A 115,343-nucleotide genomic window follows, 5' to 3' on the forward strand; every position below is an offset into this window, starting at 1 on the left:
GCCGTCGGCGGTCCCGCCCGGCCCCCGCCCTGGCGCCCGCGGGCGCTTGACTCGACGGCTCGGACGCGAGACACCAGGGGGCCGCGAACCCGCCGCGCCGCAGGCGCGGCAAAATCGACACAGTGTTGGACAGTGGTATCGATCTTCGCTCGTATGTTTCCGCCGAGGAGGTCCGCGCCCGCGGACGGGCGCTGCGCCAGCGGGTTCCGGTCCGTGCCCGGGATCGAGCGGCCACCTGGTCCGAGCGACCGGATGTGCTCGAATTCATGGCGGCGAGCAATGCCGGTCGGTTACCGCATCTGGTGCCGCTGCGAGTTGGTCGCATGCTCGCCTCACCGTTCACCTTCTATCGCGGTGCGGCCGGTCTGATGGCCGCCGATCTCGCGGGCAGCCCGAATACCGGCGTGCCCGCGCAGATCTGTGGTGACGCGCATGCCGCGAATTTCGGGCTGTACGGGACACCGCGCGGCGAAATCATCATGGACATCAATGATTTCGACGAGACGATACTCGGCCCGTGGGAGTGGGATCTGGAGCGGCTCGCGGCCAGCCTGGTGCTAGCGGGCCGCGAAGGCGGTGCGGCCGAAGACGATTGTCTGCGGGCCGCGCGGGATGCCGCGCGGTCCTATCGTCTTGCCATCGATCATCTGGCCGAGCGACCGTTCATGGAATCGTGGAGTGCGCTGCCAGACGAGTCGATCATCAGTCGGGCCAGGGCCGACGATCTGCTCGACGATTTCAAGAAGGCCGCGAAGAAGGCGCGCAAGAACACCAGCGCCAAAGTGGTCGAGAAGTGGACCGAACATCTGGAGGATCACGAGACCGGGATCAGCAAACACCGATTCGTCAGTGACCCACCGATTCTCACGCCGGTCGATGCCGAGGTCGCCGAGGCGATCATCGACGGACTGGAGGACTACGGCGATACCCTGCACGAGTCCCGACGCAATCTGCTGGCCCGATTCGCGGTGTCCGACACCGCCTTCCGCATTGTCGGCACCGGAAGCGTCGGACTGCGCAGCTATGTGGCGCTGCTGCACGGCAATGATGGCGAGGCGCTGGTTCTGCAGCTGAAACAGGCCAACCCTTCGGCCCTGGCCCCGTTCCTGCCCGCACCGCCGCCCACGCACGAGGGTGAGCGAATCGTGCAGGGCGCCAGGCTGGTTCAGTCGGAGACCGATATCCTGCTCGGCTGGACCACACTGCGATCGGCGACCGGCGAACTGCCGTTCACAGTGCGCCAGTTCCGCAATATGAAGGGCAGTATCGATCCGGCGGAGCTGTCCTCGGATGATCTCGACGATTACGGCAGGCTGGCCGGTGCGCTGTTGGCCCGCGCACATTCGCGTTCCCTCGATCCGCGCTTGCTCGCCGGATATTTCGACGGTGACGAGGCATTCGAGGATGCCGTCGCGAGCTTCGCTGTCCGCTATGCCGACCGGACCGAGGCCGACCACGCCGAATTGGTCGATGCGGTGCGGGCTGGAAAGATAACTGCCGAACAACCGCGGTGACACGCCGCGTCTGGTCGTAGCCGCGGCGAACCGGGCCGTGTTGTCCGTATCCTTGCCACCATCGAGTGATGACGTGAAGGGTGGTCGCGAATGCTCGTGCGAGTACAGAACCCGGCAGGCACCAATGCCGAGCGGGCGCTGATCGACTGGCTGCGCACCTGGAAGGATCCGGCCAGCCCACATGGCGTCGCCACGGTCAATTGCAGTCTGTTCCACAATGATCGGCTGCATCAGTTCGACGCGGTGGTCTGGACTCCGACGAGTTGCGTGGTGATCGAGGCCGAGGCGCTGGTCGCACGCCAGGACGGTGTGCTGGAGGTGCCGCTCAGCGGACCGTGGACGATCTCCGGACAGCCGATCGCCAGCGAGGCCCGTGATCGCCGCACCCCGCTGGACAAATCGCGCGAACACACACTCGCACTGCAGAATTGGCTGGCCGCACGCGGTCTCGGTCAGCGCGCGGTGCACGGTGTCGCGCTGATCGTGCCACTGCGCGGTGCCGAGCTGTCGATCAAACAGGAGTGGAGCGATCCGAGTTTCGATGTGATCCTCGGCACCGATCCGGAACGGCTGCGGCATTATTTCGAGACGCTGGCCGAATCCGAGCAGAACATCCATCTGTGGACGGCCAACGATGTCGCGGCGGCCTTCCGCAGCCTCGGCATCCTGCCCTATCTGCCCGCTCCACAGGATCTGATCAACGAGGGTTTCCTCGGACCGATCGATATCACGCTGTGGCACGGCGGCCCACAGCAGGCGCAGGCGGAGGCCTATGCCGTGGAGTTGGCGCAGGCCGAAAAGGACGCCGACGCATCGCCTCTGGTCATCGAGGCGCCCTGGTACAGCCCGTGGAAGCTGTATCCGCGACAGGCCGGCGATATGGATCTCGGCCGAGCGTTCATGCGCATCACCCTGGCGGTGGGCATGCTCATCGCCTTCGCGTGGGTGATCTGGTTCGTGATCACCGCGGTACTGACTTACGGGCCGGGGTGATCACGAGCCGGTCCGACGGGCGTCGGCTGCTCCACGCCGGGTTGTGCATTGGGTCCGCGCTCGACCACGAGGGCGACGTGTAGTCGCGACGGACAGTCCAGTTTGAGCATCACCTGCCGGACGTGGTTGACCACGGTCCATTCCGAGATCCGCAGCTGTGTCGCGATCATGCGGTTGGTCATGCCGGTGGCGACCAGTTCCGCGATTTCGCGCTGCCGGTTGGTGAGTGCGTCCAGTGGCGATTCGACAGGTACGGTCAGGGTCGCCGCGGTGCGCGCGTAGGCCACCGCGTCTGCCAGGCTCATTTCGGACCCGGACTGTATCGCCTGCCGAAATCCGGACTCGCCCAGCACATTCCGATATTCGGTCAGGCGCTGGTCGTGGTCCAATTGCGGAATGCCATGTGCCGCACGCAGATGCCGAGCGGCGATGGTGAGCGTCGCGGCCTCGGTTTCGCAGACGCCCGCGCTGCGATAGGCCCGAGCGCAGCCTTCCAATGCGATGATCGCCGACAGTACATGCGATGCCAGCTCGTCGTGTTCGAGTACCTCGCGATACAGCTCCTGGGCGCGCGCCGCGGTGCCCACGCCGAGCTGGCTGCGCGCGAGCATCAGCAGTCCGTCGAGTTGGATCGGAGTATCACACAGCCGCAATCGATCTCGCAGTCGCGACCAAGTCGTATCGTCCAGCCGCGGCGGATCCGGGATGTTCAGCAGTGCGGTACCGATATCGAGCCATCGGGACCAGGACAGCGGCAGGTCGGCCGACCGCGCGGTCGCGAGTGCACGCGCCGCGGCATCGAGATCGCCACAGCCGCGCAGCGCAATGGCGAGCGACACCGCGCACCGTCGCGCACCGCCGATATTGTCGAATCGCTCATATGCGGCACCGGCATTGGTGAGCAGGCCGACCGCGCGCACGATTCGTCCCGAGTGCAGTGCCAGGTTGCCGAGCAGTTCCAGACATCGCGGTGCCGCTTCGCCGGGCGAGCCGAGTCCACGGTCTCCCGAGGCGAGCGCATTGGCGAGCACCGTCTCGAGTTCGATCAGATATCCGTGCTGGATCCACGCGCACTGCAGCGCGACGGCGGTGCGGACGGCACGCGCACCTTCGCCGGTGGCGATCAGCTGGCACAGCACCGAGAGCACGTCACGCAGGTGGGTGCCCACGAGCGCCAAGGCGGCGACGCGGTGTTCGTGCTGCTGCATGCGGGCACCGAGCAGCTCGGCGAGTGCGCAGATCCGATCGACGTGCTCGCGCCGAATCACTTCCGCGCGTTGGGTATCAACGCGCAGTGCGACGCGACAGTACGCGCGGACTGTGCTGACGAACCGGTAGCCGATACCGCCGCTTTCCAACACCGCATGGTGCAGCAGACTGTGATCGACGAGTGCGGCGAGTGCGGTGCCGGTGCGTTCAGGATCGCCGGTCCCGAGCAGACACGCGATCTCCGCGTCGATCGTCGCCTCGCACAGCGACAATCGCAGCAGCAGATCCAGCGCCTCGCCGCCGACATCGGGTAAACTCCATGCGACGGCGGCGCGCATGGTCCGATGCCGCGCAGGCAGATCGACGAAGGTCGACTCGGGCAGATCGACGCCCGCGGCGATGCGCTGCAGTGTGCCGACGGGTCCCAGGCGAGAAATGCTGGTGGCAGCCAGTTCCAGCGCCAACGGGACGCCGTCGAGTGCGCGGACGATCTCGTCGAGCACCAGGCGATCGGCCACCGCGGCGGCCTCGCGGTAGTGACTGTCGATGCTGGCGAGCAACAGTTGCGCGCCGGGCGAGGACGCCGGGTAGTAATCGCGGTTGCCGTCGCCGGTCGGCAGCGGCGCGATGCACAGCACACATTCGCAGTACAGGTGCAGCGGCACCCGGCTCGTCGCGACGAGGACCAGGTGCGGACAGCGTTCGAGCAGCCATGCGACATCTGCCGAAAGCTCAGCGGCCAGGCGATCGCAGTTGTCCAGCAAGACGATGGCGCGGCAGGTGCTGATCCTGGCCGCCAATATCGTCAGCGCGGTCCGCGCATCGGTGCGCGGGCGTTCGACCGAGCCGAGCGGGCGCTGTCCGGCCGAGTCCAGGACCGCATGCCACGCGCCCGCGCGATCGACGACCTCGCCGAGGTTCGCGACCGCCGCCAGGCAGGTGCGGAATTCGTTGTCCGCCAGCACTTCTCGGGCAAGCCGACTCTTGCCGACACCCGCGGTGCCGGTGAGGGTCAGCAGGCGGACCCGCGGATCCGTCAGCAGTCGGGCGATCTCGACACGCTCGGCATCCCTGCCGATCAGGCTCGGCAGCCGATAGTTCCCCAACGGCGGGAGCGGTAGCCGCGCCGATCTGTGGTCAACCATGGTGGCCCCCTCACGGTCCAGGTTGTCGCCGATCTCACACTATCGGAGACTTCGGAGGACACCGGTTGAAAGTGACGGGGTGCATTCGCTGTACGCGTCGGATCCGATGCGCCACCGTCCGGCCGATTGTCGGATCCGCGGTACAGCAGACAGTGGACGCACAGGTCGCCGGACCGGATTGCGCCGAGGCCCGCCCGAATCCGCCGAGTCCCGATCGATCCCGACGGCGGACCGTGATCCCGCGACGGAGGAGCCGTTCGCGAGTGCCCTATCGTCGAGCGGTGATCCTGAAACGCGAGGGATGGCTCGGCCGGGTCCGGACGAACCTGGTCGCGCTGTGCGTGGTGCTCGTCGGCCTCGGTGTCGTGGTTGCGCTGCCGCTGACCTTTCCCGGCGACGGCGCTGCCACCGATCTGGATCGCGCGCTCACCCAGCCGATCCATTCGGCGCTGGACGACCATCCCGGGGGCTACGAGGCGCTGGTGATCCCGAGCAATGGCTACATCCTTATCCCGCTATTGCTCGCGGCCGCCGCCTGGTTCGGCTATCGGGGACAGTGGGGGCGGACGGTGGCGATGGTGGCGATTCCCGAGTTCGTGGTCGGACTCAACAGCTGGGTGCTCAAACCGCTGTGGGATCGACCGCTGCACGACTATCTCGCGTATCCGAGCGGACATACCGTGCATCTGGTCGCGATCGCCACCGCATTCGTCGTGCTGACGGACTCGACCCGAGCGCGGGTGGTCACCATCGTGATCGCCACCGCCGCACTGGTCTGCGCCGCGGTCGGCATGATCGGCCTCGGCTATCACCTGCCCACCGATATTCTCGGCGGCGCGGCGGTGGCGGTCGCGCTGGTCGTCGGGTGCTGGAAGCTCACCGAGCGATTTCTCCGTGCGCAGAAGGCGCCCACGGACACCGCTACACCGTCGTAGGGCTACTCGTCCGGTCGAACACGCTGGCATCATCCAGCAGCGCCGCCCGCAGCATGCTCTCCGGCACTCCCATGCCCTCGACCAGCATCAACGCATCCGGTCGCAGCCGGTCGACCAGTTCATTGACGCCCCGACGCACGGCCTTCGCACGCTCGACCGACATGAACCGGTGCATGATGAACCACGCCTGGTTCTCCTCGAGCATCGAGTAGACGTACAGATCGCATACCGTCTCGGCGAGTTCGCGGGCCTGCGGATCCTCGATTCCGGCAATACCTTCGATGAACTCCTCGAGGATCAGTCGGTCGATGTGCGCGGTGCCCGCGGCGAGAATATGGTCCTGCGCATTGTTGAACGCCTCGAACGGTGTGGTGTCCTTCGCGCGGGCGCGCAGGCGGTGACCGGCGGTACGCACCAGATAGTCCTCGCGGTCGGCGAATAACTGCAGCTGCACCGAGCGGCGGGAAAGATCGCCGTCGTCGACGGTGTCGTCACTTCGGTCGCGCAGCGTCTGGATCAGTTGGCGCACACCGGAACGCTTGCGCACCACATCACCGGCCATGGTGGCGGCGAAGCGCACCCAGCCGAGCGCGTCCAGATCGCGGATCTCATCGGAGTAGGCGGTGAGCAGTTCCTTGGCCACCAACTGGGTGAGCACGACATTGTCGCCCTCGAAGGTGGTGAATACGTCGGTATCGGCCTTGAGGGTGACCAGGCGATTCTCGGTGAGATACCCGGCGCCGCCGCATGCTTCGCGGCATTCCTGGATGGCGCGGGTGGCGAACCTGGTCTGTGCGACCTTGAGTCCGGCGGCCCGCTTCTCCAGTGCGCGCTGCGCGCCGGGATCCAGATCCTGACCGGTCTGCACCAGGTGCATGCGGCGGACCAGATCGTTCTGTGCGAACGCGAGGGCGTACGACCGTGCGATCAAGGGCAGCAGCCGTCGCTGATGACTGCGGTAGTCCAGCAGCAAGGTCTCCTGGCCGCTGTCCGGATCCGAGAATTGGCGTCGCCTCAGGGCATACCGTGTGGCAATGCTCAAGGCGACCCGGGCACCCGCCGCGGCCGCGCCCCCGACGCTCACCCGCCCGCGCACCAAAGTGCCCAGCGTGGTGAAGAACCGGCGGCTCGGATTCTCGATATCGGAGCTGTAGGTGCCGTCGGGCGCGACATCGGCGTACCGGTTGAGCAGGTTCTCCCGGGGAATGCGGACCTGATCGAAGACGATGCGGCCGTTGTCGACACCGAGCAGGCCGCCCTTGAGACCGTCGTCGTAGGTGGTCACGCCCGGCAGGTCGGCGCCGTGTTCGTCCCGGATCGGCACCAGCAAGCAGTGCACGCCCTGACTCTTTCCCTCGGTGATCAACTGCGCGAAAACCGCTGCCATCCTTGCGTGTTCGGCCGCACCGCCGATGTAGTCCTTGCGTGCCGACGGTGTCGGCGAGTCGATGACGAACTCCTGGGTCTGCGGATCGTAGGTCGCGGTCGTCTCCAGATTCGCGACATCGCTGCCGTGTCCGGATTCGGTCATCGCGAAACAGCCGAGCAGATCCAGTGATATCAACCGCTTGACCACATCGCGGTGCCGTTCGGTCCCGAGATTCTCCACCGCGCCGCCGAATAAACCCCACTGCACGCCGGATTTCACCCACAGCGACAGGTCCGCATAGGCCAGCATCTCCAGCCCGACCACCGCCGCACCCGGCTCCCCCGTGCCCCCGTGCTGCCGCCGGAAACCGGCCTCCGCGTATCCCATCGTCGCGATCGAGCGCATCTGCTCGAGCACCCTGGCTCGGGCCGCGCGGTAGTCGAGAGCGGGGTCGCCGGAAAACCGGTCGTCGGCCAGCCGCACCCGGGCTTCGGCGCGCACCGCGCGCCATGGGCCGTCGAGTGCATCGCGCAGGTGGTCCGATGTCGAGGGAATCTCGGTGTCAGCCATGGCACCGACACTAGCGTTTCGCCGCCATCCAGCGACCGGATCGCGCGGATGACATGCCACCCCCACCAGCCGCGGCCAAGGCGCTGACCAGCGGATTCTGCGATCGCAAATATCGTGACATGACATCTTCGCCGAACTCTTGCTTTACCGTTGAACGCGTGTTTAATATACTAAACATGTGTTCAACCAGAGAGCCGTATCGCAAGGACCCGCCGAGCTAGGAGGCGCCGCGTGACGCCGACCCCGAATTCGGATCTCAGCACCGCCGCCCGTATTCGCGATATCGCGATCGAGGTGTTCGGTGACAACGGATTCCAGGTCGGAGTGCGCGCCATCGCCGCAGCGGCCGGTGTCTCCCCCGGACTGGTGAACCATCACTTCGGCTCCAAGGACGGCCTGCGGGCCGCCTGCGACGAGCGGGTGCTGGAGTTGATCCGGGACCAGAAGTGGAAGGCCGCCACCGAGACGAACGTCGCCAAGGGCATGCTCACCGCGATGTCCGAGATCGAGACATACGGCCCGCTGGTCGCCTACATGGTGCGCAGCCTGCAAGCGGGCGGGCCGTTGGCCGAATCACTGCTCGAGCACATGATCTCGGATGCCGAGGAGTACATCCAGGCAGGCGTCGAGGCGGGCACCCTCAAGCCGAGCCGCGATCCGGCCGCGCGGGCCAGATATCTGACGATGGTCAATGTCGGCGCGACCGTCCTGTACTTCACCCTGCTGCAGCAACGCGGCGAAAAGCTCGACTACCGCAAGCTCGTTCGCAGCTTGACCGAGGAGTTCGTGCTGCCCGCCGCGGAGCTCTACACCCAGGGATTCCTCACCGACCCAACGATTTTGGATACCCTTACCAAGGAGATCTGATGTCCGACATCATCGAAGTTCGCGATCTGCACAAGAACTTCGGCCACTTCGCCGCCCTGACCGGGCTGGATCTCGCGGTCCGCGAGGGCGAAATCCATGGCTTCCTCGGCCCGAACGGCGCGGGTAAGTCGACCACGATCCGCATTCTGCTCGGCATTTTGCGGGCCAGCTCCGGCGAGGCCCGGTTGCTGGGGCGCGACCCGTGGACCGATGCGGTCGAGCTGCATCGTGAAATCGCTTATGTGCCAGGCGATGTCACGCTGTGGCCGTCGCTGTCCGGCGGGGAGACCATCGACCTACTGGCCAGAATGCGCGGGGAAATCAACCCGCAGCGTCGTACCGAACTCATCGAGCGATTCGATCTGGATCCGCGCAAGAAGGCGCGCACCTACTCGAAAGGCAACCGGCAGAAGGTCGCATTGATCTCCGCGCTCGCGTCCGATGTGCGCCTGCTGCTACTCGACGAGCCGACCTCCGGCCTCGATCCGTTGATGGAACAGGTATTTCGCGAATGCGTCGAAGAGGCCAAACAACGCGGCACCACGGTGCTGCTCTCCAGCCATATCCTCTCCGAGGTGGAAGTGCTGTGTGACCGGGTGACCATTATTCGGGCCGGACGCACCGTGGAGAGCGGATCGCTGTCGGAGATGCGACACCTGTCGCGCACCTCCATCACCGCCGAATTGCTCGGCGACCCAGGCGATCTCAGCCGCGTTCCCGGTGTCGAGGACATCGAACGCGACGGTTCGACGGTGCGCTGCCAGGTGGACGGGGAACATCTCGGAGAGTTGATCCGGATCCTCGGAGATGTCGGAGTGCGCAGCCTTACCAGTGCGCCGCCGACGCTGGAGGAGCTGTTCATGCGGCATTACCACGTCGATGGCGCGACGTCCGAGCAGGCGCGGGCGACCATGGAGAAGGTGGGATCATGACAACCGCAACCGTGGGCGGCAGGCATTATGCCGCGCCCGCCGCGCGCGGGTCGGCCGACTTCGCCGGTACCGCCCAATTGCTGCGACTGTTCCTGCGTCGCGACCGAATCGTATTGCCACTGTGGGTACTTGCCTTCGGACTGCTGCCCGCCTTCTACGTCAGCAGCGCCAAGGCCGTCTACACCACACAGGCCGACCTCGATCACGCGGCGAAGTCCGTCATGGAAAGCCCGGCGCTCGTCGCCATGTACGGGCCGGTCTTCAGCACCGACCTCGGCTCGGTCGGACTGTGGAAGGCCGGCCCGTTCTACGCGATGTTCGCGATCGCGACGATCCTCACCGTCATCCGGCACACCCGGGTCGAGGAGGAGTCCGGTCGCGCGGAATTGGTCGGCGCCACCAGCATCGGCCGCTATGCCGGGTTGACCGCCGCCATGGTCATGACGGCGACCGGATGTCTGATCGTCGGCATCCTGAGTGCCCTGTCGCTGTACGGCAGTGACCTGCCCGCCGCCGGTTCGCTGGCCTACGGTGCGACGCTCGGCTGCTCCGGTCTGGCCTGGGCCGGGGTCGCCGCCGTCGCGGCACAGGTGAGCGTGGGTGCGCGAGTCGCACGCGGAGTAGCGTTCGGCGCACTCGGCACGGCCTTCGCGCTGCGCGCGGTCGGCGACGCTGGGAACGGTGTGCTGTCGTGGTTTTCGCCCCTCGGCTGGTGTATCAATATGCGGCCGTATGCGGATGAGCGCTGGTGGGTGCTGATCCCGCTGGTCACCGTCGCCATCGCGACCACTGTTGCCGCGTATATGCTGCTGCGGCAACGTGATACGGGCTCGGGCCTGCTCGCCGAGCGCCCCGGCGCACCGGTCGCGGCGCCCACGCTCTCCGGTCCGTCGGGACTGGCTTGGCGGCTGCAGCGCGGCTCGCTGCTGGCCTGGTCCATCGGCTTCCTGCTCTACGGATCGCTGATGGGCGGTGCCCTCAACAGCGTCGGCGATATGCTCGACAACAGCAAGCAGGTCCGCGATGTGATCAATCGGATGGGCGGCACCGATGTGCTGCAGAATTCGTTCATCACCTTCGCCCTCAGCATGCTGGCCATCGCGGCATCGGCCTACTCCATCTCGGCGGTGCTGCGGCTGCACGACGAGGAGTCCAGCCAGCGCGCCGAGGCCACACTGGCCGGTTCGGTGAGCCGAGAACGCTACGCGTTCAGCCATATCGGCATCGCGCTGCTCGGACCGGTGGTGCTGTTGTTCCTCGCGGGTGCGGCGGTCGGCGTCATCTACGGAATGTCGGACGGCGATCTGGCGGGCAAACTGGGCGATTGCCTCGGTGCCGCGGCGGTACAACTGCCCGCGGTGTGGGTGCTGACCGCGATCACGGTGGCGATCTACGGGTTCGCGCCGCGCTACACGCCGGTCGCCTGGGGTGTGTTGAGCACGATGATCATCATCTTCGTCATCGGCGCGCTCGACGGCCTCCCGCAATGGGTCCGTGATCTGGTTCCCTTCACCCATTCGCCGAAGCTGCCCGGCTCAGCATTCGAGGCCACGCCCGTCCTGTGGCTGCTCGGGATCGTGGTGGTGCTGCTCGGGGCCGGGATCGTCGGCTTCCGCCGCCGCGATCTGCGCTGAGATTCGGATTGCGGCGCCCCGCATCGAGTGTCACCACTCGTTGCGGGGCGCTATCGCACGTCGACGAACTCCTGCACCACGGCAATCGCTGCGCCGAGATCCGGAATGTCTCATCGACACCGGAAGCACCTCGACCGGCCGAGATCGCCGATCGGCAACGCCGACACTCGTTTCACCGATGGGAAGACCTGATAGGTATGGGTAACGTCGGCGCCGTTATCAAAGCGAAACAAGCAGACGAGGCATATGTCGAGAATTACCCAGCGCCTTACCCGACTGACCGCGGCAACGGCCGCGGGTTTGCTCGGACTCGCCGTGGCGGCGCTGCCCGCCCAGGCACAACAGAGTCCGGACAGCCCGCAGTACGCGCCGACCATGCTCATTCTGGACGCGTCCGGCTCCATGCAGCGTCCCGATCCGGCGGGCACCATGATGGATGCCGCCAAGAACGCCGTGCGGAACTTCGTCGGCGCCGCGCCAGCGGAAGCCCGAGTGGGACTGACCGTTTACGGCACAAGCACCGGAAATACCGAGGCGGAGAAGACATCCGGCTGCCGCGACGTCCAGGTCCTGCACAAACCCGAAACCCTCGACCGGACCGCACTGACCAGCGCGGTCGACGCGATCAAGGCCAGCGGCTGGACACCGATGGGCACCGCGCTGCGCCAGGCCGCCGACACATTGCCCAAATCCGGACCGCGCTCGATCGTCCTCGTCTCCGACGGCGACGACACCTGCTCCCCGCCCGACCCCTGTGAAGTTGCCCGCGAATTGAAAAAGCAGGGGCTCGATCTCATCGTGCACACCATCGGGTTCGCCGTCGACGCCAAGGCCCGCGCGCAGCTGACCTGCATGGCGCAGGCCACCGGCGGTACCTACAGCGACGCCGCCGACGGCCCGGCACTCGAACGCACGCTGCCGCGCATATCCTCGGCCGCCCTGCGCAATTACCGAGCCGTCGGCATACCGATCACCGGTGCCCCGACCTACGGCGCGGCACCGGTCGCTACGCCCGGCCAGTATCTGGACACCATCGGACAGCGGGAAAAGCGCTACTGGGCGGTCGATGTCCCGGCGGGTGCGACCGTGTATTTCAGTGGCACCCTCTCGTTTCCGCGACTGCGTGATATCTCCTCGACCGACGATCTGAACACGCTGCAGATGCGCGTTTACGGCGCGGACGGTGCGGACTGCAATGTCTTCGAGTCCGAGCTGTCCACCAAATCCAGCGACGGCGCCGCGCTCACCGTGGCCAAGGCTTTCGACGGTGCGACCAAGGAGAGCAATGGCGGCTCCGACAAGTGCAAGGGTGGCGGCCGCTACTACTTCCAACTGACCTGGGACAAGGTGTCCGCCGGTGTGCCGGAACGACTTCCGATCGAACTGGTCGTCGGTATCGAACCCGCGGTGACCGACGCCGGTCCGGTCGCGGTCGCTCCCCCGACGACCTTCGTCGAACCGAGCGGTGCCGGTACACCGGTATCCGGCGGCTCATCGTTCACCGTGGCCGGTACGCTGCCGAGCAGCGGTCGCTATACCGATACGCTCCAGCCGGGTGAATTCGTGTTCTATCGCATCAGATTGGACTGGGGCCAGGGCCTGGCATATCGAGTTCGGTTCGGGGCCAATGGCGGTCGCGGACTCGACAACCTCTCCAATATCCGAACCAGCCTCTACAGCCCGATCCGCGAAGAGATCGATTCGGACTTCTCGTCCTATACCGGCACCGAGGGTGTACTGCCCACGAACAAGGCGATAGCCACCGTGCCGATTCGGTACAACAACCGCAAGGCCGACCAGTTGGAGTCACGACGCGAAGCGGTCGCCGGTTGGTACTACATCGCCGTCAAACTCGGCTCGACCTTCGAAACGGGGGAAAACCGTCCGGTACCGGTGCAATTGGATCTCACCGTCACCGATGCCGTGGAGAGCGGTCCGAAGTACGCGAGCACCATCGGCGATGGTGTTTTCGGTGAGAATTCGACCGGTGTGAAAACGCCGACGAGCCGAACGCCCGGCGCGGCTCCCGCGGTGGCGGAATCGCGGGCGTCCGAGTCGAATTCATCGACCGGCCTGATCGCGGTCGCCGTGATCGGCGTCGTGCTCATCGGCGTGGCCGGTGTGCTGGTCGGATTGCTCGTCGCGCGCAGACGACGCGGATAGCGAGACAGCCCGCTGACATCAACCGCTGTCAGCGGGCTGCTTCGAGACCGAGCTTTCCGGCGAGGCGGGTCAGGTATGCGCGCACGTCGTCGGCATCGCGATCCGGCAGACCGAAAACCGCTTCGGTGATGCCCAATTCGGCCCACTGCGCGAGCTGCGTCGCATCGTGACGTCCGGCCAGTGCGATGATTTCCGGACTGCCCTCACGCTCGTGTTCGCGCCAAACCCGGTGCAGCAGTTCGATCTTCTCCCCGAGACCGTCCTCGGTGGGGGTGGTGAGCCAGCCGTCCGCGTTCTTGGCCAGCCAGGTGAACGACTGCTCGGTCCCGGCCGCGCCGAGAATCACCGGAATCCGTTTCTGCACCGGCTTCGGCCAGGACCAACTCGCCCCGAAATTCACGAATTGCCCTGCGAAGCTGGCCTCCTCCTCCGACCACAACGCACGCATGGCATCCAGATGTTCACGCAATACCGTCCTGCGCTTATTCGCGGGCACGCCGTGATGTGCCATTTCGTCGGTATTCCAGCCGAAACCGACACCGAGGCTGACCCGGCCGCCGGACAGATGATCGAGCGAGGCGAGGGTTTTGGCCAGGGTGATCGGATGGTGTTCGGCGGGCAGCGCGACCGCGGTGGACAGTGTGATCCGGCTGGTGACCGCCGCCGCGGTGGCCAGCGCGACCCACGGGTCCAGGGTGCGCAGATAGCGGTCGTCGGGCAGGCTCGCATCCCCGGTGCGCGGATGCGCCGCCGCCCGAACCACCGGGATATGGGTGTGCTCGGGCACGTAGAAGGCGTCGAATCCGGCTTGTTCGGCGGCCGCGGCCGCATCGGCGGGCGTAATGCCCCGGTCACTGGTGAACAACACAATTCCGTACCGCACCGTGCGCGCTCCCATTCGCTTACTACTGCTTGCCAGTCGCTCGAAGAGCCAGCAAATTAGAACAAGTTCTATCACTTTTGGCGGCTTCGACCAAGTGTCCGGACAACCGTCTGAGCATCGACATGCTCGCCTGGACCACGATGGATGCGAACCATGGCCCCGGGTGACTACGGTCTCGCACATGGGTCCGGACACATTTACCGGAGGAGACGACACCGCCCCGGGCGATCAGGCGGCCCGGCGGCCTCGATTGCGCTTCCTCCGAGCACCCCGCATTCCGGTCGTCAAACAGGCGGTCGACCTGCTGGTCGCCGATCGTTCGGCCACCGCCGACACCATCGTCGCCGCACCGACACCGCTACAGCCCATCGATCTCACCGACGATGCGCGCGTCGCGGAGGTACTCGACCTGGCGGTGCGGGTGGGTGAGGTCGTGCTCGCCTCCGGTACCGGTGTCAACGACACGATGACCCAGGTGCGTTTCATCGCCGCCACCTACGGCCTGTCCCGGTGCGATATCGATGTCACCTACGACGCGATCAGGATCTGGGCCGACCGCGGCCCCATGCTGCCGCCCGCCAGCACCATGCGGGTGGTCAAGTACCGGTCCCTGGACTTCACCCGCCTCGCCGCGGTCGACCGGCTCACCCGCCGCATCCGCAACGAGGTCGTCCCACCGGGGGATGCACGGGCCCGCCTGGACGCGATCACCTCCGCACCACATCCGTATCACCGCTGGGTCGCCACCTTCGGCTGGTCGCTGCTCGCCGCATCGATCGCGGCGCTGCTCGGGGGCGGCTGGCTGGTCGCCGCGGTCAGCTTCGGCACGACCCTGGCCATCGACCGCGTCAATCGCATCCTCAATCGCTACGGTCTGCCGTTCTTCTTCCAGCATGTGGCCGGCGGCGCCATCGCCGCGACACCCGCGCTACTACTGGCCACCCTCGCGACAACCCTGCATATCGATGTCGACCCGACACTGATCATCGCGGCCGGAATCACCGTGCTGCTCAGTGGGTTGCAGCTGGTCGGCGCCGTGCAGGATGCGATAACCGGCGCGCCGATCACCGCGACCGCCCGCATGCTCGAGGTCATGATGATGACCGGTGGCATTATCGCGGGCATCGCGATGGCACTGCGGGTCGGCGATATCCTCGGCGCCACCATCCCGCCGGTCTATCTGACCTCGAGCCGCGATATCACCGATCTGCCGATCAAGATAGCGGCCGGTGCGGTGGCCGCGCTCGCGTTCGCACTCGCCTGCTATGCCGAACGCCGGGCGCTCGCTGCGGCGGCATTCGGCGGTGCCGCGGGCACGATCTGCTTTCTGCTGGTGCAGCATCTGGGCTTCGGCCCGGTGATCTCCTCCGCGGTCGCGGCGACGCTGGTCGGTCTGGCCGGTGGCCTGATGGCGCGCCGGGCACTGACTCCCCCACTGGTCGTCGCGGTCGCGGGCATCACCCCGCTGCTGCCGGGTCTCAAGGTGTATCGCGGGCTCTACGCCCTGCTCAACGACGAGCTGTTGATCGGAGCCAATCAGGTGCTCGCGGCGGTCGGCGTCGGCTGTGCGCTGGCCGCGGGTGTCACCCTCGGCGAATGGTTCGACCGCAGCGTGCGCAGGCCACGCATCCTGAGCCGATTCGGCTCGATCCGCCGACCGGTCATCGTGCGCCGACGCCGGTCGCCGCGAATTTCGCTACGTCGCGAATCCGGTCGGCGATCATGATGTACGGGTAGCTGCCAGGTGCAGCCGGTATGGTTATACGGGTTGGTTAGGGTGTCCAAAGCTACCCACCCCGTCGGCAGCAGTGAGGTGGTTCGGAAATGTCGGATACGGTCCCGTTTTCCACAGCGATCCGTACCGCCACCGCACAGCAACACGAAGAGGCGGAGCACTCCTCGTTCATCAGTGACATGCTCGGCAGCGAACTCGGCATCGACTCCTACCACCGCTACACCGCCCAACTCTGGTTCATCTACCGTGCCCTGGAAGACCGCTGGGACGCCCTGGCCGACGATCCCATCGCGGGTCCGTTCATTCGTGCGGAGCTGGCCAGGACCGCGGAACTGGAACGCGACCTCGCGCACCTGATCGGCCCCGACTGGCGTGACGCCCTCCAAGCGCTGCCCGCGACGGCTGCCTACGCCGCCCGCATCGGTGCATGCGCCCGTGCGTGGCCCGCCGGATATATCGCGCACCACTACACCCGCTATCTCGGTGACCTCTCGGGCGGACAGGTCATCCGGGGCACCGCCGAGAAGTTGTGGAATCTCCCGCATCGCGGCGACGGCGTGCGCTTCTACGTCTTCGACGCACTCGGCAATCCGGCGGCCTTCAAACGCGAATACCGCGCGCTGCTCGACCAATTGCCGCTCGACGATCTCGAACGTCGCCGGGTGCTCGACGAGGGGCAGCGGGCCTTCGCGCTGAATACCGCGGTATTCGCCGAACTCACCGCCGAGTTCCCGGTCCGCCGCCCCAGCTGAGCGGCGCGGTTCAGTACGCACCCTCCCCGCGCGCAACCGCGCCGATCGTCTTGGCGATCAACAGCAGATCCAGGATCATCGACCAGTTCTCGACATAGGACAGATCCAGGCGCACGGCATCCTCGAGCGATAGATCCGAGCGTCCGCTCACCTGCCACAGACCGGTGACGCCCGGCTTGACCAGCAGCCTGCGCCGCATATTTCCGTCGTAGGTGTCGACCTCGCGCTGCACCTGCGGACGCGGGCCGACCACGCTCATCTCACCGCGCAGCACATTGATGAACTGGGGTAGTTCGTCGAGGCTGAACTTGCGAATGATCGTGCCGATCGGGGTGATTCGTGGATCGTCTTTCATCTTGAAGAACACCGGATTGCCACCGTTGGCCTCGATGAGCGCCGCGACATTGCGGTCCGCGTCGACATACATACTCCGGAACTTGATCATCTGGAAAGGCTTGCCGCCGCGCCCGATTCGTTCCGAACGGTAGAAAACCGGACCGGGACTCGTCAGCTTGACCAGCATCGCGATGCCGAGCATCGCGGGCAGGATCGCCAGCAGCACCGCGCCGGCGAAGCACACGTCGAAGACCGCCTTACCGGTCGACTTCGCGCGGTCGTACTGCGGTTTGGCGATATGCAACATCGGCATGCCCGCGACCTGGCGGTTGGTCAGCCGGGTGCCCGCGATATCGACGACCCCGGGTGCGACGATCAACTCGACGCCCAGCGGATCCAGATCCCATGCCATCCGGCGCAATTCGACGGGCCCGAGGTGATCGGTCGCTGTCACCGCAACGGTATCGGCACCGCCGCGGCGTACCGCGTCGAGTACCGAACGATCGTCGCCGACCACCGAGAACGACTTTCCGGATGCTCGGATCGCGTAGTCGGTGGCACCGGTGCCGCCATCCGGAATACACACCCCGACAACCTGATATCCGGAATCCGGATCGCGGGAGAAAGCGGTCGCCATCGCCTGCGCGGCCTCGGGCCGGCCGACCACGAGCACCGAGGTGCGGTATTCGCCGTGGCGCCGGCGCCGCTGCCTGGTGCGCAGCCGCCAGAGCAACCGGCTGCCCATCAGTCCGAACAGACCCAGCGGAAGTGCGATCGCGAGATAGCCTCGCGCGAACTCGATCTGGAAGATCAGCGACATGATCGCCAATGCCCCGAACAGCCGCAGGGTGGCCGAAACCAACCGCCGGTACTCTTCGGACCCACACCCCACCACCTGCGGTGATCGGGTACTGCATGCCGCGAGGAGGGAAAGCCAGGCGAACGCGAGCAACACCGAGACAACGGTGTAGCCGACCTCGTAGGGCAGCGGCCAGGCCAGCGGTGGTGCGACGGGTCCGCCGAATCGAATCAGCTGCGCCGAGCCGACGGCCGCCGCGACTACCGCGAAATCCGTTGCGGCCAAGCGCCGTACATATTCTGTCTGCCAGCGTTCGCGCTCGGAGCGCGGCAGGGTAGGTGACGGGCCCGCGAAATCCAGGTCGTCATCGTCGGTGAGCTCGAAGCTCATTGAACAAACACCTCCCCCTGGGAGTTTTTCGTTGCCCCCGATCCCCGTCGATCGGTCCCCTCGACGCAATCCGGCCGCCTCGGATGCTCCTTCAGTCGGCGGCCCGAAGGCGATTGTTACAGAACACAATCGGTTCCACACGCCGAATAGAAAGTGCCGCAAAGTATTCCACGGAATAGCCAACATTCGGACGGTCGGTTTTTTTCGAACCTTGACAGGAATGCTTCGCGCGGAAAAGTCGGCAGGTGGCGCACCCGCGCCCACACCAAATGAAAGTGACAGTGGGGGCTCCGCCACCAAGGGAATTGTTTGCCACCCGAAAGCCAATGGTCGTAATGCCATCGAAACCGTCTGAAAACCGCTAGTGCCCAACCGATTTCATGGGCCATACGCAAGCGATTCGCTGTAACGTCTCACTTGATCGCGTCGACGTGATGGGCATGCCGGTAATTCGCCGGACCGCTCCACGCGACAGGAGGCAGGGGCCAGGATGCGTTGTCGACTTTGCGATTCCGAGCGTTTGTCGAGTGTGCTCGACCTCGGCGCCACACCGCCGTGCGAGAAATTTCTCACGGTGGACGAACTCGACCTCCCCGAGCCGACCTATCCCCTCCATCTGCGCATTTGCGAGGACTGCCTACTGTTGCAGATCCCCGCATTGATCACGCCGGAGGAGACCTTTACGGAATACGCGTATTTCGCGTCGTATTCCGATAGCTGGGTCAAGCATGCCGAAGCCTTCGTTTCCGAAGCTGTCGAAAAGCTCGACCTCGACGCCGATTCCTTCGTGGTCGAGGCCGCGAGCAATGACGGATACCTGCTGCGACACATGCTCGCCGCGGGCATCCCGTGCCTGGGCATCGAACCCTCGGTGAATGTCGGCGCGGCCGCGCGCAAGCTCGGTGTGCCGACCGAAACCGCCTTCCTCGACGAGGAATTCGCCAAGCGCATCCGTGCCCAGCACGGTCCCGCGGACCTGGTCGTCGCCAACAACGTCTATGCGCACGTCCCCGACCTGCGCGGATTCACCCGCGCCCTGCGCGAACTGCTGGCCGATGACGGCTGGCTCTCGATCGAGGTGCACCACGCGCTGAACCTGATGGAGCTCGGTCAGTTCGACACCATCTACCACGAACATTTCCAGTACTACACGATGCTCTCGGCTCAGCGGGCGCTGGCCACCGCCGGATTGGCCGTGGTGGATGTCGAACTGGTCGCCACCCACGGCGGGTCGATCCGCCTGTGGGCCCGGCCGGAGGCGGTCGCGGACGCACCGAGCAGCCGGGCGCGCGAGGTATTGCACCGCGAGCAGACCGCAGGCCTGCACCGCGCCGAGGGCTATCGACACCTCGAGGCCAGTGCGCGGCGGGTCCGTCAGGAACTGCTGCGGTTCCTGCTCGACATGCGCGCACAAGGCAGGCAGGTGGTCGGCTACGGAGCGCCCGGCAAGGGCAACACGCTGCTCAACTACTGCGGGATCCGTGCCGACCTACTGCGCTATCTGGTCGACCGAAATCCCTACAAGCATGGGCGATTCACCCCGGGCACCCGGATCCCGATCTACCCGACCGCACGCATCGATCTCGATCGACCCGATGTGGTGCTGGTGCTGCCGTGGAATCTCGAGGCCGAGATCACCGCACAACTGAGCCACATCGCCGAGTGGGGCGGCGAACTGGTCTATCCACTACCGACTTTGCACAGCGCCGTGCTCGGGCAAACAACCAATGCTGATTCGAGGGGAAGGCACGCGCGATGAAGGTTGTACTGTTCTGCGGCGGGTACGGGATGCGGATGCGCGACGGCTCCGACATGCTGCCGAAGCCGATGCAACTGGTCGGCCCACGGCCATTGCTGTGGCATGTGATGCGCTATTACGCACACTTCGGCCACAAGGATTTCATTCTGTGCCTCGGCTACGGGGCCGAGCACATCAAGAACTTCTTCCTGACCTACCAGGAGTCGGTCTCCAACGACTTCGTCATCCGCGACGGTTCGGTGGAGTTGCTGCGCACCGATATCAGCGACTGGTCGATCGCCTTCGTCGACACCGGCCTCGACTCGGCCATCGGCGAGCGGCTGCGCCGGGTGCGCCCATATCTCGAGGGCGAGCAAACCTTCCTGGCCAACTACGCCGACGTGCTCACCGACGCACCGCTGGACGAAATGATCGAGCGCTTCGCGGCTTCCGGCGCGGCGGCCTCGATGATGGTGGTACCGCCGCAGCAGTCCTTCCACTGCGTCGATATCAAACCCAGCGGCGAGGTCAAGGAGATCCGGCCGGTTTCGTCGATGCCGCTGTGGGAGAACGGCGGATACTTCGTGCTCAGCCACGAGGTTCTCGATCTGCTCCCGCCCGGCGGTGATCTGGTGGCCGACGCCTGCGGCAGGCTGGCCGGACAGGGCCGACTCTACGGCTATCAGCATCTGGGCTTCTGGAAGCCCGCCGACACCTTCAAGGAGCGCGCCGAACTCGACGCGGCATACCGATCCGGCATCCGCCCATGGATGGTCTGGGAGAAACAGTTCGCATGATCGCGCTGACCACCGGGTCACTGACCGAGATCGCGGTGCTCGGCGCACACTGTGACGACATCGCGATCGGCATGGGCGCGACGCTACTCACGGTGGCGCGCAAGCATTCCGGGCTGCGGGTGCACGCACTGGTGCTCACCGGTGCGGGCACAGTGCGCGCGGACGAGGAGCGGGCCGCGCTGGCCGCGTTCTGTCCGGATGCGGATCTGCACGTCACGGTGCTCGACCTGCCCGACGGCCGAGCACCGGCGCACTGGGACCGGATCAAGCAGGCGCTGGCCACCTTCCGCGCGAGCACCGAACCGGATCTCGTCTTCGCACCGCAGCGCGGCGACGCGCATCAGGACCATCGCCTCCTTGCCGAACTGGTACCCACCGAATTCCGGGATCATCTGGTGCTCGGCTACGAGATTCCGAAGTGGGAGACCGATACCCCGACCCCAACCGTATTCGTCCCGATCGCAACGGAATTCGCCGAGGAAAAGGCGCGGCTGCTGCACAAGCACTACCCTTCGCAACTGGGGCGGGACTGGTTCGACGAGCAGTCGTTCACCGGTCTGTCCCGGCTGCGTGGGGTGCAATGCCGGGTTCGGCATGCCGAAGCATTCGTTGTCGACAAGGTCGTCGTCGATTTTGGTCTGTCATGATTACTGGAGCTCAATTGACTTCGAATGATGTGGGCATGCGTGTACTGCTCACCGGACATCAGGGCTATCTCGGCACGGTGATGGCACCGGTGCTGCGGGCCGCAGGGCACGAGGTGGTCGGACTCGACACCGGATTCTTCGCCGATTGTGTCCTCGGTCGACTGCCCGGCGATCCGCCAGGGCTCGCGGTCGACCTGCGCGACGTGACCGTCGAGCAGCTCATCGGATTCGATGCGGTGATCCATCTCGCGGCGCTGTCCAATGATCCCCTGGGCGCACTCGATCCCGAAATCACCTATGCCATCAATCATCACGCGTCGGTGCGACTGGCCCGGCTCGCGAAGGCGGCCGGGGTGCGGCGGTTCCTGTACGCATCGACCTGTTCGGTGTACGGCGCGGCTGGCGAGGAGCTGGTCACCGAGGACGCCCCGCTGCGGCCGATCACGCCCTATGCCGAGAGCAAAGTACGCGTGGAGGACGATGTCGCGGCGCTCGCGGATGCCGACTTCACGCCGGTATTCCTGCGCAACGCAACGGCATTCGGATTCTCGCCGCGACTGCGCGCGGATATCGTGCTCAACAATCTGGTCGGATACGCGGTGCTGACCGGCGAGGTGAAGGTGCTCTCGGACGGGACGCCGTGGCGGCCGCTGGTGCATGCCGACGATATCGCCAAGGCCTTCGCCACCTGCCTGAGCGCGCCGCGGGCGGCGATCGACTGCCGGGCGTTCAATATCGGCACCGAGGCGAACAACCTCACGGTGGCCGATATCGCCAAAGCCGTGGTGGATGCGGTACCGGGTGCACGGCTGTCCATCACCGGCGAGAGTGGCGCGGACCCGAGGTCCTACCGCGTCGACTTCTCCGCCGCCCGTTCGGCTCTCGGCTACCGCGCAACCTGGACGGTGGCCGCCGGGGCCGAGCAGCTGTATCGCGAATACACCGCGAGGGGACTCACCAGTGAGGATTTCTTCCACCGGTTCACCCGGTTGCCACATCTCGAGAAATTGCGAGATACCGGGGTGCTGGACGCGTCGATGCGTCGGACCAGCGCGTCCGAGGCTCAGCAGACCGCAGTTTCCTGAGCGAGCGTCGGCGAGTGAACCATGGGCACAGCGCGCCTGCTGCGCACGAGGGAGCCGAGCGTCAGCGAGGCGTAGTCGTGAGCGAGCGTCAGCGAGTGAACCATGGGCACAGCGCGCCTGCTGCGCACGACGGAGCCGAGCGTCAGCGAGGCGTAGTCGTGAGCAGCTGGCGCCAACTGCCTGCGGCGCGGTCGCGGGCCGAGACCACGGTGACCGGCAGCGGCCAGACAATGGCCAGTTCCGGATCGTCGTAGGCGACGCCGATGTCCTCGGCCGGATCGTGCGGACGGTCGATCCGATAGCAGACATCGGCGGTCGCGGTGAGCGACTGGAAGCCGTGCAGGAAGCCGGGCGGTACATAGAGATGCCGGAATTCGGTGTCATCGAGCCGAAATGCCTGCTGGCGCCCGAAGCTCGGCGAGTCCGGCCGGATATCGACCAGCACATCGTGCACCGCGCCGTGCGCGCAGCGCACCAGCTTCGCCTCACCTCGACCGGAGCGTCCGTGCATGCCTCGGATCACGCCGCGCGCCGAACGGGATTGCGAATCCTGCACGAATGTGGCTGCCGTACCCGGTGCGCCGAGGTGGTCGTCGAACTCCGTGGCGTCGAAGGTGCGCGTGAACAGGCCGCGGTCGTCCCGAAAGGGTTCGGGCACGAGCACCAGGACATCGGCGAGATCGGTGTGTTCGATACGCACCAGGCCATCGTGTCATGAACGGCGCGGTCCCGGGTCGCGGTTGTCGCGGCTGCTCGAGTAGCGAACTCACTCCGGTGCTCGATCTCGGCAAAGTCCCCGCCGCCGACCACTTTCCGCTCGCGGGCAGTGCGATCGAAACGACCGAGATCGCGCATCCGCTGCGCATGGATGTGTGCGGTGGCTGCGGGTTGGCGCAATTGGCCGATGACGACACCCGCACCGCGGAGCCGCGCGGTGTCGAACCGCAGGCGCTGCGCGATCAGGCTGCCGAGGCCGTGGCTCGGGTCGCACGCGCCGGTCTGCTGCGCGGGCGGACCGTGCGCGAATTCGGCAGTCCGCACGGCGGTACCTGGCTGCCATTGCTCGCGGGGCGCGGGTTCGAATCCGGCGACGGGGTCGCCGATGTGGTGCTCGACTGCTTCGGCATCATGCACGAACCGGATCAGCGGGCCGCCTTCGCGCAGCGGGCCGCGGCGACCGCGCCCGCGGGTCTGCTGCTGCTCCAGTACCACTCGCTGGCCACCGTTGTCGCTGCGGGTCAGTGGAATACATTGCGGCATGGGCATTTCGCGTATTACTCGCTCGGCGCAGTGCACCGATTGCTCGCGGGCGCGGGGATGAGTGTCACGACGGCGTGGGAGTTCGATCTGTATGGCGGCACCGTCCTGATCGGCGCGGTGCACGGTACGGTCGAACCCGACCGGTCCGTGCGCGCCATTCGCGCTGCCGAGTCCGAATACACCGAACTCGTTGCACTACAAGGTCTTCAGCGCACGGCCGACGAGCATGCCCGACACCTGCACCGCTGGCTCGTGGCGATGTCGGCGCGCCACAGGCGGGTGTACGCGTATGGCGCGGCATCGCGCGCGGTTGCGCTTTTCAGTATCGCCGGGGTGCACCGCGGACTCGTCGCGGCGGTCGCCGACGCCTCGCCCGCCAAACAGGGCCGCCGGATGCCCGGAACCGATATCCCGATCATCTCACCGGCCGAACTCGTCTCCGCCCGACCGGATTTCGTGCTGCTGACCCTGCGCGATCTGCTCCCGGAGGTCCGTGCCAGGTTGCCCGAACTCGACGGCCGCTGGGTCGTCGACGACCCGGCCGGCCCCTCGGAAGGGCGGTGACCGTATGCCATGAATTCGCTGCGCCGCTGTGGGATCGGCGTCGGCGTTGCGCGTCTTGCTGTTACAACATCTGCTATTGGGGAACCTGAGGGAATACTGATGAGGGAGAACACACTCCGTAGTCGGAGTTTGCGCGCGTTCGTACTGGCCTCGGTGATGGCTACTGGTCTGGCCTGTACCACCGGTGCCGCGGCCGCGGCGATCGACAGCACCGGTCAGATCGTCGATCGGCAGGATCGGACGGTCGAGGCGATCCAATCCGATACCCGGATCGATTTCGTACCACCGCTGGACGGCAATCCGCTGACCCGCGAGTGGTTCCACAACGGGGAGGCCGCCTACCACGTCACCGGGCCGAACGCCCAGGACTGGGCGGGCCATATCACCATCGGCTATCAGGTCGGCTACCCGGCCACGCTGAACGGGCGGCTCAGATTCCAGTGGTACACACCGGATCTCGGTCTCGATCTCGGCGGCGCCGACGGCTCGGTGCTCAAGCTCGATGGCCTGATCCCGCGGGCGGGCATCGAAATCGAGGTGGGCTTCGGCCCCGGCATCCAAACCTTCGAGTGCACCGGCGGCGACGTCTCCGGCCCGGAGGGTTTCATCCGGATGTCCGGCTTCCACGGCACCGTCACCGGTGTGCTCGGACAGACCACCATTCGCCCGTTCGTGCGGGTGATCAGCGCCAACGGTGACGCGGTGTACACCTACGGCCGGCTCTGGACCATCTGAGTCGGGCAGTACACGGCGGTGTGACGCCCGGTCGTCGGGCGTCACACCGCCGTTCAGCACGAGCAATGCGGTACCGTCGCCCGCGCACGGCTGTTGCGCCAATGCCTGATCGAGTAGGTCGAGTTCGGAATCCGGATCTGTGTGTCCGCCGTCGATGCAGAACTGGCCGTAGTCCATCATCAGCTCGACCGTATGCTCGGCAATTCGGTTCGCCCCGTTGGTCATTCGACCATCCTGGCATGCGGCAGTGGGTCGGTTATCCGGCCAGACGTTCGGCCGCGATGGCGAGGTCCTTGTCGCCGCGACCGGAAAGGCCGAGTACAACGATCGAGTCGGCAGGCAGGTCACCGCGCTCGGCAAGTTCCAGGACATAGCCGACGGCATGGGCGGATTCGAGGGCCGCAATGATGCCCTCGGTGCGCGTCAGCGCATGCAGACCGCGCAAGGCCACGGTGTCGGTGGCGGTGCGGTAGCTGACGCGACCGGTGTCCTTGAGATAGCTCAGTTCCGGGCCGACGCCCGGATAGTCGAGTCCGGCGGCGATGCTGTGGGTCCGCGTGACCTGTCCGTCGTCGTCCTGCAGCAGATAGCTATAGGCGCCGTCCATTTCGCCAGGACTGCCCGCGCTGAGGGTGGCGGCGTGCGCACCGGTTTCCACGCCGAGTCCCGCCGCCTCGACACCGATCAACCGGACGTTCGGTTCATCGACGAAGGGGTGGAACAGGCCGATGGCATTGCTGCCGCCGCCGACGCAGGCCACGAGGTAATCCGGTAGTCGACCTTCGGCTTTCAGGATCTGCAGTCGGGTCTCGGTGCCGATCACGGTCTGCAGATCGCGCACGATCATCGGATACGGCGCGGGCCCTGCCGAGGTGCCGAACAGATAGTGCGTGGTGTCGAGATTCGACACCCAATCGCGGACCGATTCGCTGATGGCCTCCTTGAGTCTGCGGTTGCCGGTCTCCACCGGACGCACCTCGGCGCCGAGCAGCGTCATCCGCATGACATTGGACGCCTGGCGACGCATATCGTGTGCGCCCATATAGATAACGCACGACATGCCGAGCATCGCGCAGACGGTCGCCACCGCGACCCCGTGCTGACCGGCACCCGTCTCGGCGATGATCCGCGTCTTGCCCATCCGCTTGGCGAGCAATCCCTGGCCCACTGCGTTGTTGATCTTGTGCGCACCGGTATGCGTCATATCCTCGCGTTTCAGATACACCCGCACGCCGGGCACCGCGAGCAACTCGGCGAAGCGCGGCACCTGATGCAGCAGCGTCGGACGGCCGACCCGGGTGCGCAGCAATTCGCGGAGTTCATCACGGAATCCGGCATCGGCCCGCGCCAGCGCATACGTCTGCTCCAACTCCAGCAGCGCCGCCATCAGACCTTCGGGAACATACCTGCCACCGAACTCACCGAACCGCCCACGCTCGTCCGGCACTGTGCTCGATAGCAACGCACCCCGCGACACATGATCAATAACCATCCACCAACGCTTCCTGCCGCGAGTCCCCGTCACCTGTCTACTTCGACTCGCCGCACGGCGCGCGCCCGCAACGGATTAGTTAACAGTCTCTTTAGGTTGCGGATCCGGGATTCACCACGTCGGCAACTCGGCGCAACGGCCAGTTCATATGTCAGACCAGCAAATCCGGGCGTTTGCGGACGGTGGCGACCGTGCGCACGCGCAGGCGGTGCAGCGCGGCCTTGGCCAGGCGAGCATCACCGGCCAGCACATCGCCGCGGTGGACCAGGTCCGGACAGTCATTGGCGATGCGGTGGTGGAAGCGATACATATCGGTCAGCTTGCTGACGGTGGAGGTCTGGCTGCACAGGTTGAACGACGAATTGCGCCACGCGGCCAGGATTTCGGTCATGCCGAAGAAGACGCCGAAGGACGAGACCCGCGCGAACAGGTCGACGTCCATCGGAAAGACCAGGTCACCGCGCAAACCGCCGACGCGGACGTAGTGCTCGCGATAGAACATGGCCGCGGCTGTCGGGCCGAAGTCCGCAGGGCCGCGGCGCACGATGGTGCGTGCCAAAGCGCGTGGAGTCTGCCTGCCGAGCAGTCCGGCCAGTCCGAGCCCGGTCTCGAGCACCTGCCCCGCCTCGTCGATCACCTCGAAGCGGCTGGAGGAGATGGCGATCGCCGGATCGGCCATCACCTCGAGTTGCGTGTTGAGCGCACCGGGACGCAGTATGTCGTCGGCGCACACGACCTTGACGAGTTTTCCGGTGCAGGCTCGGATCGCCTTGTCCCAGTTGTCTCCGATGGCCAGCACGGTGTCATTGCGCAGTAACCGGATTCGTGGATCGTCGAACGACTTCGCGACGTGCGAGGTATCGTCGGCGCTCGCGTTGTCCAGGACGACCAGTTCGAATTCCGCATCCTGATCGAGGATGGATCGCAGGGTGGTGGCGAGGGTCCGGCCGGAGTTGTAGGCCGGAACGCAGACCGACAGTGTCGTCACGACAGTTATCCCCCTGCTCGCGGGACCGGCCGCACCGGTCCGTTTTCCACCAATCCGAATACTCGTGCCAAACCACTGCGACCGGTGTCGATCTGTTCGACGGCCTGCTGTTGCAGCGGATCCCGGAGCGCAGGTGCATCGTCCCACAGCTCGTCCAACGCCATGGTCAATTCTTGTTCCAGTTCGGGATCGTTGAGATGCACCACGCGCAGACCGGTCCCGAACATCTGTGCCAACCCGTGGAATTTATCGTCGTAATACTCCGAGGCGGTAATGCCGACGGCCGGAATTCCCTGCGACAGCGCGAAGACCGCCAGATGATAGGCACTGGTCACCAGTACGCGACACCGCCCGACCTGCCGGGCGACATCGGCCGGAGTGCCACCGCGACCGACCGGCGGCCGCGCCTTGTCCGCCCCCAGCAGCAGCGGCAGCGTCGACAGGCGGTCCTCGGAGGCGTATTCGGAAATGATCAGCGGCACCAGCCCGGCATCCAACTCCGCGGCGCGGGTGCGCACCACCTGCCCCACAATCCCCTGGGCCTCGCGGCTGACCTGCGCATAGTCTGCGACCCGCAGACATACGCCGATCTCGGTACCGATCCTGGCATCGCGACTGCGATAGGCGAATTCGACCGCATCGTCACCGGTGACCAGCACCCGGTCCGACTCGACGCCGAATGCGCCGAGCAGCTCCGGTCCGCGCCGTCCTTCGCGCAGCGCGACGAAGTCGACCTTCGGCAGCACCTCGCCGGCCCTGCGGACCAGATAGGGATCGCGCATGGGTCCCATGCCCTGCCCGATCAGCGCCGTCGGAATGCCACGCGCGCAGGCGTATTCGAGCAGGTTGAGGGTGCGATGCGCCTGATAGCGGTCGACATCGGTCAGATAGCCGCCGCCGATCGCGAGTACCAGCGAGGACTGTTCGACCGCCGCCGGAATCTCCACCGGAAATTCGAGTTCCGGCGCCACCGGACTCGCCTCGGCATCATCGGTCTCACCGCGGGCGCGGGTGCGGATGGCGCGCAGCCGGTCCTTCGGTCCGTCCGTGGTCGCCCGCCACCACAATGCCGCCGGGCCCACCACTTTCGTGCCCGCGGTGCGCGACAACACTGCTTGCCAACCGTCCGAACCCCAGCGCCAATCGGGCCCGCAGATCGGTTCGGCCGTCGGCACCAAACCCCGTAGTACGCCGGGCTGATGGGTCAGCACACCGATGCGCGCCCGTGGCCAGTGCGCGCGGATCCGCTCGACGGTGATCACCATCATCGCGATATCGCCGCGATTGCGCAGCCAGTACTCGCCGTTCTCGACGAGCACCCGGATCTCACGTTCGGCCGTATCGATACGCTCAGCCACAGACCCCTTGGTCCCCACTGTCCTAGTCCCTCCCGCTAGTCCCCCGCGGGTCGGTCCGCGCCCGGCACGAACTCGATGTGGAATCTACCCCACCCGAAGGATGTCGGCCAGCCGGGTCACACGCTGGACCGGCATGACGAGATCCGGTCCGTCGAGCGGTCGCGAATCGTCAAATCCATTGGCCGCTTTGCTATCTGACCGCTACGGATCAGCTATGCGCGAACATCGAGCTCGGCCACCGGGCTCGGTTCGCCGTCCGGCCGATCGACCGCTTGCAACCAGCGGTCGATGCACTCCAGCAGTTCGTCGGGATCGACGGGCTTGGTGATGTAGTCACTGGCGCCGGATGCCAAGCTCTTCTCCCGATCGCCCGCCATGGCCTTCGCGGTGACCATGATGATCGGGAGGCGGTCGAAGCGGGGCATTCTCCGTATCGCCGTGGTCGTGGCGTATCCGTCCATCTCCGGCATCATCACGTCCATCACGATGACATCGACGTCCGGGTTGGCCTTCAGTGTTTCGATGCCTTTTCGCCCGTTGGGCGCATGGTCCACCGACATCCCGTTCAGTTCCAGCACTCCCGCGATCGCGAGGACATTTCGTGCGTCGTCATCGATGATCAGGACCTTGCGTCCGGCCAGTCCGGGCTGCCCTGCCCGCCGCTCCGGTGCTTCGAGTTCGGTCCGGTGTGGATGGGTCAGCAACAGGATGAACCGTTCGCAGAACTCATCGGGCGAAGCCACCAGTTCGACCCGATGGTCCCGGGCATACGCCTCGATAAGCCGTTCCTGGTCTGGACCGAGTTCACGGACCGGATGAGCAAGCAGCGGAATACTTCTCGACGCCGTGCCCTCGCGCAGGCCACGCAGGAATTCCGCCGTGCCGACGCCAGGCAGGCTCGCGTCCAGCAGGACACACCGATATGGATGGGCCGGCAAGGCCGCGAGTGCTTTGTCGGCGCTGCCGACGGACTCGATGCGGACCGTCCCCGCGGTGTCCGCGAGTGCCCCGACGACCCCACGGACCATGCGGGTCAGCGGCCTGCTGTCCTGGTCTTCTATGACAAGTACGGAACGATCGACCGGCTTCGACCGCGTCCTCGACTCGACCGCGACCTCCAGTTGCGGTGTCACCGGAATATAGAGCGTGAACGTGCTTCCGGCGCCGAGTCGGCTTTCGGCACGGATCTCGCCACCGAGCAGGTTCGCCACCTGCCTGCTGATCGACAGGCCGAGGCCGGTACCGCCGTATCGCCGGCTGGTGGTGCCGTCGGCTTGCTGGAACGCGGTGAAGATAGCCTCCAGGTTTTGCTCGGCGATGCCGATTCCGGTGTCGCTCACGGAGAATGCGATGCGGCCGTCCTGCCGCGACACCCGGAGCCGGATCATGCCTTTCTCGGTGAACTTCACCGCATTGGACAGCAGGTTGCGCAGCACCTGCCGCAGCCGCTGCTCATCGGTGTTGAGGTGGTCGGGAACGCCGGGCTCGACATCGACGTCGAACTCGAGGCCCTTCTGGCTGATGAGTGGCCGGAACGTGGTCTGCACGTATTCCAGCAGCTGCCGCAGCGGCACGAACTCCCGTTGAATATCCATCTTCCCGGCCTCGACCTTGGACAGGTCGAGAATATCGTCGATCAGCTGCTGCAGATCCTTGCCGGCGGACTGGATCACGTTGGCGAATTCGACCTGCTTCGCGGTCAGATTCCGGGTTGTGTTCTGTGCCAATATGCCCGCCAAGATCAGCAGGCTGGTCAACGGTGTGCGCAGCTCGTGCGACATGTTCGCCAGGAACTCCGACTTGTACTTCGACGCCAGCCCGAGCTGTTGGGCACGCTCCTCGATCTCTCGCCGGGCCTGTTCGATTTCGAAGTTCTTGATTTCGATATCGCGGTTCTGGCGGACCAGCAGCTCGGCTTTTTCCTCGAGTGCCGCGTTGGACTGTTGCAGTTCGCCGGCAAGTCGCTGCGATTCCTCGAGCAGCGCGTCGGTGCGTGCGTTGGCCATGATCGTGTTCGAGTTCACGCCGATGCTTTCCATCAGCTGCTCGAGAAAATCTTGCTGTACCGGCGTGAACCGGCTGAAGGAGGCCAGTTCGATCACACCGAGCACCTGGTCCTCGAACACTATCGGCAGCACGATCAAGTTGACCGGCCGCGCGGCCCCGAGACCGGAGCTGATCTGGACGTAGTCCGGCGGTGTCTGGTCGACGACGATCGCCTTTTTGGTCAGCGCCACCTGCCCGACCAGCGACTGGCCGAGCTCGAATACGACCTTGTCGTCATTGCGCCCGTAGCCCGCGATCAGCCGCAACTGGACGCGGTTGTCTTCGGCTTCCATGAAGAAGAACGCGCCGTACTGAGCGCCGACGAGTGGGGTCAGCTGGTTCATGATCAGCTGGGCGACAGCGCTGAGGTCCCGGTGTCCCTGTAAGCGTCCGGACATCCGCGCCAGGTTGGTATTGAGCCAGGCCTGCTCTTCGTTGGTGCGGGTGGTTTCGCGGAGGGACTGCACCATCGCGTTGATGTTGTTCTTGAGTTCGGCGACCTCACCTTGTGCCTCGACCGAAATCGATCGGGTGAGATCTCCGGTCGCCACCGCGCTCGCGACCTCGGCGATGGCGCGCACCTGACGCGTCAGGTTGCCGGCCAGCTCATTGACGTTCTCCGTCAGCCGCTTCCAGGTTCCGGATACGCCCTCGACCTCGGCTTGTCCGCCGAGCCGGCCATCCTTGCCCACCTCGCGTGCCACCCTGGTCACCTCGGCCGCGAACGCCGACAACGTGTCGACCATGGTGTTGATCGTGGTCTTGAGCTCCAGGATCTCGCCGCGCGCATCGACGTCGATCTTCTGCGACAGGTTGCCGCGCGCCACGGCTGTGGTGACCTGGGCGATGGAGCGAACCTGACTGGTCAGGTTGCCCGCCATCGAGTTCACATTGTCGGTGAGGTTCTTCCAGGTGCCGGCGACATTGGGCACGCGCGCCTGCCCGCCGAGGATGCCTTCGGTGCCCACCTCGCGCGCCACACGAGTGACCTCGTCGGCGAACGACGACAAGGTGTCGACCATCGTATTGATGGTCTGCGCCAGCGCGGCGACCTCGCCCTTGGCTTCGACAGTGACCTTCTGCGAGAGGTCGCCGCGCGCAACCGCGGTGGCGACCTGGGCGATCGACCGCACCTGAACGGTCAGATTGTCCGCCATCACATTGACGGACTCGGTCAGGCCTTTCCAGGTGCCGGATACGCCTTTCACATCGGCCTGACCACCGAGCCGCCCCTCCGTACCGACCTCGCGCGCAACACGGGTGACCTCGTCGGCGAACGACGACAAGGTATCGACCATCGTATTGATCGTGTCCTTCAACTCGAGGATCTCACCCCGAGCATCGACCCGGATCTTCTGCGACAGATCCCCGCGCGCAACCGCCGTCGTGACCTGGGCGATCGACCGCACCTGATCGGTCAGATTGTCCGCCATCACATTGACGGACTCGGTCAGGCCTTTCCAGGTGCCGGATACGCCTTTCACATCGGCCTGACCACCGAGCCGCCCCTCCGTACCGACCTCGCGCGCAACACGGGTGACCTCGTCGGCGAACGACGACAAGGTATCGACCATCGTATTGATCGTGTCCTTCAACTCGAGGATCTCACCCCGAGCATCGACCCGGATCTTCTGCGACAGATCCCCGCGCGCAACCGCCGTGGCGACCTGGGCGATCGACCGCACCTGATCGGTCAGATTGTCCGCCATGAAGTTCACCGACTCCGTCAGGCCCTTCCACGTGCCCGAGACTCCGAGCACCTGGGCTTGGCCACCGAGCTGACCTTCGGTACCGACCTCGCGGGCGACACGGGTGACCTCGTCGGCGAACGACGACAAGGTATCGACCATCGTATTGATGGTCGACTTGAGCTCCAGAATCTCACCGCGTGCATCCACGGTGATCTTCTGCGACAGGTCGCCCTTCGCCACCGCGGTCGTCACCTCCGCGATCGACCGAACCTGCGCGGTGAGATTGCCCGCCATGATGTTCACCGATTCGGTGAGGTCGCGCCAAGTTCCAGACACGCCGGGCACCTGTGCCTGGCCACCCAGCCGGCCTTCATTGCCCACCTCTCGGGCGACACGGGTCACCTCGTCGGCAAACGCCGAGAGCTGATCCACCATCGTATTGATGGTGTTCTTCAGCTCCAGCAACTCTCCTTTGACATCCACGGTGATCTTCTGCGACAGGTCGCCCTGCGCCACCGCTGTGGCGACACCGGCGATGTCGCGGACCTGAGCGGTGAGGTTGTCCGCCATCGCGTTCACCGACTCGGTCAAATCCTTCCAAGTGCCCGAGACCCCGGGCACCGACGCCTGGCCGCCGAGTTTGCCCTCGGTACCCACCTCCCGGGCGACGCGGGTGACCTCGGTGGTGAACAGTGAGAGCTGGTCCACCATGCCGTTGAATACGGTGGCGATCTCGTCCAGCAGCGGATCGCCGACCTTGGGCAGCGACCGCCGGAAGTCACCGTCGCGTACCGCTTTGAGCCCGTCCAATAGGGGCTGTAGGCGTTCGTCGTTGCCGCTTACTCGATCCATGGTCGCGGTGTCGTTGACCATTAGCTGTACCTAACCTAACTTCGCCTATACAACCGCTCAGCGTCCGAGGTCGACGTCGAAATAATCCTGGCCGGCGGCGACCTGCCGAATAGCGTCGAGCAGGTCGTCGAACACTCCAGTTTTGAGCACCAGGCCGGCACCACCCGCCGCGATCACCCGATCGACCATGGCTTGGTTCGCATCCCCGGTGAAGACCAGGACCCTGGTCTCCGGTGACACGGTGCGCAGCCGCTCGATCGCATCGATCCCATCGCCATCGGGCAGCCGACGGTCGAGCAGGATGACATGCGGATGGTGCCGGCTTGCCGCACCGATGGTGTCCTCGACCGACCTCGCTATTTCGATGACCTCGATGTCGTCGACGAGTTCGAAGGCGGAGTCCAACGCCATCACCACCATAGGGTGATCTTCCGCCACCAGTAGCCGGGTATGACCAGGGTCGACATCAGCCGACATGGACCTCAGTCTACATCGATGCCTGTTCGTTGCTGGAATATTTATACGAGTCGCGCTTTTCGATAGAAACGTCATGATCTTGATTGGATCGACACACTATTTATCCCGGACAGCCATCCGGATCGCGAGAAGATAACCAAATCTCCGGAAATCTGCACGATCCGGTGCGATACTGCTGCAGCCTACCGCCGATACAGTGGTCTACACAGGTCCAGTTGGCGATTGCTGCCGCATCATCGCATTTCCACGGACCGGAGCACACCTTTATCAGCGCAGCAAACCTCGTCACCACACCTCGAGCGAAGCAGCATCGAGCGCGCCATCCACCGATGCCACCGCAAAGCGGGGGTGACATGCTGCTGATGGCACGTACGACGAGGCAGGCTTCGAACTTCACGTGATAGTGGCCGACGTCGGGGAGACACGAATATGCGGAGACCGAACGCAACATACTCCGCGGCACGGGTTGATGGATAGACACCGAACGAATGGTCAGACGGTCGACAATCACGGCAAGATTATCAGCCGACCGACAGATGATCGTGACCAGAAGACGAACAGTCCGCTTCATTTGCCGAGGTCACCGTAAACGGAATACCTCATCGCAACTCAATGTCCTTCGGTATGACAATCTCCGCAATTCATTTGACGCTGCCGACCCAGCAGCTATGGATTTGCCACCGGAAATAACTATGTGCGTAAAGCTCCTGCGCTGGCCGCGTGGTTTTGTACCGTCCCACACCGAATGAGGCCGGCGCTGGCCGGACAATCACATCTGGCCGGGACGATCAGCGAAGCCCGGAAACCGAACCGTGCTGCTGCGGTACCACGCAACGGCGACACGGGAATACGCATCCCGCTCAGGCGAAACCGACCTTTCGCCGACAGTCGGATGGCTTGCCGGGCTTCGCGTCGTGGTAGGGGCGGCGCTGTCGGGCACGGGGGTCGATCTCGGCTGATGGACAACGGACTGGGCATTCGCCTTGGTCGGAAGTTGATCTCGACGACCGACCGAAACCCAGGAACTCTCCTAGACTGTTGCGCGGGAAGCGAGTTCAGATAGCGGACTCGTCCCATCATCGCCAGGAGTAGGGGGCCGCGGTGACGGCAGCGACCGGGGTATTGCGCGTGCATATGACAGGGTCCGAATGGTTCTCGGCAGCCCCCGGCGGACTCAATCGTTATTTCACCGAGCTATTCCATGCACTCGCACGGCAAGCGGGACTACAGGTTTCGGCATCGGCGTTCGGCGCGGTCGGTCCCGATGATCCGCCCGGCGCGCGGTCGTGGGGACGAACCGACGGTTCGACCATCGCACGGGCCCGCTCCGCATTTCTGGAGCGGGCCGAACTGCGCCGCGCGGATATCCTCGATCGGCACTTCGCACTGTATGGCCCGACGGCCCGCGCGCGGGGCGGGCCGGTGCCGCTGGTCGTGCACTTCCACGGCCCGTGGGCCGCCGAGAGCCGCCTGACCGGACAGCGCGAATTCGGCGTACGGGCGAAGTATCTGATCGAGCGGATCCGCTATGCACGCGCGGACCGATTCGTGGTGCTGTCCAACCACTTTCGCGAGGTGCTCTGCGAGGACTACCGGGTCCCGGCCGAGCGGATCCAGGTAATCCCGCCTGGTGTCGATCTGACCCGATTCCGCGCCGCGCCGATACCGACCGGCACCCACCGGACCGTGCTGTGTGTGCGCAGACTCGAACGCCGGATGGGTATCGATACGCTGTTGCGCTGTTGGCCGGGCGTGGTCGCCGAACATCCGGAGGCGCACCTCGTCCTCGTCGGAACCGGTAGCGCCGAAGGCGAATTGCGCGCCCAAGCGGCGGGCGCCGGGCTGGGCGATTCGATCACCTTCGCGGGCAAGGTCGATGACCGACAGCTCACCGAGCTCTATACACAGGCCGAACTCACCATTGTCCCGACAACGGCGCTGGAAGGATTCGGCCTGATCGCCCTGGAATCACTGGCCGCGGGTCGCGCACCGATCGTCACCGACTGTGGCGGACTGCCGGATTCGGTACGCGGACTGGATACTTCGCTGATCGTGCCCGCGCGGGAGCCCGAGGCACTCGGGGCGCGGATCGTGGCCGGGATGAACGGCACACTGCCGACACCCGAACAATGCCGCGCGTACGCGGAAACTTTCTCGTGGGATGTCACAGCGGGGCGCCATCTCACGATGTATCAGGAATTAAGGCGATGACCCCATCGAGGACGACCAAGGCCCTCTTTCTCGCGCATACCGCGGCGCCGTCGGGCGCGGAACTGGCGACGCTGCGGTTGCTTGCCGCACTGCGCGAGTCGCGGCTCATCGATGTTGCTCAGATCTATACGGAGGACGGCCCGATGGTCGAACGCATGCGGGCGCGCGGGGTCGAAACCCGCGTAGTGCGTGGTGCGTTCGACAGCCGTGCCATGACCATCGGATCCGGGCCGGTGCGGCTGGTCGCCGGATTCATCGCGCTGCTGCGATTGGGCTGGGCGCTCGGTGCCACCGTGCGCGAGCTGGGTGCCCATGTGCTGATCGTGGAGAGCACCAAGGCTTTGGTGATGGGGTCGGTCGCGGCGCGACGCGCGGGCATTCCGTTGGTGTGGCAGGTGCACGATCGGATATCGGTGGACTATTTCGGCCGCCTGCCGACCGTGGTGATCCAACTGCTCGGCCGGTTCATGGCACATGGCTATATCGCCAACAGCCGAACCACCTTGCGCACATTGCGGATCGGCCGCCGCCCCGCGGTGGTGGCCTATCCGGGGGTGGAACTCGACGCGGATCTCGAGCGCGGCGCACAGCGCGCACCCACCGAAACGGTCCTCGTCGCCGTCGGCAGGCTGACGCCGTGGAAGGGGCAGGACGTGCTGCTGCGTGCCATCGCGGCGGCGAAAGTACAACCGCGACAGGTCTTTCTGATCGGCGGCACCTTCTTCGACGAGGAGCGATATCACACCGAATTGGCGCGGCTGGCACAGGAATTCGGGCTGCCGGTCACCTTCACCGGACACGTCGAGGATCCCGGACGCTATCTGCGCGACGCCGATATCCTCGTGCACTCCTCGGTGCTCCCCGAACCATTCGGACAGGTCGTCGTCGAAGGTATGCACGCGGGCTGTGCGGTGATCGCCTCCGGACCGGGCGGCCCCACCGAAATCGTCGAGCCCGGTGTCAACGGACTGCTCGTGGACGGCGGTGATCAGCGGCAGCTCACCACCGCACTCGACACCCTCATCGGCGATCCCGCACTGCGCACCCGCCTGGCCACCGCGGCCCGCACCCGCGCCTGGGATTTCGATATCGAAACGTCGGCGCGCACCGTCGCCGCCCTCCTCAATTCCATTACCCAACGCAACGGAGCGGCGGGACAGCAGAATCCGCGAGAACGGACTCCGCATGTCTGAAAACAAGCATGCCGCAGGCCAACCCACCGAACCACCGACACCGACCGCCACCGGCGGCGCCCACCGCAAGGACGAACGCGGCGCATCCGGCGGCGGCCTGCACCGATCCCATGGCCTCGCCGCGGTGCTGCGCGATATCGGCTATGTCACCTTCGGCAAGTACGGGCAGTACGTCATCACGATCGTCACGGTCCCGCTGATCGCGCGGGTGCTCGGCGCGCACGGCCTCGGTCTGTTGGCGATCGGCATGTCGTCGTATTTCATCGGCTCGCTGCTGGTGGACCTCGGTATCACTTCGTTCCTGGCCGCGCGGGTGCACGATTCGCGCGAACGCGATGGTGCGAGCGCGCGGCCGCACACCATCAATCAACTGCGCGGCGATTACCTCGCCATCCGCGCGACCACCCTCGGCGTCATCGGGATCGCCCTGCTGCTGAGTCTGGCGGCGAGCGCGTCGGTCCAGGTGGACATGATTCTGTTGGGTCTGTTCGCGGGCGGATTCTGGTCTGTCTCGGAGGATTGGCTGCTGATCGGACAGGGCCGATTCGGGGCGTCGACCGCATACCAGGCGGTCGGGCGGATCGGCTATCTGATCCTGCTCGTCGGGCTCCTGCCCCGGACGCCGAGCGCACAGGTCGCACTGCTGTGCTTGCTCATATCGTCCGTGCCCACCGTGGCGCTGACCTGGTGGGATTCACTGCGCACTTTCGGTCCGCCGGCGCGGCCACGGCACATCAGGAGCGTATTGCGCACGGGCGCACCGATTCTCACCTCACGTGTCCTGGTGACCACCTACGGTCAGGGCGCAGCGGCGGTGTACTCGGCGGTGCTGGATACGGTTTCACTCGGTCTCTACTCCGCGGGCGACCGGCTCGTGCGCGCAATCCAATCCACCCTGGACCCTATCGGTTTCGCGCTGCTACCCCGAATGGCAAAGCGCAGTACCGATCACCGATTCTGGCGGCACGCCCTGCTCGCGCTGGCGGCCTGCATCTGTGTCGCCACCGTCGCGGCGGTGGCCGTGTGGCTGGCCGCGCCGCTGTTGATCCGGCTGGTCTTCGGTGACGAATTCACCGGCGCCGTCGGGCTGCTACGGGTCGAGATCTTCATGCTGCCCGCCACCACGATCACCTCTTTCGTCACCACCGCGCTGCTACCGGTGCGGCAGGACACCACCGGCGTACTCGTCGGCGCGGTGCTCGGCACCTGCGTCGCAGGCATCGCACTGTTCATTGCCTTTCGGACTCATTCGGTCTGGACACTCGTCTACGGCAGCGTATTCGTCGAATTCAGCACGGCGATTTGGTATCTCGCGCGGGTCCGCACCTTGATCGTGCGGGAACGCGCAGTGCCGGTAGCCGCGAGTCCCGCAGTGGTGCTGATGCGCGAGGGAGGCGCCGCGTGAAGATCTTGTTCGTCGGGGACGACTGGGTCGGCAGCAATGCGCGCTCGCTCGCGGACGGCTTCCGGCAGGCTGGCCACGAGGTCGTCGTCATCGATTCCACCCCGGTCACCCTCCCTACACGCTTGTCGCCGCCGTGGGTCTTCGCCAAGTTCGCGCGGCGGCGCGCACCGTGGTCAGTCTCCGACCTGCACGGCGAAATCGACCGCGCCGCGGCACAGTTCCGGCCGGATCTGGTCTTCGCCTTCAAGGCCGTGCATCTCGACCAGCGCAGGTTGCTGGACATCCCGGCGCGGCTGCATGTGCACTACAGCCCCGACGATGTCACCAATCCGGACAACATCAGTCCGGAATACCTTGCACACGAATCCGATTGGGATCTGATCGTCACCACCAAGCGGCACAATGTGCCCGAACTCGTCGACCGGGGCGCGCAGGCCGTCGCCTTCGTCCGCAGCGCCTACGATCCGGCCTGGCACTATCCGGCCGCGCGCGGACGGACGCCGCGCTACCTGGTCGGCTTCATCGGCGTCTGCCGCCCCGATCGCCGAGCCGATCTGGTCGCGCTGGCCCGCGAATACGGTGACCGGATGCTGGTGCGCGGCCCGGGGTGGCGGCGCGTTCCGGAAATGCGCACCACCCGTGCCACGGTGGGCGGGCCGGTCTACGGTTCGGGCTATTCGGCCGTGCTCGCCGATATCACCGCGAATCTGGTGCTGCTCAACTCCGACAACCGCGACACCCACACCTGCCGCACCTTCGAAGTGCCCGCCGCGGGTGGGCTTTTCGTCGGTCAACGCACCGACGAACATGCCGAACTCTTGCGCGACACCGTCGAATGCTTCCTCTTCACCGATCAGGCGGAGCTGCGCGACATCCTGGATTGGTGTGCGCGGCATCCGAAGCAGGCGGATGCGATCGCCGGGGCCGGATACCGGCGGATCGCCGACGGCGGGCACCGGTATGTCGACCGGGCGCGGGAGATCACGAACGTACTCGAGGCCCGGACATGAGTGCCTATGCCGAGATCACCGCAATCGCCTGCGCCCTGGCCACTTTGGTGGTCGCCGCTGCGTGGGTGCCCAGCGTCGCACGGGTTGTCATCATCGCCCAGGCGGCATTCTGGTCGTTATCCTATCTCGCCCGGCCGCTGGTACTGCTCGCGGTGCAGCCCGAACCACACTACGGCGACAATGTGCCCGATCCGCGATTGGCCGAGCTCGGCTACGACCGCGGCATCGCGCTGGTCCTGCATCATGTCGTCTTCGGCCTGTGGGTGTACGCGATACTCATTGTGGGATATGCGATCTGGTCACGGCACCATCCGATGCCCGGCCCGCCCGCGATGATCGGCAATCCGGATTTCGTACCCGCGCTGGCCACCATCTACATCATCGGCCTGCTCGGCAGGGGCGCCGCCTATGCCACCGGATCCATCGGCCACGCCGGTGATATCGACAGCGCCAATCCGATTCTCAACTTCGTCAGCATTCTCGCGACCGTCGCGGCGCTCGGGCTGATCATCTTCATCCGACCGGCCCAGCCGCGTACCACCGCGCTGGTGATCGGCGCACTGTTGGCCGGGGAACTGATGTGGACCGTGGTCGTCGAATCGAAGACGCCGATCCTCGGCGCTGCACTGGCGGTGGCGGTCCGGTTCGCGATACTCGGCTGGACCAAGGCCAAGGTCATCGGCGTGCTGGCGATCGCGGTGCTCGGCATCGGCGGCTTCGGCTGGTTGCAGTCGTTCAAGACCACCGAGGTCGGCAAGGCCGAAGCGGCGATGACGAGTTCGGCATACCCGCCTTCGGTGCGACCGTTTCTGAGCATCCTGCGGCGCTTCGATCTGCTCGAGGCCGCGACCGACGCCTATTATCACGGCACCGGATACTGGCTCACGCCCGCCCAGGAATTCCGCCACGCCGCATCGAGTCTGATACCGACCCAATTGCTGGGAGCGCCGAAATTCCAGTCGGGCACCGCATGGGCCGATGACGTTCGCGGCGCCTCGGTGGATATGACCCGGGTCTCGGTGTCACTCGCCGAGGGAAATGTCAACGAGGGCTATGTGATCGGCGGCTACACCGGCATCGTGGTGAGCGTCGGTTTCACCTTCGTGCTGCTGCTCGCCTGGGCCAAAGCACTGTATTCCCGGTATTTCCCGATGGTGGTGCTCGCGCTCGCGCTGACCGGAGCCTCCTCGCTGTTCGAGCGCGGCATCCTCGGCAGCATGGAAGCGCTCGGCAAATTCCTGCAGGCCGCGGTTCTCGCGACGCTGATCCAGCTGATGGTCGAGGAATATCGCCGCCGCGCGAAACCCCGCGCCTTGCCGCGGCCACCGCAACAGCCTTTGCTCGTCATCGGGAAAAGAGGTTCCGAACAATGGGGTTGATCGATTACTGGCATATCGCGCGTCGTCGCTGGATGCTGATTCTCGGTGTGCTGGTGCTGTCCTTACTCGCGGCGGTGGGTTACGCGCGCAGTCAACCGACCACCTATGTGGCCACGAGCGACGTCTACGTTTCGATGGCGACCGGAACCTCGGTGAACGATTCGTATCAGGGTGGACTGGCCGCCCAACAGCGCGTGCGGTCCTACCTCGACCTGGCCACCAGCGCCAATGTCGCCAAGCGCACCATCGACGATCTCAGCCTGAATATGTCGGTCGACGAATTGCGTGGCAAGATCACCGCGGTCTCACCGCCCGCCACCACCTTGATCGTCTTCTCGATCAAGGACAGCACACCCGAACGCGCCCGCGATATCGCCAATACCGTTGTCGCGCAGTTCCGTCAGTTGATCGCCGAACTCGAATCCATCGAGAAGGACGCGGCACCCGCCGCCCGCGCCGAGGTCGTGGACCGAGCTGAACTGCCCGCCGCGGCAAGTGGTCCGCAATCGACTCGGTTGCTCGCGCTCGGGGTGCTGGCCGGACTCGCGCTCGGCGGGCTGGCCGCCTTCGTCCGCGATCGCACCGACCGCAAGTTGCGCACCTCCAACGATCTGGAGGCGGTACTGGCCACCCCGATTCCCGGCTCGACGCGCATCGGCGCACCGGTGCCGATCCTCGGCATCGTCGATCTCGGTCGTCCGGGTGCGGTCGATGAAACCCGCAGGTTGCGAACGCGTCTGCAGCGCAACGGCGAGGCGACGACGGTGCTGCTGTCGAGTCTGTCGGCCCGGTCGGAGCCGGAAATCGCGATGGCGCTGGCCAAGTCGTTCGCCGATACCGGCCGACGTGTGGTCTATATCGACGCCGACACCTCCGGTCACGGCGGTTCACCGCGGATCGTGCTCGGGGCGGTGCCCGGACTGGCCGGTGTGCTGCACGGATCGGTACCCGTCGCCGACGCACTGACCGGGTGGCCGCAGGCCGGGGTGACGGTACTGCCGCTGGGTGAGATGGACGAGCGCACTTCCGATCTGCTCGCGTCGGACCGGTTCGCGGCGGTGGTCGCCAAGCTACGCACCGACTACGACCATGTGGTGATCCAGGCCGCGCCGGTCGCCCACGCCGCCGATGCGATCGCATTGGCCCCGCTGTGCGAACACACCGTCGCGGTGGTCGAACTCGGCACCGGCACCGCGCCGCAAATCCGTGGCGCGCTGGCCACATTCGGGGACAACCTGCTCACCGGCGCGGTAGCGTACAGCAAGCTCGGTACGGGAATACAGCGGCTGGTGGGGAGGCTGCGCGTATGAATTCAGCATCGCGGCGGAGCAATCCCATGGGGGGTGGTGGGCATTCCGAAGCTGTGGGTCGGCGACGACTGCTGGCCGCATCTCTCGGCGCCGCCGCCGCGGTACCCCTGGCGGCCTGCGCCTCCTCCGACTCCCCCGATATCGAATTCCGGTCACCGCATGTCACCGACGCGCCCGCGGCACGCAATGTCCGCGACTTCGGTGCCGTCGGCGACGGCGTCGCGGACGATACCGCGGCGATCGAGTCCGCGGCCGCCGTCGGGGATGCGCCACTCGTGCTCTATCTGCCCGCCGGCCACTACAGAGTGACCGCCTGGCCCGACCTGCCCGACTACGCGACGGTGCTCGGCGACGGCGGCGATGTCACACTGGTCACCTGCGATGCCGATATCACGCTCATCAACCTGCGCAGACGCAATCGGGTGCGGTTCTCCCGCATCGGCTTCTTCCTGTCCGGTCCACGCTCGACGGCCGTCGTGCTGTCGGAATCGTTCCGCTGCTCCTTCGACGGGGTGGTGATCCGCGGCAATCACCTCAGCGAGAACCACCCGCGTTTCCTGCAACAGCGCGGTGTGGTCCTGGAAAACAACACCGGCGGAACGGCATTCGTCAACTGCGATATCAATAACTTCGGCTTCGGCATCGTCACCTCTTGCATCCAGAACTATGTGACCTCTGCCAAATTCACCAGCAACTACATCGGGGTGCTCGGCACCGGCAACAACCATAATGCGGGGCTGTCGCTCACCAATGTGGAATTCGTTTCCGACGAGGATCCGCGCACCACCGATCGGCATATCAGCATCGACGGTGCGGCCAACGACTGGTGGTTGACCAATGTCTGGTTCGAAGGCGCCGATACCGCACTGTCGGTGGGCCAGCGCGACCGCGGCGGACCAGCGCAGTTCGGGATGATCAACTGCAAGGTCGCCGCGCGCACGGTCGGCCTCGACCTGGTCTACTGTCGGCAGCCGTACCTGGCCAATGTGCAATTCGACAAGGACTCCGACCGGCCACCGATCGAATTGCGCATCGATCAGGCGGGCTGTCCGGAAGGCACCGCGATCAACCTGATCTCCGGTGCCTCCGATGATCTCGCGCCCGCCATATTTCCGGACAAGTGGCATGTCATGGGGCGTGACGGCATGCACGCACCGCAGTACAGCGGCACCATGGTCGGCCGGGCCGGGCACGGCGAGGCGGATATCTTCCAGGCACAGGCCGCCGACGGTACTGTGCGATCGGCCGTATTGTCCAGTGGCGCTTGGCTTTCCGATCGCCCGGAGAGCGGCATCGTCCTCAAGGACGCGGCGGGCGGCTACTGGCGCCTATCGGTCGGCACCGATGGTGCCGTGAAAACAACCTCGCTCGGCCGCCAACGACCCCGGGAGTGAGCATGTCCAGCAGTTCGTTGTCCGGAATCCGGCTCGGACCCATGACATTGCACGGCGCGACGGTCGTACTGCGCCCGCCGCGGGTCGACGACTACGCGCAATGGCGGCGGATCCGGCTACGCGATCAGCGCGGTATCGAACCCTTCTGGTCGAGTTCGCCGCTGGATTGGGCTGCCCGACATACCGGAAAGCTCTGGGTCCGTGAATGTCTCAACGCCCGTGCGGAGGCGCGGGCCGGTCGCCGATTGTCATTGGTGATCGAGGTCGACGGCCGGCTCGCGGGTCAGATCGAACTGGTTTCCATCGAATCCGCGACCGGCTCCGCCGAAATGGGGATCTGGGTCGATGCCGAGGTGGCCCGACACGGCATCGGCGGCCTGGCCTCGGCCATGGTGCTGGATTTCGGTTTCGGACCGGCGGGTCTGCAACGAATCACCGCGCCGATCTCCCCTGCCAATATCGCCACCGCACGCGGCGCCGCACTGATGGGTTTCCAGCGCGAAGCGATGATGACCAGGTATTTCGACGTCGGCGGGGCCCGGCGCGACCACGAACTGTGGGCGATCACCAACGCCGCGATGCCACCGAAAGGCTTCGCGCGGCGCTGGATCGACAGCCACTCGACCCACCATCCGGAAACGCCCCGACCCGCCCGACCGGACACCGGCACCGCTACGCCGCTGAGCCGGACCACCGTGCTGGCGGCCGTTGCCCGGTACTGCGCGGGCCGGGCGCTGCACCGACTCGATCCGCTGCGCGCACCGCCCGCCGCCCGGCTCATCGATCCGGACGATCCCCGGGTGGTGCTGCGCAGTCGGCACCTGCTGGACCGGTCCCGGTGGCGGGTCGCGCGGATCCGCAATCGCGCCGCACTCGATCCGGACCCGAGCGCACCGGCCGCGGTCTGGGCGCGTCGACACGGACCGGTCGGCTGGTTACGCGAATTCTGCTGTGCTCGTGCGGGTTTGCGGTCCACGCGGGGTCTGGTGCTGGTGGTCGAGGTGGACGGCGACTACGCGGGCGAATGCCGGCTGTTCGATCTGGATATGTTCGACCGCAACGCCCGCATGTTCGTATGGACCGATCCGGCCGTCGGCGGTGAGCGGGTCCGGATCGCGGCCACTCGGCTGCTTCTCGACCACGCGTTCACTGCACTCGGCCTGTGCCGGGTGGCCACCGCCATCGAACCGTGCGATGTGGGTTCGGCCGATATCGCCGCGCGGGTCGGCATGGTCCGCGAGGGACGCATGCGCTGCTTCGTCGGCGCCACCGGTCGTAGGGCCGATCACGACCTGTGGGCGGTTACTACCCCTATGGCCCCGGGGTGAGCGAAGTTGCGCGGACACCGGGTCCCACGGGACGTACTCTGAAACGGAGAACCTATCGCGCGCAAGCCGATTCGTGCTGGGGGCCCTGTGTGCGCGTGTGTCGTCACTGCCCAGGAGCTCACCATGGACCACGTTGACCGCGGCCATACCAACCCCGCAGTCCGCCGCGACCGTTTCGCGCGCAGCAATGAACTCCAGGCACGGCTGCACGACCTGGTACCTGGCGGTGCGCACACCTACGCCCGCGGTCCGGATCAGTATCCGGAGTTCATGGCGCCGATTCTGGTGCGCGGCGAGGGCTGTCGAGTCTGGGATGCCGACGGCAATTGCTATATCGAATACGGCATGGGGCTGCGTTCGGTCACCCTCGGCCACGGGTACCGTCCGGTGCTCGAGGCCGTGACCAAGGCGATTACCGACGGTGTCAGCTTCAGTCGGCCCACCGAACTGGAATTGCTTGCGGCACAGGATTTCCTGTCGCTGGTGCCGGGCGCGGATATGGTCAAATTCGCCAAGAACGGCTCCGATGCCACCACCGCAGCGGTGCGGCTGGCCAGGGCCGTTACCGGACGCACGGTCATCGCGGTCTGCGATCAACCGTTCTTCTCGGTGGACGACTGGTTCATCGGGACCACCCCGATGGCCAGCGGCATACCCACCGAGGCCGTCGCGGGCACCATGCAGTTCCAGTACAACGACCTGCCGTCACTGGCGGCCGTTTTGCATAGCGGTGCGGTCGCCGCCGTCGTGATGGAGGCAGCGACGGCGCTGAACGAACCCGCACCCGGCTTTCTCGAGGGTGTGCGCGAACTCTGCGATCGACATCGCACCCTGCTCATCTTCGACGAGATGATCACCGGGTTCCGGTGGTCGGCGGGTGGGGCGCAGGCCGTCTACGAGGTCACACCCGATCTGTCGTGCTGGGGCAAGGCGATGGGCAATGGTTTCCCGATTTCGGCGCTGGCGGGCAAGCGCGAGTTCATGGAGCTCGGCGGGTTGCGCACCGACCGCGATCGGGTGTTCCTGCTGTCCACCACCCATGGTCCGGAATCGGCTTCGCTGGCCGCGTTTCGTGCGGTCGCGCACGAGTACACCACCGGTGATCCGATCGCGCGCATGGAATATGCCGGTCGACTGCTCGCCGACGGTGTCAACGCGATCGCCGCCGATCTCGGTATCGCGGACTACCTGCGGGTGCTGGGTCGTCCCTCGTGTCTGATCTTCGTCACCCACGATCCCGAGGGCCGACCATCTCAGGAGTTCCGCACGCTGTTCCTCCAGGAACTGTTGCACCGTGGCGTACTCGGCCAGTCCTTCGTAACCTCGGCCGCGCATACCGAAACCGATATCGCCCAGACCATTACGGCATGCCGTGCGGCAGTGAGCGTGTACCGCAAGGCAATCGAGCAGGGCACGGTGGACGGGTTGTTGGAAGGCCGCCCGGTGGCTCCGGCCATTCGACGCAAGGCCGAGCCCCGCCGTATCGGCTCGGTGCCCGAATGAGCCTGTCGCATCGGGAGATCGGGTCGCCGCGAATCGCCATAGTGCACGAACGGTTCACCGAGTTCGGCGGATCCGAAGCGGTCGTCGGCGAGTTCGCCGAAACCTGGCCCGATACACAGGTATTCGCTCCCATCGTCGATCGGGCAGGCATTCGACCGCCACTGACCCGGGTGCGGGACACCTGGCTCAGCCGCGCATACGCCGCCACCGGTCGCCGCTCACACGCACCGCTGTTGCCCTTCGTACCGCGCGCCCTTCGACAGCTGCCCCTGCGCGGACGCTTCGATGCGGTCCTCATCAGTCATCATGCCTTCGCCACCCAGGCCGTATTCGCCACGGACGCACCGACCATCGTGTACGTGCACAGCCCGGCCCGCTGGGCGTGGGATCCGGAATTCCGCGCGCAGGAGGCGGGCGGGCGCGCCGGACAGCTCGCGCTCACCGCCCTCGGCCGACTGGCCCGCCGCGGCGAATTGCGTGCCGCCCCACATCTCACGCAGGTGATCGCCAACTCGCATGCGGTGGCCGATCGCATTCACGACTGGTGGGGCTTGCCCTCGACCGTCGTCAATCCCCCGGTGCAGGTCGACGATTTCACCCCCGATCCGGCCGTGCCCCGCGAAGACTTCTTCCTCGCCGCGGGCCGCCTCGTCCCGTATAAGCGCCCCGACCTGGCCATTCGCGCCGCCCAACGCGCGGGTGTGCGCCTGGTCGTCCTCGGCGACGGCCGCTTCCGCCCTCAACTCGACGCGATCGCGAGCACCGAAACAACCTTCCTCGGCGCCGCCCCCTTCCAGACTCTGCTGGATACGTACCGCCGCTGCCGCGCCCTGCTCATGCCGGGCATCGAGGATTTCGGCATCGTGCCCGTCGAGGCAATGGCCTGTGGCACACCGGTTCTCGCGGTCGATCATGGTGGTGCCCGCGATACCATCCGCCCCGGATACACCGGTGAATTCGTCGAACACGGCAGCGACGAGCACATCATCGCGGGACTGGCGCAGGCCATGCGCGACTTCGATTCCGCCACCTATGATCCGGCGGCCATCCGAGCGCACGCGATGACCTTCTCCCCCAAGGCATTCCGCGCTGGCATCGCCGACATCGTCACCAACGCCATCGGTTCCGGATAGCCACACGCGCGCGGACGCCCCACCGCGGCCCGGTAGTCGGCGATGGCGTCCTGCCCGCGCCGGGCAACACCACGATCAGCCTGCGCTCCTCAACCATCGCCAGCAATGGCCATCGGCAGGTTTCGATCATGATCGACGCCGACGAGCGCGGCGCACAGTTCGCCGTAGGCGCGGACAGTCCGTCCAGGCGCTAATTGGGCGAATCGGCCAGGTCGGTCTTCAGGTGTTCCAGGCCAGCCCGGATCCGGGATTTGACCGTGGGGAGACCGACGCCGAGACGCTCCGCCACCTCGGGATAGCTGAGTCCGGAGTAGTACGCGAGCGCGATGGATTCGTGCTGGAGCGCGGTCAAACGGGTGAGGCTGCGACGCAGAGCATCCCTTTCGTCGTGCCGCACTGCCTCCTCGGCTACGACATCGGTCGGGGGCTGATAATCGCGACTGCCCCACGAGTGATTGTGGTCCATGGTGGCGCGTTCGTGCCGGACCCGGTCCACGGCCTGGCGATGGGCCAGCATGCGCAACCAGGTGAGCACGGAACCGCGGCGCTCGTCGAATCCGATCGCACAGCGCCACACCTCGAGGTAGACGTCATGACAGGTCTCTTCGGCGTACCCGCGGTCCCGGACGATTGCCAGCACGCGCTGGTAGACCAGACCGCGAGTGCGGCGATAGAACTGCGCGAAGGCCTCTTGATCGCCCTGGCCGATGCGATGTACCAATTCGGCATCGACACCGCGGGATTCGATATCAATCGGATCACGAACAGGACGAGAAACGGACCGCAGCGGGGTCGGAATTCCTTTGGACCGATGCGAAATGCGTTCGGACCGAGACGAAGCGAGCAGGATCACGGTTGCCCCCAGACAAACTGGTGATGCGACAAGCAGTTTTATTTCGACGAATGAAGCTGCGTCGAAGCAGACCGTCGAGGGCATGGACGGAACTGGCGGAGAACGGGATCCGGCCGGGGACTGGGGCCGATAGTCCAACTTTCACATTACCGCGCCGCGCGCAAATGATCATGCACTTTCGCGCAGTAATGGGTCTACTCAGACGCGCAGTCCGAGTTCGACGATCCCTTTCGCCACCGCATGTACGGCGACCCGATTCTTGCGGGCATGGGTGCGGATCAGTTCGAACGCGGCCTCCGGCGTGGTCCGCCTGGCATTGGCGATCACACCCTTGGCCTGCTCGATGACGATCCGCGAATCCAGCGCATGCTGCAACTGCGCGGTCAGACGCTGCTGACGGCGCAACACGTTGGAGTTGACGATGTGGCCGGTCGCCATGCTCGCCAAGAGTCCGCCGACCGAAATATCCTGGTCGGTCCAGACCCGCGGGCTCGGACCATACAGACCGAGCGCGCCCACCGTGGTCTCGCCGACCCGCATCGGGATCTCGGCCAGCGATGACAACCCGTGCCGGACCGCCTCGGCGGCGAACTCCGGCCAACACTCACGGTAGCGACCGATATCGTCGATTGCGATGGGTTTGCCGGATCGGAACGCGTCCACGCTCGGACCGCGTTCACAGCGATGCTGACAGAGTTCCATCGCCACGAGTTCGTCCGGCGCGGCGGCGGCCATATGGGATCCTTCATCGGGCGTCAGCGTCTCGTCGGGCATCAGCATGACGGTGCAACCGACCAGATCGAGCGCGACAATCGCGCTGTTCATCAGCTGGCGCACCATCTCCGCGGTGTCGCCGATCGCGGGAAGCAGTTCGGCCAGCCGCGCTGCCGCGGCAACCAGCACCTCATTGTCAGACACGCGAATCACCCCGCATGCGCGAAAGTCGGTTGTCCCCTCAAGTCCCGCGCCGCACTTGCTGACATTCCCATGGTATGGCTGAGCGAAGTCACACACCACGATTTCGGCACGACCAAACTCCTTCGAATTACCCAGCTACTCACCGGATTCCATTGATTGGAAATCCGATAGTGGTCGACATGACTAGTATTCGGATGCCACCATGTACGACATGGCCCCACCTGACTGGGCGCGATGATGTGCCCGGTCAGGGCTTTTTCGCTGAATTCTCTCCGTTTAATGTGCCGCATTGCGGCGAGTAGCGTTCACCGCGACCGGGAGACTGCAATGGCGCCCCCATTCGACGATCGGCAGCACAACCGATTCTCCGAGCCGCTGCCGGATTCGATCCAGTTATTACGGTCACTTGTGCGCACGGTCGACTCGCTGGCGAGCGATTTCGACGTTGTCGAACTGTGTCAGCAGCTACTGGAGACCTGCACCGAGGTCACCGGCGCGACCGATGCCGGATTGTTGCTGGCCGACCAACGCGGTGAACTACAGGTACTTGCCTCAACCAACGAGTCGCTGCGACTGCTCGGTTTGTTACAGCGCGAGGGGCCGAGCCTGCATGTCTATCGGAACGGGACCGCGGTATCGGTCCCCGATCTGCGTGCCGCCTCGGATGGGTGGCGAGAGTTCGCACTCGCGGCATCGGCCGCCGGGTATCGCTCGGCCTATGCCGTGCCACTGCGGCTGCACCGCGACAGTATCGGCGCGCTCACGATTCTCGCCGCCTCGGCCACCGCGCTCGGGCAGCTGGATCTGCGCATCGGACAGATCCTCGCCGATATCGCGGCCGTCGGCATAGCGCAGCACGTGCTGCTCGCCGATGGCGCGACGATACAGGCGCAGTTGCCGACCGCGCTGAACATGCGCGTCACCATCGAGCAGGCGAAGGGTGTGCTCGCCGAGCGCGGCGACCGGGATATGGATCGGGCCTTCCAAATCATGCGCGGATATGCCCGCGCCACCGGACGACGGCTCACCGATATCGCCGGTGACATTGTGGAGGGCCGTATCGATCTGCGGGCCGATGCGGTGGACTGAGTCAGATATCGAAGCGGATCCGGTCGTCCACGACCAGCGCCGCGACCTCGGACAGCGACAGCCCGTGCGCGAAGGCATAGGCGCGCAGCCGCGCATACGCATCGGGTGCGCGGATGTCCAACTGCGCGAGTACTATTCCGGCCGCCTGGTGGATCGTGCGACTGGTCAGCGGTTGATCCCACCATTGCGCCGCGGCATGTACGGATTTCGCCGATCCGGCCACCAATTGCGCGATGACCAGATCGGCGATATGCAACCCCGCCGAAATCACGTACGGTTCCGGCTTGCCCGGCTCGACCCGATACAGATCGAGCGCACCGAAGCGCACGACACCCAGCTGTAACGGCACCGCGACCATCGATCCCGCCACCACTGCCCCAGCCACCGCGACCCGGTTCAATTCATCGGCGAAACCCGGCCACCGCACATCGGTTTCGGCCAGATCGGCCACCAGCACCGGCACACCGGCGTCGACGGCGTCCATGGCCGGCCCCTGCCCGGCGGTGGCCTGCACCGCCTCCACCCGCGCCGCGACCGAATCACTGGTGGCCCAGGGCTGCAGCCCGGCATCGCGCTCCTGGATCAGGATCGCGGCACGCTGCACCGGCAACACCCGCACACAGGCGCCGCACAGGGCGGTCATCCCACCGCCTTCGGCCGACAGCTTCGTCAGAAACTCGAGGGCCGACAAAAATTCATCGGTCAACTGATCGAACTGCCCCACACCATTCCTACGAACTTTCACGACCGTTATCCCTGCCATGGGTTCGACGGTCCCTTGTCCCAGGATTCGTCACCACACGGGCACTGGACCGCAACTACGCCGCAGAAAGTGCGGCGGGTCGGCATCGCAAGAATACGAAACGCCGATCGTCCACACCAGGGCCGAACGTCCCACGACCGCACCGCACGCTCTCAGAGCTTCCTGACCCACGTCGCCCGGTAGCGGAAGCTATCCTGCCGCGCCTGCTCGTACCTGAACTCGACGCGGTCCCCGTCGGTCAACACCCGGAACCCCTCGCCGTCGATGGCGCTGAAGTGGACCCAGACGTCGCATCCCCGCGGCACGTGGGGTGAGGCGATCGCGCCCCACCCCTTTTCTGCCTTGAAGAACCTGACGGTGCCTGTGCGGTGGCGCTCGGTCATCAGCCCATCATGGCCGCGATCACCAATGCACGCCGGGGATTACCCGCGCGACCCGCGCGGCCGGGCTCGGCAGTGCCATCAGCGGCAGTACCACGGGTGCGAGGTAGGACAGCGCGTTGCGACCGGAGTCCCGGTCCGTCTCCCCGACAGCGGTGGGCACCGCCGTCTGCTTCCCTTGCGCCGCACCCACCCCACCGGCTGCCTTCCCTTGTGCGGCATGCGATTCACCGAACCAGCGGAACCCCTGGTGCATGATCCTGCGCTTGACCGACGGCATCAGCAGTTCGACTGCCTGGGCGAAGGTGCCGACCGGGGTATCGATGCGGTGCGGGCGATCCTCGATCGCGCGCACCACGATGGCGGCGGCGCGATCCGGATCCGGCACCGGCAGCGAGCGGTAGAGATCGGTCGGCGCGATCATCGGCGTGCGCACCAATGGCATGCGCACCGAGGTGAAAGTGATTCCCGCATCCCGATTTTCGACGGCCGCAATCTCGCTGAAGTTGTCCAGCGCGGATTTGCTGGCCACATACGCGGCGAAGCGCGGCACCTTGGTCTGCACGGCGATCGAGGAGATATTCACGATATGTCCGAAGCGCCGCGCCCGCATAGACGGCAGCAGCGCGAGGATGAGTCGCACCGCACCGAAGTAATTGACCGCCATGGTCCGCTCGAAATCGTGCATGCGGTCGGTGGAATTCACCACCGACCGACGGATCGAGCGCCCCGCATTGTTCACCAGATAATCGACATGACCGTGATCGGCGAGTACCGCGGCGACCAGATCGTCCACACCGTCGGAATCGGTGATATCGCACGGATAGGCATGGGCGATGCCGCCTTCGGCCCGCACCGACTCCGCGGCGGCGTGCAGGTCCTCGACACCACGCGCCACCATCAGCACGGTCGCACCGCGCTGCGCGACGGCATGGGCGGTGGCCAGGCCGATACCGGAGGAAGCTCCGGTGATCAGGACGATGCGGCCGTCCAACGGATCACCGCTGTCGCCGGGCCGACCCCGATTCGGGTTCAAGTGCTCGGCCCAGTACCGCCACAGCCGGTCTGCGTAGCTGTCGAACGAGGGCACCGTCAAACCCGACCCGCGCAGCTGTGCCCGCGTGGAGTCGGCGACGAATTCCGCCGAGAACGAGGTGTGCGGTGCGACCTCCGCCGGAATGCCCAACTGCTCCAACAGGAAATCGCGGACCGTTGCCACACCCGGGATGTGGGCGAGCCCGTCGAGCGCGAGTCCGCTGCCGGGCACCGTGCCGATTCCGGTCGGCGCACCCGCCGCGGCCGCGAGCGCACCGTAGATCTCGCCGAACGGCTGCGGTTCCGGGTTCACCAGGTGGAATGTGCGTCCGTCGAGCCCCTTGCGGCGGACCAGCTCGACCATGGCACCCGCCACATAGTCGACGGGCACGATATTGGTCGCACCCAGATCCGGTAGCAGCATCGGCAGGTCGGCCGGCAGTGCGCCCAGGCGCGAGATGGCCGGGAAGAAGTAGTACGGACCGTCGATCTTGTCCATCTCACCGGTGCGCGAATCGCCGACCACGATCGCCGGCCGGTATACCCGCCAGCGCACCCCCTCCGATTCGCGGACCAGCTTCTCCGCGGCGAATTTGGTGCGGTGGTACGGCGAGGTCAGCCGCTGACCGAGGTCGAAATCCTCCTCGAAGAATTTGCCCTTGTGGTCACCGGCCACGGCGACCGAGGAGACGTGGTGCAGCACCGCGCCCAGCTGGCGGGCCAGTTCCAGCACCGAGCGCGTGCCAGCGACATTGGCCGCGTGCGCGGTCTCCTCATCGGCGGTCATGTCGTAGACCGCACCGAGGTGGATCACGTGGTCGGCTTCGGGCGCGTCCTCGATCAAACCGAGGCCTTCGGCGGTCAGATCACCGAGCATCGGAAAGGCGCGTTCGCCACCGGTCCAGGCCGCGGTCAGTTCGCCGAATTTTGCTACCGAGGCAGTGCGAACCAGCACATGCACAATGGCTTCGGAATCGGCTGCCAGGAGTTCCTGAACCACCCGGCGGCCCAAGAATCCGGTCCCGCCCGTCACGATGAAAGTCGCCATCGCATTTCCTCCTGCTGTCGCACTCGAATTGAGTTGTCACACAAGCGCGCCCGGCATGCAGCAGTGAATGCGGACATCATTGATTCGGCTGCCAGCCAACAGTTTGCTGAGCCAAAGCAGGAACACCATTGCCCTACTGATCGGTAACTTTAATCGGCGCAGCTAGCCCCGGGCAAGCGAATAGCGGCTCACGGCGATGTGTGAATGGTCACCAATGAGCGTCGCTAATATTGTGTGTTACAACAGTTTTCAGATAATCCTCGAACGCGAATCCTGAATCGGGACACCATGTTTGCGCACCGGATCACCGTTTCTCGGCGCGGGCGGGCGGGGCTTCCAGCGGCGGACGGCCCCGCAGATAGGCCTCGAAGGCGTCGAGGTCGACGGGCCCGACGGTTCTGTCGGTGCTCTCGGTGAAGACCGTGAAACCGTCACCGCCCGAAGCCAGGAAGCTGTTGGTGGTGATGCGGTAGGTGGCAACCGGATTGAGGGGTTGACCGCCGATGCGCACGCTGTCGGCGACGACCTTGCCGCCCTTCGGACTCGACTCGACATAGGTGTAGGTGAGCCCGGCGGGTGAGAGCACGGTCGCCTTACCGTTGGCCCATTGCTGTTCGAGCAGACGCAGGACCTGACCGCCGGTCATCGTTATGGTAACGATCTGATTACCGAACGGCTGCACGCTGTAGATATCGCCGTAACTGAGCTGACCGGACTTCAGATCGGTGCGCACACCGCCCGGATTCATGAAGGCCGCGACCGCCGCCGCGGGTGCCGCCGCCGTGACCGAGAGCATCGAATCGGCGATGACATCACCGAGCGGCGACTCACCGGAGCCCGCCGGTTCGTGTGGCAGCGATGCCGCCGCGATGCCGACCGGCCGATCCGCGCGCGGCTTGGCCTGCTCGGCATAGAACTCGATGAGCGAGGTGGTGGCCGCGTCTGGAGTGACGTCCCGGGTCACCACCCGGTTGACCGCCGACGCCTGCACCCCGTCGGCGCCGAAACGCAGGGTGACATCGGTGATCAGCCGCCCATAGGAGGCGGCCTGGGTGACCACCTTGCCATCGATGGTGCAGACATACGGCTGATGCGAATGTCCGGTGAACAGCACCCGCACCGCGGGATCGACACCGGTGGCCAATGCGGTGACCTCGGGGGAGATATTCGCGCAACCGTTGTAGTCGACCGCCACGTTCTGGGCCGCTTTCTGCACACCGCCGTCGTGCAGCAGCGCCACCACCGTCTGCGCACCTGCCGACTTCACCTCGGGGACATAGCGATTGATCGCCGCGACTTCGTCGCCGAAGGTGTAGCCCCGAATGCCTTCCGGGAAAACGATACTCGCCGTCTCGGGCGTCACCGTGCCGATGACACCGATCTTGTGTCCGCCGACCTGGAGCATCGTCCACGGCCGCAGCGTGGGCGGAAGCTTGCCGTCCGCATCGGTGACATTGGCGGCCAGAAACGGGAACTTCGCTCCGGCGAACGGTGCGCCGGGCGAGCATCCGGCGAGCGCGCATCCGCCCTGCTGCAGTCGCGCCAATTCGACGACGCCGTTGTCGAATTCGTGATTGCCCACCGAGGAGGCGGCCAGTCCGATGGAATTCAGGAAGGTGATGGTCGGCTCGTCGTGGAAGAGTCCGGAAACCAGCGGGCTCGCGCCGATATTGTCGCCCGCCGACACCACCGCACTGGCCGGATACGCCTGCTTCAACCGACCCAGATGGGTGGCGAGATAGGCCGCACCGCCCGCGTCGTATCCGGCGATCTTGCCGGTCGAACCCGCGGGTGGTTGCAGATTGCCGTGGAAATCGTTGAGGCCGAACAGATGCACCTCATCCGATTGCGTGCCGCGCAGATCATCAGTCGAGATGAGCGGGATCATCCCTGGTGCGGTCGAGGTGGTGTGGCTATTGTCCGATGCGGTACCGCACCCCGCCACCAGGGCGATGCTCACGAGTCCCGCGATGATCATGCCGATGCGACGGTAGGCGCTCATATTCAGACTGTCCCACGCCTGGGTGCCATCGGCATGAATCTCTGGCGAACACACCGACGGCGGGGTCGAGGCTCGACCCCGCCGCGCGGATTTCCCGGTTATACCCGGCCCGCCGCGAAATCCGCGGCCGGCCAGAACGCCCAACCGTAGTTCCCGTGCTGGCCAGGGCCGATGCCGCCACCGCAGATCGGATCACCACCCGTGCAGTAATCGGCTGTCTTCCAGGCGTAGTTGCCGGGGACGCCCCAACCGATCAGCCGCAAGGGGTCACCGAACAGCAGGACCGCGGACACCTTCCATTCGAGATCGCCAGGGAGCACATAGATCCCGGGCAACGCGGTCACGATGCCGGTGCCGACGACGCCGTGCACGACGGCCGCCCCCTGCGAGTAGCCGACCAGGATGAACTGCTGATCCGGGCACATCTGCGACTGCCGAATGACATGGTCGGTCATGTCCTTGGTGCCGCGGCTGAGCGACGTCGGGTCGAGCAGGTCCGCCGGATAGTCCACCCGGTAGGCACTGCTGCTCACCGGAAGTGCTTGCAGCAGTGTGCCATACAGCGGATCGCCGACGACGGAGCCGAGCCACCCGGGTTCCCCGGTGCCTCTGGCGACGACCACATCGACCGCGGCACAGTCCGCCCGTGCCTGCGCGCCGATACCGGTCACCACCCCCGCCGCGGCGACGAGCAATAGCACAGCGAATACCCGCGCCAGCCGCCACTTCTCGAATACTCTTACCTTCCGGATTTCCATCGTGATCACCTCTCACGCCGTTGTGAGAAGCCGAGTGACGATTGTCAGAGACAACTGTCACTCGGCTATATCCGCGAAGGTAAGAACGATCGAGAGTTGCGTCAAGCAACTCGGCTGAAGCGAGACCGGTTCAGCGCCGAATCGTGTCCTGGAATCCGTTCGCGCACACGACGATTCGGGCGCCTACGGGATGAGAACCGCTGCGCCGGCGAAACGTCCGTGTGCGAGATCCGCGAGGGCGCGATCTGCCGTACCGAGGGAGTACCCCGTTGTGGTCACATGTATACGGTGTTCGCCCGCGAGCGTGAGGAATTCGCGCGCGTCGGCGCGAGTATTGGCAGTCACCGAGCGAATCTCACGTTCCTGGAACAGATGCCGCTGATAGTTCAGCGACGGGATATCGCTGAGATGGATGCCCGCGATGGCGAGGATGCCGCCACGATCGAGCGCTTCCAGCGCGGGCAAGACCAGCTCGCCGACCGGTGCGAACAAGATCGCCGAATCCAATTGCACCGGAGGCCGATCCGCCGCACCTTGCACCGACGCGGCGCCGAGATCGGCCGCCAACTCGCGCGCGGCCGGATCCCTGGTCATCACATGCACCTCGGCACCACGCGCCAGCGCCACCTGAGCGGCGATATGCGCGCTACCGCCGAAACCGTAGATCCCGAGGCGCCCACCGTCGGGCAGCTCGGCACGCTGCAGCGCCCGATAGCCGATGATCCCGGCGCACAGCAGCGGCGCGGTTTCCATATCGCCGTATCCGGCGGGCAGCCGATGCGCGTAAGCCGTTGGAACAGTGGCATATTCGGCGTAGCCGCCGTCCGCATCCCAGCCCGTGTACGCCGAATTCGGACAGAGATTCTCCGCGCCGCGCCGACAGTACCGGCAGATGCCGCAGGTGTGGCGCAACCAGGCAATACCGACGCGATCACCGACCGCGAATTCGGGAGCCGAAGAACCAAGCGCCTCGGCCGATCCCGGCGCCACCGCCGGTCCCCGCGCGATCACCTCCCCCACCACCTCGTGCCCCGGCACCACACCGGCCCGATGCACCGGCAGATCCCCCTCGGCGACATGCAGGTCGGTGCGACAGACCCCACATGCCAGCACCCGCACCAGGAGTTCACCGGCCGTGGGTTCGGGCACCGCCTCCCGAACGAAGTCGAGCGGTCCGCCATCGATCGGTCCCGGCCGTCGCACCCGCCAGCCGGTCATGCCCGTGGTCGCCGCACTCGCATTCATGCCGATCACTCCTCACCGACAGGGGGAACGGTCTCTTCGGATTATCCATCCCTACCGCGCGAGTCGACCCGTTCCGCCGAAGGTGAGTCGACTTCCTGATACATTCCTGTATTGAATACACTGCTGTATCGAACGGACCGGATACTCGAGGAGGTGCGCCTTGGCGTCGACCACCGATGCGGATATCCGAGCGCGCCGGGTGCCCCGACGTCGTGCCGAGACCCGCAAACGGCTGCTGACCGCCGCGTATCAGGTCTTCGCCGAGGAGGGCTTCGGCCGGGCCTCGGTGGAGCGCGTCTGCGAACGGGCCGGGTTCACCCGTGGTGCCTTCTACTCCAACTTCACCTCGCTCGACGAGTTGTTCCTGGCCATGTGGGAACAGCGATCGGCCGCCATGATCGCCGGGATCCGCGTGACTCTCGACGCCTTTTCAGTCGAGGGCGTCGGCGATATCCGTGCCGCGATCGAGCGCTTGGACCGCGCCGTGCCGATCGATGAGGACTGGTTCCGCATTACCGCCGAGTTCACCTCGCACGCGCTGCGGACGCCAGGGCTGCGGCAGGTGATGGCCGAGCGGGAGGAGGCGATCGTCGCGGCACTGATGCCGACGATCGTCGGCGCACTTGCCCGCGTCGGTCGGACGGTACCGGATCCCGTCGCACTCGGTCAGGCCCTGGTCGCGGTGCACGACGGCACCGCCGTTCAGGTGCTGATGGAACCACGCAGCCGCAAGGTGCGCGCGCGCCGTACCGACCTTATCTGCCACCTCGTGCTGGCCTACAGCACCGAAGCCGAAGGATGACCATGACCGAGCCCAGTCCCGAATTCACACAAGAGGCAGCTGTCATCGTCGTCGGTGCGGGCCTGGCCGGGCTCGTGGCGACCCACGAACTGGTCAAGGCCGGACACCAGGTGCACGTGCTGGACCAGGAGAATCGCAATAACCTCGGCGGCCAGGCGTTCTGGTCGCTCGGCGGGCTGTTCTTCGTGGACAGTCCGGAGCAGCGCCGCCTCGGCATCAAGGACTCCTATGAACTGGCACTGCAGGATTGGTTCGGTTCCGCCGGTTTCGATCGCGAGGACCAGGACTACTGGGGCCGCCAGTGGGCACGCGCCTATGTGCGCTTCGCCGCCACCGAGAAGCGCGACTATCTGCACGAATTGGGTTTACGGGTAACGCCGCTGGTCGGTTGGGCCGAGCGCGGTGGCGCCTTCGCCGATGGGCACGGCAATTCGGTGCCGCGCTTCCACCTCACCTGGGGTACCGGGCCCGAGGTGGTACGGGTGTTCCAGGAGCCGGTGCTCGAGGGTGAGCGCCGCGGACTGGTCGGCTTCAGTTTCCGGCACCGGGTCGACGAGTTGATCGTCGAGGACGGCGCGGTGGTCGGCGTGCGCGGCAGCGTACTGGAGCCGACCGACCTGGAACGCGGGCAGGCTTCGTCGCGAAATGTGGTGGGCGACTTCGAATTCCGCGCCAAGGCCGTGATCGTCACCTCCGGTGGTATCGGCCACGATCACGAGCTGATCCGCCGCAACTGGCCCACCGAACGGCTCGGTCCGGCACCGGAGACCATGATCTCCGGTGTGCCCGCACATGTGGATGGGCGCATGCTCGGTATCTCCGAGGCCGCGGGCGGCGCCATCGTCAATCGCGATCGCATGTGGCACTACACCGAGGGCATTATCAACTGGAATCCGATCTGGCCCGATCACGCCATCCGGATCATTCCCGGTCCGTCCTCGATGTGGTTCGACGCCAATGGAAAGCGTTTGCCCGCACCGTGTTTTCCGGGCTTCGATACCAACTCGACCATGAAGGAGATCCTGGCCACCGGCTACGACTACTCCTGGTTCGTGCTCACCCAGTCGATCATCGAGAAGGAGTTCGCGCTCTCGGGCTCGGAGCAGAATCCGGATATCACCGGCAAGGATCTCAAGCTCACCCTCAAGAGCCGGGTGGCCAAGGGCGCGCCCGGTCCGGTCGAGGCGTTCAAACAGCACGGAGTCGACTTCGTGGTCGCGAATACCCTGCGCGAGTTGGTCGATGGCATGAACAAGATCGCACGCGGACCGCAGCTGGACTACGACGAGTTGGAACGACAGATCGTCGCCCGTGACCGAGATATCGCCAACAAGTACTCCAAGGACGCGCAGCTGATGGCGATCACCAACGCGCGCCAGTACTTCGGCGATAAGGCGGGCCGCGTCGCCAAACCGCATCGCATCCTCGATCCGGCGCATGGGCCGCTGATCGCGGTACGGCTCAATATCCTGACCCGCAAGACCCTCGGCGGACTGCAGACCAATCTGGACTCGCAGGTGATGCGGCCGGACGGCACCCCGCTGCCCGGACTGTATGCCGCGGGCGAGGTCGCGGGGTTCGGCGGCGGCGGTGTGCACGGCTACAACGCGTTGGAGGGCACCTTCCTGGGTGGCTGCATTTTCTCCGGCCGCGCCGCCGGGCGGGCCCTCGCAACGAAACTCGGCTGACCGTCAGGTATTACAGCCGGTCGCGGCGACACTGGACCGCGGCGGCGGTGTCGCCGCGAGCTCCGGCGTCGGCGCGGGCGGCGGTTCCGGGAAAGGCTCGGTGTAGAGGCTCAAACCGGTATACCGCTCGCCCTGTTCCAGGGAGATTCCGGAGATCTCCACCTGATGCCCGTGGACATCGGTCACTCGTGCCGAGAACGGTCCCGGCCCGGCGCCGCTGATCGTCCAGTAGTTGTCCATGCCGCGATTGAGCTCATGCCACGGCCCGTCCGCCGCGGACCGCAATGCGATCCGCTGGATGGGATTTCCCGATCCGGTTACCAACATGGCCAGCCAGGAGGTTGACGAGTCCGGCTTGATCTCGTAGATCAGCTCGGGTGCGGGAAGCGGATCGCGGACCACGGAATAGCGGATCTGCGCGACGCCGTCGGACCGATCCGCGATCTGTTCGAAGGCCGCCGTACTCAAATCAAGTTGTCCCGGAGCGCATCCCGGGCAGCGGTCGGCGATGAGCACCCGGACATCACCGCGCGGACCGTGCACATCGAGGTAGGCACCGCACAGATCGGCGTGACCGTATTCGCGAGTCGAGACGCCCACATAGAAGCCGTTCGTCGGCAGTCCGGTAAACGAACACGCGGCGCCGGGAGCGAAGGAGTAGTATCGCGCCTCCCCCGGCCGCGTGGGTGGCGACGCGTCCACCGTATGCCAGTTGGCAATGCCGGTACTGCTGCTGGCCACCAGCATTCGCGAGGTCGCGGTCCCGGTCTCCGGGACTATGTGTACCGCCGTGCAGGACGACTGTTGCCCAGGTCTGGCGATCCAGACCACGGCCGCCACCGTGGTCAGCAAGACTCCGGCGGACAACCACAGCCATCCCGAGCGGAAATGCTGGTGTTCGATCGGTATTCGGTGCACCGCTGTCCCCGACTTCCGGCTCACCCTACTCGCGGACTCTCCATCCTGACTCCATCAGGAAAGCAGGCCGACCCACGCCGCACGACTCGAACGGAAAATCTCCGCAGTGAAACATGCTCGTGTCGGCAATCTCACGGCAAATAGCCAGCATTCGACGATGTAGATCGGAAAAGATCCGCTACTACGAGGTGGCCCTTGCCGGTTCGGCGTCCACGCCCGAGAGTTGATGATCCATTCGGTCGCGCTTGGCGCGCAGATAGCGGACGTTGTGTTCGGTCGGCGTCGCCTGTAGCGACAGCCGTCGCACCACGGTGACCCCGTATTGTTCCAGGCCCGCCTGTTTGGCCGGGTTGTTGCTGAGCAGCCGAACCGACCGGATGCCGAGATCGGCGAACACCTGCGCACCAGCCGCATACTCGCGGGCATCGACCGGCAACCCGAGGGCGAGGTTCGCTTCGACGGTATCGGCGCCACCATCCTGTAATTCGTACGCACGCAACTTGTTCATCAGCCCGATGCCCCGCCCCTCCTGTCCGCGCAGGTAGACGACCACACCACTGCCTTCCTCGGCAACCGCGCGCAGGGCGGCGTCGAGTTGGTCGCCGCAGTCGCAGCGCAGCGAGCCGAGTGCGTCACCGGTGAGGCATTCCGAATGCAGGCGAGCCATTACGGATTCGCGACCCGGATCACCGAAAACCAGTGCGAGAGTTTCGGTTCCGGAGATCTCGTCACAGTAGCCGATGACGCGGAATTCGCCGTACCGGGTGGGGAGGCGGGTCTGCACGACTCTGGTCAGCGTGGGTTCGACGCGGCGGCGGTAGGCGATCAGATCGTCGATCGAAATGATGGGGATCGCATGGGCGTCGGCGAAGTCGAGCAGTTGCGGCAGACGGGCCATCGAACCGTCGTCGTTCACGATTTCGGCGATAACACCCGCCGGGCGCAGTCCGGCCAGGCGGGTCAGGTCGACGGCGGCTTCGGTATGGCCCGCGCGGCCGAATACACCACTGGGATGTGCGCGCAACGGGAAGACGTGGCCGGGTCTGGTCAACTCGGCGGGTGTGCTGCGCGGATCCGCCAGCGTGCGCACGGTGTGGGCGCGGTCGGCGGCGGAAATCCCGGTCGTCACACCGGAAGCCGCATCCACCGACACCGTGTAGGCGGTGCCCTTGGGGTCCTCGTTGCTCGGTGTCATGGGTGGTAGCCGGAGCCGATCCAGGTCCGCACCGGGCAGCGGCGCGCACAGCACGCCACTGGTGTGACGGACCATGAAGGCGATGGATTCGGGCGTAGCGAGGGCGGCGGCGAGTACCAGATCGCCCTCGTTCTCCCGATCTTCGTCGTCCACCACGACGACCATGCCGCCCGCGGCGAGGGCGCCGAGCGCCGTCTCGATCGTATCCAGCGAACGCTGCTGTGCGAATTCGGTGCGCATATGACTAGTAGTACTATTTCTATTAGTCACAGAAAGCCCATGTCCCGCTCAGTGGACAGGCTCAGGAAGCGCGGCGCCCCTTACCCTTCGCGGACTTCTTCGACGCGGGATTCGCCGCAAGCTTGTCCACGTCGGCAAGCAGTTCCTCGGCGAAATCGCGCTCGGCCTCGTAATGCCTTATACACCAGCGCAATACCGCGCCCGGATAGGCCCAATCCGGATTCTCGTCCGCGCCCTCGGCATCGGCCTCGGCGAGTTTGCGCATCCGCTCCGCGTATCCGATGTGCTCGGTCAGGATTTCGCGCAATCGGTCCGGTTCCGCGAGATGCCCGAGCCAGACCCGCAGCATGACGCTGTGTTTGAGCACCGGCGCCTCCACCGGTGCGTGGTTCACCCACTGCGCCGCCGCCGCGCGACCGCTCTCGGTAATGGCGTACATGCGCTTACCGCGCACACCGTCGTCCTGCAGCACCGTGCGCGAGGTGGCGTAACCGTGTTTCTCGAGGCGTTTGAGCTCGGCGTAGATCTGACTGAACGACGGGCTCCAATAGAAGAATTGGAGGCTCCAGTCGGCCCATTTCTTCAGGTCGTAGCCGGAGAGTTCATCGGCGTGCGAGAGCATGCCGAGCACGGCCCAACTCGTCGTCGGCAGATCAGGAACCCCGGCACCCGCCGGAGACTTCGCTTCGGTCACGATCGGACTATACCGCTTAGGCATATTTCGGGTTTTACGACAAGCCTGCGGAGCGGGTTTGCCTCACTGAGTGGGACTCGGGTCGATGACACTGCTCGCGCGACCGGACCGATCGATGGCGACGGTGCCTACTCGGCCGCCTCCGGCGGTTGATAGGTCACTTCCCGCGCGACCGCTTCGTCGATCTGCTCCGGGGTCAGCAGTGTGACGGTATGCGATATCGCGCCGCCGGCGGCCGCGGTGCGAATGGCGAGCGCCGCGGCCGCGACCTCGTTCGGAACGTCGCCGATCACGAACAGATCATCTTCGCCGAAGGCGAAATAGCAGACGTCCACGTGGCCGCCCACACTCTCGACCATTTCCGTGATGGCCGCCCGGCGGGCACTGCCGCCCTGCGCGATCAGACCGCGCGCGCCTTCCTGGGAGTAGCCGACCCGCCACAGATACTTCGGCATACGTGTCACCTCCTGCTCGGGGAACGATCTTGCCGGATCCGACCGTACGGTGTCGGACCGACTCGAGTAGCGCTCTGGGACTGCCCGGTACAGCACTGATGCGGCACCGTGACAACGGTGAGATTGCGGCGTCACTCTGGTGCGACCAGCTCAACGGGGCAACTCGTCGATACCGAGACCGTAGGCCGACACCGACAATTGCCGCCTCGACGACTGCGAGCGATCCCGAAACCGTGGTGTGCCCCAGGCACATCGCGCCGACGCCAGGGTGCTGGCCGGGTCCCCTGGTGACCGTGGCGCAGCCGCCGGGAGTAGTCTCGCCGCCATGTCGCGTACGCGCATTATTCGGATCGCCACCCGATCCAGTCCGATGGCGTTGGCTCAGGCCGAACAGGTTGCCGGGCTGCTGGCCGGGCACGGGGTCGACAGCGAGCTGGTCAAGGTAACCACGGCGGGCGATCGGTGGATGGGTGATCTGTCGAAGCTCGGCGGTAAGGGCGCCTTCGTCAAGGAGATCGATCGGGCACTGCTCGATGACGAGGCGGATCTGGCGGTGCACTGCCTCAAGGACATTCCCGGAGATATTCCGGTGCCGGAAGGATTGGCCTTCGCGGGGTATCTGCCGCGCGAGGACGTGCACGATGCGGTGATCACCCGCACCGGCGCACCGCTGGACGAACTCCCCGAGGGCACGGTCGTCGGTACCAGCTCGGTGCGCCGGACCGCACAGCTGCGGCTGCACTATCCGCACCTGGCGGTGAAACCGTTGCGCGGCAATGTCAATACCCGACTTGCCCGGCTCGAAGAGGGCCATATCGATGTGCTGATCGCGGCCGTCTCCGGCCTGCACCGCGTCGACCAGGCGCACCGGATCACCGAAACCCTCGACCTGGACACCATGTGCCCGCCGATCGGGGCCGGAGTCATCGCACTGCAGTGCCGCGACGACGACAGCCGACTACTCGATCTCGGTGCGCGCCTGGACGATCCGGCCACGCACCGTCATGCGGATGCCGAGCGCGCCATGCTGCACGCGCTGCAGGGGCACTGCAACTCCCCGATCGCCGGGCACGCGACGACGGATCCGACCGGACGACTCACATTGCACGGCAAGGTCTTCAACCTCGACGGCAGCCAATGGCTGGACGCCAAACACTGGGGCGTTCCCGAGGACCCGAGCGCCCTCGGCTTCTTCGTCGGCGCGGACCTGCTGCGCCAAGGCGCCCGCGCGATCATCGACTCGATCCCGCACTGAACGCACACTGCCGATGTCCACTGTCGACCTCGCACCGGGCACACATCGTGTGCGAGGTGGGCAATGGTTGTGCGACAGCACGGTCAGTCGGTGAAGCCGTCCATCATGGACAGCACCCGGAGCATGACTTCATCGGCACCGCCGCCGATGCTGAGCAGGCGGCTGTCTCGATAGGCGCGGGACGTCCAGGTCTCTTCCATATAGCCCATGCCACCGTGCACCTGTAGGCACCAGTCGGCGACCTGCCGGCCGAGTCGGGCGGCCTCCAGTTTGCAGATCGTGGCCATGCGAGTGACATCGGTGCCCGCCGTATAAGACTGGGCGGTGGACTCGGTATAGACGCGGAGCATGTCGACGCGGGCCGCGAGTTCGGCGTAGGTGTATTGCAGGTATTGGTTCGCGGTCAGCGGATGGCCGAACAGCTTTCGGTCGCGGGCATAGTCGCGGGTGGCCTCCAGTTCGATGGCGCAGGTGATGGGGACGCTGTAGGAGGCGAACATGCGCTCCATCACGAACTGCGACATCTGCTGTTGGAAACCGCGCCCGCTGTCACCGATGGTGTTGCGCACCGGAACCCGGACATTGTCGAAGGTGAGCAGGCCGGTGTCGGAGGCCCACATACCGAGCTTGTCGAGTTTGCGGTCGACCCGGAAGCCCGGAGTGCTCGTGGGATGACGATCTGGCTCATGCCGCGGTAGCCGCCCCCGAGCTTCGCCATATCGGCGAAGATCTCGTGCAGCGGCATCCATTCGGCCCGTTCCCACTCGTCGACCCGCGGATTGATCTTCTGCTCGACATACCGCCGAAGCAGCGCCCGAAACTCCTGATGCTCTTCGCTGTACATCACATCGCCCTCCGCACCGAGGCCCCACCCCCACAAGGCCACGCAACAGACCTCGAATCAGCGCCAGCGCGCATGGCGCGGAAACAGTGCGCGACCCGCCTCGTGCGCGGTCTCGACCAGCACCCGTGCCAACCGCGCGGTATCCAAGGCGTTTCGGTCCCCGCTGATTCGACCGGACAGCGAAAGTGCCCCCACCGCGGCGCCACGCCCCCGGATCGGTACCGCGACACAGGCGACGCCGGGCACCGACTCCTCGTTGTCCACGGCGATTCCCTGCCGATGCCGGATCCGCGTCAACTCGCGGTGCAGTTCCGCCCGGTCGCAGATGGTCCGCGGCGTCAATTGCGGCAGCCGGTCCCGGAAGGAGGTCTCGACAATGCTCGGCTCCAGCGAGGCCAGCATCGCCTTGCCCAGTGCCGTACTGTGCGCGGGCATCCGGCCGCCGAGACGGGTCGGAATGCTCCCGGCGTAGCGGCCACCGGCCTTGTCCAGGTACAGCACCTCGCGTCCGTCCAGCACGCCGAGGTGGCCCACCATGCCGGTCCGCTGACACAGATCGTGCAGCAGCGGACTCACCACATCGCGAATCTCATGGTGGTCGGCGGCGAGTCCACCGAGTTCCAGCGGACGCAGGCCAAGGCGGTAGCCGCCGGGCGCGTGCGCCAACCAGCGCAGCCGGATCATCTGGTCCAGGATGCGGTGCACGGTGGATCGCGGCAGGCCGGTTCGCTCGGCCAAACCGAGCAGCGTGAGAGTCGGTGTCGAACTGTCGAAAGCGTCTAGGATCAGCGTCATTCGCTCGATCATGGAAACCGGCGGCTGTGCGGGTCGGGTGGTCGGACGCACCGGACCCGATAACAGCTCGTCGGAATCCGGACCGGTCAGCACCTCGACCGTCATGGCGCACCTCCATTGTGTAGCTCATACAGCTTAGAAGTATTTCGATTAGGCATGTCAGTTTTCGGCACACCTGCTTGTGTCCCCAATCACAGTGCCGGCACGCCGACGGCGTCGAATCCCGGAAACTACGGAGATCGGTACGGATCTTCTCGGTAGCCGGAACCGGTCATTGACAGCCCACCGCGCACGCCGCGAACCTTCATGGCGAAACGGAATATTCCTAATCGAAACTAGGAGCGCCATGGCCGTCGTGCTCGACTTCAAGGCCGTCCTCGGCCGATTCGCCACCGGAGTCACCGCGATCACCGCCCTGGACGGGACACAACCCGTCGGGTTCGCCTGCCAGTCCTTTTCCGCACTGTCGCTGGATCCGCCTGCCGTGGCACTGTTCCCGGCGCGGACCTCCACCACTTGGCCGCGGATCCGGACGGCGAACAAGTTCTGTGTGAATGTGCTCGCCGCCGATCAGGAGCAGGTGTGCCGACAACTCGGCCGCAGCGGTCCCGACAAATTCGACGGTCTCGACTGGCGCCACTCCCCCAACGGTTCACCGCTGCTCGACGGAGCCATCGCCTGGATCGATTGCGAGCTCGGCGGCGAACTGGACGGCGGCGATCACACCATTGTCATCGGCCACGTCACCGCACTCGGCGCGGACCGCGACGCCGATCCGCTGCTGTTCTACCGCTCCGGATTCGAGCGCCTTACCACGGCATGAGCCGTCTCCCGGCCAGTGAGACCGCACCTTTGCGCGCCCATCGGCGCGCCGAACCATCGAAACGACAGCCCGACGAACGTGGAGGAACCATGACCGACGATCAGGTGCGTGTGATCGACACCGGCGCCCCGCCCACCCGGTATGCCCGGGGTTGGCATTGCGTCGGCCTCGCCGACCGCTTCCGCGACGGCAACCCGCACACCATCGAAGTCTTCGGCACCGAACTGGTCGTCTTCGCGAGCGCGGACGGCACGCTCAATGTGCTCGATGCCTATTGCCGACACATGGGTGGCAACCTCGGCGACGGCAGCATCAAGGGCGACACCATCGCCTGCCCATTCCACGACTGGCGCTGGCGGGGCAATGGCCGTTGTGCCGCAATCCCTTATGCGCGCCGCGTGCCACCGCTGGCCCGCACCAAATCGTGGATCACGCTGGAGCAGAACCGCCAGCTGTTCATCTGGAACGATCCCGAGGGCAATCCGCCACCCGCGGAGATCACCATCCCCCGCATCGAGGGCGCGTTCAGTGACGAGTGGAGCGACTGGACCTGGAACCAGATCACCATCGAGGGCGCGAACTGCCGCGAGGTCATCGACAATGTGGTGGATATGGCGCACTTCTTCTATGTGCACTTCGCCTTTCCGACCTACTTCAAGAATGTCTTCGAGGGCCATATCGCCAGCCAGTACATGACCTCGATCGGACGCGCTGACGTGCAGGGCGAGTTGGCCAAGGAGGCGGGCGCGCAGAACACGCTGCATTCGGAGGCGCACTACTACGGCCCCTCCTACATGATCGATTATCTCGTCAACGAATCCAGTGGGCAGACCGTCGAATCCGTGCTCATCAACTGCCACTACCCGGTTTCGCCCACCAAGTTCGTGCTGCAGTACGGCGCGATCGTGAAGAAGCTACCCGGCCTGTCGCCGGAAGATGCCGATGCGATGGCGGTACGTTTCGCCAATGGACTCGGGCGGGGTTTCGAGCAGGATGTGGCGATCTGGGAGCGCAAGACCCGCATCGACAATCCGCTGCTGTGCGAGGAGGACGGGCCGGTGTATCAGCTGCGGCGCTGGTACGAGCAGTTCTATACCGATATCGCGGAGGTGGAGTCGAAGATGACCGACCGCTTCGAATTCGAGGTCGACACCACGCGTGCCGTCACGGCGTGGGAGGCCGAGGTCGCCGCGAATCTGGCCGCGCAACGCGCGGACGCCTGATCGGATCCGTGATGGCTTGCATCACCTGCCATTCCTGCCGAAATCAGGTGTCGGTGGTCAAATTCAGCCCCGCGCACACCAGCGTGCAGTGGAGTTCCGCCGCCCGCGCGCTATGCGCCGAGTTCGCTCAGGACCGCGGCGGTCCCGCACGCGGGTGCGCGGCATTGCGCGACAGCATCGAGAAGGCCGTCACCGCAGGCGAAGTCGGGCTGAGTACCCGTGATGGGGATCTGCTGTGAGCGCGGTAACGCTGCGCGTCGTTGGGGTAACCGCCGAAACCCAGGATGCGGTCTCGCTGGAGCTGGTCGCCGAACCGGCACGCCAGGTCCAGTATCGGCCCGGTCAATTTCTGACACTGCGGATACCCAGCGCACAAACCGGTTCGGTGGCGCGCTCGTACTCGCTGTCCAGCGCGCCGCACGAGGGCCGCCTCGAGGTCACCGTCAAACGGACAGCGGGCGGATACGCCTCGAACTGGTTGTGCGACAACGCCACTCCCGGCATGACAATCGACAGCTTGCCGCCCGCGGGCATTTTCACACCCGATTCGCTCGACACCGATCTGCTGCTGCTTGCCGCGGGCAGCGGGATAACGCCGATGCTGTCGATCCTGAAATCGGCACTGTCACAGGGCACCGGACGGTGCACGCTGATCTACGCCAACCGCGACGAGAACTCGGTGATCTTCGCCGACGCACTGAAGTCGTTGACCGCCGAACACCCGGACCGGCTCGTCGTACTGCATTGGTTGGAGTCCGTGCAGAACCTGCCGTCGGTGCCCACCCTGACCACCTTGCTCACCCCTTGGCACGACCGCGAGCTATTCGTCTGCGGCCCAGCACCTTTCATGGATGTCGTCGTGACAGCCGCGGACCACCTCGGCATGGACCGGGTGCACGTCGAGAAGTTCGTCTCGCTCTCCGGTGATCCGTTCGCCGAAATCGAGATCGAAGACACCGACGACGCCGCCCTGGTCGAGGTCGAACTCGATGGCACCACAAACGAATTCGGGTGGCCGCGCAATACGGTTCTACTCGACGTGCTGCTCGCACGCGGTGTGCCAGCTCCGTACTCCTGCCGCGAAGGCGCCTGCAGCGCCTGCGTCTGTCGTGTCGTCGACGGCGAAGTGAAGTTGCTGCGCAACGAAATTCTGGAACGTGCGGATCTGGCCGACGGCTATGTACTCGCCTGCCAGGCGGTGCCGGTCACCGATACGGTCCGGGTCACCTATGAATGAGGAGAATATGGCAATCATCAGCTCGCTCGGTTATGTGCGGATCGCGGTCAGCGACCCGGGTGCCTGGCGCACCTTCGCCTTCGATGTGATCGGTTTCGCCGAGGGTGTCGGTCCGGATCCGGACGCCATCTATCTGCGTATGGATGAGCACGTCGCGCGATTGGTGCTGGTGCCGGGCGACACCGACAAGGTGCTCGCCATCGGCTGGGAGGTCCGCGACCATCGCGCACTCGCCGCGGCCCGAGAAGCCGTGGCGAAGGCTGGAATCGAGGTCACCGCGCTCACCGTCGCGGAGGCGGATGCCCGCGGCGTGGAGGAGGCGATCACCTTCCGTGATCCCTCGGGCACCGCCGTCGAAATCTTCCACGGCCCGGTCCTGGACCACAGCCCCGTCGTCGGGAAGTACGGAAACCGTTTCGTCACCGCGGGACTCGGCCTCGGCCACGCGGTGCTGCCGGTCCCCGATCTCGACGGCGCCTTCCACTTCTATACCGACGTCCTCGGCTTCCTGCCGCGCGGTGCGTTCCGACTGCCGACACCGCCCGAATACGGTCCGGTGCGCATCCGCTTCCTGGGGGTGAACCAGCGCCACCACAGCCTGGCGCTGATCCCCTCCGGCGGTACAGCGGGCTCCGGACTGGTGCACATCATGGTCGAGGTCGACAGTCTCGACGATGTCGGCCGCGCGCTCGACCGGGTGAACAAGGCCGGATATCACCTGTCCTCGACGCTCGGCCGGCACACCAACGACAAAATGATCTCCTTCTACGTCCGCACACCGGGCGGCTGGGATCTCGAATTCGGTACCGAGGGCATGCTGGTCGACGAGAGCACCTACACCGCCGAGGAAATGACCGCCGACAGCTATTGGGGTCACGACTGGGATCGAGGCTGACCCCCAGCCCTGAGCACGGGCCGGCCTGATACCCCTGGCTATCGTCGATGGCGACGAAAGGGGTTCGGCGATGGCATTGCGCACCGAGTTCACCGACGTGTTCGACATCGAACATCCCGTAGTGCTCGCACCGATGGGTGGCGTCGCGGGCGGCGAACTGGCCGCGGCCGTCTCCGAGGCCGGTGGACTCGGCCTGATCGGAGGCGGCGGGGGTGACGAGACGCTGCTCGACAGGGAATGCGCGTTGCTCAGCGCTCGCACCGAAAAACCTTGGGGCATCGGACTGTTGAGCTGGGCTATTGATCTCGATACCGTGCGGAGGACGGTGGCGCGGCGCCCGCACGTGATCCTGCTGTCCTTCGGCGACCCCACCCCGTTTGCCGCCGTGATCCGGGAAGCCGAGATTCCGCTGATGGTCCAGGTCACCACCATCGATGACGCTGCCCGCGCCCTGGCGGCCGGGGCCGATGTGCTGATCGCGCAGGGCGCGGAGGCGGGCGGGCACGGTGGCGGCCGCGCGACGCTGCCGTTCGTACCGGCGGTCGTCGATCTGGCGTTGGGTACGCCGGTGCTCGCCGCCGGCGGGATAGCCGATGGACGTGGACTCGCGGCCGCACTCGTACTCGGAGCCGCGGGCGCGCTGATCGGCACTCGCTTCGAGGCGACACACGAGTCGTTGCTCTCGGCCGAGGAGGCCAAGGCCATCATCGCCGCACGCGGCGGCGACACCGAACGCAACCGCATTATCGATATCGCCCGCGAATCCCCGTGGCCCGCCGCGTACACCGCACGCACCCTGCGCAACCGGTTCCTCGACGAATGGGCCGGGCGGGAGGCCGAACTCGCGGCGGATCCCATTGCCCGGCAACGCTATCGGGCCGCTGCCGAGCAGGGTGACCTCGATTGTGTGCCGATCTGGGCGGGCGAGAATGTCGACCTCATCGACAGTCTCGAATCCGCCGCGGACCTGGTGCGCCGCATCAGCGCCGACGCCGAACAGGTATTGCGGCGAGCCGCGGCGCAATGCGACTAACCGCTCTCCCCGGTCGTGGCGCGGAGCAGTTCACGAGTGCAGCGCTCGGCGAGTAGCGGCAGGAAGTTGTCGATCGTGGCATGGCCCGCGAGGTAGTCGTAGGCGGAGTACAACCGCCGTTCGATGGCCTCGTCGCGGACGGTGTCGAATTCGCGTTCCAGACGGCGCGCGGCCGACCGCAGCGCGAACTGCTGATCGAGGGCTGGTTCGTGGATGGGCGGGTGTGTAACGGGACCTTCGGTCATCGCAGACTCCTGGTCAGGAACTTCCAGTGCAAAGACCCGATCGACGGAAGACCGCGTCTGTCGATCGGGTACCCCATGGGTCGCCTGTGACCCCCCGGATTCGTCCATGGACGCACCCAGAATTTCGCACTACCCTTGCGACATATGCCAATAGCCTCACGAAGGTGACCGGAATGAGTGAGAACCTGCTCTGGGTGCCCGATGCCTGCACACTGCCCACCGCGGACCAGCCATTGCGGATCGCCGAATTCACCGATCTCTTCGCGGTTGCGCTGCGTCGAATCGAGCGCATCGCGCCCACCTGTCTGCGCCTGGAGTTGGCCGCGACCCACGAAGGAACGGCGCGCGACCTGGCCGCCCGTGAGACCTCCTGCTGTGGATTCTTCGACTTCAGCTTCGCCACGGCGGGCCCGGATGCCATGGCGATGGACATCGAGGTGCCCGTCAGCCGGATCACCGCACTCGACGCATTGGCGGACCACGCCACGTCGACCCGACTGAAGTAGAACAGGTTCTTGTCTGGGGCCGCGGCAAATGCCAAGCTGAACGGATGGATCTCGCCGCCATCGAAGCCGTCCGCCAACTCAAATACCGCTACTTCCGTACCCTTGATCTCAAACTATGGGACGACTTCGGGGATACCCTCGCCGTCGACGTCGCCGGTCGCTACGGCACCCACGCCCTCGGTGACCCGCTGACCCTCGACGGCCGCGACGCCGTCACCGCCTTCATGCGCGAGAACCTCGGCCCCGCCGTGGTCACCACCCATATCGCGAACCATCCGGAGATCACCGTGGACGGCGATACCGCAACGGGCTCATGGGCTTTCGAGGACACCGTGATCGCCACCGAATACGGCATCCTCATCCGCGGTGCGGGCTACTACTCCGACACCTACCGGCTCGATCCGGACGGCCACTGGCGCATCACGTCGACCAGTTACCAGCGCATCTACGAATCGATGCAGGCACTCGCCGACACCCCCAGCTACCAACTGCTGAGCAATATGTGGGCGACACCGAAATAGGACAGCGGGTGCCGGATTCGAGGCCACTATCTTGCGGGTGGCACTCGACCGAGCGGTAGCGGCGGCGCAGGGTGGGAGCATGTCCTCCCTCGCGCCCGCTGAATTCACGATCGAAACCACCTACCTGAACACCGCTTCCCACGGGTTGCCCGCCGCGCGGACATTGGCGGCGTTGCAGGAGTTCAACGCGCTCTGGGCAGCGGGCCGTGCCGTACCGACGACGCGGGACCACCTGGTACCCGAATTGCGGGCCGGATTCGCGCGGCTGCTCGCGGGCGCTTCGGCCGACGATATCGCGCTGGGCGCTACCGCGGCCGGATTGATCGCGCCGGTGGTCGCGGCGCTGCCGCCGGGCGCGGAGGTACTGCTCGCGGAAGGCGAATTCTCTTCCGTCTCCATGCCTTTCGTGCATCGCGGCGACCTGAACGTCCGGTTTGTGCCCTTGGAGCGCATCGCCGACGAGGTCCGCCCCGAGACCGCATTGGTGGCGGTCAGCGTGGTCCAGTCCAAGGACGGTCGATCCGTCGATCTGGCGATGCTGCGCGCTGCCACTCTGGCACACAATGCCCGGCTGCTCGCCGATGCCACCCAGGCTGCGGGGTGGGTACCACTGCGCTTCGTCGATGCCGACTACTGGGTGTGCGCGACCTTCAAGTGGCTGATCGGCGCACGCAGCGTGGCCTTCTTCGCCGCACCGCCGGAAGCGGCCGCGCAACTGCGCCCGGTCAGCCCCGGCTGGTACGCGGCGGCGGACCGCTGGGCCGAGCTCTACGACCCGATCGCACTGCCCACGACCGCCCGGCGTTTCGATTCGACACCGGACTGGCTCGGCGTCATCGCCGCACTCTCCGCGCTGTCCTTGATCGAGGAGCTGACCGTCGACAAGATCGGCGCACACAATCGCGAACTCGCCACCCGATTCCGAACCGGATTGGCGGACTTGGGTTTCCAGTCGGTACCAGCCGATTCGGCGATAGTCGCGGTGTCGGGTGCGGGCGATGCGGCACCGCGTCTCGAAGAGGCCGGTGTACTCACCTCCGCCCGCGGCGGTGGGCTCCGGTTCTCCTTCCACCTCTACAACAGCGTCGCCGACGTGGACCGCGCCCTGGCGGCCCTGGCCCAGTAACAGCCGCACCCGTCGTCGGGATTCGCACCCCGTTGACGGGGTGCGAATCCGCGCCGACTTTCAGGCGGGCCGGGTGGCCGGTGCGGTGATGAGGGGGAGGTCGAGTGCGGTGAGAATGCCCGGTCGTGCCTCGACCACGGCCGGGACGGCATTGACGATGCGCATGCCGGTGGCCAGCAGGGTGGCGTGGTTGTGGTCGCCGTTGCGACTAGAGGTGACCAGGTCCAAGGCGTAGCTCGGCTCGCCGGTGATCTCGACGCGGTAGGACCCCTCGTGGTGGGCGGGTTGCGGCCAGTCGGGGCACAGGTCGGGGCGTAGGCGCGTGACGTGCTCGAGAACGGTCACGGGTTCATCGCCGACCATACCGCGCACCTCGAAACGCAGTGCGGCAGCGGTACCTTCGGCGATATGGCCGGTGGCGATATCGAAGGATTCGGGGGCCGGGACGCGTTCGTAGCTCTGGGTAACGGCGTCGAGCGTGACACCGATGCCCGCCGCCAGCTGGCGCACGGTGCCGCCCCATGCCAGCGATAACACCCCGGGCTGCAACAACATCGGGATCTCGTCCAGTGGTCTGCCGAACCCCATGATGTCGAACATGACCTCGCGGTTGTCATAGCTGGCGTAGTCGACGATCTCCAGACACCGCAGCTGGTCGATGCGCAGGCAGGTACCCGCGAGTGCGAGTGGCAGCAGGTCATTGGCGAAACCGGGATCGATACCATTGACCCACAGCGATGAGTTGCCCTGTGCCGCCGCCTCTTGGATCGGCTTCAGCAGTTCGTCGGGCAGTACGCCGTACGGGTACTGGAAGAACACCGGCGCGCACGCCACCACATTGATGCCGGCACTGAGCAATCGACGCAGATCCTCGACCGCCTCCAACAGGCGATTGTCGGTCATCGAGCAGTAGACGACACAGTCGGGTTTCGCGGCCAGAATCGCCGCGGTATCGGTTGTCGCGGTAACGCCGACCGAATGATCGAGTCCGGCGATGATTCCCGCATCGAGCCCGTCCTTCTTCGGACCCGATACCCATACCCCGACCAGCTCCAGCTCCGGATTCGCGATCACACCCGCCAGCGCGTGCGCACCGACATTCCCGGTGCCCCATTGGACTACGCGGTAGCTCATGACAGATCCGGAAGTGGGAGATCGAGATTCGGCGCGATCAGGCCACCGTCGGGTTCGAGCACCTTGCCCGTGACGTACTTTCCGGCCGGCGACACCAAATACAGCGCGGCCGCGGCGATATCCTCGGGTTCGCCGATGCGGTGCAGCGGCGTCTTGGCCTCCAACTCGGTGCGCATCGCATCATTGCCCGCCACGATCTCCAGTGCGGAGGTCAGAATCGATCCGGGCGCAATGGCATTCACCCTGATGCGCGGATTCAGATCCATCGCCGCCAACCGGGTGTAGTGCGCCAAGGCCGCCTTCGCCGTTCCGTAGGAGACGAAGGCGCGGCCGGGCAGGCGGCCCATGGTCGAGGTGATATTGAGAATCGAACCGCCACCGGCGGTTTCGAGGATCTTCGGCACCGCCGAGCGAACCAGCGCGTGCGCATTGGTGACATTGAAGTTGAATGCCTGCACCAGCGCATCCGGCGTGGTATCGAGCAGTGGGCACGGCAGCGCACCACCGACATTGTTGACCACGATATCGAGCCGTCCGAAGCGTTCGACGGCCGCGGCGGCCAGCCCGGCGGTCGCCTCGATATCGCTCAGATCCGCGGGCACCACATGGGCCTGGCGCCCCACCGCAGCCACCTGTTCGGCGACCTCGTCCAACTGGCTCTTGGTGCGAGATGCGATGACAACATCCGCGCCCGCCTCCGCAAAGGCCACCGCGATCGCCGCGCCGAGGCCGCGCCCCGCGCCGGTGACGACCGCGACCTGTCCGTCGATTCGGAATCTGTCCAGGATCATGCGAACTCCAACTGTCGAATATTCGACGCATATTGTCGTAATATTCGTCATCGTAGAGCCGTTTCGCAGAACCGCACAAGAGGTTGCCCATGTCCGACCGGTCCCCATCCCCGCCGACCCGGCGCGTCATCGATATCGTGTCGCTGCTCGCCGCGACGCCGGAGCCGATCAGCGTCGCGGGCATCGCGGAGCGCCTCGACATCGCCCGCGCGACCGCGACGGCGATCCTGGCCGAGCTGGATTCGGCGGGCTGGGTGCGACGCGATGCGAGCCGCGGCTACGGTCTCGGTCCGACGCTGGCGAATCTGCACGGTCCCGCGGTGCCACACGCACTCGGCGATATCCTCGCCGAACTCACCGCGCGGACCGGCTACGGCGCGACATTGAGTCGCATCGAGCCAGATCACCTCACTGTGCTCGATGTGCGCCACGGGCCCGAACGCGTCGTCCCCGGCATCCCCGTCGGCCACCGCATCCCGCTGCAATTTCCGGCCGGCGCCAGCGTTATGCCGTGGCGCTCCGCGGCCGAACAGAACACCTGGCTGGCCACCGCACCCGATTCGGACCGCCGCATCGCGAGCGGACTGCTCACGCTGGTGCGCGATCGTGGCGTCGCCCTGTTTCGACCACGCACCGACGACGCGGGCACGGTCGAACTGCTCGCCGACCTACTGAGTGCGATGGGGACCGAACTCGTGCAACCGCATCTGCGTACCCGGGCGCTACGCCGCCTCGCATTCCTCACCTCGCGGCCGTTCACCAAGGCCGAACTCGACTCCGACGCCGAACTCCCGCTGAGCTACCTCGCCGCACCGGTTTTCGATGCGACGGGTACGGCGGCCTACGAGGTCCAGTCGGGACCGCTGCGGGCATCGACCACCAAATCCGAGCGCGACGAATTCATCACCGCCACTGTCGATGTCGCTCGGGCGCTGACGGCGGCGTTGGCCTTCTGAGTCACGCGAGCTCTACTTCGTCAAGGCGAACGCCGCACCGCGGTGCAGTGGCACCGGCGCGGTAATTGTCGCGGAATCGCGGTTGATCCCTTTCGCGGCCGAATTGGCCTGTTCCAGTTGGGGTTTGCGATCGAACAGCGTCTTCGTGAGTATGCACGCCAGATTCGCGTCCAAGTCCTCGCGCACCAACAACAGATTCGGTACGACAATGGTCTTCACATCGGCGGGCAGTCCGTAGACGGTGGCCGGGATCGTGCCCTCCTCGTAGACCGAGTTGACCGCGTGCATACTGCCGGTGAGTTCGGTGATATCGAGGAACCGCACCTTGCTTTTGTCGGAGGTCAACAGATCGGTGATACCTGGTGTCGGCAGGCCGCCGGAGAAGAACATGGCGTCGATGGAGCCGTCCTTCATACCGTCCACCGTTTTGGTGAGATCCAGGCGCTGGGCCTCGATATCGTTGTCCGGATTCAATCCGGCCGCCTGTAGCACGCGGTTGGCGATCACCTCGGTGCCGGACTTCGGGGAGCCGGTCGAGACCCGTTTGCCGCGTAGACCGGCGACCGACTCGATACCGGCGTCGGTGCGCACGATCACCTGGGTGTAATTCGGGTAGAGCCGCGAAAGTGCCTGCACCGGTTGCTTTTTCCCATCGAAACCGGCATTGCCGAGCACCGCGTCGGCGGCGGTGTCGGCGAGGGCGAACGCGACCTGATAGGTACCCGCCACCAACTGCTGGATATTCTGCACCGACGCACCGGTTTCGGCCGCGGTCGCCTTCACCTTGCCGCCGGTGGCCTGCGAAATCTGGTCGGCATAGGCATTGCCAAGTGCGAAATACACGCCGGTCGAATTGCCCGTCGCGATGCCGACGCGGGTCTCGTCCTTGACCTCGCAGGTGACCTCGCCACCGGTGTCGGACTGCGGTGTGTCACGGCGGCCCCCACATCCGGCCAGTAGTCCGGCCGATAGCACGGCGACGGCGAATCCTATGGCAGCTCTTCTCAAGTCGTCCTCCTTCGTGAGAGCAGCGTTAGCCCGACGGCCGCGGTCAGCGCGGCCAGACCGACGACGAGCGCGCCGGGTTCCAGGTACAGCAGCGCCAGTCCGGCCACCGCGGCGAGCAGCCGGGCCGGAATTCCGGCCGGGCCGATGCCGAGGATCCAGCCGCCGGTCGCGGCGGCCAGTGCCGCAACGCCGATACCGGCCACGACGGTCGTCCACAGCACACCGAGCACCGGCCCGTGTCCGAGCAGATATTCGCCGGGACCGCTGAGCACGAACACGATCGGCACCAGGAAGGCGGGCAGCGCGTACTTCAATGTCTGCCACATCGTCGGCACCGCGCGCGCACCGGTAATGGCCGCCGCGCCCACGGCGGCCAGTGCGGTCGGTGGCGTCACCTCGGACAGCACCGAGTAGTAGAAGACGAACATCGCCGAGGCGGGCGGGGATACGTCGAGCGCGAGCAAGGCGGGACCGATGATCGCCCAGCCGATGATGAACGATGCGGTCACCGGAACCGCGAGCCCGAGCAGTGCGAGTGCGAACGCGGCGAGCACCACCGTGCATGCCGAAACCACGGTGTCGTTGTCCGACAACGCCTTTCCCGCACTCACCAGCAGCGATGCCAGCTGCGCACCGAGTCCCGTCTTGGTGGCGACCGCGGTGATCGCCCCCGCCGACGTGCACACCGCGACCACCGGCAGCGCCGAGCGCACCCCGCTGCCCAGCATCCGGAAAATCCGCCGCGGTGAGCGGGCCTCGGCGCGGATGCGCGCATCGAGGAAGGCGAGCACGAAAGCCAGTGCGGTGGCGTACACCACGGCGCGCGCGGCGCTCACGCCGATCAGCAGCAGGACCACGATCGCGAGCAAAGACAGGAAGTGGTAGCCGAATCGGGCCAGCAGCCGCCATACCGAGGTGGTGCTGATCTCGACCGACGCGGCACCGAGCCGACGCGCGTCGATCTCTACCGCGAGCAGAATTCCCAGGTAGTACAGCAGCGTTGGGATCATCGCCCACCCGAGCACCGTCACGTAGGAGACGTCGAGATATTCGGCGACGATGAAGGCCGCGACCCCCAGCGTCGGCGGTGACAGGATCGCACCGACACCCGCCGCCGCGAGCACACCCGCCGCCTGTTCCGGCGGATATCCGGCCCGGCGCAGAATCGGCCAGGTGACCGCGCCGACCGTAACCGCGGTCGCGGTGCCTGATCCGGAGACGGTGCCGAGCAGGAATCCCGATGCGACGGTGGTGCGCCCGGCCGCGCCGCGGGAACGCCGGAAGGCCGCGACCGACAGGTCGACGAAGAACTGTGCCGCACCGGAGAATTCGAGTACGGCGCCGTAGAGGGTGAACAGCACGATGTAGCTGGCCGCGACATCCAAGGGCGTGCCGTAGAACCCGCTGCCGGAGTTGTAGAGCGCATCGACGATCTGTCCGAAGTCGAGTCCGGCATGCGCGATGGTCCAGTGCTGTGGCAGGTACCCGCCGTAATAGCCGTAGGCGATGAACGCAAGGCACACCGTGGGCAATACCCAGCCCGTGGTGCGCCGACAGGCCTCGAGCACCAAGACCAGCAGCACCGCGCCCATGGCGATATCGACCGGATCGAATAGCCCCTGCCGATCCAGGAATGCGTTATACCCGCCTCCGCCGGACCCGATCGCCATCGGCAGTATCGGATACAGGCACACCGCCAGCGCGACCACTGCCAGCAGCCAATCGAGCGGCCCCGGACCGCCCCATCGATCGAACCAGCTCAACTCGGACCGATAGGCCAGGAATATCACCGGCAAGGTCCCGGCGAGGAAGATCACCAGGTAGTACTGACTCCCCTGTGCCAGCGGCCGAAAAACCTGCCACAGCACCAGCAACGCGACCGCGAACGCGGCCGTCGCGACCACCCGCTCGGACCATCCACGCAATATCCGCGCGGGCTTCTCTTCGTCGTCGACCTCGATCTTGTCCGGCACTGCCCGCTCCGGATCCATCCCGGGCCGCTCGACCGAACCCACCCGGCGGTCTGTGGGAGGCTCGGCTTCGAGGTGAGCGTCCCGCGTATCCGACATGGCGCGACGATAGCAACGCAGGACCGTCCGTATGCGGCTAACAAATATGTAGTCGGAAAAATAGGGACGCGGTCGGTTTGTCGCCCTACGCCGACCTGGTCGCTCGCCCACCCAGCGGTACCCGGTGCGCGATCACCCGGCGATAGGAGATGCGCCAGCCGGTTGCCGCACGCACGACCGTATCGTCGTATTCGACGCTGCCACTGGTCCCATCGGCATAGATCCCGATCCCCTTCGACCGCACCCGCACCGCACCGTCCACCTCGGCGATGACCACATTCGTAATGTGATGCCCGACCGGATTCCCATTGCCGAGCGCGACCGCGGACTCCCGCAGCGCCGGAATTCCGTGCAGTTCGCCGAGCCCGAAATCATTGACGTCGTAGGTGATTTCCGCGGTGAACAGCTCGTCCATCCGGTCGAGCTCGCCCGCGTCCATCAGATGACCGTGCAGTGCGATCAGGTCACCGATCTCGATCCGGTCCTGCGCCGACAATGCCATGACGACCTCCTGCCGCCCCACTCCTGTCATAAGATGAGGCATAGTCCGGTTAGCTCCGACAGTAACGGACTGTGTCCCCGGTTAGCAAGAGGAGAGCCCGTTGACGCGCGAGAGATCCACCGGCACAACGCGGCCGATGCGTGCCGATGCCCGACGCAACTACGAGCGGCTGCTCGAACAGGCCCGCATCGCCTTCGCCGAATTCGGTGCCGACGCCTCCCTCGACGACATCGCCCGCCGCGCGGGTGTCGCCAGCGGCACCCTCTACCGACATTTCCCGACCCGCCTCGACCTCATCGAGGCGGTCCTCGGCGAACGTGTCGCCGAACTGGCCCGGCTGGGCAACGACCTGATGGCCGAGCCGGATAGCTATCAGGCGCTCACCACCTGGCTGCACGCGGCGATCGCGCACGCGCTCACCTTCCGCGGACTCTCCGCCGCGATCCTGAATTCCGCCATCGACGGCGGCGCGGATTTGGTATCCACCTGGCACGCCGAGACTTTCGCGATCGGCACCGCGTTGCTGCACCGCGCGCAGGAGTCAGGGACAGTCACGGCGACGACCGAGGCGGCCGATGTGCTGCGCATGATCGGGGCCATCGCCTGGGCCGCCCAGGACTCACCCGACCCGGCCGCCCAGGCCGAGCGACTGCTTACGCTGCTGCTGCGCGGGCTGCGCTCGACTACGCGGGCGAATCAGCGGCCCGCGCCGAGCGGCGGCGCGACATGAGCCAGCGCAGGAAGTCGACCCACGGCGACGGACGCGCCGCGGTGACGGGTGGATGGCCGAGGGAGACCGCGGTCCGGTCCAGCAGGGCCTCGATCATCGCGTCGTGGATCCAGCGGATGGCCAAGGGCCACAGCAGGTAGCCGACACCGCGCAGTCGGCAGTCGATCTCGTGGCGCAGGATGCTGCTGTCCGGCCACGGACCGTCCAGTACATCGAGGCTGTGCGTGCCGACCAGGAAGGATCCGGGCGCGAGGGTGAACTCCACGCGGCGGCCCGGCACCCACTCGGTACACCGATAACGGATGACACCGTGCCCGCCGTCGGCCCCGACACCGAGCGGTCGGTCGAGCACGAGCGCGGGCCAGCCGGGCGGCCACACCGGACTGTTCGCCTCCGCGGCCCTGGCGAGCAGAGCGCCGACCTGTTCGACAGGCACCGGATACTCCCGTTGGTGGATATTTCGAACCATGCCCCAACCTCCATTCGGTACCGTATGGACCAATGTCCATACGGTACCGTACGGGAGGCGGGGCGCGAAGTTATCCCAACCACACACCCCTCAGGTGGGCTCGTACAGGACGATCGCCCATGGGGAGTCGCGGGACGGGCGGATCGAGGTACGTCGTTCGTGCGGTCCGGTCATCGGATCGTCGGCCGGAAATCCGGCGGCACGCAGGCGCGCGAGGACCGCATCCAGGTCACCGACTTTGACGGCGAGGGACGGAATGTCGCGTTCCTCGGCACCGGCGAGCACGACCCGGGTCGGTCCGATATCGAATTGGGCCCACCGATCGCCGTCGACGAATGTCGCGGTGGTACCGAGTACCGCGGTGAGCAGATCTATGGCGGCGGCGAGGTTGTCGGCGGGAAAGATGGTGCCGAGACGTTCGACGGTCATGACTTCTCCAGCCCGCGGCGAATAGCCGAAAAGGCTTGATCCGCAGCATCTTTCGCATCAGACAAGTTGTCGGACATGCTGAAGAAGCCGTGGAATTGGCCGTCGTAGCGGATCGTCACGGTCTCGACGCCGGCATCCCGCAGCCGCCGACCGTATGCCTCGCCCTCATCGCGGAGTGGGTCGAATTCGGCGGTGATGATGTAGGCGGGTGGGAGGCCGGACAGGTCCGTCGCGCGCGGTGGTGCGGCGTACGGGTTGTCGGCATCGGCGGCCGTGGCGAGGTACTGCTCCCAATACCAGCGCAAGTGGTCGTCGGTGACGAAGTAGCCGTAGGCATTCTCCCGATAGGAAGCGGTATCACGAGCCGGATCCAGCATCGGGTAGATCAGCAGTTGGTAGGCGATGGCCGGGCCGTTGCGATCCCGGGCCATCAATGCCGTGACGGCGGCGAGGTTGCCGCCGGCGCTGTCACCCGCCAGCGCGATGCGGGCCGGGTCGCCACCGAAGGAGTCCGCCTGGGCCGCAATCCATTTCACGACCGCGTACGCATCCTCGGCGGCGGCCGGGAACCTGTGCTCGGGAGCCTGCCGGTAGTCGACCGAAACCACGATCGCACCGACCGCATTGCTCATCGCACGACACAGTTGATCATGACTGTCGAGGTCGCAGATCACGAATCCGCCGCCGTGGCAGAACAGCACGACCGGCGGATCGACTTCGGACCGAGCGGGCCAGTACATGCGAACCCGAACCTGCTGCGCCCCATCGGGTCCCGACACCAACCGCTCCTCGACCCGCCCGACCGGAATCGGATCGACTCGGACCGCCGGACGCGCGGCGAGTATCCGACGCGCCTCGGCGGCATCGAGCACCGCGGTGCCCAGTGCGGGAAATGCCGCCGCGGCAAGGTCGACGATCACCTGAGCTTCCAGCTTCAGTGGCATTCTCACGCCTCGCCCGCGGCTGCGACCGGCGGCAGCGCATCCGGCGGAATGAACTGTCCCGCCGACAATCCGCCGTCGATGGCGAGTTCCGCACCGGTGATGAACGTCGCCACATCGGAGGCGAGGAAGGCCACCAGATCCGCCACCTCCACGGGCAATCCGACCCGACCGAGCGGTAGCGCAGGAAAGCTGCCCGGACCGGTACTCAGTCCGAGGTGTCCGATCATCGGTGTCGCGATCGGACCCGGATGCACTGAATTGACCCGGATTCCGAGCGGGCCCAGCTCGAGCGCGGCCGTCTTCGTCAATCCGCGCAACGCCCATTTGGACGCACCGTACGCGGAATGTCCCATCAGGCCCTGCAATCCGGCCTGCGACGAGATATTCACGATCGAACCACCCGCCGCCCGCATCGGATCGACCACAGCCTGAATGCCGAGGAACGACCCGATCAGGTTGATCCGCAGAATGCGTTCGAGTTCCGCGGCGGAGGTTTCGACGAGCGGTTTGGCGGTGTAGATCGCCGCATTGTTCACCAACACATCGACGCCGCCGAATTCGGTGATCGCGGTCTCGACAGCCGCGGCCCAGTCGGTGGCGCTGGCGACATCGTGGCGAACGAAACGGGCACTGGCACCGATGGATTCGGCGACCGCCTCGCCCTCGGATTCCAGTACATCGGTGAGGACGACGTGTGCGCCCGCGGCGGCGAACAGACGCGCTTCCTGCTCGCCCTGGCCGCGCGCGGCACCGGTGATGAGGGCGACTTTGCCGGTGAGGTCGATCATCTCAGGCTCCTGCGAATTCCGTTGTCCCGGCGCGCTCCGCCGCCTGGCCCTGCCCGATGCTTCCGGCTCGCTCCGCTCCCCTGAAGTGCGGAATGACCTTCTCGCCCCAGTGCCGGATGGTCTCCAGGCACGCCTGCTGCGGCACCGTTCCCATCTGGATCAGGCACAGAATCTCGTCGGCACCGGCCGCCTGCAGCCGCTCGACATAGGCGATGGCGTCCTCCGGGCTGCCGTATGCGTGCTCGGCATTGAAGACCGAGGTGGCCCCGGCCTTGACCGGAATCTTCGCCTCGTGCAGATACGCCACATGTTCATCGGCGGCCTCGCGAATCCTGGCCACCTCGTCCACCGTCGGATCGACGGCCTCGTCCGGCACCGGACCCGCGCCGTACCAGTGCTTGATGGACTGTGCGAAGAACCGCTGCCCGCGCGCGCCGATCTGCTGTGCCTTCTCCCGGTCGTCCAGCACGATCGTCGGGCACAGCGCCGCGAAGTGATCGTTGACCACCGTAGAGACGAACTTCTCCCCGGTCCGTTCAGCAATGGCGGCGTCATAGGTGCGGCGCAGTTCGGCGATCTCTTCCACGCCCGCGAAACCGAGCACCAGCGCGCCGATACCGTAGTCGGCGGCCAGCTTCAGCGTGTCCTTCTTGGTGCACGCCATGAACAGCGGCGGGTGCGGCAACTGCACCGGACGCGGCAGCATCGGATGCGGATCGATATCGAGCAGCTCACCGTGCCATTCGAATTCGCCCTCCGGATCCTGCCAGGCCTTGCCGATAATGCGCAGTGACTCCTCGACCTCCTGATAGGTGCGGTCCGGGTCGACACCGCACATGGAGGTCTCCTGCGGGGTGGCGCCGCGGCCCGCGCCGAGGTTCACCCGCCCGTTGGAGAGCACATCGAGCATGGCCGCGCGTTCGGCCGCGCGCACCGGGTGATTGAAGTTGAACGGCATGCACACCACGCCGTGGCCGATGCGGATCCGCTCGGTGCGTGCGGCGACCCAGGTCAGGAAGATCTCCGGGGCGCTCATATGCGCGTACCACTTCAAGCCGTGATGTTCGACCGCCCAGACGGTGTCGAACCCCATCTCCTCGGCCAGCACGGCCTGTTCGACACAGTCGCGCAATACCTGACGTTCGTGATCGGCCGACGGGTTGGTCATCTGCGCCTCGAAGATCATCGAGAACTTCATGCACTGCCTCCATTTCTCAATATGCCTAGTAGAAATATTTCCGATGCTCTCGTTGAGGTCAGGTGCATGTCTCGGTGGATGGGACTACTCCGGTTCGTGCCGTCCGCGCGCCCATAGCGTCGATATCGCACGCGGCGTTCGAACCGACGCCGGAGAAAGGACGGACCTGAAGTGGGTCGACTCGATGACAAGGTCGCGCTGATCACCGGCGCGGCGCGCGGAATGGGCGCCGAACACGTCCGCCGCTTCATTGCCGAGGGTGCGCGGGTGGTATTCGGCGATGTCCGCGATGAACTGGGCGAACAGCTGGCCGCCGAAACCGGCGCACGCTATCTGCACCACGATGTGACCAGCGAGGCCGACTGGGCGACCGCGGTGCGGACCGCGGTGGACGAGTTCGGCAGGCTCGATGTGCTCGTCAACAATGCCGGTCTGCTGCGGTTCCAACGCATCCCGGAGATGAGCCTGGCCGACTTCACCACGATCATGACCGTGAACGTCACCGGTACCTGGCTCGGCATCAAATCCGCCGCACCCGCGATGACCGCCGGTGGCGCGATCGTGAATATCTCCTCGATCGAGGGATTCGTCGGCGCCGCGGGTCTATCGGCTTACAGCGCAAGCAAATTCGCCATTCGCGGACTGACCAAATCGGCCGCACGCGAACTCGGCGCCAACGGAATCCGGGTCAACTCCATCCATCCCGGCGGCATCGCGACGCCGATGACCGCGGCGGCGGGCTCGGGCGTCGACGGCACTGCCTTCTTCGCCGGACTGCCGATTCCCCGCTGGGGGCAGCCCGGCGAGGTCTCCGAGGCGGCGGTCTTCCTGGCCTCGGATGCCGCGAGCTACTGCACCGGGACCGAACTCGTCATCGACGGCGGCATGCTCACCGGCGCCGGTTACTAGGGAAAGAGAGCCAGATGTCCGAGGAATACAGCTACGACGTCGTGGTCGTCGGCTCGGGTGCGGCGGGTATGACCGCCGCGCTCACTGCCGCCTATCGCGGGCTTTCGGTGGTGCTGATCGAAAAGAGCGCCAACTTCGGCGGTTCCACCGCGCGTTCCGGCGGCGGGGTATGGATTCCGAACAATCCGGTGCTGGTGCGCGAGGGCGTGCCGGACAGCCCGGATCTGGCCCGAGTCTATTTGAAATCCGTTGTCGGCGAGCGTGTTCCGCAAGCCAAACAGGATGCTTTCCTGGACGACGGCCCGCGCATGATGACCTATCTCGGTGCGCGCACCAACCACCTCCAATTCGTCTACGACCGTGGCTATTCCGACTACCATCCGGAACTGCCCGGCGGGTTGGCGCAGGGCCGCAGCATCGAACCGGCGATCATCGACGGACGCCTGCTCGGCGCGGATCTGGAGCTGATCAATCGGCCGACCATGTCCGGACCGAAGGGAATCGCGTTCACCGTCAGCGACTTCCACGATCTGAATATGATCGCGCGGACCTGGAAGGGCAAGCGCACCGCGATGAAGGTCGCTGCCAAGGCGGTGCTGAACCGGATCCGGGGACGACAGCCGCTGAGTCTGGGCAAGGCCCTGGTGGCCCGATTGTGGTTGGCGCTGCGCGACGCGGGGGTGCCGGTCTGGCTGAATACCCCACTCATCGAACTGATCACCGCAGACGATGTGGTGGTCGGGGTGCGCGCCGAGCGCGATGGTGCACCGATCGTCATCCGGGCACGGCGCGGCGTTGTGCTCGCCGCTGGCGGTTTCGAGCACAACCTGGCGATGCGTGAACAGTTCTTCACCGGGCCGGTCAGCACCGACTGGACCGTCGGCGCGACCGAGAATGTCGGCGACGGTATCCGGGCCGGCGAAAAGCTCGGCGCCGCACTGGATCTCATGGACGACGCCTGGTGGGGTCCGTCGGTGCGCAATCCGGACGGACCGCCGTTCTTCTGCCTGGCCGAACGATCCCAGCCCGGCGCGATCATGGTCAATGACGCGGGCGAACGGTTCACCAATGAGTCCGCCAGCTATGTCGATGTGGTGCACACCATGTACGAGCGGCACGCGACGGGTGTCGGTCACGTGCCCGCGCACTTCATCATGGATCAGCGCTTCCGCGATCGATACCTGTTCCTCGGTACCTTTCCGAAACAGGCCATCCCGCAGAAGTATTTCGATGCCGGAATCATCAAGAAGGCCGATACCCTCGCCGAACTCGCCACCGAAATCGGTGTCCCCGCCGACTCCTTGATCGCAACGGTAGAGCGGTTCAACGGTTTCGCGCGTGCCGGGCGCGACGAGGACTTCCATCGCGGTGAATCCGCCTACGACCGCTACTACGGTGATCCCACAGTGCAGCCGAATCCCTGTCTGGCGCCTATCGATAAGGGACCGTTCTACGCGGTCGAGATGGTACCCGGCGATCTGGGTACCAAGGGCGGCCTGGTCACCGACGAACACTCCCGGGTGCTGCGCGCGGACGGCGCGCCGATCGCCGGACTGTATGCGGCGGGCAATAATTCGGCCGCCGTGATGGGCAATAGCTACGCGGGTGCGGGCGCGACCATCGGGCCCGCCATGGTGTTCGGCTTTGTCGCGGCCAACCACATCGCCGATCTCGAAATCCGAGCAGGAGAATGACATGGACAGAGTGACTGGCAAGACGGTCATCGTGACCGGCGCTGCGCGTGGCATGGGTGCGGCATTCGCCCGCCGGCTGGTCGGCGAGGGCGCCTCGGTGGTCGTGGCGGATGTGCTCGCCGACGAGGGCAAGGCGGTGGCCGCCGAACTCGGCGACCGTGCGATGTTCTGTCCCCTCGACGTCACCGACGAAGCTGCCTGGACCGCGGTCGTCGCCGAAGCCGAGCACACCTTCGGCCCGGTCTCCGGACTGGTCAACAATGCGGGCATCGTCCACGTCGATCCGATCGAGCGACTCGCCGAGGCGGATTACCGCCGGGTGATCGATGTGAACCAGGTCGGGGTGTTCCTCGGCATGAAAGCCGTTGTGCCATCGATGCGCCGCGCGGGCGGCGGCTCGATCGTCAATATCTCCTCGATCGGCGGCATCATCGCATTCAGCAATATCCTCGGCTACGTCGCCTCCAAATGGGCGGTGCGTGGGATGACCAAGGCCGCCGCCCAGGAATTCGGCGCCGACGGCATCCGGGTCAATTCGGTACATCCGGGCGTCGTCGCCACCGAAATGACCGCCGACTCCGATCGCTCGAACTCGATGGTGCACGACCAGCCGCTCCCGCGCGCCGCGGCACCGGGCGAGCTGGCCAACCTCGTGCTGTTCCTCATCTCCGATGAGGCCGGTTTCTGCACGGGCTCCGAATTCGTCGCCGATGGCGGCTACACCACCAAATAGCCAAGGACAGCTGCTGTGAAGAACTTTGCCGACAAGGTCGTCGTCATTACCGGCGCGGGCGCGGGCATCGGCCGCGCGCTCGCGCTGGAGCTCGCGGGCCACGGCGCGAAACTGGCATTGTCCGGGCGAAATCTGGCCAATGTCACCGAAACCGCGGTGTTGTGCGAGAAAGCGGGCGCCGAAGCCCGAGCCTACCGACTGGACGTCACCGACCGGGCCGCCGTTTACTCGCACGCCGACGAGGTCCGATCCGATTTCGGACCGGCCAATCTCGTGGTCAACAATGCGGGCGTCTCGCTGACTGCCAATGTCGAGGAGTTGAGCTGGGAAGACTTCGAATGGATCGTCGGCATCAATTTCTGGGGCGTCATGTACGGCACGAAAGCCTTTCTGCCGCAGGTCATCGCGTCCGGCGACGGCCATATCGCCAACGTGTCCAGCATGTTCGGACTCGCTGCCTGCCCGAGCCAGGGCGCTTATAACGCAACCAAATTCGGTATTCGAGGCTTCACCGACGCACTGCGCCAAGAGATGAAGATCGCGGGTCACCCGGTCGGCGTGAGCAGCGTCCATCCCGGCATGATCAAGACCGAAATCGCCTGGAAGGCCCGTGCGGGCGGCGACCGCGACCGCGACGCCCTGGCCGCCAACTTCGATAAACTGGCCAAGACGACACCCGAATCCGCCGCGAAAACCATCGTGCGCGGCATCCGAAAGGACAAGGCCAAGATTCTCATCGGCGCCGATGCCCGCGTAATCGATTTGCTGCCACGGATTTTCGGCTCCGGCTATCAGCGCATCCTGACCGCGCAGATGAAGAAGGAAGTCGAATGAGGCCATGACCCGAATCGGCATGCCGGTGCCCTACGTCGACGGACTCGCCACCTCCGGCACCTTCCTGTGCGAGTTCGCCGCGGCACTCGAGGAGTGCGGCGCCGAATCGGTCTGGACCGTCGAACATATTGTGGTAGCAGAGGACGCTGTATCCGTATTCCGAGGACGGTCACATGCCGGGCCCGGAATCGGCCGTCCCGATGACCGATCCGCTGGAGACGATCGCATTCCTAGCCGGAGCGTCCAACACGCCGCTGAATCCGATTGCCGCACAGCATGCTCCGTTTGCAGGAAGATGAATCAAGCGAACCCTCTTGCTGCGCGTTCGTCCCGACACGTCCGAGGATATCCGCGCGCGATTCGAGGCGGATCCGACCGCCGTGCCCGCACATGTCACCGCCATCCGCTCCTGGGCGCTCAGCCGCGTCGACACCGCGCGGCAACCCGCGACGCCGTGGACGCATGTGTGGGAACAGGAATTCACCGACCCTGACGGCCGCAACGGCGAATATCTGCTGCATCCCTACCACTGGACCCATGTCGACCGCTGGTTCGACGCCGAAATCCCGAGCGCCATCATCGAACCCGTGATCGCTCACCTATTCCGCTGGGCGAACGAGCCGATACTCCGCCGACGCCGCCGCCGACGTCGTACGGATATGATTCCGCGCGAACAACTTTAAGGACCTGGCGGTCATCGTCGCCGCGCCATACGGCACCCCGAGCCCGATGGCCCGAAACGCCGCGCGCCGTTACGGTTGCTGCGACGGGTTCCATAGCCGCGCAAGGCTTTCCAGAGCCATATCGCTGATTGCATTCGACATCATTTCCACATCCGGACAAATCGCGTCGATCGACGTGCCGATGATGTCATGGCTATGTGGAGAAGATGGGTCTCCAACTGATTGCGACTCCGTGAAACCGCCGACACCTACGCCGGACGCGCGCCGATGGCCGCCGTGTGGGTCGAGTTGGGCGCATCCTGCTGACCGAGACGGCGGGTATGCCTAGGCCGGGCCGGGCGGCAGGCTGAAATCGGGCTGCCCGCGGCGTGCGCTGCCGGGTTGCGCCAATTGCCGGGGCGTTCGGAGGGCTGTGCTAGCGGCGCAGTGATCCGCCCTTGTCATGCGCTGGGTGCGCGGTGGCTGTCGATGACCGAAGGAGTGTTATGACGATCGGAGTGGAGCCGGTGCAGCGACCGGAGGCCGCCTTCGGGAGGGCCGGTGCCGATGGCTCGGTCGTTGTGGAGCTCGACGGAGCGTGCGGACTTTCGCGGGAGCGGATCGGAGGTAAGGCGTGGAGCGTCGATCATATGCACGGGTTGGGCTTGCCGGTGCCACCCGCATTCGTGTTGACGACCGAGGCCTGGGCGGAATTCGGGGCCAACGGTGGAGTGCTCGGCGCGCAGATCTGGGCGGGGGTGCGCGACGGTATCGCCGCGCTGGAACGCGGGACGGGGCGGCGGTTCGGGGACGCGGAGCGTCCATTGCTGGTGTCGGTGCGGTCCGGTGCCGCGGTGAGCATGCCGGGGATGATGGATACCGTACTCAATCTGGGGATGAACGACTCGGTCGAGCGAGCGTTGACCGCCGAGACGCGAAATCCCGGATACGCCGGTGATACTCGACGGCGGTTCGTCACCCAGTATCGGGAGATCGTGCTCGGTGATCCGAACGGCGTCGTGCCGGAGGATCCGTGGGAGCAATTGCGTGGTGCGGTCACCGCGGTATTCCGCTCGTGGGATTCCGCTCGGGCCAAGACCTATCGGCGTACCCGAGGTGTATCCGATGCGCTCGGTACGGCGGTCACGGTGCAGGCCATGGTGTTCGGGAATCTCGACGCGCTCTCGGGGACCGGCGTGCTGTTCAGCCGGAATCCGAATACCGGCGCGCGTGCGGTCTTCGGCGAATGGTTGATCGGCGGCCAGGGTGAAGATGTCGTCTCCGGACGCACCACCCCGCGACCGCTCGACGAACTCGCGGTGACACTGCCCGAGGCGCACCGCCAACTGCTCGCCGCGGCCGAACTGCTCGAGCGCGATGGCCGCGATATCCAGGACATCGAATTCACCGTCGAATCCGGCCGCCTGTGGCTGTTGCAGTCTCGACCGGCGAAACGCTCTGCGCGCGCTGCGGTTCGCGCCGCCGTCGCCATGGTCGATGAGGGGCTCATCGATGCGGACGAGGCATTGCGCCGGGTCGCGGCCGACCAGGTGCGGACCGTCCTGCTGCCCGCATCGGGTGACGACACCGGGCTGCGCCCGCTGGCCCAGGGCGAATCGGCATGTCCTGGACTTGCTTCCGGCATCGTGGTCACCGATCCCGACGAAGCCGAAACCCGTTCGGCCGCAGGCGAGCAGGTGATCTTGGCACGTCCGACCACCAGCCCGGACGATCTGCACGGGATGATCGCGGCACAGGCCATCGTCACCGAGCTCGGCGGGGCCACCTCGCATGCCGCACTGGTCAGTCGGGAGCTGGGCCGTCCGTGCGTAGTCGGCTGCGGCGCAGGGGTTGTCGAGGCATTAACCGGTCGCCTCGTCACCGTGGACGGCGGGGCGGGCACCGTCTGGCCGGGACAGGTGAGCGGGAAGGCGGTGGACGCCTCGGTGATCGAGGATATCGAGCGACTCGCCGGATGGGCGCAAGTCGACTCGGTCGCGCTGCCCGCATTCCTGTCGACACGAACCGAAGACCGCGCACCGGCAACAGATTCCGATCCGGCGTGCTTACCGATGTCTCAGGAAGCCAACCGCAACAAGGTCTCCGAACTCGCGGTGCTTCGCCTGATCGGCATCAAGGGTCGAGTGAAACCGGACGCCATCGCCGCGAGCTTGACGATCGCCGAAGCCGAAGCCGAATCGCGCACTGCCGATTTCGTGACGCGCGGGCTATGCGCCAGCACACCCGTCGGCATCCGCCTGACCCCACAGGGCCGCGAACAACTCGACCGGCTCCTCGAACACGAGCGGGCCGATCTCGACCGGAGCGTCCTCGCCGCGGCCTACGCTGAATTCTGCGAGTTCAATACCGAGCTGAAGGCGGTGATCACGGCCTGGCAGATGAAGGATGCGAGCACGGTGAACGATCACTCCGACAACACCTATGACGCGGCGGTTCTCGCGCGCTTGACCGCACTACACCATGGCATCGGTCCCATGGTCGAACGCATCGGCACCATCGCGCCGCGCCTGGCGCCCTACACCGGTCGCCTGGCCCGCGCCGTCGAGCGGATGAACGGCGGCGACCACAGCTGGGTGGCTCGACCGATCATGGACAGCTATCACACGGTGTGGTTCGAATTGCACGAGGACCTGATCGGTCTGTGCGGTCTGAGCCGTGCCGACGAAGCCGCCGCGGGCCGAGCCCACTAGCGCGATGTTCACCGACAATGCCCAGCGGCGATGGGTAGAGTTCGCCCAGATCGACAATGTCCGTGACCTCGGCGGGCTCCCGGTGATCGGCGGCGGCACAACCAGATTCGGCGTCGTCTACCGCTCGAGCACTCCGCAGCATCTCACCGCGGCCGATATGGCCCTCCTGACCGGCCCGATCGGCCTGCGCACGCTGATCGACCTACGCAACCCGGACGAGGTGCGCCGCGAGGGCTATGGACGACTGACCGGTAACGCGGCGGTGCGCATGGTGAATCTGCCGGTGCGCAAGGCGACCGATGCCGTCGCGACCCCTGCCGATCTGGTTCCCGACGGCAGACACTACGACCTGGTCGCCCTCTACCGCGAACTCCTTACCGGCAGTGGCGAATCCATTGTCGCGGCGGTCCGCTTGCTCGGCGATGCCGAGCGGCACTCTGTCTTCTTCCATTGCGCCGCAGGCAAAGACCGCACCGGCGTCCTCGCGGCCGTGGTGCTCGATGCGGTAGGTGTCCCAACGGAGGCCATCGCCGCGGATTACGCCCTCACCGGCGAACGCCTGGAACGCATCCGCGAACGCCTGGACGCGCTGCCGTCGTACCACGGGCTGCCGCCGGTCCGCACCGGCATCCTCGGGGTCGATCCGGAGGTGATCATCGGATTCCTCGACGAATTGCGTACCACGCACGGCGGCGCGGCCGAATGGTTGCGCACCAACGGATTATCCGCCGCGGAGCTCGTCCGACTCCGCGCGGTGCTCGTAGCCGCCGCCTAGCCTCCATTGGGGAGAACTGTTCACCCGGAATTACCGGCGCAGGTCCAGTATGGTCACCAGCGTGCACGACGATGTCGACTACGCAAAGCTGGCCACTCCCGCCGAAAAGAAGAAGTTCGCCAAGCAGAACAGCTTGATGTATGGCGGGCTGATCGCCATCGGCGTTGTCATCCTACAGGGTTTCCTAACTGCCTCACCGCTAGGCGTATCCGGCCGGATCTCTCTGATCGCCTTCGCGATCTCGCTGCCATTGCTCGCGGTGCTGCTGATGCTCGACGAATGGCAGTCGGGTGAACAGGCGCCGAGCCCGAGCGTGACCGATGACGCGGCCAAAGCCATTGCCCTGCTCAGCTCGCTCGTCGGTGTCATCGCGGCGTTCTGGCATATCGACTGGAGCGCGGGCGTCGCGGTGATCGCGGCCGGAGTGGTCGCGCTCGGAGTCTACGGAACCCATTTCAGCAGTACGAGTTTCAGTCAGGCGATACTGCGGCGCAACCAGCAGCGCGCCGCCGCGACTCCGTCGACCGCATCTGCGACGGCAACGCCGCAACCGACAGCACCCCAGCCACCGGTTCCTCAGTCCACTGCGTCCCAAGCGACAGCGGACCAGCCCGAGACGCCCCAGATCACAACGCCCGAGACAACGGCGACCGAGGCTGCCGCATCCGAACCAACAACGGACCAGCCCGAAGACACCCACACCACAACGCCCGAGCCCCCGGCATCCGAACCCACGACGACCGAGGCTGCCGCATCCGAACCAACGACAGACCAGCCCGAAAACACCCACACCACAACGCCCGAGCCAACAACACCCGAGCCCCCGGCATCCGAACCCACGACGACCGAGGCTGCCGCATCCGAACCACCAGTTCCTCAGTCCACTGCGTCCCAGTCGACAACCGACCAGCCTGAGACCACCGAGACCACAACGTCCGAGCCAACAACACCCGAGTCCGAGCCCACGACACCCGAGTCCGCAGCTCCGGACGCGAAAAAACCCGATGCCACGGCGCAGCCGACAACGCCCTAGACGGCCGAGAACGAATCCGATGCCGATGCCGCGCGCCTGCGTACAGCGGGCGCGGGCTTAGGTCTGGACCTTTGCGCTGATCGCGGAGTGGACGGCCATCCAGCGCCGACGGCACTCGCGCCCGTGGCACCCAACGCCGACGACACCCGTCCCAGCGCCCAAGCCGACGACGCCTGGGACCGCAGCGTCCGAACCGACAACACCCGACTCCACGGCATCCGAGCCGACAAACCCGAGCCCACAGCACCCAAACCACAAGACCCGAGCGCGCCCACGACACAACTCCCAACCGACAACACCTCGGCCCCAGCTCGCGAACCGACAACGCCGGACGGAAATCCATACGGCAGTTCCCAGACCTCACCTCGGCGAGGTCCGCACACGTCATGATGAGCGGTATGGCAACGCGCGAAGTAGTGAGAGCAGGCGCGTTCACGCGGATCTACAACCCCAGCGACGGTGCACTCCACCCCTGGTACATCAACGACCACACCATCGTTCGCGACGAATCCGGCCGCTGGCACCTCTTCGGCATCACCCACCCCGAACCCGCCGACCCGTTCGACGAAACCGAATTCGCCCACGCCACCGCACACCAGCTCCACGGACCGTGGACCAAGCGACGGTCTGCCCTGACCGTCGATCCCGACTACGGCGAAACACATCTGTGGGCACCGCATGTCATCGGCGTCGACAACCGCTACTACATGTTCTACGCGGGCGGCGGCACCGACCGCGCCGCCACCACCATCAACCTCGCCACCTCGACCGACCTGTTCCGCTGGAGCCGCAGCAGGGCCGGGCCGCTGTTCCGCGACGGCTACGACGCCAGGGATCCGATGGTCTTACGCGTCGGCGAGAAATGGGTCATGTACTACTGCGCCACCAGCACACCGAGTGGCGGACACCACGTAGTCGCCTATCGCACCAGCGGCGATCTCGTGCACTGGGGCGAGCGCCACATCGCATATACCGATCCCACCATCGGCACCGAAGCGGGCAATACCGAGTCACCGTTCGTGGTGCACCACGGCGGCTGGTGGTACCTGTTCATCGGCCCGCGCCCGCATTACGTCGGCACCGATGTGTTCCGCAGCGACACCCCGTTCCGGTTCCGCATCGGCGACAAGGTCGGCCATATCGCGTCTCACGCCGCCGAACTCGTCCGGGACGACGACCGCTGGTGGATCACCAGCGCGGGCTGGGCCCAGGGCGGGGTCCACCTCGCGCCGCTCGCCTTCCCGACCGCGCACACCGTCACCGCGGCCGTTCCCCGCTGAGCGATCGCACCATACCGGCCACCAGTGCCCTGATCTGCTCGAATGACCCTTCCGAAACCGCGGGCGCGCCGACCACCGTGCGCATCACCCCCAGACCGAGCAGCAGCGCACCGATCAACTCCGCACGCAGGGCACCGTCCGCACCACCCAGACGGGCGGCCATCTCGCGCAGGTAGCCATCGCAGAGTTGGGCGCGCAACTGGTCGCGCACGACTTCATGACCGGCCGATCGCAGACCGGCCACCAATGGATGCTCACCGCCGAATTCGGGCCAGTCCTCGAAGACGACATCGCGCAGCAGGGCATCCGCGATCGATACGACGGGTCGATGTCGCTCGCCCGCAACGCCTTTCGGGATCTCGATATACATCGCCTCGGCATACAGCTGCTCCTTGGAGCCGAAGTACCGGAATACCAGCGCCGGATCGACGCCCACATCACCGGCGATATCGCGGACTCCGGTGCGGTCGAATCCGGTCGTGGCGAATCGGATCCGGGCCGCGTCCAGGAGTGCGGATCGGGTGGCGGCACGGTCGCGCCGACGGCGCGGCGCTGCGGTTTCGGTCATCTAGTCACCATAAGTCACCAATTGTTGACTTGTGTAGCGAAGCCTTCCTAGCCTCGATGTCATCGGCCGATGACTCATCCGAAAACGATTCGAGGAGACGCGATTCGATGCGCACCTACGTAATAACCGGCGGTACCGACGGCATGGGCAAGGGTCTGGGCCTGCACTTCCTCGGCCGTGGCGACCAGGTGCTCGCGGTGGCCAGCGGCGCGGTCAAAGGCGCCCGATTCCTGCGTGACGCCGCCGAACTCGGCGCCGCCGACCGGGCGAGCTTCATCCAGGCCGACCTCAGCACGCTCACCGGAATGCACAAGGTCATCGCGGAAGTCGCGGCGGTCACCGATACCGTCGACGGCGTCGTCTTCGGCGCGCAGAACTTCCGGTCCGAACGTCAGGAGACCGCCGACGGCTTCGAATACACCTTCGCCCTGGCCTACTTGAGCCGCTATGTCATCGGACACGGACTCTTCGATGCACTGGAACGCGCCGACGCCCCCGTCATCATGAATATCGCGGGTCCAGGCGGACTGCCCGGCACCATCGAATGGGACGACCTGCAGCTGCGTACCGGCTTTCGCGGCATGCGCGCGGCCATGCAGTCCTCGCGCTGCATCGACCTGCTCGGCGTGGCATTTCCGCAACGCCATCCGAGGGCCCGCACGCGATATGTGCTCTACAACCCGCTGATGGTGCGCACCGCCATGGCCGACCCGCTGCCGACGGCGCACCGCATCCTCACCAAGGCGTGGCTGCTGGTCGCCGGTCAACCAGTGCGCAAGGCCATCGTTCCCATCGCCGAACTGATCGACCATCCGCCGACCGAACCCGTCGCCGCGTTCCGACGCCGCACCCGACTAGCCCTGGCGGGCACGGACTTCGATCCGGACCGCGCCCGGCGACTCGATGCGATCACCGCCGAGTTGGTCGACCAACGGGTCACCGGCGGATAACGACCCAGCACCCGCTCATCCGAAGCCGACCACGGGCGACCCCCTTCGGCACATAATCCTGGAGGGGGCCTGCGCGTTGGGAGGCGGTCGGAATGGCGCGGATCGGGGTCATGAGCGTGTCCGACGGGCGTGATTATGTGCATGCCGGGATCGCGGAGTTCATCGAGTCGACCGAGGATCGGCTGGTCACCGCATTGCGGGGGGCCGGGCATGAGGTGATCCGCGGCGCGGCGCCGATCAGTACGAACGCACTGGCCGGCTCGGTGGCCCGTGAAGTGGCCGCCGCCGGTGTGGATCTCACCGTGCTGCACTACGCGGTCTGGGCGTTCCCGCACTTCACCATGTTGGCCGCGGGTGCGACACCGGGTCCGCTGCTGCTGCTGTCCAATATCGATCCGGTGCAACCGGGCATGGTCGGCATGCTGGCGGCGGGCGGTGCGCTGGATCAGATCGGCCGCGCACACACCCGGCTGTGGGGCGACCCGGCCGATACCGAGCTGGTCGAGGCCATCGGTTATCGGGCGACCGCGGCCGCCGCCGTATCGAGCTTGCGCGGTAGCACTTTCGGACGCTTCGGCGGCCGACCCATGGGGATGAATACCGCCGTGGCCAATACCGATCAGTGGCAGCGCCAGTTCGGCATCGATGTCGAGGAGATCGACCAGTGGGAGATAGTCCGCCGCGCCGAGCAGGCCGACGCCGGTGAGGCCAAAGGTGCGCGAGAGTGGTTGGAGCGCAATACCGCCGGTGTGCACTACGACGGCGTGAAACTCACTCCGGAATTGCTGGAACGCCAGATTCGCTCGTATCTTGCCGTGCGCGAGTTGATCGACGAATGGCGGCTGGACTTCTCGGGTATCAAAGGTCAGCCCGAGCTGACCCAATACTTCGCCACGATGGACATCACCGAGGCGTTTCTGAATGACCCCTACGATTGGAACGGCGCCAAACAGCCCCATGTGTGCGCGACCGAAGCTGATATGGACGGCGCACTCACCATGCGGCTGCTACAGCAGATCGCGGGCACCCCGGTGCTTTTCGCCGATGTCCGGCATTATCACGCGGACCGCGATATCTGGGATCTGTGCAATTCGGGCCAGCACGCCACCTGGTTCGCCGCCCGCAGCGACGAGCCGACCGAGAATCTCGCCAACGTACATCTGTATCCGGAGGTGTTCTTCTTCCCGGCGGGTGGTGCCTCGGTGCACCATCTGGCCGCGCCTGGCCGGATGACCCTGGCCCGCCTCACCCGCAAGGACGGCGACTATCGAATGCAGTTGATGCTTGGCGACTTCGAAACCTATGACCAGGCGACCAATGAATCACTGATGAAACAGTCCACCTGGGAATGGCCACATGCGTTCGCCCGGTTGGACGCAGCGGCCGAAGACTTCCTGTCCCGCTTCGGTGCCAACCATATTCACGCCGTCCCGGGCGACCATCGTGCCACCATCCGGGCCGCCTGCGACCTCCTCGATATCACCCTCGACGAGTTCACCCGATGACGAGCGCACTCCTCGGCGTCGATGTCGGGACCGCCAACTGGCGGCGCAGCAGCACCGCTCCGCTCATCTCCCGTAAAGCCGCTGCCTATGCGAGGATGCGGGGTTGCCTACAACACAGCTATTGCGAGGACCTCGATGCCGACAATGACCGTGACCCGGACCAATTTCGATGCGACCGTCGCGAACAGCTATATGGTGCTGATCGATTGGGGTGCGCCGTGGTGTGAGCCGTCGCGGCGATTCGCCGAAGTCTTCGCGGCGTCCGCGGATCTGCACCCCGAAATCGTCTACGGCACAGTGGATATCGATGTCGAGCAGCAGCTGACCGAAATGGCCGGGGTCTGCGCCTACCCGACGCTCATGGCCTTCCGCGAGGGCCTACTGGTCTATTCCGAGGCCGGTGCCATGTCCGCCGAAACCATGGAGGAATTGGTACAGCAGATCCGCTGGCTGGATATGGATCAATTCCGGCGCGAGCTCGCCCAGCTCTCGGCCAGCGTCTCGGTCGGCGAACCCGAACAGCCGCCGACCACCTTCTCCTACCAGAAGCGCGCGGGCCACGCCGCCGTCACCGACCGATACGGCTGGCCTGGGCTGTGACCGTCCCAGGGTCGGCATCGGAACTCTGGCGGCTCGACGCCGCACGGACCCGCTCCATCAGCGCGGAGAATCCGACCGGCTCCCCCGGTGCCGGGGCCCGCGCGATCGAGGGCACCGGCGCACACGCCGCGCGGCGGCTCGGTCCCGGCTGGAAAATCTCGCCGTCCATTCACCTGGACGCGGGCGAAACCGCAACGCTCGCAGATATTTCCGGCTCCGGCGTGTTGCGGCACTGCTGGCTCACCACCGACCGCGGGGCGCTGCGGCTACTCACGCTGCGCATATACTGGGACGACGAACCGGAGCCATCGATCGACCTGCCGCTCGGTGATTTCTTCTGCAACGGCTGGGACGAACTGGCGCTGGTGCGGTCCGAGATGGTGGTCGTCGCTCCAGCCGGTGGTCTGAATGGCTTCTGGCCCATGCCTTTTCGTGATCGAGCCAGGATCACGCTGCACAACGGCAGTGACGGTTCGGTGCCGGTCTACTACCAATTCACCTATACCGAGGAGGAAGTCCCCGACTCCGCCGGATATCTGCACGCGCTACGGCGTCACAGCACACCGCTCGGCACACCCGCCGTGCACACAATTCTCGACGCGGTGCCGGGTCCCGGCCGATATGTCGGCACCTACCTCGCGATTCGGCCCGGCGCACCGGGCTGGTGGGGCGAGGGCGAGCTGAAGTTCTACCTCGACGGCGACACCACCCATCCCACCCTGTGCGGCACCGGTACCGAGGATTACTTCGGTGGCGCATGGAATTTCGACCTCGACGGCACCTATCGCACGTATTCGACGGCCTATCTCGGCCTACACCAGGTGCTGCCGCACGATGAGATCTACCAGCCGCATCAGCGCTTCGGGATGTATCGCTGGCATATTCGCGATCCGATCTGCTTCCAGCAGGACTTGCGCGTGACGATTCAGGCACTCGGCTGGCACGACGACGGCACCTATCTGCCGCTGACGGACGCCGATATCGCGACGACGGCGCTGTGGTACCAGAGCCACCTAGTCTCGGTCTAACTCGTCGTCATTCGGCAGTTCCATGGCGAGCAGCTCGTCCGCCCGGCTCAGCGCATCGTCCATCGCCGACTCGATGCCGTCCATGACCGAAAGTCCATCCAGCAGGCCGGATAATTCGCGTCGGGTGGCTTCCAATTCCGCAACAGCCGGGTCGACGCGATACCACCCGACACCGTCACGCCACCAGACATTTTCATCGATCCACGCCCACATGACATCGCGCACGAGCTTGGCATCGGGGGTGTACATCTGGAAGCACTCGTCCGATCCGGTGGCGCGGTGCTCGAGTTCGTATACGCCATCGGGGAGCAGGCGAGCCTGAATGTAGGCGTCGCCGCGTTCCACCACGATGGCCGGATATTTCGAGTCGGGTGATTCGCGCAGCAGGTCGTCCAGCAGCGGATCCGTCAGGGCGGGCAGTGTGGTTCCGTCGCCCGTGCGGACGTACACGTCGGCGTGCCGGTCCGGGTCGTCGTTCACCGCGCCAGTCTGCCTCATCCGGAAATCGGTGCTACGGCGGGGCGAAATACGACGGAACGCCGGTGTTCGGGTGCAAGGTAGTTGCTATGCGCGCGGTCGTGATCGAGACGCCTGGAAAATTCGCCGTACAGAATGTGCCGGATCCGACGCCAAGGGCCGGTCAGGTCGTGGTGCGGGTAGATGCGGTGGGGATCTGCGGCACCGACGTGCATATTGCCGATGGCGAATTCCCGCCGACGCCGTATCCGATCGTGCCCGGCCACGAGTTCGCCGGTGCGGTGGTGGCGCTGGGCACCGGCGTCGATGGGGTTCGGATCGACGATCTTGTCGCGGTGGACCCATCGTTGTTCTGCGGCGCGTGCCATTACTGCGTCATCGGGCGCGGGAATCTGTGCGAACACTGGGGCGCGATCGGCGACACCGTCGATGGGGCGATGGCCGAATACGTCGCGGTGCCCGCCGCGAACTGCTATCGGCTGCCCGAGGAGCTGTCGACCACGCACGGTGCGCTCGTCGAGCCGTTGTCGTGTGCGGTACATGCGTTCGATATGCTGCCGCGCACGCTCGGCACGCACTATCTGCTCTACGGCGCGGGCACCATGGGGCTGCTGATGTTGCAGCTGGCGCGGGTCGGCGGGGCCGCGTCGGTGTCGGTGGTCGACGTGAATACCGCGCGGCTCGCGGCGGCACGCGAGCTCGGCGCGGATGCCACCGCGACCTCGGCCGACGAATTCGACCGCCCACCGGGCTGGGAGGTGGTCATCGACTGTACCGGCGCGATCGCCGCCATCGAGGACGGACTCGGCCGGGTGCGCAGGGGCGGGGTGTTCCAGCAGTTCGGGGTGGCGCCGGGCACGGCGACCGCATCGATCTCGCCGTTCCGGATCTACAACGACGAGATCACTATTGTGGGTTCGATGGCGGTGCTGCACAGTTTCGGTCGCGCGGTGGAGCTCATGGGCAAGGGCGTGATCGCCGCGGACACCATGATCACCCACAGCCTCGGATTGGCCGAATTCGACGACGCGCTACAAACGTTCCGCGCTGGCACCGGCCGCAAGATCCAGCTCAGGCCGGGTACCTGATGGCCATCGTCGCGGGAGTGGACAGCTCCACCCAGTCGTGCAAGGTCGTGCTGTGCGATGCGGATACCGGCGAGATTCTGGACCAGGCGCGCGCCCCGCACCCGGACGGCACCGCGGTACCCGCAGAATCCTGGTGGCAGGCACTGTGTACAGCGGGCGACGGGTTGTTGGACAGAGCCGATGCGGTGGCGATCGCGGGCCAGCAGCACGGGTTGGTCGCACTGGACACCGATGGTCGGCCGGTCCGGGATGCGCTGCTGTGGAACGATACCCGCTCCGCCGCTGCGGCCCAAGAGTTGATCGCCGAACTCGGCGGCCCGCAGGTCTGGGCCGATGCCGTCGGCAGTGTGCCACTGGCCGCATTCACCGTCACCAAGCTGCGGTGGCTGGCCGATCACGAACCCGAGGCCGCCGACCGCACCCACCGGGTGCTGCTGCCGCACGACTATCTGACCTGGCGACTACGGGGTGGGCCGTCGGATCCCACCGTCGAACCGACCACCGATCGCGGCGAGGCCTCGGGCACCGGCTACTGGTCACCCGCGACCGGCCGATATCGCGAAGACCTACTCGCCCATGCCTTCCGAGGCCGAACACCGGAACTTCCCCGTGTCGCCGGACCCGCCGAAGCGGTCGGCCAGGCACCCGGCGGCGCCCTCGTCGCGGCGGGCACCGGCGATAATGCCGGTGCCGCACTGGGTTTGGGCATCGCGGACGGCGACGTCGTCATCTCGCTCGGCACCAGCGGTACCGTTTATATCCGCGCCGCCGCCCCCAGTGCCGATGCCACCGGGGCCATTGCCGGATTCGCCGACGCGACCGGCGCATTCCTGCCTTTGGTCTGCACGCTCAACGCCGCTCGCGTACTGGACGCGACCGCCGCACTGCTCGGCGTCGACAGCACGGGCCTGGAAACCCTTGCGCGCCAGGCACCGCCGGGTTCCGATGGTGTCGTCATGCTGCCCTACCTCTCCGGCGAACGCACCCCGAATCTGCCGCAGGCCACCGGCAGTCTGCACGGTTTACGACCGGAAACCCTGCGGCCCAGCCATATTGCACGTGCCGCCGTCGAGGGCATGCTCTGCAATGTGGCCGACGCGCTCGACCACCTGCGCGCCGCCGGAATCCCGATCCAGCGCGTCCTGCTCATCGGCGGTGCGGCCCGCTCCGCTTTGGTCGCCGAACTCACCGCCCAGATCTTCGGGCTCACGGTCACGGTCCCGGAGCCGAATGAGTACGTCGCGCTCGGGGCCGCCCGACAGGCGGCTTGGGCCCTGAGTGGCACCGCGCAGCCGCCGAGTTGGCCCGCCCACACCATCGCCGAGGTCCGTGCGCCGAGCGACGGTGGGGCGATCGGGCGGCGGGTCCGCGCAGCGTACGACAGCGCACGGCAGGCCCTCTACGCTGGATGAACAAGGTGCCGCGGTATAGCGCATTCCGCTCCCAGCCCGTCCGCGTCCTGATCGTGGACGCGGACCGCCTGACCGAAGGCGCTCGCGCCGATATCGCGGTCATCGATCCCTCCGGTTTCGACGGCTCCAGCGGCGCCTATGCCGAAGCCCCCTGCCCCGGTATCGACTGCTTGGACCGCATGGTCAACCGCAATGACAGAGCAGTCGCCGCGACCATTGTCGGTGGTCACCTGGTGTACGAATACGGGGATTTCGCACCGGGTTTCGGCACCACGATCCACGCGGGTACGTTCCTCGCGGCTCGGTGACCTGACGCGCGAGCCTGCACAATAAGCAGCGATTCATCACCACGGTCTACGAGGCGCGTCCGGTGCACGACGCCGGCTGCCGGCTCCGACCTACCAGGTGGCGGAAGTCTCGTGCACCGAACGCCAGAGGTAGCCGTGGTCGGCAACGATCAGTATCGCGGTCACCAAGCGGCGGGTACGTATGTCTCCCACCTGGTTCGCCGCCGTGAACCGCGCACTCACAACCGTCCCACCGCGCGCGAGTTCCTCGATATCGGAGACCTCGATCCCCAACCCCGGCTGCGTATTACGAGCCGACCACACCCCGGCCAACAACGTATCGCGATCGACAACCCGTCCAACCGTGGTCACCGCCGAGAACTGCTCATCCAACGCATTGGCGAACCGATCGAAAACCTTCGGCGGCGCATCCGCCCCCATCCACTCGGCCAGATCCCAATGCAACGCGGCGACCACATCCGCCAAATCTGGATCCACAGCCATCTCGATCTCCACAGCCCCACACCCCAACCGAGATCATATCCACCCCACCGCCACCTCGTCGCGACTTCGCTGTCGGACAAACGTTTACGGTTCCAGCCACGTTGTCTCCGCACCGGGCTCGGGCAGTACCCGACCGCCCTCGACGGCAGACCGGGCCGGGCTGTCCTGGATCACGACCAGAACGTGCTCCCAGCCGACCCCGGCGATATCGGAGGCCGCCGCCGACAGTCGCAACGCCAGATCGGTTGTCGCCTCCTGCGGATGGCCGCGTCGCGCCCAGCCGCTGATCAGCAAGGGCCTCCCCGGTTCCCCACCGACGAAGACGCTGTCCACCGGCAGCTCGGAGAAGACCACGTCGACATAGGCGGGCGGCACTCGATTGACGGCCGCGTGAATTCTGGTGATCTCGGCGGCCAGTGCGGCCTTGATTTCGGCCGTCAGTGTTCCCTGTGCAGTGGTGCAGGTGTGGACGGGCATGTCAGAGCGTGGCCTTCTCCGGTTGCGTGGTCACCACGATCACTGTGGTGATGCCGGATTCCAGGGCGAGCTCGAGCTCCTTCTCGAGGTCTCCAGCGGCGGTGACGTCGACCGCATGGCAGCCCAATCCCCGTGATACGGAGGCGATGTCGAGACCGGGCAGGTCGAGCCCTGGCACACCCGGTGTCTCTTCCAGATCGGCGAAGGATTTGAGGATCGAGTATTCGTGATTGCGCATCACGACGTACACGATCGGCAAATTCTGCTGGACCGCGGTCCACAGACCCTGAGCCGAGTAATTGAACGACCCGTCCCCGATCAGTCCGATCACCGGACGCCGGACACCACGGTCGCGGTCACCGAGCGCGACGCCGACCGCAGCCGGCACGGCCCAGCCGATACCACCACTGGCAGTGGCGAAGAACGAGTCGGGCTCGACGGTCGGCAGCCACTCGGCATGTTGGGCCATGGTCGAGGTGGACTCGTTGACGTAGACGGCGTGCTCCGGACGAACCATCTCGAGAGCCGCGTAGACCTCGGCCGGCGTCAGCGGACTGCTCGGCTTTTCCGGCAGCTTCCTGGGACGCGGCATGGGCTGCGGCTGCGCGCGGCCGCTGCCGTCACCCACCAACTCGGTGAGGAGTTCGATCGACAGCCGGGCATCGCCGAGGAGGCTGTCACCGACACGGGCAGCTGCGGCAATCGCCGGATCGTCGGTGATCTGCAACAGTTCCGTCCCGGCCGGGAGGATGTCGCCGGGCACATAGGGGTAGTAGCGGAAGACCTCGGCACCGATGACCACCACGAGATCGTGGCCGGCGAGCCGCTCACCGACGGCCTTGACCGACATCCCGACCGAACCCTGGTACAAGGGGTGGTCCTCGGGGAAGGAGGCGCGGTCCGGAAGTGGCGGACTGTAGACCGCGGCCTGCAATTTCTCGGCCAGCGCGATGCCGGCCTGCCATCCTTGGGCGCGATCTACGTCGGGCCCGAGGATCAGGGCCGGCCGCTGACTCATGGTGATGCGCGCGGCGAAGCGCCGCAGGCGCTCGGTATCGGGTGCATAGGCCCTGCTGACATCACGCACTACGGCAGGCCCTGGCAGCGGCTGGTTCCAGTCGTCGAGCGGGATGGACAGAAACACCGGTCCCGCGGGCGGCTGCACGGCCATCGCGTAGGCACGCATGAACGCCTCGGGTACGGCCTCGGCGCGCGCGGGCTCGTAGGACCACTTCACCCACGGCCTCGGCATGTTCGCGGCGTCGCGGTTACCCAGATACGGCTCGCCGATCAACAGCTCACGGTGTTGTTGGCCGGCCGTGACGATAAGTGGCGTATGCCCGTGGTAGGCCGCGACCAGGTTTCCGATGCTGTTGCCGAGCCCCGCGGAAGAATGCAGGTTCACCAGTGCCGGACGCCGGGTGGTCTGGGCGAACGCATCGGCCATTGCGATAACGGAGGCCTCTTGCAGACCCAGCACATAGGTGAAGTCATCCGGGAAGTTCTTGAGGAAAGTCTCCTCGGTGGATCCCGGATTACCGAAAATGGTCGTCAGACCCAGCGACCTCAGCAAATCGTAGGTCACGCTGTGCACGGTCGATTTCTCGGTCATGGTACTCAGCAGCTCCCTTCGCCAGCGGGCGCCAGCAAACCGGGCGAGCTGTCATCGTGTGCGCACAGGAAATCGGGCCGATGGCCGTTTCTCCAGCCTTTTGCCACACAATCCACGACAGGCTGCCGGCGGCGGGTGTAAGCGCAATGACGTGGACAGACGCTACTCACCGCCGCATTGTGATGTCAAACACACCAGCGGCCACCTCTCGTCCCCGCCGAAGCGGCGACCTCGGCCGGGAGCTGATCGGATCAATGCTCTGACGGCAGTGCGGCGGTGGCGCCTGCTTTGCGACCGAAGAAGGTGGCATCGCCCAGGGAGGTGCCGCTGATGTAGCCCTCGCCGTGAAGGCCGGAGCTGGTCCGGCCTGCTGCGAAAAGGCCGGGGATGGGAGTGCCGTCCAGAGTCAGGACATGGCCCTCGAGAGTGGTATGGAGCCCGCCGAGGGTGAAGACAGAAGCGCCGGTGCCACGCCGGTTACCGGATTCCGAGGGTGGGCGGACACCGGCTTTCACGTCGATGGCAGCCAGCGGGGGTGTCAGTGGGCGCAACCAGCGCGACGCCTTGTGGAAGTCGGGATCGATTCCGCGCGAGGCGAATTCGTTGTATCGGGTGATGGTGGCGGCGAGTGCGCCCGGCGGCAGGGCGAGTTGTTCGTCGAGTTCATCGACGGATGCCGCGACGTGCGTCGGGCGCACACCCCAGCGCTCGCGCTCGGGCACCTCCTCGTAGCCCTGCTCGTCGAGCACCACCCACACGTTCATATCCTGACCGAACAGCGCGGCCTGGCCGATGCGACCGGGATAGGTGTCCTCGTTGACGAAGCGCTGGCCGCGATGGTTGACGATCATGCCGCGCGCGGCGAAACCTGGTATCAGGGAAGCCCCGACCTGACCGGCCGACATATGCCGCACAGCGGCGCCCGCGGCCTGGGCGATGCGGATACCGCTGCCGTCGTCGGTGCCCGCGCTTACCTTGGTGTGGCCGAGCAGCCGTGGCGCGTGGGCGGCGAGCATCTCGTCGTTGTCGACGAAACCGCCGGTGGTGAGCACGCATCCGCGTCGCGCCCGAATGGTGAGCTCCGTGCCGTAGCGTCGGGCCACCATGCCGACCACCGAACCATCCTCGCCGAGAATCAGATTCGTCACATACGTGTCGTATTGTGCTGCCACACCGGCCGATTCGGCCGCCGATACCAGGCAGTCCAGCAGCAGCCGGCCGCCGAAGTCGTTCGCGGTCGGCCGGTGCCCGCGCGGGGCCGGAATGGCGATTTCGGTGAACGGCCAACTGTTTTCGCCGAGCCACATGAGCCCGTCATCGGTCGGCGGCACCCACGTGGGAGCATCCCAGAGACTGGGTTTGAACGGCACGCCGCGATCGGCGAGCCAGTGGAAATGCGCCACGCTGTGCTCGCTGTAGTGCACGATCTTCGCCGCATCCGCACCCGGCCCGAGTGCCGCCACCAGAAATGCCGCCATCTGCTCGGGACTGTCGTCGAATCCGCACGCCCGCTGGATCGGCGTGCCGCCGCCGAGGTAGATCTCACCGCCCGACAACACCGAAGCACCACCAGGCCCACCGGCCCGATCCAGCACCAGCACCTCGGCACCGGACGCCGCCGCCTCGACAGCGGCACAAGCCCCCGCGCAGCCGTACCCGACGACGAGCACGTCGGTCTCGATGTCATAGGACTTCACCTCGGCGGCCGCACGCGGCGCGACCGATTTGCGGACCGTCATGACATCGAGGCTGCCGTGGACGCACCGGACGACGGAATCGATGATCTCGATGGCCGAGCCGGGTACTCCCGTTCAGTGGGACTGGCACCGGTGACCACGTCCCGTACTCGCGATGGTGTGTGAACGGCGTCACGTCCGCGTATTCCGGCGCCAGTGAGGAGAGGAAATCGATGCGGGTCCTGGTCACCGGAATCACCGAGCCGAGCGGTCGCGCGGTGGCGCGCATGTTGTTGGCCGCCGGACACGAAGTGGCCGGGCTCGGCCGCCGGTGGCATCGCTACACCGATCCGCGGGTGCGGTTCACGACCGATCACCGCGACGCCGTCGACGGTTGCGCGAGCGTCGTACATCTGGCTGGCAGCGGACTCGCCGAAATCGCTGCCGCCACGCGCGATGCCGGTGCGCGCATGGTGGTTCCGGTCACCCTCGGTGCCAGGACGGCGGGTCTTTCGGACGCCGAGGCGATGGCGGCGCTGCGCGCCTCGGGTGCGGATAGCGTGCTGGTACGCACGGCACCGATCGCCGGTCGCCGGATCGGCCACGAAACCCGCCGTGCGCTGGAGCCGATCCTCGGTTCGAAGTCCGACAACGGATTCCAACTGCTGCACAGCGACGACCTGGACCGCTTCCTGGTGCTGGCCGCCACCGCACTACCGCCCGGTCCTGGCGAAGACGGGCTCGAAATCATCGAACTCGCGGCTTCCGGCGTGGTCACAACCGACGAGGTACGCAGCATGATGCGCGCTGCCGGTGTACGGTACTCGGCCTGGGTGCCCGGTTGGTCCGCCCGCCAACCGCTCTTGGATCCCACTGTCGCACAGGAGAAGTGGGGCTTCCACTGCGGCTGGACGGCGCGTGAGGTCATTGCCGATCTGGTGCGCGGCATGGTCGGCCGCAAATCCGACGGCGGCGGCTTCCGCACCCGCCGTGGCGCAATCCCCCTGCCCTCTCACGTGATTCCCGCCCGCGCCGCCACCTCGGACAATCATCGGCTCAGCGATGTCGCCCCCGAAGGTCTCGAGGGCGAATTCGACGATCGCGTGGACGAGCGCTACCCGGTACACACCGCAACCAACACCTCCGAAGCACTGCCCGGCCCACTCACACCCCTGACCATCGACCTGCAGGCCGGTGCCATCCGCCTCAGCAACGAGGCCATGGGCGAGATGATCGCACTCGACGGACTCGCCCTGGAGCACTGGACGAGTCGGGTCACCACCGTGCTCGGCCACCACATCTACATCAATGCCTCGATCGGCGTACTCGCCGCCGAGAATATGCCGGGCTGGGATGAGGAGAGCATCCGCCGCGACGCCTACGGCAATATTCCGGCCGAAATCGCGTTGCAACCGCATGGCAAACCGCCGATGCCGACGGGTTTGGCCAGCACCTCGGCGACGGCACGCGCGACCTCGCGCGTCATCGCCACCGCACGCCGCTTCGGCAAGACGGCGGAGCTGATCAATGCCGCCTCTCATGCGGAAGCATTGACCGCGAACGAGATTCGCGCGTTGTCCGATGAGCAGTTGCACGTCCGCGCGCTGCTCTGGCGCGACCGTCTGCACCAGGCGTGGCAGGCCGCGGCAATCGGTGTCATGATGACCGGCGCCGCCACCGCCATCCACGCACGCGGCAAGAATGCGGGCGAGGTTCCGATCGACTTGACTCGATTGGAATCGGCGAAACCCATGCTCGCGGTGGAACGCCTCGCCGAATTCTGCCGCGCCGACACTGATCTCGCCGAGCTGGCGCGCGCCGGTGATATCGATGCGGCACGGGCGAAATCACCCGCCTTCGCCGCCGCCCTCGACGCGGAATTGGCGCAGGTCGGGCACCGTGGTCCCGGTGAATGCGAGCTGATCAACCCGACATTCGGCGACCGCCCCGCTCTGTTGGTGAGCGCCGCCGCCCGCGCCGCGCAAATGCCCGCGCCCAAGCGCGAATCCGTTGATCCATCACCGAGTCGCACCGCCAGGATGGCCGCCGGGGCCACCGTAGCTCGGGAACGCGCACGCGACGGTGTCGTCCGGATCACCCACTGCCTGCGGCTTGCGGTGCGCGAGCGGGCCGATCGCCTCGTTCGCGCCGGTCGGCTATGCGAACCCGACGATGCCTGCTATCTGACGCTGGACGAAATCTTCTGTCTCCCAGTGGATGTGACTGACAAAGTGGCCCGCAGGCGCGCGGAGCGCATTCGGCTGCAAACCATCAGGATGCCCGATGTCATTGCCGGACAATGGGAACCGGTCCCGGACGCGGCGGCGCTCACCGCCGACGAAAGCCTGACCGGCATCGGCGTCTGCGCCGGTGTGGTGGAGGGCCGGGTGAAGCTGGTGCTGTCGCTGGATGACGATATCGAGCCCGGCGACATCCTGGTCGCCGCGGTGACCGATACCGGCCATACCGCCATGTTCGCGTACGCCGCCGCGGTGATCACCGATATCGGTGGCTCCGCATCACATGCCGCGATCGTCGCCCGTGAATTCGGCATTCCCTGTGTCGTCGACACCAAGACCGCGACTGCCCGTCTCGCCGACGGCCAGCGTGTGCGTGTGGACGGCGCGGCCGGCACGGTCACACTGCTGGCCGACTGACTTTCATGGACTCCAATGACAATTTGGCGGCCGGGAACAAGGCGCTGCTGGACGGGCTCCTCGCCCAGGGTCTGGTGGCCGATCGCACGCTGTGGGAGCCGATCCTCGGCGGGCAGCGTGAATTCCTGGACGCGGCATTCGACCAGGTCCAGGCATCCCACGGCTCGTTCGACCGCTTCCGCACCGATGGACTCGGGATCGACGGCGCGACGCTCGACGCGCTGCGGTCGAAGCTGCTGACCGGACACTGAGATCGGGGCCGTTGTCACCGCGCAGGTGGTACCGGCCCTGTGATCTCTCTGCCGCGTCGCCGCGCAGACTTCCCGCGGGTAGCGTTCGGCCGCACAACACCAGCAGCAGATCCTGAGCCGTAGCTGAAATCGCGATCGTCGGCTCGCAGTTCGATCCCGCGCAGATCGACGCCGAAGAAGTCGACACTCTTCGGCAAGAGCGCGCCGAGCCCAATCCGCATGCGCTCGGCCGGAATTACGCGCCCGAGCCCGAGCGCGACGGTGATATCCAGACCGTGGATCAAGATCAGGTGGACATGTTGGTGGGGGCTTCTCGTGTTTTGCCGCCATGGTTTCCACCTGATCCTCCGTCCAGTCTGGGGCTCGAGGGGGGGTGGGGGAGTTGGTTCCCAAGAGTGGCAAGGGAATCACTTTGCGTGGGGGGCGGGGGGAGGCAACCATGCAATTCGCTGGTGTTCGGCGGGTTGCGCGGGAAGGTGAGACGGGTGCGGCTGATCATGATCGACGATGACGCCGATGGCGCTGCAACCTTGGCGCAGGGGCTCGAACTGCACGGTCATCAGGTGGAGCGCAAGCATCGCGGGGCCGACTTGCTCCTCGCACACCATGGCTATCACGCCGTTATCCTCGATGTGGGGCTGCCGGATATGGACGGGTTGCAGGTACTGCGCAAATTGCGCGAGGTGAGTTCGGTGCCGGTGGTGATCCTCGGCGAACACGACGATGAGCGTTCGATTGTGCTCGGACTGCACAGCGGCGCCGACGACTATCTCGTCAAACCCGCGCGCGTCGGTGAGTTGGCCGCGCGGCTCGAGGCCGTTACGCGACGGGTCGGCGTTGCCAGTATCGCCCGGGGTAAGACGGTGACCGCCGAGGATGTTCGCGTAGATCTGGCGGCGCGACGGGTGGAGGTGGCCGGGGAATTGGTGCCGCTCACCCGGCTCGAGTTCGAATTGCTGCGGGTCTTGGTCGAGCGGCCCGGAATCGCGGTCAGCCGTGAGCAATTGATGGACTGTGTCTGGGGCGACTCGATAGTTGCGGTATCGCGGAAGCTATATGTGCATATGGCTTCGTTGCGCGCGAAATTGGACCGCCCCGGGTTGATCACGAATATCCGCGGCTACGGCTATCGCTGGGGTCCGGACCCGTACGAGACCACCGCCGATTCGAATCTGCTGCACGCGGTATAGACGCGCAACTCCCATTGTTCCGATCACCGGGACTTCTTCCCGACGCGCCGCCACGGCCGCCATAGCGTCAGAACTATGGCGTCGTCCGGCACACCGGTCGCGGAATCAGAACATTGGAGGGAGACCCGTCATGGCCAATAAGGTGCTCGATCGGGTTCGGGATCTGCTCCCGGCTATCCGGGAGCGAGCCGCGGAGACCGATCTACAGCGGCGGGTTCCGGAGGCGAGCATCCGGGAACTGACCGAGGCGGGGGTCTTCCGCATGTTGCAGCCGTCGCGTTTCGGCGGCGACGAAGCCTCCCCGGTGGCGTTCTACGAGGTCATTCGCACGATCGCGGCGGCGTGCCCGTCCACCGGCTGGGTGTCCTCGGTACTCGGCGTGCATCCCTGGCAGCTGGCGCTTTTCCCATTGCGGGCACAGGAGGAGGTGTGGGGCGAGAATTCCGATACGCTCATCTCCTCGTCGTACGCCCCGACCGGCCGACTCACCCCGGTCGAGGGTGGTTACGAGGTCAGCGGACGGTGGAGCTTCTCCTCCGGCTGCGACCATGCCCAGTGGGCATTCCTCGGCGCACTGGCCCCGGACGAGCACGGCAATCCCAAGGACTATCTGACAATCCTGGTGCCGCGCAACGACTATCGCATCGACGACGTCTGGCATGTGGTCGGACTGTCCGGCACCGGCAGCAACGATATCGTCATCGAGAAGGCCTTCGTACCGCAGCACCGGGCCTATAGCGCGACCGAACAATCACAGCTGCGCGGTCCGGGCCAAGAGGCCAATCCTGCTGCGCTGTACAAGATTCCGTTCGCGGGGGTGTTCTCCAACACCATTACCGCACCGATTATCGGGGCCGCGCAGGGCGCGTACGAGGCGCATATCGAGCGGATGCGCGAGCGCGTCCGGTTGTCCTACGGCGGGCAGAAGGTGGCCGAGGACGCCTTCGCACACGTTCGGGTCGCCCGCGCGGGCTCTGAAATCGACGCCGCGATTCTGCAGATGGAACACAATATCTCCGAGCAATTGCGTTATGCCGAAGCGGGCGAAGAGATTCCGTACGAAATCCGGCTGCGTACCCGCCGCGATCAGGTGCGTGGCACCGAGCGCGCGATCCAGGCGATCGAGCTGCTGTTCGACAACTCCGGCGGCCATTCGATCCGCAAACCCAATCCGATCGAACGGCATTGGCGTGACGCCCATGCGGGCAGTGTGCACGTCATCAACGATGTCGAGCGCGCCCTCGCCATGTTCGGCCGCGGTGAATTCGGGCTGCCGGTCGAAGATCGGATGGTCTGATGGACGCGGCGGATACCAGTCGCCACCTCACCGTCGACGGGCTGAAACTGCGCTACCACGAGGCGGGGTCGGGTCCGCCGCTGGTGTTGCTGCACGGGTCCGGCCCGGGGGTATCGGGCTGGGCAAACTTCGGCGCCAACCTGCCGGTACTCGCCGAACACTTCCGCTGTCTGATCCTGGATCAGCCGGGCTTCGGTGCGAGCGAGCGTCCCGAGGTGTACCAGCGCAACTATCTGCGCATCGCCGCCGACGCGGTGCTCGGGCTGCTGGATCGACTCGAACTGCCCACCGTGCATCTGCTCGGCAACTCGATGGGTGGTGCGGTGGCGACGCTCGTGGCGCTGGAACACGGCCAGCGCATCGATCGGCTGGTGCTCATGGCGCCGGGCGGTGTCGGCGTCAATGTGCTCGGCCCCGAACCGTCCGAAGGGATTCGGCGGCTGCTCGACTTCACCGGCGAGCCGACGCGGGAGCGTGTACTCGCCTGGCTGCGGACCATGGTGTTCGACGAGGCGATACTCACCGACGAGCTCATCGAGAACCGATGGGCCGCGGCAGCGGATCCCGCCGCCATCGCGGCGATCCGGGACGCCTACGCGACCTTCGCCGATCCCGCATTCGCGGAACCGATTCCGCTGTGGGCACGGCTGCGCACGCTGCGTCATGAGGTGCTGCTGCTGTGGGGTCGCGATGATCGGGTCACCCCGGCCGAGGGCGCGCTGCTGCCGTCACGTCAGCTGCCGAATGCCGATCTGCGGCTGTTCGGGCGATGCGGGCACTGGGTGCAGATCGAGCGCAAGAACGCCTTCGAGCGCGCGGTGATCGACTTCCTGGACTCCGGCCGGTAGCGGGCGATGCCGAGGCGACATGGGCATCATCATGTTCGGCCGGTGTCGCGATAATTCACGAGCTCCGGTCCCGGGTTCGGAGTTACAGTCGGCCGGTGACGTGGACCGCACCCGAGATCACCAGAACCAAGCCGCCGCTGGTCGCCGACGAGCGGACCATGCTGCAGACATGGCTGGACCTGCACCGCCGCACACTGCTGTGGAAATGCGCCGGGCTCGATGCCGAACAGCTGAAGCGGCGCTGCGTCGCCCCCTCGACGCTGTCGCTGCTCGGCCTGGTCCGTCACCTCGCCGAATGCGAACGCGGCTGGTTCCGCATCGCCACCTGCGGTGAACCGCTGGACTACCTCTATTGCAGCGAAGACGATCCGGACGGCGATTTCGACGGTACCGCCAATGCCGATGCCGCCGCGGATCTGGCGACACTGCACGCGGAGATCAAGGCGGCCGACGCCGCCGTCGCCAACCTATCCCTCGACCACGTCTTCACCCGTCGCGACACCGAATACAGCCTGCGCTGGGTCTACGTGCACATGATCGAGGAATACGCGCGACACAACGGTCACGCCGACTTCCTGCGCGAACGCATCGACGGAGCGACCGGCGACTGACGCGTCAGATCTGATTCCGGCTGGCCCACGCGGCGATCTGGGTCCGGGAGGTGAAGCCCATCTTGGTGAGGATGTGGTCGACGTGGCTCTCCGCGGTCCGGATCGAAATCACCAATTCGCCGGCGATGCCCTTATTGCTGTAACCGGCCGCGATCAATCGCGCGACATCCCGTTCGCGTCGGGTGAGCACATCCGTCGCAACGGTTTTCGCCGCCTGAGCCGCTGGCTGCGATTGTCTGCCGAGCGCA

General features: G+C 65.9%; 103 protein-coding genes and 1 pseudogene (1 of these 104 running past the window's edge). 62 read left to right on the forward strand and 42 right to left on the reverse strand.

Going from position 1 to position 115,343, the window contains the following annotated elements; genetic code table 11:
* The first annotated feature begins 122 nt into the window (after positions 1–122).
* Entirely contained in the window at positions 123–1,514 is a 1,392-nt protein-coding gene (locus AB0L58_RS06000; RefSeq protein WP_364381847.1) for a DUF2252 domain-containing protein, read from the forward strand.
* Positions 1,515–1,604: 90 nt separating this feature from the next.
* Positions 1,605–2,507 carry a nuclease-related domain-containing protein gene (locus AB0L58_RS06005; RefSeq protein WP_364381850.1) on the forward strand — a complete coding sequence of 301 codons (903 nt, stop codon included), beginning with the start codon at positions 1,605–1,607 and terminating at the stop codon, positions 2,505–2,507.
* Here AB0L58_RS06005 and AB0L58_RS06010 read toward each other — a convergent pair.
* Complete coding sequence (locus AB0L58_RS06010) at positions 2,492–4,861, reverse strand: LuxR C-terminal-related transcriptional regulator (RefSeq protein WP_364381853.1); 2,370 nt, start codon at positions 4,859–4,861, stop codon at positions 2,492–2,494. The genes AB0L58_RS06005 and AB0L58_RS06010 overlap by 16 nt on opposite strands.
* 281 nt (positions 4,862–5,142) lie before the next feature.
* On the opposite strand from AB0L58_RS06010, the gene AB0L58_RS06015 reads away from it, so the two are divergent.
* Positions 5,143–5,796 (forward strand): phosphatase PAP2 family protein, encoded by a 654-nt coding sequence (locus AB0L58_RS06015; protein ID WP_364381856.1) that lies wholly within the window; start codon positions 5,143–5,145, stop codon positions 5,794–5,796.
* Here the strand turns inward: AB0L58_RS06015 and AB0L58_RS06020 are convergent.
* Positions 5,783–7,720, reverse strand: coding sequence for an acyl-CoA dehydrogenase (locus AB0L58_RS06020; RefSeq protein WP_364383171.1), 1,938 nt, complete (start codon positions 7,718–7,720; stop codon positions 5,783–5,785). The two genes, AB0L58_RS06015 and AB0L58_RS06020, sit on opposite strands and share 14 nt — an antisense overlap.
* A gap of 339 nt (positions 7,721–8,059) precedes the next feature.
* Between AB0L58_RS06020 and AB0L58_RS06025 the strand changes: the two genes are divergently transcribed.
* The 4 genes from AB0L58_RS06025 to AB0L58_RS06040 all read left to right on the forward strand — a co-directional run bounded on the left by AB0L58_RS06025 (position 8,060) and on the right by AB0L58_RS06040 (position 13,331).
* Positions 8,060–8,602, forward strand: a complete 543-nt coding sequence (locus tag AB0L58_RS06025) for a TetR family transcriptional regulator (protein WP_364383174.1) — start codon at positions 8,060–8,062, stop codon at positions 8,600–8,602.
* On the forward strand, positions 8,602–9,534 hold the full coding sequence (locus AB0L58_RS06030) for an ABC transporter ATP-binding protein (protein WP_364381859.1): 933 nt from the start codon (positions 8,602–8,604) through the stop codon (positions 9,532–9,534). Before AB0L58_RS06025 ends, AB0L58_RS06030 begins: the two co-directional genes overlap by 1 nt.
* The gene (locus AB0L58_RS06035) at positions 9,531–11,168 is read left to right on the forward strand and encodes an ABC transporter permease (RefSeq protein ID WP_364381862.1); all 1,638 of its coding nucleotides are present in this window, start codon (positions 9,531–9,533) and stop codon (positions 11,166–11,168) included. Before AB0L58_RS06030 ends, AB0L58_RS06035 begins: the two co-directional genes overlap by 4 nt.
* Positions 11,169–11,414: 246 nt before the next feature.
* Positions 11,415–13,331, forward strand: a complete 1,917-nt coding sequence (locus tag AB0L58_RS06040) for a VWA domain-containing protein (protein ID WP_364381865.1) — start codon at positions 11,415–11,417, stop codon at positions 13,329–13,331.
* A 28-nt stretch (positions 13,332–13,359) separates the two neighbouring features.
* On the opposite strand, the gene AB0L58_RS06045 is transcribed toward AB0L58_RS06040, so the two are convergent.
* Complete coding sequence (locus AB0L58_RS06045; protein WP_364381868.1) at positions 13,360–14,214, reverse strand: TIGR03619 family F420-dependent LLM class oxidoreductase; 855 nt, start codon at positions 14,212–14,214, stop codon at positions 13,360–13,362.
* 181 nt (positions 14,215–14,395) lie between these two features.
* Here AB0L58_RS06045 and AB0L58_RS06050 point away from each other — a divergent pair, with 181 nt between their 5' ends.
* The gene (locus tag AB0L58_RS06050; RefSeq protein ID WP_364381870.1) at positions 14,396–15,940 is read left to right on the forward strand and encodes a threonine/serine exporter family protein; all 1,545 of its coding nucleotides are present in this window, start codon (positions 14,396–14,398) and stop codon (positions 15,938–15,940) included.
* A 98-nt stretch (positions 15,941–16,038) separates the two neighbouring features.
* Positions 16,039–16,701, forward strand: coding sequence for a biliverdin-producing heme oxygenase (locus AB0L58_RS06055; protein ID WP_364381873.1), 663 nt, complete (start codon positions 16,039–16,041; stop codon positions 16,699–16,701).
* Between the two features lie 10 nt (positions 16,702–16,711).
* Here the strand turns inward: AB0L58_RS06055 and AB0L58_RS06060 are convergent, their stop codons facing one another.
* Positions 16,712–18,226, reverse strand: coding sequence for a sugar transferase (locus tag AB0L58_RS06060; RefSeq protein ID WP_364381876.1), 1,515 nt, complete (start codon positions 18,224–18,226; stop codon positions 16,712–16,714).
* A 490-nt stretch (positions 18,227–18,716) separates the two neighbouring features.
* Between AB0L58_RS06060 and AB0L58_RS06065 the strand changes: the two genes are divergently transcribed.
* The 4 genes from AB0L58_RS06065 to AB0L58_RS06080 are packed head-to-tail and all read left to right on the forward strand — an operon-like array spanning position 18,717 to position 22,493.
* Positions 18,717–19,985, forward strand: coding sequence for a class I SAM-dependent methyltransferase (locus AB0L58_RS06065; protein ID WP_364381879.1), 1,269 nt, complete (start codon positions 18,717–18,719; stop codon positions 19,983–19,985).
* The gene (locus AB0L58_RS06070; RefSeq protein ID WP_364381882.1) at positions 19,982–20,761 is read left to right on the forward strand and encodes a glucose-1-phosphate cytidylyltransferase; all 780 of its coding nucleotides are present in this window, start codon (positions 19,982–19,984) and stop codon (positions 20,759–20,761) included. The genes AB0L58_RS06065 and AB0L58_RS06070 overlap by 4 nt, the downstream gene beginning before the upstream one ends.
* Positions 20,758–21,408, forward strand: coding sequence for a PIG-L family deacetylase (locus AB0L58_RS06075; RefSeq protein ID WP_364381884.1), 651 nt, complete (start codon positions 20,758–20,760; stop codon positions 21,406–21,408). The genes AB0L58_RS06070 and AB0L58_RS06075 overlap by 4 nt, the downstream gene beginning before the upstream one ends.
* A 35-nt stretch (positions 21,409–21,443) precedes the next feature.
* Positions 21,444–22,493, forward strand: coding sequence for an SDR family oxidoreductase (locus AB0L58_RS06080; RefSeq protein ID WP_364381887.1), 1,050 nt, complete (start codon positions 21,444–21,446; stop codon positions 22,491–22,493).
* Positions 22,494–22,635: 142 nt separating this feature from the next.
* Here the strand turns inward: AB0L58_RS06080 and rfbC are convergent, their stop codons facing one another.
* Complete coding sequence (gene rfbC / locus AB0L58_RS06085) at positions 22,636–23,193, reverse strand: dTDP-4-dehydrorhamnose 3,5-epimerase (RefSeq protein WP_364381890.1); 558 nt, start codon at positions 23,191–23,193, stop codon at positions 22,636–22,638.
* Between the two features lie 14 nt (positions 23,194–23,207).
* On the opposite strand from rfbC, the gene AB0L58_RS06090 reads away from it, so the two are divergent.
* Complete coding sequence (locus tag AB0L58_RS06090) at positions 23,208–24,317, forward strand: methyltransferase domain-containing protein (protein ID WP_364381893.1); 1,110 nt, start codon at positions 23,208–23,210, stop codon at positions 24,315–24,317.
* Between the two features lie 99 nt (positions 24,318–24,416).
* Positions 24,417–25,052 carry an MspA family porin gene (locus AB0L58_RS06095; protein ID WP_364381896.1) on the forward strand — a complete coding sequence of 212 codons (636 nt, stop codon included), beginning with the start codon at positions 24,417–24,419 and terminating at the stop codon, positions 25,050–25,052.
* A 256-nt stretch (positions 25,053–25,308) separates the two neighbouring features.
* Here AB0L58_RS06095 and trpB read toward each other — a convergent pair whose 3' ends face one another.
* From trpB to AB0L58_RS06120, 5 genes are all read right to left on the reverse strand, one after another.
* On the reverse strand, positions 25,309–26,544 hold the full coding sequence (trpB, locus tag AB0L58_RS06100; protein WP_364381899.1) for a tryptophan synthase subunit beta: 1,236 nt from the start codon (positions 26,542–26,544) through the stop codon (positions 25,309–25,311).
* Between the two features lie 151 nt (positions 26,545–26,695).
* The gene (locus AB0L58_RS06105) at positions 26,696–27,532 is read right to left on the reverse strand and encodes a glycosyltransferase family 2 protein (protein ID WP_364381903.1); all 837 of its coding nucleotides are present in this window, start codon (positions 27,530–27,532) and stop codon (positions 26,696–26,698) included.
* A 5-nt stretch (positions 27,533–27,537) separates the two neighbouring features.
* Complete coding sequence (locus tag AB0L58_RS06110; RefSeq protein ID WP_364381906.1) at positions 27,538–28,890, reverse strand: polysaccharide pyruvyl transferase family protein; 1,353 nt, start codon at positions 28,888–28,890, stop codon at positions 27,538–27,540.
* A 212-nt stretch (positions 28,891–29,102) separates the two neighbouring features.
* The gene (locus tag AB0L58_RS06115; protein ID WP_364381909.1) at positions 29,103–33,500 is read right to left on the reverse strand and encodes a HAMP domain-containing protein; all 4,398 of its coding nucleotides are present in this window, start codon (positions 33,498–33,500) and stop codon (positions 29,103–29,105) included.
* 36 nt (positions 33,501–33,536) lie between these two features.
* Positions 33,537–33,956: a response regulator transcription factor gene (locus AB0L58_RS06120; RefSeq protein WP_364381912.1), complete on the reverse strand. Its 420-nt coding sequence runs from the start codon at positions 33,954–33,956 to the stop codon at positions 33,537–33,539.
* Between the two features lie 1,134 nt (positions 33,957–35,090).
* Between AB0L58_RS06120 and AB0L58_RS06125 the strand changes: the two genes are divergently transcribed.
* From AB0L58_RS06125 to AB0L58_RS06170, 10 genes are all read left to right on the forward strand, one after another.
* Positions 35,091–36,167 carry a glycosyltransferase family 4 protein gene (locus AB0L58_RS06125; protein WP_364383177.1) on the forward strand — a complete coding sequence of 359 codons (1,077 nt, stop codon included), beginning with the start codon at positions 35,091–35,093 and terminating at the stop codon, positions 36,165–36,167.
* Positions 36,164–37,360 (forward strand): glycosyltransferase family 4 protein, encoded by a 1,197-nt coding sequence (locus AB0L58_RS06130; RefSeq protein ID WP_364381915.1) that lies wholly within the window; start codon positions 36,164–36,166, stop codon positions 37,358–37,360. The genes AB0L58_RS06125 and AB0L58_RS06130 overlap by 4 nt, the downstream gene beginning before the upstream one ends.
* Entirely contained in the window at positions 37,353–38,765 is a 1,413-nt protein-coding gene (locus AB0L58_RS06135; protein ID WP_364381918.1) for a lipopolysaccharide biosynthesis protein, read from the forward strand. Before AB0L58_RS06130 ends, AB0L58_RS06135 begins: the two co-directional genes overlap by 8 nt.
* Positions 38,762–39,775, forward strand: a complete 1,014-nt coding sequence (locus AB0L58_RS06140; RefSeq protein ID WP_364381921.1) for a glycosyltransferase — start codon at positions 38,762–38,764, stop codon at positions 39,773–39,775. Before AB0L58_RS06135 ends, AB0L58_RS06140 begins: the two co-directional genes overlap by 4 nt.
* Positions 39,772–41,154 (forward strand): hypothetical protein, encoded by a 1,383-nt coding sequence (locus tag AB0L58_RS06145; protein WP_364381924.1) that lies wholly within the window; start codon positions 39,772–39,774, stop codon positions 41,152–41,154. Before AB0L58_RS06140 ends, AB0L58_RS06145 begins: the two co-directional genes overlap by 4 nt.
* Positions 41,145–42,464 (forward strand): Wzz/FepE/Etk N-terminal domain-containing protein, encoded by a 1,320-nt coding sequence (locus tag AB0L58_RS06150; RefSeq protein ID WP_364381927.1) that lies wholly within the window; start codon positions 41,145–41,147, stop codon positions 42,462–42,464. The genes AB0L58_RS06145 and AB0L58_RS06150 overlap by 10 nt, the downstream gene beginning before the upstream one ends.
* Positions 42,461–43,858 carry a glycosyl hydrolase family 28-related protein gene (locus AB0L58_RS06155; protein ID WP_364381930.1) on the forward strand — a complete coding sequence of 466 codons (1,398 nt, stop codon included), beginning with the start codon at positions 42,461–42,463 and terminating at the stop codon, positions 43,856–43,858. Before AB0L58_RS06150 ends, AB0L58_RS06155 begins: the two co-directional genes overlap by 4 nt.
* 2 nt (positions 43,859–43,860) lie before the next feature.
* A complete protein-coding gene (locus tag AB0L58_RS06160; RefSeq protein ID WP_364381933.1) occupies positions 43,861–45,186 on the forward strand; it encodes a GNAT family protein in 1,326 nt (441 codons plus the stop codon).
* A gap of 123 nt (positions 45,187–45,309) precedes the next feature.
* A complete protein-coding gene (locus AB0L58_RS06165) occupies positions 45,310–46,689 on the forward strand; it encodes a glutamate-1-semialdehyde 2,1-aminomutase (protein ID WP_364381936.1) in 1,380 nt (459 codons plus the stop codon).
* Positions 46,690–46,706: 17 nt separating this feature from the next.
* On the forward strand, positions 46,707–47,822 hold the full coding sequence (locus AB0L58_RS06170; protein WP_364383180.1) for a glycosyltransferase: 1,116 nt from the start codon (positions 46,707–46,709) through the stop codon (positions 47,820–47,822).
* A 190-nt stretch (positions 47,823–48,012) separates the two neighbouring features.
* On the opposite strand, the gene AB0L58_RS06175 is transcribed toward AB0L58_RS06170, so the two are convergent.
* On the reverse strand, positions 48,013–48,543 hold the full coding sequence (locus AB0L58_RS06175) for a sigma-70 family RNA polymerase sigma factor (RefSeq protein WP_364381938.1): 531 nt from the start codon (positions 48,541–48,543) through the stop codon (positions 48,013–48,015).
* 330 nt (positions 48,544–48,873) lie between these two features.
* Complete coding sequence (locus AB0L58_RS06180; RefSeq protein ID WP_364381940.1) at positions 48,874–49,593, reverse strand: GAF and ANTAR domain-containing protein; 720 nt, start codon at positions 49,591–49,593, stop codon at positions 48,874–48,876.
* 327 nt (positions 49,594–49,920) lie between these two features.
* Between AB0L58_RS06180 and AB0L58_RS06185 the strand changes: the two genes are divergently transcribed.
* Entirely contained in the window at positions 49,921–50,682 is a 762-nt protein-coding gene (locus AB0L58_RS06185; RefSeq protein WP_364381942.1) for a GAF and ANTAR domain-containing protein, read from the forward strand.
* Between the two features lies 1 nt (position 50,683).
* On the opposite strand, the gene AB0L58_RS06190 is transcribed toward AB0L58_RS06185, so the two are convergent.
* The 6 genes from AB0L58_RS06190 to AB0L58_RS06215 form a co-directional block, all read right to left on the reverse strand.
* Positions 50,684–51,427 (reverse strand): GAF and ANTAR domain-containing protein, encoded by a 744-nt coding sequence (locus tag AB0L58_RS06190; RefSeq protein ID WP_364381945.1) that lies wholly within the window; start codon positions 51,425–51,427, stop codon positions 50,684–50,686.
* Positions 51,428–51,597: 170 nt separating this feature from the next.
* Positions 51,598–51,828 (reverse strand): cold shock domain-containing protein, encoded by a 231-nt coding sequence (locus AB0L58_RS06195; RefSeq protein ID WP_364381948.1) that lies wholly within the window; start codon positions 51,826–51,828, stop codon positions 51,598–51,600.
* A gap of 19 nt (positions 51,829–51,847) precedes the next feature.
* On the reverse strand, positions 51,848–53,908 hold the full coding sequence (locus tag AB0L58_RS06200; protein WP_364381951.1) for an SDR family oxidoreductase: 2,061 nt from the start codon (positions 53,906–53,908) through the stop codon (positions 51,848–51,850).
* Between the two features lie 304 nt (positions 53,909–54,212).
* Positions 54,213–55,910, reverse strand: coding sequence for a 5'-nucleotidase C-terminal domain-containing protein (locus AB0L58_RS06205; protein WP_364381954.1), 1,698 nt, complete (start codon positions 55,908–55,910; stop codon positions 54,213–54,215).
* Positions 55,911–56,008: 98 nt separating this feature from the next.
* Complete coding sequence (locus tag AB0L58_RS06210; protein WP_364381957.1) at positions 56,009–56,668, reverse strand: cutinase family protein; 660 nt, start codon at positions 56,666–56,668, stop codon at positions 56,009–56,011.
* 183 nt (positions 56,669–56,851) lie between these two features.
* On the reverse strand, positions 56,852–57,913 hold the full coding sequence (locus AB0L58_RS06215; protein ID WP_364381960.1) for a zinc-binding alcohol dehydrogenase family protein: 1,062 nt from the start codon (positions 57,911–57,913) through the stop codon (positions 56,852–56,854).
* 160 nt (positions 57,914–58,073) lie between these two features.
* On the opposite strand from AB0L58_RS06215, the gene AB0L58_RS06220 reads away from it, so the two are divergent.
* On the forward strand, positions 58,074–58,715 hold the full coding sequence (locus AB0L58_RS06220; RefSeq protein WP_364381963.1) for a TetR/AcrR family transcriptional regulator: 642 nt from the start codon (positions 58,074–58,076) through the stop codon (positions 58,713–58,715).
* A complete protein-coding gene (locus tag AB0L58_RS06225; protein WP_364381966.1) occupies positions 58,712–60,403 on the forward strand; it encodes an FAD-binding dehydrogenase in 1,692 nt (563 codons plus the stop codon). The genes AB0L58_RS06220 and AB0L58_RS06225 overlap by 4 nt, the downstream gene beginning before the upstream one ends.
* Before the next feature lie 3 nt (positions 60,404–60,406).
* Here AB0L58_RS06225 and AB0L58_RS06230 read toward each other — a convergent pair whose 3' ends face one another.
* The 4 genes from AB0L58_RS06230 to AB0L58_RS06245 form a co-directional block, all read right to left on the reverse strand.
* On the reverse strand, positions 60,407–61,270 hold the full coding sequence (locus tag AB0L58_RS06230) for an expansin EXLX1 family cellulose-binding protein (RefSeq protein ID WP_364381969.1): 864 nt from the start codon (positions 61,268–61,270) through the stop codon (positions 60,407–60,409).
* Positions 61,271–61,502: 232 nt separating this feature from the next.
* On the reverse strand, positions 61,503–62,756 hold the full coding sequence (locus tag AB0L58_RS06235; protein WP_364381972.1) for a bifunctional 3,4-dihydroxy-2-butanone-4-phosphate synthase/GTP cyclohydrolase II: 1,254 nt from the start codon (positions 62,754–62,756) through the stop codon (positions 61,503–61,505).
* Positions 62,757–62,817: 61 nt separating this feature from the next.
* Positions 62,818–63,450, reverse strand: a complete 633-nt coding sequence (locus AB0L58_RS06240) for a helix-turn-helix transcriptional regulator (protein ID WP_364381975.1) — start codon at positions 63,448–63,450, stop codon at positions 62,818–62,820.
* 128 nt (positions 63,451–63,578) lie between these two features.
* Positions 63,579–63,905, reverse strand: coding sequence for a GYD domain-containing protein (locus tag AB0L58_RS06245; protein ID WP_364381978.1), 327 nt, complete (start codon positions 63,903–63,905; stop codon positions 63,579–63,581).
* A 325-nt stretch (positions 63,906–64,230) separates the two neighbouring features.
* Here AB0L58_RS06245 and hemC point away from each other — a divergent pair, with 325 nt between their 5' ends.
* A complete protein-coding gene (hemC, locus tag AB0L58_RS06250; RefSeq protein ID WP_364381980.1) occupies positions 64,231–65,160 on the forward strand; it encodes a hydroxymethylbilane synthase in 930 nt (309 codons plus the stop codon).
* 83 nt (positions 65,161–65,243) lie between these two features.
* Here hemC and AB0L58_RS06255 read toward each other — a convergent pair.
* Positions 65,244–66,007 (reverse strand): annotated as a pseudogene (locus AB0L58_RS06255) (acyl-CoA dehydrogenase family protein).
* A gap of 54 nt (positions 66,008–66,061) precedes the next feature.
* Entirely contained in the window at positions 66,062–66,904 is an 843-nt protein-coding gene (locus tag AB0L58_RS06260; RefSeq protein ID WP_364381983.1) for an IclR family transcriptional regulator, read from the reverse strand.
* A 241-nt stretch (positions 66,905–67,145) separates the two neighbouring features.
* On the opposite strand from AB0L58_RS06260, the gene AB0L58_RS06265 reads away from it, so the two are divergent.
* The 6 genes from AB0L58_RS06265 (at position 67,146) to AB0L58_RS06290 (ending at position 72,010) form a co-directional block, all read left to right on the forward strand.
* Positions 67,146–67,622 carry a flavin reductase family protein gene (locus AB0L58_RS06265; RefSeq protein ID WP_364381986.1) on the forward strand — a complete coding sequence of 159 codons (477 nt, stop codon included), beginning with the start codon at positions 67,146–67,148 and terminating at the stop codon, positions 67,620–67,622.
* A gap of 89 nt (positions 67,623–67,711) precedes the next feature.
* A complete protein-coding gene (locus tag AB0L58_RS06270) occupies positions 67,712–68,845 on the forward strand; it encodes a Rieske 2Fe-2S domain-containing protein (RefSeq protein ID WP_364381989.1) in 1,134 nt (377 codons plus the stop codon).
* Between the two features lie 53 nt (positions 68,846–68,898).
* Positions 68,899–69,084 carry a hypothetical protein gene (locus AB0L58_RS06275; protein WP_364381992.1) on the forward strand — a complete coding sequence of 62 codons (186 nt, stop codon included), beginning with the start codon at positions 68,899–68,901 and terminating at the stop codon, positions 69,082–69,084.
* Entirely contained in the window at positions 69,081–70,082 is a 1,002-nt protein-coding gene (locus tag AB0L58_RS06280) for a ferredoxin--NADP reductase (protein ID WP_364381995.1), read from the forward strand. The genes AB0L58_RS06275 and AB0L58_RS06280 overlap by 4 nt, the downstream gene beginning before the upstream one ends.
* Before the next feature lie 7 nt (positions 70,083–70,089).
* Entirely contained in the window at positions 70,090–70,977 is an 888-nt protein-coding gene (locus AB0L58_RS06285) for a VOC family protein (protein WP_364381998.1), read from the forward strand.
* 70 nt (positions 70,978–71,047) lie between these two features.
* Positions 71,048–72,010, forward strand: coding sequence for a nitronate monooxygenase (locus AB0L58_RS06290; protein WP_364382001.1), 963 nt, complete (start codon positions 71,048–71,050; stop codon positions 72,008–72,010).
* Here AB0L58_RS06290 and AB0L58_RS06295 read toward each other — a convergent pair.
* Complete coding sequence (locus tag AB0L58_RS06295; protein ID WP_364382004.1) at positions 72,007–72,255, reverse strand: three-helix bundle dimerization domain-containing protein; 249 nt, start codon at positions 72,253–72,255, stop codon at positions 72,007–72,009. The two genes, AB0L58_RS06290 and AB0L58_RS06295, sit on opposite strands and share 4 nt — an antisense overlap.
* A gap of 173 nt (positions 72,256–72,428) precedes the next feature.
* Here AB0L58_RS06295 and AB0L58_RS06300 point away from each other — a divergent pair, with 173 nt between their 5' ends.
* From AB0L58_RS06300 to AB0L58_RS06310, 3 genes are read left to right on the forward strand one after another with little or no spacing between them, the layout of a single operon-like run.
* On the forward strand, positions 72,429–72,761 hold the full coding sequence (locus tag AB0L58_RS06300) for a hypothetical protein (protein WP_364382007.1): 333 nt from the start codon (positions 72,429–72,431) through the stop codon (positions 72,759–72,761).
* A gap of 44 nt (positions 72,762–72,805) precedes the next feature.
* Complete coding sequence (locus tag AB0L58_RS06305; protein ID WP_364382010.1) at positions 72,806–73,282, forward strand: nuclear transport factor 2 family protein; 477 nt, start codon at positions 72,806–72,808, stop codon at positions 73,280–73,282.
* Positions 73,283–73,319: 37 nt separating this feature from the next.
* Positions 73,320–74,408 carry an aminotransferase class V-fold PLP-dependent enzyme gene (locus AB0L58_RS06310; protein ID WP_364382013.1) on the forward strand — a complete coding sequence of 363 codons (1,089 nt, stop codon included), beginning with the start codon at positions 73,320–73,322 and terminating at the stop codon, positions 74,406–74,408.
* Positions 74,409–74,468: 60 nt separating this feature from the next.
* Here AB0L58_RS06310 and AB0L58_RS06315 read toward each other — a convergent pair whose 3' ends face one another.
* Entirely contained in the window at positions 74,469–75,542 is a 1,074-nt protein-coding gene (locus AB0L58_RS06315) for a diacylglycerol kinase (RefSeq protein ID WP_364382015.1), read from the reverse strand.
* Entirely contained in the window at positions 75,539–76,333 is a 795-nt protein-coding gene (locus tag AB0L58_RS06320; RefSeq protein WP_357475679.1) for an SDR family oxidoreductase, read from the reverse strand. The genes AB0L58_RS06315 and AB0L58_RS06320 overlap by 4 nt, the downstream gene beginning before the upstream one ends.
* 89 nt (positions 76,334–76,422) lie before the next feature.
* On the opposite strand from AB0L58_RS06320, the gene AB0L58_RS06325 reads away from it, so the two are divergent.
* Positions 76,423–77,289 carry a helix-turn-helix domain-containing protein gene (locus AB0L58_RS06325; RefSeq protein ID WP_364382018.1) on the forward strand — a complete coding sequence of 289 codons (867 nt, stop codon included), beginning with the start codon at positions 76,423–76,425 and terminating at the stop codon, positions 77,287–77,289.
* A gap of 12 nt (positions 77,290–77,301) precedes the next feature.
* Here AB0L58_RS06325 and AB0L58_RS06330 read toward each other — a convergent pair whose 3' ends face one another.
* The 3 genes from AB0L58_RS06330 to AB0L58_RS06340 all read right to left on the reverse strand — a co-directional run bounded on the left by AB0L58_RS06330 (position 77,302) and on the right by AB0L58_RS06340 (position 80,868).
* Positions 77,302–78,297 carry a TAXI family TRAP transporter solute-binding subunit gene (locus AB0L58_RS06330; protein WP_364382021.1) on the reverse strand — a complete coding sequence of 332 codons (996 nt, stop codon included), beginning with the start codon at positions 78,295–78,297 and terminating at the stop codon, positions 77,302–77,304.
* Positions 78,294–80,288 carry a TRAP transporter fused permease subunit gene (locus tag AB0L58_RS06335; RefSeq protein WP_364383183.1) on the reverse strand — a complete coding sequence of 665 codons (1,995 nt, stop codon included), beginning with the start codon at positions 80,286–80,288 and terminating at the stop codon, positions 78,294–78,296. Before AB0L58_RS06335 ends, AB0L58_RS06330 begins: the two co-directional genes overlap by 4 nt.
* A 163-nt stretch (positions 80,289–80,451) precedes the next feature.
* Positions 80,452–80,868 carry a nuclear transport factor 2 family protein gene (locus AB0L58_RS06340; protein WP_364382024.1) on the reverse strand — a complete coding sequence of 139 codons (417 nt, stop codon included), beginning with the start codon at positions 80,866–80,868 and terminating at the stop codon, positions 80,452–80,454.
* 100 nt (positions 80,869–80,968) lie between these two features.
* Here AB0L58_RS06340 and AB0L58_RS06345 point away from each other — a divergent pair, with 100 nt between their 5' ends.
* Complete coding sequence (locus tag AB0L58_RS06345; protein ID WP_364382027.1) at positions 80,969–81,598, forward strand: helix-turn-helix domain-containing protein; 630 nt, start codon at positions 80,969–80,971, stop codon at positions 81,596–81,598.
* On the opposite strand, the gene AB0L58_RS06350 is transcribed toward AB0L58_RS06345, so the two are convergent.
* The 5 genes from AB0L58_RS06350 to AB0L58_RS06370 all read right to left on the reverse strand — a co-directional run bounded on the left by AB0L58_RS06350 (position 81,552) and on the right by AB0L58_RS06370 (position 85,426).
* Positions 81,552–82,067: an SRPBCC family protein gene (locus AB0L58_RS06350; protein ID WP_364382030.1), complete on the reverse strand. Its 516-nt coding sequence runs from the start codon at positions 82,065–82,067 to the stop codon at positions 81,552–81,554. The genes AB0L58_RS06345 and AB0L58_RS06350 overlap by 47 nt on opposite strands.
* 90 nt (positions 82,068–82,157) lie before the next feature.
* Complete coding sequence (locus AB0L58_RS06355) at positions 82,158–82,496, reverse strand: VOC family protein (RefSeq protein WP_364382033.1); 339 nt, start codon at positions 82,494–82,496, stop codon at positions 82,158–82,160.
* Positions 82,493–83,440, reverse strand: a complete 948-nt coding sequence (locus tag AB0L58_RS06360) for an alpha/beta hydrolase (RefSeq protein ID WP_364382036.1) — start codon at positions 83,438–83,440, stop codon at positions 82,493–82,495. The genes AB0L58_RS06355 and AB0L58_RS06360 overlap by 4 nt, the downstream gene beginning before the upstream one ends.
* Positions 83,441–83,442: 2 nt before the next feature.
* Positions 83,443–84,228 carry a glucose 1-dehydrogenase gene (locus AB0L58_RS06365; RefSeq protein ID WP_364382039.1) on the reverse strand — a complete coding sequence of 262 codons (786 nt, stop codon included), beginning with the start codon at positions 84,226–84,228 and terminating at the stop codon, positions 83,443–83,445.
* 1 nt (position 84,229) lies between these two features.
* Positions 84,230–85,426, reverse strand: a complete 1,197-nt coding sequence (locus AB0L58_RS06370) for an LLM class flavin-dependent oxidoreductase (RefSeq protein WP_364382042.1) — start codon at positions 85,424–85,426, stop codon at positions 84,230–84,232.
* A gap of 171 nt (positions 85,427–85,597) precedes the next feature.
* On the opposite strand from AB0L58_RS06370, the gene AB0L58_RS06375 reads away from it, so the two are divergent.
* From AB0L58_RS06375 to AB0L58_RS06415, 9 genes are all read left to right on the forward strand, one after another.
* On the forward strand, positions 85,598–86,335 hold the full coding sequence (locus tag AB0L58_RS06375; protein WP_364382045.1) for a glucose 1-dehydrogenase: 738 nt from the start codon (positions 85,598–85,600) through the stop codon (positions 86,333–86,335).
* A gap of 14 nt (positions 86,336–86,349) precedes the next feature.
* Positions 86,350–88,029, forward strand: coding sequence for a 3-oxosteroid 1-dehydrogenase (gene kstD / locus AB0L58_RS06380; protein WP_364382048.1), 1,680 nt, complete (start codon positions 86,350–86,352; stop codon positions 88,027–88,029).
* 1 nt (position 88,030) lies between these two features.
* Complete coding sequence (locus AB0L58_RS06385) at positions 88,031–88,762, forward strand: glucose 1-dehydrogenase (RefSeq protein ID WP_364382051.1); 732 nt, start codon at positions 88,031–88,033, stop codon at positions 88,760–88,762.
* Between the two features lie 15 nt (positions 88,763–88,777).
* Positions 88,778–89,596, forward strand: coding sequence for an SDR family NAD(P)-dependent oxidoreductase (locus AB0L58_RS06390; protein WP_364382054.1), 819 nt, complete (start codon positions 88,778–88,780; stop codon positions 89,594–89,596).
* 299 nt (positions 89,597–89,895) lie between these two features.
* Complete coding sequence (locus AB0L58_RS06395) at positions 89,896–90,279, forward strand: Dabb family protein (protein ID WP_364383185.1); 384 nt, start codon at positions 89,896–89,898, stop codon at positions 90,277–90,279.
* Positions 90,280–90,764: 485 nt separating this feature from the next.
* Positions 90,765–92,969 carry a pyruvate, phosphate dikinase gene (locus AB0L58_RS06400; RefSeq protein ID WP_364382057.1) on the forward strand — a complete coding sequence of 735 codons (2,205 nt, stop codon included), beginning with the start codon at positions 90,765–90,767 and terminating at the stop codon, positions 92,967–92,969.
* 4 nt (positions 92,970–92,973) lie between these two features.
* Positions 92,974–93,744, forward strand: coding sequence for a tyrosine-protein phosphatase (locus tag AB0L58_RS06405; protein ID WP_364382060.1), 771 nt, complete (start codon positions 92,974–92,976; stop codon positions 93,742–93,744).
* 61 nt (positions 93,745–93,805) lie between these two features.
* Positions 93,806–94,777 (forward strand): hypothetical protein, encoded by a 972-nt coding sequence (locus tag AB0L58_RS06410; RefSeq protein ID WP_364382063.1) that lies wholly within the window; start codon positions 93,806–93,808, stop codon positions 94,775–94,777.
* A gap of 398 nt (positions 94,778–95,175) precedes the next feature.
* Complete coding sequence (locus AB0L58_RS06415) at positions 95,176–96,057, forward strand: glycosyl hydrolase family 32 (RefSeq protein WP_364382066.1); 882 nt, start codon at positions 95,176–95,178, stop codon at positions 96,055–96,057.
* Here AB0L58_RS06415 and AB0L58_RS06420 read toward each other — a convergent pair.
* Complete coding sequence (locus AB0L58_RS06420) at positions 96,035–96,625, reverse strand: TetR family transcriptional regulator (RefSeq protein WP_364382069.1); 591 nt, start codon at positions 96,623–96,625, stop codon at positions 96,035–96,037. The genes AB0L58_RS06415 and AB0L58_RS06420 overlap by 23 nt on opposite strands.
* Positions 96,626–96,732: 107 nt before the next feature.
* Between AB0L58_RS06420 and AB0L58_RS06425 the strand changes: the two genes are divergently transcribed.
* The 4 genes from AB0L58_RS06425 (at position 96,733) to AB0L58_RS06440 (ending at position 100,708) form a co-directional block, all read left to right on the forward strand.
* Positions 96,733–97,575 carry an SDR family NAD(P)-dependent oxidoreductase gene (locus tag AB0L58_RS06425; RefSeq protein WP_364382072.1) on the forward strand — a complete coding sequence of 281 codons (843 nt, stop codon included), beginning with the start codon at positions 96,733–96,735 and terminating at the stop codon, positions 97,573–97,575.
* Between the two features lie 92 nt (positions 97,576–97,667).
* Positions 97,668–99,080, forward strand: coding sequence for an L-fucose/L-arabinose isomerase family protein (locus AB0L58_RS06430; RefSeq protein ID WP_364382075.1), 1,413 nt, complete (start codon positions 97,668–97,670; stop codon positions 99,078–99,080).
* A gap of 144 nt (positions 99,081–99,224) precedes the next feature.
* Positions 99,225–99,680 carry a thioredoxin domain-containing protein gene (locus AB0L58_RS06435; RefSeq protein WP_364382078.1) on the forward strand — a complete coding sequence of 152 codons (456 nt, stop codon included), beginning with the start codon at positions 99,225–99,227 and terminating at the stop codon, positions 99,678–99,680.
* On the forward strand, positions 99,677–100,708 hold the full coding sequence (locus AB0L58_RS06440; protein ID WP_364382080.1) for a glycoside hydrolase family 172 protein: 1,032 nt from the start codon (positions 99,677–99,679) through the stop codon (positions 100,706–100,708). The genes AB0L58_RS06435 and AB0L58_RS06440 overlap by 4 nt, the downstream gene beginning before the upstream one ends.
* Here the strand turns inward: AB0L58_RS06440 and AB0L58_RS06445 are convergent.
* Positions 100,694–101,188, reverse strand: coding sequence for a hypothetical protein (locus tag AB0L58_RS06445; protein ID WP_364382083.1), 495 nt, complete (start codon positions 101,186–101,188; stop codon positions 100,694–100,696). The two genes, AB0L58_RS06440 and AB0L58_RS06445, sit on opposite strands and share 15 nt — an antisense overlap.
* A gap of 86 nt (positions 101,189–101,274) precedes the next feature.
* On the opposite strand from AB0L58_RS06445, the gene AB0L58_RS06450 reads away from it, so the two are divergent.
* The 3 genes from AB0L58_RS06450 to AB0L58_RS06460 are packed head-to-tail and all read left to right on the forward strand — an operon-like array spanning position 101,275 to position 103,993.
* A complete protein-coding gene (locus AB0L58_RS06450) occupies positions 101,275–102,273 on the forward strand; it encodes a zinc-dependent alcohol dehydrogenase family protein (protein WP_364382086.1) in 999 nt (332 codons plus the stop codon).
* Positions 102,273–103,685 carry a xylulokinase gene (gene xylB / locus AB0L58_RS06455; protein ID WP_364382088.1) on the forward strand — a complete coding sequence of 471 codons (1,413 nt, stop codon included), beginning with the start codon at positions 102,273–102,275 and terminating at the stop codon, positions 103,683–103,685. The genes AB0L58_RS06450 and xylB overlap by 1 nt, the downstream gene beginning before the upstream one ends.
* Positions 103,686–103,690: 5 nt before the next feature.
* Positions 103,691–103,993, forward strand: a complete 303-nt coding sequence (locus AB0L58_RS06460; protein WP_364382091.1) for a hypothetical protein — start codon at positions 103,691–103,693, stop codon at positions 103,991–103,993.
* Positions 103,994–104,083: 90 nt separating this feature from the next.
* Here the strand turns inward: AB0L58_RS06460 and AB0L58_RS06465 are convergent, their stop codons facing one another.
* The 4 genes from AB0L58_RS06465 to AB0L58_RS06480 all read right to left on the reverse strand — a co-directional run bounded on the left by AB0L58_RS06465 (position 104,084) and on the right by AB0L58_RS06480 (position 108,304).
* Entirely contained in the window at positions 104,084–104,476 is a 393-nt protein-coding gene (locus AB0L58_RS06465; RefSeq protein WP_364382094.1) for a hypothetical protein, read from the reverse strand.
* 84 nt (positions 104,477–104,560) lie between these two features.
* Positions 104,561–104,953, reverse strand: a complete 393-nt coding sequence (locus tag AB0L58_RS06470) for a tautomerase family protein (RefSeq protein ID WP_364382097.1) — start codon at positions 104,951–104,953, stop codon at positions 104,561–104,563.
* Position 104,954: 1 nt separating this feature from the next.
* Positions 104,955–106,565, reverse strand: coding sequence for a benzoylformate decarboxylase (gene mdlC, locus AB0L58_RS06475; RefSeq protein WP_364382099.1), 1,611 nt, complete (start codon positions 106,563–106,565; stop codon positions 104,955–104,957).
* A gap of 251 nt (positions 106,566–106,816) precedes the next feature.
* A complete protein-coding gene (locus tag AB0L58_RS06480) occupies positions 106,817–108,304 on the reverse strand; it encodes an FAD-dependent oxidoreductase (protein WP_364382102.1) in 1,488 nt (495 codons plus the stop codon).
* 170 nt (positions 108,305–108,474) lie between these two features.
* Between AB0L58_RS06480 and AB0L58_RS06485 the strand changes: the two genes are divergently transcribed.
* From AB0L58_RS06485 to AB0L58_RS06510, 6 genes are all read left to right on the forward strand, one after another.
* Positions 108,475–110,898, forward strand: coding sequence for a PEP-utilizing enzyme (locus tag AB0L58_RS06485; RefSeq protein ID WP_364382105.1), 2,424 nt, complete (start codon positions 108,475–108,477; stop codon positions 110,896–110,898).
* 5 nt (positions 110,899–110,903) lie between these two features.
* A complete protein-coding gene (locus AB0L58_RS06490) occupies positions 110,904–111,149 on the forward strand; it encodes a tyrosine-protein phosphatase (RefSeq protein WP_364382108.1) in 246 nt (81 codons plus the stop codon).
* A 485-nt stretch (positions 111,150–111,634) separates the two neighbouring features.
* Positions 111,635–112,339, forward strand: coding sequence for a response regulator transcription factor (locus tag AB0L58_RS06495; RefSeq protein WP_364382111.1), 705 nt, complete (start codon positions 111,635–111,637; stop codon positions 112,337–112,339).
* A gap of 130 nt (positions 112,340–112,469) precedes the next feature.
* A complete protein-coding gene (hsaA, locus tag AB0L58_RS06500) occupies positions 112,470–113,636 on the forward strand; it encodes a 3-hydroxy-9,10-secoandrosta-1,3,5(10)-triene-9,17-dione monooxygenase oxygenase subunit (RefSeq protein ID WP_364382114.1) in 1,167 nt (388 codons plus the stop codon).
* Positions 113,636–114,484 (forward strand): alpha/beta fold hydrolase, encoded by an 849-nt coding sequence (locus AB0L58_RS06505; RefSeq protein ID WP_364382117.1) that lies wholly within the window; start codon positions 113,636–113,638, stop codon positions 114,482–114,484. Before hsaA ends, AB0L58_RS06505 begins: the two co-directional genes overlap by 1 nt.
* Before the next feature lie 95 nt (positions 114,485–114,579).
* Positions 114,580–115,095: a DinB family protein gene (locus AB0L58_RS06510; RefSeq protein WP_364382120.1), complete on the forward strand. Its 516-nt coding sequence runs from the start codon at positions 114,580–114,582 to the stop codon at positions 115,093–115,095.
* 4 nt (positions 115,096–115,099) lie between these two features.
* On the opposite strand, the gene AB0L58_RS06515 is transcribed toward AB0L58_RS06510, so the two are convergent.
* A protein-coding gene (locus AB0L58_RS06515; protein ID WP_364382123.1) for a LuxR C-terminal-related transcriptional regulator crosses the window boundary here: on the reverse strand, positions 115,100–115,343 show its final stretch. The gene runs 2,036 nt beyond the window's last position; only the last 244 of its 2,280 coding nucleotides appear in the window; the start codon falls outside the window, past its right edge; the stop codon is at positions 115,100–115,102.

This window comes from Nocardia sp. NPDC052112 (assembly GCF_040680135.1).
Taxonomy (GTDB): Bacteria; Actinomycetota; Actinomycetes; order Mycobacteriales; family Mycobacteriaceae; genus Nocardia.

Coding starts and splice junctions, on each gene's coding strand:
- AB0L58_RS06005 (WP_364381850.1), top strand. CDS start 1,605: ATGCTCGTGCGAGTACAGAACCCGGCAGGCACCAATGCCGAGCGGGCG.
- AB0L58_RS06010 (WP_364381853.1), bottom strand. CDS start 4,861: ATGGTTGACCACAGATCGGCGCGGCTACCGCTCCCGCCGTTGGGGAAC.
- AB0L58_RS06030 (WP_364381859.1), top strand. CDS start 8,602: ATGTCCGACATCATCGAAGTTCGCGATCTGCACAAGAACTTCGGCCAC.
- AB0L58_RS06035 (WP_364381862.1), top strand. CDS start 9,531: ATGACAACCGCAACCGTGGGCGGCAGGCATTATGCCGCGCCCGCCGCG.
- AB0L58_RS06040 (WP_364381865.1), top strand. CDS start 11,415: ATGTCGAGAATTACCCAGCGCCTTACCCGACTGACCGCGGCAACGGCC.
- AB0L58_RS06050 (WP_364381870.1), top strand. CDS start 14,396: ATGGGTCCGGACACATTTACCGGAGGAGACGACACCGCCCCGGGCGAT.
- AB0L58_RS06055 (WP_364381873.1), top strand. CDS start 16,039: ATGTCGGATACGGTCCCGTTTTCCACAGCGATCCGTACCGCCACCGCA.
- AB0L58_RS06060 (WP_364381876.1), bottom strand. CDS start 18,226: ATGAGCTTCGAGCTCACCGACGATGACGACCTGGATTTCGCGGGCCCG.
- AB0L58_RS06065 (WP_364381879.1), top strand. CDS start 18,717: ATGCGTTGTCGACTTTGCGATTCCGAGCGTTTGTCGAGTGTGCTCGAC.
- AB0L58_RS06070 (WP_364381882.1), top strand. CDS start 19,982: ATGAAGGTTGTACTGTTCTGCGGCGGGTACGGGATGCGGATGCGCGAC.
- AB0L58_RS06075 (WP_364381884.1), top strand. CDS start 20,758: ATGATCGCGCTGACCACCGGGTCACTGACCGAGATCGCGGTGCTCGGC.
- AB0L58_RS06080 (WP_364381887.1), top strand. CDS start 21,444: ATGCGTGTACTGCTCACCGGACATCAGGGCTATCTCGGCACGGTGATG.
- AB0L58_RS06090 (WP_364381893.1), top strand. CDS start 23,208: ATGAACGGCGCGGTCCCGGGTCGCGGTTGTCGCGGCTGCTCGAGTAGC.
- AB0L58_RS06095 (WP_364381896.1), top strand. CDS start 24,417: ATGAGGGAGAACACACTCCGTAGTCGGAGTTTGCGCGCGTTCGTACTG.
- trpB (WP_364381899.1), bottom strand. CDS start 26,544: ATGGTTATTGATCATGTGTCGCGGGGTGCGTTGCTATCGAGCACAGTG.
- AB0L58_RS06115 (WP_364381909.1), bottom strand. CDS start 33,500: ATGGTCAACGACACCGCGACCATGGATCGAGTAAGCGGCAACGACGAA.
- AB0L58_RS06120 (WP_364381912.1), bottom strand. CDS start 33,956: ATGTCGGCTGATGTCGACCCTGGTCATACCCGGCTACTGGTGGCGGAA.
- AB0L58_RS06125 (WP_364383177.1), top strand. CDS start 35,091: ATGACAGGGTCCGAATGGTTCTCGGCAGCCCCCGGCGGACTCAATCGT.
- AB0L58_RS06130 (WP_364381915.1), top strand. CDS start 36,164: ATGACCCCATCGAGGACGACCAAGGCCCTCTTTCTCGCGCATACCGCG.
- AB0L58_RS06135 (WP_364381918.1), top strand. CDS start 37,353: ATGTCTGAAAACAAGCATGCCGCAGGCCAACCCACCGAACCACCGACA.
- AB0L58_RS06145 (WP_364381924.1), top strand. CDS start 39,772: ATGAGTGCCTATGCCGAGATCACCGCAATCGCCTGCGCCCTGGCCACT.
- AB0L58_RS06150 (WP_364381927.1), top strand. CDS start 41,145: ATGGGGTTGATCGATTACTGGCATATCGCGCGTCGTCGCTGGATGCTG.
- AB0L58_RS06155 (WP_364381930.1), top strand. CDS start 42,461: ATGAATTCAGCATCGCGGCGGAGCAATCCCATGGGGGGTGGTGGGCAT.
- AB0L58_RS06160 (WP_364381933.1), top strand. CDS start 43,861: ATGTCCAGCAGTTCGTTGTCCGGAATCCGGCTCGGACCCATGACATTG.
- AB0L58_RS06165 (WP_364381936.1), top strand. CDS start 45,310: ATGGACCACGTTGACCGCGGCCATACCAACCCCGCAGTCCGCCGCGAC.
- AB0L58_RS06185 (WP_364381942.1), top strand. CDS start 49,921: ATGGCGCCCCCATTCGACGATCGGCAGCACAACCGATTCTCCGAGCCG.
- AB0L58_RS06195 (WP_364381948.1), bottom strand. CDS start 51,828: ATGACCGAGCGCCACCGCACAGGCACCGTCAGGTTCTTCAAGGCAGAA.
- AB0L58_RS06200 (WP_364381951.1), bottom strand. CDS start 53,908: ATGGCGACTTTCATCGTGACGGGCGGGACCGGATTCTTGGGCCGCCGG.
- AB0L58_RS06205 (WP_364381954.1), bottom strand. CDS start 55,910: ATGAGCGCCTACCGTCGCATCGGCATGATCATCGCGGGACTCGTGAGC.
- AB0L58_RS06210 (WP_364381957.1), bottom strand. CDS start 56,668: ATGGAAATCCGGAAGGTAAGAGTATTCGAGAAGTGGCGGCTGGCGCGG.
- AB0L58_RS06215 (WP_364381960.1), bottom strand. CDS start 57,913: ATGAATGCGAGTGCGGCGACCACGGGCATGACCGGCTGGCGGGTGCGA.
- AB0L58_RS06225 (WP_364381966.1), top strand. CDS start 58,712: ATGACCATGACCGAGCCCAGTCCCGAATTCACACAAGAGGCAGCTGTC.
- AB0L58_RS06235 (WP_364381972.1), bottom strand. CDS start 62,756: ATGCGCACCGAATTCGCACAGCAGCGTTCGCTGGATACGATCGAGACG.
- AB0L58_RS06245 (WP_364381978.1), bottom strand. CDS start 63,905: ATGCCGAAGTATCTGTGGCGGGTCGGCTACTCCCAGGAAGGCGCGCGC.
- hemC (WP_364381980.1), top strand. CDS start 64,231: ATGTCGCGTACGCGCATTATTCGGATCGCCACCCGATCCAGTCCGATG.
- AB0L58_RS06260 (WP_364381983.1), bottom strand. CDS start 66,904: ATGACGGTCGAGGTGCTGACCGGTCCGGATTCCGACGAGCTGTTATCG.
- AB0L58_RS06265 (WP_364381986.1), top strand. CDS start 67,146: ATGGCCGTCGTGCTCGACTTCAAGGCCGTCCTCGGCCGATTCGCCACC.
- AB0L58_RS06270 (WP_364381989.1), top strand. CDS start 67,712: ATGACCGACGATCAGGTGCGTGTGATCGACACCGGCGCCCCGCCCACC.
- AB0L58_RS06285 (WP_364381998.1), top strand. CDS start 70,090: ATGGCAATCATCAGCTCGCTCGGTTATGTGCGGATCGCGGTCAGCGAC.
- AB0L58_RS06290 (WP_364382001.1), top strand. CDS start 71,048: ATGGCATTGCGCACCGAGTTCACCGACGTGTTCGACATCGAACATCCC.
- AB0L58_RS06295 (WP_364382004.1), bottom strand. CDS start 72,255: ATGACCGAAGGTCCCGTTACACACCCGCCCATCCACGAACCAGCCCTC.
- AB0L58_RS06300 (WP_364382007.1), top strand. CDS start 72,429: ATGAGTGAGAACCTGCTCTGGGTGCCCGATGCCTGCACACTGCCCACC.
- AB0L58_RS06305 (WP_364382010.1), top strand. CDS start 72,806: ATGGATCTCGCCGCCATCGAAGCCGTCCGCCAACTCAAATACCGCTAC.
- AB0L58_RS06315 (WP_364382015.1), bottom strand. CDS start 75,542: ATGAGCTACCGCGTAGTCCAATGGGGCACCGGGAATGTCGGTGCGCAC.
- AB0L58_RS06320 (WP_357475679.1), bottom strand. CDS start 76,333: ATGATCCTGGACAGATTCCGAATCGACGGACAGGTCGCGGTCGTCACC.
- AB0L58_RS06325 (WP_364382018.1), top strand. CDS start 76,423: ATGTCCGACCGGTCCCCATCCCCGCCGACCCGGCGCGTCATCGATATC.
- AB0L58_RS06335 (WP_364383183.1), bottom strand. CDS start 80,288: ATGGATCCGGAGCGGGCAGTGCCGGACAAGATCGAGGTCGACGACGAA.
- AB0L58_RS06340 (WP_364382024.1), bottom strand. CDS start 80,868: ATGGCATTGTCGGCGCAGGACCGGATCGAGATCGGTGACCTGATCGCA.
- AB0L58_RS06350 (WP_364382030.1), bottom strand. CDS start 82,067: ATGGTTCGAAATATCCACCAACGGGAGTATCCGGTGCCTGTCGAACAG.
- AB0L58_RS06355 (WP_364382033.1), bottom strand. CDS start 82,496: ATGACCGTCGAACGTCTCGGCACCATCTTTCCCGCCGACAACCTCGCC.
- AB0L58_RS06360 (WP_364382036.1), bottom strand. CDS start 83,440: ATGCCACTGAAGCTGGAAGCTCAGGTGATCGTCGACCTTGCCGCGGCG.
- AB0L58_RS06365 (WP_364382039.1), bottom strand. CDS start 84,228: ATGATCGACCTCACCGGCAAAGTCGCCCTCATCACCGGTGCCGCGCGC.
- AB0L58_RS06370 (WP_364382042.1), bottom strand. CDS start 85,426: ATGAAGTTCTCGATGATCTTCGAGGCGCAGATGACCAACCCGTCGGCC.
- kstD (WP_364382048.1), top strand. CDS start 86,350: ATGTCCGAGGAATACAGCTACGACGTCGTGGTCGTCGGCTCGGGTGCG.
- AB0L58_RS06385 (WP_364382051.1), top strand. CDS start 88,031: ATGGACAGAGTGACTGGCAAGACGGTCATCGTGACCGGCGCTGCGCGT.
- AB0L58_RS06400 (WP_364382057.1), top strand. CDS start 90,765: ATGACGATCGGAGTGGAGCCGGTGCAGCGACCGGAGGCCGCCTTCGGG.
- AB0L58_RS06405 (WP_364382060.1), top strand. CDS start 92,974: ATGTTCACCGACAATGCCCAGCGGCGATGGGTAGAGTTCGCCCAGATC.
- AB0L58_RS06415 (WP_364382066.1), top strand. CDS start 95,176: ATGGCAACGCGCGAAGTAGTGAGAGCAGGCGCGTTCACGCGGATCTAC.
- AB0L58_RS06420 (WP_364382069.1), bottom strand. CDS start 96,625: ATGACCGAAACCGCAGCGCCGCGCCGTCGGCGCGACCGTGCCGCCACC.
- AB0L58_RS06425 (WP_364382072.1), top strand. CDS start 96,733: ATGCGCACCTACGTAATAACCGGCGGTACCGACGGCATGGGCAAGGGT.
- AB0L58_RS06430 (WP_364382075.1), top strand. CDS start 97,668: ATGGCGCGGATCGGGGTCATGAGCGTGTCCGACGGGCGTGATTATGTG.
- AB0L58_RS06435 (WP_364382078.1), top strand. CDS start 99,225: ATGACCGTGACCCGGACCAATTTCGATGCGACCGTCGCGAACAGCTAT.
- AB0L58_RS06450 (WP_364382086.1), top strand. CDS start 101,275: ATGCGCGCGGTCGTGATCGAGACGCCTGGAAAATTCGCCGTACAGAAT.
- xylB (WP_364382088.1), top strand. CDS start 102,273: ATGGCCATCGTCGCGGGAGTGGACAGCTCCACCCAGTCGTGCAAGGTC.
- AB0L58_RS06465 (WP_364382094.1), bottom strand. CDS start 104,476: ATGGCTGTGGATCCAGATTTGGCGGATGTGGTCGCCGCGTTGCATTGG.
- AB0L58_RS06470 (WP_364382097.1), bottom strand. CDS start 104,953: ATGCCCGTCCACACCTGCACCACTGCACAGGGAACACTGACGGCCGAA.
- mdlC (WP_364382099.1), bottom strand. CDS start 106,565: ATGACCGAGAAATCGACCGTGCACAGCGTGACCTACGATTTGCTGAGG.
- AB0L58_RS06480 (WP_364382102.1), bottom strand. CDS start 108,304: ATGACGGTCCGCAAATCGGTCGCGCCGCGTGCGGCCGCCGAGGTGAAG.
- AB0L58_RS06485 (WP_364382105.1), top strand. CDS start 108,475: ATGCGGGTCCTGGTCACCGGAATCACCGAGCCGAGCGGTCGCGCGGTG.
- AB0L58_RS06490 (WP_364382108.1), top strand. CDS start 110,904: ATGGACTCCAATGACAATTTGGCGGCCGGGAACAAGGCGCTGCTGGAC.
- hsaA (WP_364382114.1), top strand. CDS start 112,470: ATGGCCAATAAGGTGCTCGATCGGGTTCGGGATCTGCTCCCGGCTATC.
- AB0L58_RS06505 (WP_364382117.1), top strand. CDS start 113,636: ATGGACGCGGCGGATACCAGTCGCCACCTCACCGTCGACGGGCTGAAA.